The following is a 112262-nucleotide window of genomic DNA, read 5'->3' on the forward strand; positions in this document are numbered from 1 at the left end:
TGAAGGACGATTATGAGGACGACCACGGCAATCGCGGCCTCCCGCTGCTCACCCCGGCGCAATTGCGCAATCTGATGAGCCGCGCCGCGTTAGGCAATTATCAGGTGGCGGTGCACGCGATTGGCGATGCCGCCAACGCAGAGGCGCTGAACGCGATCGAGGAGTTGTCCGCCGACTTTGGCGGCGACCGGCGCTGGCGGATCGAACACGCGCAGATTGTCGATCCCGCCGATATCGCCCGTTTCGGCCAGCACGGCATCATCGCAAGTATGCAGCCGGTGCACCAGACCAGCGATATGTTCATGGCGGAAGCGCGGCTGGGGAGTGACCGGCTGGGCGGCGCATACGCCTGGCGCACCATCCTGAATGCAGGCGGCACGCTGGCTTTCGGCACCGATGCGCCGGTGGAGCCGGTTGATCCGCTGGCAGGCCTTGCCGTGGCGATCAGCCGCGCCAACGCCGATGGCGAGCCGTTTGGCGGATGGCGCGCGGAAGAGGCGGTAACCCGCGAACAGGCGCTCTCCGCCTACACCGCCAATGCGGCCTATGCAGGCTTTGCCGAGGGACGCTTCGGGACGCTGGCACCGGGAGAGCGCGCGGACTTTGTGGTGCTCTCTGCCGACCCGCTCATGTCGAGCCCGGAACAGATTCGCGCGATCGAGGTTGAAGAGACATGGGTTGCCGGACGGCAGGTTTATGATGCAGATATGCAACGCCTGCCAAGCGATGGCCCCTCTCAAGGCGCAAATGTGACAGATTGATACCTAATTTTAGCTCGCCATTAACGCAAAGACGCGCTAGGGCGGAATCAACGAGGGATTAAATAGTGAGGATTTTACCCGCGATGACTGCCAAGTTGTTTACAACCGCCGCCGCCGCAATCGCCCTGACGGCTACGCCGACTCTGGCGCAGGAAAGCCAGTTTGACCGTGCACCGGCTTCGATTGATGCTCAGGCTGAACGGCTTGACGATCATGACGAAGACAACGGGCCCGGTTTGCTCGTGGGCATCTTTGCTCTCGCCGCCATTGTCGGTGCGATCCTGATCGCCGCTGGCCAAGAAGGCGAAGACGAAGTTCTGCCGACCAGCCCGTAAGCTGATCGCGGATCACAGAATTTGAAGACGGGGTCGCTTGCGGCCCCGTTTTTGTTTGTACAGCGCAGGAATTTCTCTCTGCTTGGCCTTGCCAACAGGGCGCGGGCCGGACGCGGAAAAAGCGCGGAACGCTGCCTCAGTCGGTCGGTTCGTCACCCGCAGCCGCGGTTTGCACCGCCGCTTCGCCCGAGGGCGTGCTGTCCTCAGCCTGGGCCGCCGCGGCTTCCTTCGCGCGCTTGCGTTCACTCAGCAGCATTAGCACTAGCGAGCCTTCGAACAGCAAGAGCAGCGGCAGCGCCAGCATAAGCTGCGAAATCACATCGGGCGGCGTAATCAGTGCAGCCAGAATGAACACTGCCACGATGACATAGCGCCGCACCGAAACCAGTTGCGACCGCGTAACCAGCCCCGCCGAATTCAGTAGCATCAGCAGCACCGGCAGCAGAAAGCTGATCCCAAAGGCAAGAATGAAGCGCATTACCAGATCGAGATACTGCCCCATCTCGGGCAGCGCATTGGCCGGCAGCCCGCCAGCCTCGCCCTCAAACCCAAGGAAGAAGTCGAAAGCCAGCGGCATCACCACGAAATAGGCAAGCGCCCCGCCCATGGTGAACAACACCGGCGTCGCCAACAGGAACGGCAAGAACGCCCGCTTCTCCTTGGCATAAAGGCCAGGTGCGATAAACGCCCACAACTGGTTGGCGATGATCGGAAAAGCGATGAAAAACGCCGCGAACAGCGCGACCTTGATCTCGACAAAGAACGCACCGTACAGCTGGGTGTAGACCAGCTGGCCCTGGCCCTCGGGGAACGCATTGGTCAATGGGCGCACCAGCAGGCCGAAAATCTCGTCGGCGAAGTAAAAGCAGCCTAAAAACGCCACCATCAGCGCTGCGACCGCCTTCACCAGCCGCCCGCGCAGCTCGATCAGGTGATCGAGCAGCGGCGCCTGTGTGTCATCCAGATCCTTGATAAAGCCCATGGCTCAGCCGTCCTTCGCCGGCGGATCGAGCGGCAATTGTGGCGCTGCCTCGCTGTCCACGGCGGGCGGCGTAGCATTTTCGTGATCGACTGCGCTCGCAGCAGCGGCGCGTTCGGCACGGGCCGCTGCCGCAGCTTCGGCCGCAACCGCTTCTTTTGCAGCAATCCGTTCCTCGGGTGAAAGTCCCTCCAGCCGCGCCTTTTGCTCGGGCGTCAGCTGGCGCGGCGGATAGGCTCCGGTCGGCTCCATCTCGGCGGGGGCGCCGTCGGGATGTTCGCGCATGATCTTCTCGTTCTGCGCCTTCCACTGCTTTTCCATGTCTTCCAGTTCCGCCTCGCGCACCATCGCGTCGAGTCCAGTGCGGAAATGGGCCGAAAGCTTGCGCATCTTGCCCACCCAGCGCCCCGCAGTACGGAAGGCCAGCGGCATATCCTTAGGGCCGATGACAAGCACCGCCACAATGACGATCATCAAGAGTTCGGTGGCGCCGATATCGAACATGGTGCGCGGCGCTCGCTAGGCAGGATCAGGAACGGGTGGTGTCGCCCGAGGTCGTCTCGGTCGTTTCACTCGAAGCGGGCGCAGAGGTCGCGGTGGGCGCCTCGATCCGTGCATTGTTCTCGGATGTGCTGCGCTGTTCTTCGTTCATGCCCTTCTTGAAGCTGCTGATTCCCTTGCCGAAATCGCCCATCATCTCGGAAATGCGGCCTCTGCCGAACAGGACAAGAACGACGACGGCGATGATCAGGATCTGCCAAATACCCGGCTGCATGAGAATTTCCTTGTGAACGCTTCAGTCGTGTAACTTAGGCGTTATCGCGGGGCATTTCCAGCGGTTCCTCGTCGTCATCGGGATCGGGAGCATCCGCAACCACCTGCTCGGCGGCAAGCTGCGCCTCTTTCTCCGCCACCATGTCCTCATAGGCATCGTCTACCGGATCGAGCAGTCCAGCGGCTTTCAACTCGTCCAAGCCGGGCAAGTCCTTGCGCGTTTCGAGGCCGAAATGGTTGAGGAAATCGGGTGTCGTTGCATAGATGACCGGACGCCCTGGCACTTCGCGGCGGCCGGCAACGCGCACCCAGCCCGCCTCCATCAGCACATCCAGGGTGCCGGATGACGTTTGCACCCCGCGAATCGATTCGATTTCGGCGCGACTGACGGGTTCGTGATAGGCGATGATTGCCAGTACTTCGGTGGCCGCGCGGCTCAGCTTGCGCGCCTGTTCCTTCTCGCGGCGGAGCAAATGGGCGAGATCGGGCGCGGTCTGGAATTGCCAGCGTTTGCCCCGCTCCACCAGCACAATCCCGCGCCCTTCATAGGCCGCCTGTAATTCGCCAAGTGCGTCTGCCACATCGGCATCGCCGACATGCGCGGAGATGGCCTCTTGCGTCATCGGCTCCTCCGCCGCGAACAGGCACGCTTCCACCGCGCGGGCGAGGTCGGAAACGGAGTTCACGCCACCACCCGCCGCAATGCGAGCGGGCCGAAGGCGTCGTCCTGCCGGATTTCTGCCTTCCCCATGCGCGCCAGTTCCAGCGCGGCAACAAAGCTCGATGCGAGCGCGCTCCTGCGCAGGCGTGGCTCGGCATTGGCAGGTAGGAAGCTGCGGATTTCCATCCAGTCGAGCGTCACGCCAAGCATGGCGGACACGCGCTGGAGCGCCGAATCGAGCGTCATCACCGGGCGCTCGGCAACCATATGCACAACCGGTTCGGTGCGCAGTTTCACCTGCCCGTAGGCGCGCACGAGGCTGAACCAATCGCATTGCCAGGCATTCTTGCGCAGCACTTTGAGGCCCTCGGGCGCACCGCGCGCAAACACATCGCGTCCCATCAAGTCACGCGCCATCAGCCGAGCGCCCGCCTCGCGCATTGCCCCCAGCCGTTGCAGTCGCAATTGCAGCCGCAGCGCCAACTCTTCCGGGGAGGGGTCTTCCTGTTCTTCCTTGGGCAGCAGAAGCGCCGATTTGAGGTAAGCGAGCCATGCCGCCATAACCAGATAATCAGCGGCAATCTCCAGCTTCAGCGCCTCGGCCCGCTCGATATACTGGATATATTGGTCAACCAGCGCGAGGATGCTGATCGCTTTGAGATCGACCTTCTGCCGACGGGCGAGATCGAGCAACAGGTCGAGCGGCCCTTCCCACCCGTCGAGTTCGAGATAGAGCGCGTTCGAATCGTCCGGCGTAGGGGCAGCAATGCCGCGCCAATCATCGGCGACCGTTTCCTCGGCGGATTCTTCGACCGTAAGGATGAGTTCGTCTTCGTTCATGCTTCGGCCCCGACCAGCTTTAGCAATTCATCGCGGGTGCGCAGCAATTCTTCGCGCGGTGTATCGTCAGCAACCTCGCCCACGCCCTCCAGCGCGCGCCCCAGCCTTTTGGCGGTCTGGTCGGACATCACCGGAAGCGCTTCTACGATGCCCGCCATATCGTCGATTTTTGCCCAACAATTTAGCACGATATCGCAGCCCGCCGCTATCGCCGCCTTGGCACGCTCGGGGATGGAGCCGTCGAGCGCCTCCATGTCGATATCGTCGGTCAGCAGCAGGCCATCGAAGCCGATGCGCCTACGGATGATTTCATCGATCACTTTTTCCGAAAGCGTCGCCGGATTGGCCGCATCCCACGCGGTGAAGCGGATATGCGCGCTCATCGCCATTGGTGCGTCAGTCAGCTTCGCGAAGGGTGCGATATCGATGGCGAGTTCTTCATCACTCGCGGTGACGACCGGCAAATCCTTGTGGCTGTCCACCAAAGCGCGGCCATGGCCCGGCATATGCTTGATGCAGCCCGCCACCCCGCCGCGCCTGAGCCCATCGAGCACGGCGCGGCCCAGTGCGGCCACTTGCATCGGCTCGCTGCCCAAAGCGCGGTCGCCAATCACGTCATGCGCGCCTTCCTGCCGCACATCGAGCAGCGGGAGGTAATCGACCGTAATGCCGCATTCGGTAAGGTCGAGCGCAAGCAGTTGCGCATTCGCCCGCGCCGCCTGGATGGCGCTGGCGGGAGCGACATCATACAGCTCGGCAAAGACGCCCTGCGGCGGATATTTGTCCCACACGGGCGGCTTCATGCGCGTGACGCGGCCGCCTTCCTGATCGATGCTGATGAGCAGATGCTCGCGCCCGTGCAGGCTGCGCAGATCATCGGTCAGCGCGCGCAGCTGTTCGCGGTTTTCGCAATTGCGGGCAAACAGGATGTAGCCTGCGGGATCGGCCTCCATGAAGAAGGCGCGTTCGTCATCGGTCAGGGTGGGACCGGACAGGCCGAAAATTGCGGGTGTCATCGACCGTATCTACGCCCGAATTCGCCGCATCGCGCAAGCATTTACGGATAGCAGGCGGGGGAAAAGACCGGCAAAACCGGCCCTGCTAGCGGATGTAGCAGTCCCCGCCGCCATTGCGGATCGCGCGGCAGGTGGCATCGGCGCTGGCACGGTCGCCCGCGATCGCTTGCAAACGATAAACGGTCGCCCCGTTCACATCGCCCTCGACCACGCGATACCGCATTCCGGAGAGCGCGCTGAACCGGCTGGTCGCGCTGCGCCAAGCCGCCTCGGCGTCTGCCTGGCTACCGAACGCGCCGATCTGGACATAGACATTGCTGCCGCTATCTGCCGCGGGCGTTGCACCGGCAGCGCCAGTGCCAGCACCGGCTGCCTCGCCCGCCTGGTCGACATCTATCGAGGGACGCGGGCTGTCGCCGCCATCCTCGCCCGCCACACGGCCGCGATCCTGATCACCCTCGGCGACCTGGAATGCCTGACTGCCGGTTCCTTCGACCTCGGAAGTAGCGCCTTCTTCGGGCCGCACCTTGTAGTCGCCTTCGGGCGCTTCGATTGTCGATCCGTCCGGCACCATTTCGGGATCGGGGGCTTCACGCGACAACCACCAGATAGCGCCCAGCGCCAAAGCAAGAGCAACCGCCGCAAATGCAAGGAGGCGCACAAAGCCCCAGTCGAAGCCCCGTTCTTCTTCGTACTCGTCAGCTTCCAGCCACGGCAAATCTTCGTCTTCGTCGGTGAGGTCGAGTTGCTCTTCCTCCTCCCACGTCGCTTCGATTTCGCCGTCCTGGTATTCCAGGTCCTCGTCCCGATCGCCCGGATTATTCATCGCTCACAACTCCTCGACCGCTTCGACCCCCAAAATGGCCAAGCCGTTTCGGACTATCTGCCCGATTTGGGACGCGAGAAAAAGCCTTGCCGCCGATACATCCGGTTTATGTTCCAGTATGAACCGTTTTTCCGGATCGTCATTCCCCAGATTCCAGAAGGCGTGGAACGCTGCCGCCAGATCGTAGAGGTAGAAGGCAATGCGGTGCGGCTCGCGCGCTCGTGCCGCCGCCTCGACTTCGCGGGGGAATTGCGCCGCTTGCTTGACCAGGGCCAGATCGGCCTCGGTCAGCAGGTCGAGATGCACGTCCGAGGGCGTAATCCCTGCGTCTGCCGCCTTGCGCAGCGTCGAACAGATGCGCGCATGGGCGTATTGCACGTAGAAGACCGGATTGTCTTTCGAGGCTTCCACCACTTTGGCGAAGTCGAAATCCATCTGCGCTTCGGGCTTGCGGGTGAGCATGGTAAAGCGGACCACATCCTTGCCCACTTCATCGACCATATCGGCTATGGTGATGAAATTGCCCGAACGTTTGGACATTTTCGCCGGTTCGCCGTCGCGCAAGAGTTGCACCATCTGCACCAGCTTCACATCAAAGGGGGTAACCTCACCCTTACCGGCGGACAGCGCGGCCACCGCCGCCTTGATCCGCTTGACCGTGCCTGCATGGTCCGCGCCCCAGATATCGATCAGCGCATCGGCGGTTTCGGCCTTCTGCATATGATAGGCAAGGTCGGCCCCGAAATAGGTCCACTTGCCGTCCGACTTCTTGATCGGGCGATCCTGATCGTCGCCGAATTGGGTCGAGCGGAACAGCGGCAGTTCGACCGGCTCCCAGTCTTCGGGCGGGGCCTTGCCCTTTGGCGCTTCGAGCACGCCGTCATACACCAGATCGTGCTGGCGCAGCCATGCCTCGGCGGCTTCGGGCTTGCCCGCCGCTTGCAACGCCGCTTCGGACGAAAACACATCATGATTGATGCCAAGCTGCGCCAGATCGGACTTGATCACCGCCATCATCCGCTCGACCGCGAAGGCGCGGAAAATCGCCAGCCACTCGGCTTCGTCAGCGCGCTGGTAGCGGTCGCCGAATTCCTTTGCCGCCGCTTCGCCAACGGGGATCAGATAGGCGCCGGGATAGAACCCTTCCGGAATGTCGCCAATGTCTTCGCCCAGCGCCTCGCGGTAACGCAAGTGCGCAGAGCGTGCGAGCGTATCGACCTGCCCGCCGGCATCATTGACGTAATATTCGCGGATCACTTTGTGCCCGGCAAATTCGAGCAGGCTCGCCAGTGCATCGCCCACCACCGCGCCGCGGCAATGGCCCATATGCATGGGGCCTGTCGGATTGGCCGAGACATATTCGACATTCACCGTTGTGCCCGCGCCCATGTCGGACTTGCCGTAGCTATCGCCGAGCGCGGCGATGGCGGCGATTTCCTCACGCCACACGGTCGGCGCGAGGCGCAGATTGATAAAGCCCGGCCCGGCAATTTCGGCGCTTTCGATCAATGGGTCGCGCGACAAATGCTCGACGATCTTTTCAGCCAGCGCGCGCGGATTGGTGGCGGCGTGCTTCGCCAGCACCATCGCGGCGTTGGTTGCCAGATCGCCATGCGCGGCATCGCGCGGCGGCTCCACGCTGACATTGCCGCGCGGGCTGCCTGCGGGAAGCACGGCTTCGCCTTCCAAAGCGGCAAGGATGGCATCGATTTTGGCCGCAAAGGCGGCGTAAAGGGTTTGTGATTTGGTCATATCATTCATGCGCTCCAGCACAGGCTGGAGCCTTTCCGGAAGAGGTCCCAGCATTCGCTGGGACTCACACTTTTTGCAAGAGCGTGATTAGCGCGTGACGTTGTAAGCCAGCTGCTCTTCGGTAAGCTGGAAGCCGATCAACAGTTCGAACGTCGCGCGCGCCACCGCGGCGCGGACATCGGGCTCGGACAGCGGATCCACCGCAGCGGACAGGTCGCCCGCGCGGCGTCGCCGCGTGATGCGTTCACGGATATCCTCGGGCAAAGTCGCTTCGGCACGGCTGACATAGCTTTCCGCCGCGCCGCTTGCCTGCGCGCGCTCCTGCCCGTCGGCGAAAGTGAGCGTCACCGTGCCCACACGCTTCGCCACCACTGAGGTGCCCCCGCGCATCACGGTGGAGAAATAGGGCAGTTCGACCGTGCGCGCGCCGCGCGTATCCCGCCGGGTTGCCACCACATCAAACGTGGCGCTGGTGTACACCAGATCGCCCTGGTCGTTGCAGGTCGAGCGGACATTGGTGATCGCCGCAGAAACATCCAGCGCATCCGCCGTGCGTGCGCCATCGCGGCTGAACAGCGTCACATCGCCGGTATAGTCGGGCACGCCCACCGCCGGGCAGACCGAACGCAGCGCGGTGATGCCAACGCCCTGATCGACAACGAGCTCGCCATCCGATGCACAGCCTGCGAGCAGGGTGGCGGAAGCGGCGAGAGCAAAAAAGGCGGATCGAAACTGCATAAACGTCCTTGATACTGGCACAGGAATGGCGACATGAGCGCCGGATTCCTTTCCAAGCCCCCTAGCCCTTTCGCCGGAGCCCGACAACCGCTAGAGCCATGACTATGAACGCCCCCTTTCAGGAATCGCCCGTGAATGGCGACAAATTGCCGCTCAAGGTGCTGATCGCCGCCCCGCGCGGCTTCTGCGCCGGTGTGGATCGCGCCATCGACATTGTCGAAAAAAGCATCGAGCGTTTCGGCGCGCCGGTCTATGTGCGGCACGAAATCGTTCATAACCGCTATGTGGTGGAAGGCCTGCGCGAAAAGGGCGCGATTTTTGTCGAGGAACTGGACGAAGTGCCCGACGATGCACCGGTGGTGTTCAGCGCGCACGGCGTGCCCAAGTCGGTGCCTGCCGAGGCAGAGCGGCGCAATATGGTCTATCTCGATGCGACCTGTCCGCTGGTGTCCAAAGTCCACCGGCAAGCAGAGCGGCAGATCGAGAAGGGCCAGCACATCATCTTTATCGGGCACGCGGGCCATCCCGAAGTGATCGGCACGATGGGGCAAGTGCCCGAAGGCCGGATGACCTTGGTCGAGACTATCGAAGATGTGGGCAAGCTGACTTTCTCGCAGGAAGACAGCCTCTCTTTCCTCACCCAGACCACGCTGTCGGTAGACGATACCGCCGAAATTGTGGCGGCGTTGATGGCGCGCTATCCGCAAATCGTCGCGCCCAAGGCGGAGGACATTTGCTACGCCACCTCGAACCGGCAGGAAGCGGTAAAGGCGATGGCCGATTCCTGCGATCTGTTGCTGGTGATCGGCGCGCCCAATTCCTCCAATTCGCTTCGGCTGGTCGAAGTAGCAGAGCGGCTGGGCACAACCTCCTACCTAATCCAGCGCGCGGACGAGATTGACCCGGCATGGCTCGATGGAATCGGCACCATCGGCGTCACCGCGGGCGCTTCCGCCCCCGAAGTGCTGGTGCGCGAAGTGGTGGCGAGGCTCGCTGAATGGCGTGCTATCGAAGAGCAGGAGGTCAAAACGACCGAAGAAAAGATGACCTTCAAGCTCCCCCGCGAACTGACCGACTAACGCGGCATCGATGGCCGTTTACACCCAGCTTTCCGCCGAGAGCCTGGCCGAACTGATTGCCTGCTATGATGTGGGCGAGCTCGTTTCGGCCAAGGGCATTGCCGAAGGCGTTTCCAATTCCAACTGGCTGATCGAAACCACCGGCAGCGCGGCTAATGGCGCGCGCTTCATCCTCACCATGTATGAACGGCGGATCGACATAGGTGAGTTGCCCTTCTTCCTTGGTCTGCTCGATCATCTGGCGGCCAAAGGCGCGCCGGTGCCGCGCACGATTCACGACCGGGAAGGCAATGCCTCGCGCAGCATTGACGGCAAGGCGGTGGCGCTGATCGAATTTCTGCCCGGCATCTCGGTCGATCATCCCACGGTCGCGCAGGCGCAGAGCGTGGGCGTGGCGCTCGCCAAAATGCATCTCGCGGCGCAGGATTACCCTGCCACTCGCGCCAATGATCTGGGGCCGGACGCATCGGCGCGCGTCTTGTCCGAATGCGGAGAGGCGGCGCTCGCGGCGATTGATCCGGCTCTGCCAGCCGCGATTTCCGAAGCGAAAGCCATTGCCGCAGCTTGGCCAAGCGATTTGCCCGCCAGCGTGATCCATTCCGACCTGTTTCCAGACAATGTGCTGATGCGACGGAGCACGGTCACGGCGCTGATCGACTTCTATTTCGCCTGCAACGATGCCATGGTCTACGACCTTGCGGTGACCCATGCAGCGTGGAGTTTTTCCAAGGACGGCAATAGCTTCCGCCCCGAAATCGGACAGGCCCTGCTCGCCGGTTACCAGTCGGTACGCCCGCTGCTACCGGCCGAGGCCGAGGCCTTGCCGGCGTTAGCGCAGGGCGCGTGTATGCGCTTTGTTTCCAGCCGCGCGCAGGACTGGATCGACACGCCCGCCGATGCCTTGGTGACACGCAAGGATCCGATGGATTTTATGCGCCGCTATACATTCTACCGGTGCGAAGGAAGGGGTGCCTTCGGGTGAAGCAGGTCGAGATTTTCACCGATGGTGCCTGCAAGGGCAACCCCGGCCCCGGAGGCTGGGGCGCGCTCCTTCGCATGGGGCGGCACGAGAAGGAGCTCTCGGGCAGCGAGGCGGAAACCACCAATAACCGCATGGAAATGACCGCCGCGATCCGTGCGCTGGACGCGCTGATCGAGCCGTGCGAGGTCACGCTCTATACTGACAGCAAATATCTGATCGATGGCATCACCAAATGGGTGCATGGCTGGAAGAGAAACGGCTGGGTCAATGCCAGCAAGAAGCCGGTGCGCAATGCCGATTTGTGGCACGATCTGATCGAGGTTTCGGGTTCCCACACCATCCACTGGCAATGGGTCAAAGGCCATAGCGGCCATCCGGAAAACGAACGCGTGGACAAACTCGCCAGCGATGCCGCCGAGGCGGTGGCCCAAGGCTGAAACGAAAAGGGCCAGTCCTTCGCGGACCGGCCCTTCGGAAACATCGTGTCAGCGCAGCTTAGCTGTCATCCACCACATCGGCGCCCGGGCCGTTCTTCTTGATCGATTCGATAGCATTCTTCGCGCTCGCCTTCGAGGCGTAGCCTTCAGTCGAGAACATGATCTCGTCATTGTATTTGAAGCGCACGCGGAACTCGCCTGCCTTGTCCTTGTAGATCTGGAAATGGTGAGCCATCGAAAGCCTCCTCCTTGGTGTTGTTAGCGGTTTACATACCAAACATCGCCCGCTTGGCTAGACCATCGCCGGGGCAAAGCGGGCGGGGGTGTATAATTTTACATCGAGATCAGCCGTCATTCCATCACGCGGCGCGCCCGCGAGCAATTGCGCCGCGAAACGCGCCGCCGCGGGCGCGGTCTGGATGCCGTAGCCACCTTGTCCGGCGAACCAGAAGAAGCCCGCTATGCCGGCGTCATAGCCGTAGACCGGCAGCCGGTCTGGCGCGAAACTGCGCAGCCCGGCCCACTTGCGCTCGACCGCCGCGATCCGCCAGTCCACCACTTGCTCGAACCGGTCGATGGCGAGCGCGATGTCGATTTCCTCCGGCGCGGCGTCGCACGGTTCTGACGGCGTTTCGTCATGCGGGCTGAGCCAGAGCTTGCCATGTTCGGGACGGAAGTAGAACGCGCCCTCCAGATCAATCACCAGCGGCAGATCGGCGAGTGCAGGTGGTTCAGTGCGCAATTGCGCCACCGTGCGGCGATAGGGGGTAATGCCCAGCGGCGCGACACCGCAGGCGCGCGCCACCGGATCGGCCCACGCGCCCGCCGCGTTGACAACTACGTCCGCGCGCACTTCCCCCGCTGCTCCGAAATCGAGCCGCCATCCAGCGCCCTCCCGCTCCGCCGCGTCGAGCCGGTGTCTTACGCGCAGCTCCGCTCCGCCGCGCTTGGCCAAAGCGAGATAATGCTGGTGCAAGCCCCCCACATCGATATCGGCGCAATTGGGCTGAAGCAGCGCCTGCGTCCATTCCCCGCGCACGCCGGGCAGCCTTGCTTTCAATTCCGCCCGGCCAAGCGGCTGGATCGTCACCCCGGCATCACGGAACTGGTGCATGAAGGCGGCCAGCGCCTGCTCTTGCCCCTCGCGCGCAATATACAGGCCTGCACGCGGCGTCAGGAATCCGCCATCGCGCAGGTAATCGCCGGATGCGAGGGTGAGCGGTACCACGTCCGTCCCGCCATAACATTCCTCGCGGAAGGCAGCGGAGCGGCCCGTGGTGTGATAGCCGGGCATATCCTCCGCCTCGGCCACCAGTACCGAAAGATGCGGCACAAGCTCGGCAGCGATACTGGCCCCTGCTATCCCTGCACCGATTATAACAACGTCAAAACGGTCCATTAGGCGGGCGCTTCCTTGGCGAGGAAGGCGTCAATCGCAGCCAGGGCACGGTCGCGAATATGGTCTGTCTCGCGCAGGATTTCATGCGCCGCTTCGTTGCCGAACACCAGCGAATCGACGTGCGGCATCCGCGCCAGCGCGCTGCGTATGGCAGACGGGCTGACCAGCTTGTCTGCCTCGGTAGCGACAATGAAGGTGGGCGTGGTCACGCTTTCCAACGCACCGCGCGCGAACAGGGCGGAAGAGCTTTCCATCGCTCCGCGCACCCAGCCCCAGCTGCCCGGCCCCAGTTCCAGTTCGGGCCGCGTGCGCCGCCACCATAGCTCGTCTTCATAGCGCGCCTTGTCATGCGTCAGCAGCAGCTGGCGCATACTTGGCGTGACGCCGGGCTTCTCGCTCATTTTCCATGCCGGTCGCTTGGGATCGCCGATCCGCGCCATGACATTGGCGAATCCGCGCTTCAGCGGCATCGGCACAAATTCTGGCGAAACATCGAGCATCGGCGCCGATAGCACCAGCGCATCGGGCATCGGGTCGAGCACTTTTTCTAGCACGGCGCGCAATACCAAGTGCCCGCCCATCGAATGACCGACCAGCACCCGCGGCCCCTTTTGCACGGCAGCCCAGCCGCGCCAGTAATCCGCCAGATCGGCAATCCACAGCGCGAAATCGTCGATATGGCCTGTGCGGTTGTCATTGCCCAGGCGTCCCGAACCGCCCTGCCCGCGCCAGTCTGCCGCCTGCACCTGCCAGCCCTTCAGCCGCCAATGTTCGAAACTTTCGAGGTATTTCTCATAGGCATCGCCGCGCCCCGCCATGAACAGCATCGCCCCGCGCCCGGCCGTATCCGCAGGCGGCGCGGGCCAGATGATATGGCGGATTGGATGCCCGTCTGCCGCGTGCCACATTCCCTCCACTGCCCCAGCAGGAATGGCACGCCTGTCAAAGGCAGTCGCGGCATCAGTGGCGGCATCACCGGCGACTACGCTTGCTGTTTGCCTAATTTGAACCTCCTGCCTGTGGTTACTTTTTAGTAAGTCATACGCGCTAGCACGATGCTCCAGATTACTTTGGGGACATCATGTTGGACGATCCGATCAAATACGGCCTGCTCGGTGCATTGGCAATCGCGCTGCTTATCGCAGCCTTCACCGATCTCAAGAGCCGTCGCATCGCCAACTGGCTGAACCTCGCGATTGCGATGGGGGCGCCGCTGTACTGGTTCGCCAGCGGCATGAGTGTCTGGCCCGACATGGCGATTCAGCTTGGTCTGGGTATTGCCGCCTTTCTCGGCTTTTCCGTCCTGTTCGCGATGAAGTGGATGGGTGGCGGTGATGTCAAATTGCTGACTGCATTGGCGCTATGGATGACACCGGCGGTCTATCTGAAGCTGCTCATCATGATGGCGCTGCTTGGCGGCGTTCTGACACTGGTCTTCGGTGCCTGGAACGTGATGTCCCGCCGCAATGTGAAAAGCAGCGAGAAGAATCCGCTGACGATCCCCTACGGCGTGGCCATCGCGCTCGCCGGTCTCTGGAGCATCGGCAGCTTCTACATTCCCGCTTCTGCTGTCGCGGGGGTGACGGGGTGAACCTCATTTTAACCAATGCCGCGGTATTCGGCACAACCATTATTGCAAGATCCAACTGAGGGGGCTTGACGCACCATGGATAAGAAGAAGCTCATTTTGCTGGTAGGAGCGCTGGTCATAGCGATCGGTACCGCTCTTGCTGCCCGGAGTATGTTCGCCGGTGCCGCAACGCCCGAGGTTGAAGCCGCCGCGCCGGAGCCGCAGGGCCCGAAAGTGCTGGTGGCCAAGCGCAACCTCCCGGTTGGCACGATCATCACCGCCGATGCCATGGCTTACCAGCTGTGGCCGCAGGAACTGGTGCAGGACGCTTACTTCATCGACGGCGAATCCGACATGGAATCGCTGCTTGGCACGGTGGTGCGTCACCCGATCACCGCTGGTGAACCGGTCACGCAGGGCTCGCTCGTTTCGCCGGGTGACCGCGGCTTCCTCGCCGCTGCGCTCGGGCCGGGTATGCGCGCTGTGACAATTCCAGTTTCCGCCCGCACGGGTGTGGCCGGCTTCATCTTCCCGGGCGACCGTGTCGACATGGTGTTGACGCAGACCGTCGCCGGTGAAGGTGGCGCAGGCGCGCCGCTGCAAACCTCGGAAACGATCCTGACCAACCTGCGCGTGCTCGCAACCGACCAGCAGACCGAAACCAGCTCCGATGAAGAAGGCCGCACGGTTGTTCGCGCCTTCAGCACGGTGACGCTCGAAGTGACGCCGCGCATCGCCGAGAAGATTGCCGTGGCGCAGACCATTGGCACGATCAGCCTGTCGCTGCGCTCGATTGCCGACAACCAGACCGATCTCGAACGCGCGCTGGCTTCGGGTGATGTGAATCTGCCCGAAAACGCTTCGCCGGAAGAGGAAGAGGCGCTGCTCCGCCGCGCTGTCGCCCGCCCGGGTGAAGGTGGCACGACGTTCGTGACCGGCGGCGATGTCTCGCGCTTCCAGCGCAGCACGGTGCCCACGGCTCCGGCGGTGCGCGATGCTGCTCCGGCGGCACCCATGGCTCCGGCGCAAGTCCAAGGCGGCAATGCGGCACCCGCCGTACCTGCCGGCCCGACCGTGCGCGTCCGCCGCGGTGCAGCAACCACTGTCGAACCGGTCAATCGCGGCGAAGGCCGACTGCTTGACCGGCAGGGGGGTCGGTAATCGCCATGACCCTGATGTCTAACACGACCCGCAATTCCACCGCCTCCGTTTCGAAAGGCAACACTATGACCAGCCGTCTTATGAAGACAGTCATGAGCGCCGCTGTGGCACTCGCTCCGCTGGCAATGCTGCCGGCCACGCAGGCCCAGGCCCAGACGATCCGTCCGGCACAGGATCTCGTCCTGTCGATCGGTCGCGGTGAACTGGTGACGGTGCCCGGCAACATGGCCGACATCTTTATCGCCGACAACACGATCGCCGATGTACAGGTGCGCTCGGAGCGTCAGCTCTATGTCTTCGGCCTCGCCGGTGGCGAAACCACGATCTACGCCAGCAACTCCGCAGGCGATATCATCTGGTCGGCCAATATCCGCGTCGGCTCGAACATCGATAGCGTCGATCAGATGCTGTCGCTGGCCATGCCCGAAGCGAATATCGCAGTGTCCACCATGGGCAGCAACACGGTGCTGCTGACCGGCACGGTGGCTGCTCCGGAAGATGCTGCCGAAGCCGAACGGCTTGTGCAGGCCTTTGTGGGCGAGGAAGCCAATGTGATTTCCCGCCTGCGCATGGCAACCCCGCTACAAGTAATGCTGCGCGTTCGCTTTGCCGAAGTCAGCCGCTCGCTGGTGCGCAATATCGGCATGAACCTGTCGACTGTCGACAGCACGGACGGCTTCCGTTTCGGCCTCGGCCAGGGCCGTTCGCCGTTCTCGCAGATCACTCCGGGCGGCGCGCCCGTCGCAGTGGGCGGTGCTCTGCAAGGCGATGGCTATAACATCGTCGACCAGCTCTCGCCCGGTTCGACACTCGCTGCCTTCGGCGAGTTTCTCGGCCTCGATATCGGTTCTGCGCTCGACCTCGGCGAACGCCGCGGTCTGGTGACGACGCTTTCGGAACCGACACTGGTCGCACTTTCGGGTGAAACCGCCAGCTTCCACGCCGGCGGCGAATTCCCGATCCCGCTGAGCCAGGGTCTGGGTACCACCACTGTCCAATATCGCGATTTCGGTGTCAGCCTTGTCTACACGCCGACGGTGCTTTCGAACGGCCGGATTTCGATCCGCGTGCGTCCGGAAGTCTCCGAACTGTCGACGCAGGGCGCCGTCGTTCTCAACGGCTTCCAGATCCCCGCATTGACCACCCGCAGCGCGGAAACGTCGATCGAGCTGGGCTCGGGCGAAAGCTTCATGATCGCCGGCCTGATGCAGAACAGCTCGCAGAACACGATCGACCAGATCCCCGGCGTGGGCGATATGCCGATCATCGGCAATCTGTTTCGCTCGACCGAGTTCCGCCGCGGCGAAACCGAGCTGGTGATCGTGGTGACGCCGTATCTGGTGCAGCCGGTCAATGATCGTGACATTCGCTTGCCGACCGATGGTTATGGCGTTCCGGGCGCTGCCGAACAGACCCTGTTCGGCCGCGAAACCAGCCGCCAGCCGGGCACCCGCCCGATGCCGCGTCCGGCGAATGGCGGCCCCAATGGCCCCGATCTCAGCCTGATTGACCAGACGGGCACTGCGCTGGCCGGTGGCCAGCAGCCGCAAGGCGCGCCCGCCCAGTCGGCCAGCGCAGCCGCCCTGCCCGGCTTCAGCTTCAACAACGGAGAGTGATCCCCATGATGTATCCTGCAAAACGCTTCGCCATGACGGCGCTCGCTCTCTCGCTTGGCGCTGGTCTGTCGGCCTGTGGCACCATGAACGAAGGCCCGCAGAACATGACGCTTTACAGCGTCAACCAGCCGGTGGTCGAACGCCAGAACTTCGCACTCGATCTCGCCGCCAATGGCGCAGGATTGAGCGTGCCCGAACAGGCGCGGCTTGCCGACTGGTTCGAAACCCTCGAACTTGGCTATGGTGACCGCGTTGCCATCGACGATCCGACGGGCAGCCGTGCGGTGACCGAAGATGTCGCTGCTGTCGCCAGCCGTTTCGGCATCCTTCTGAGCGACGGCGCGCCGATCACCGAAGGTTATGTCAATCCGGGCAATATCCGGGTCGTGGTAACCCGTTCCAGCGCCCATGTTCCCGGCTGCCCCAACTGGCGCGACCAGTACGGCTTCAACCAGGGCAACCAGACCTCGCCCGGTTATGGCTGCGCCGTGAACAGCAACGTCGCCGCCATGGTCGCCGATCCCGAGCACCTGCTCAACGGCGCCAGCGGCACCGGCACCACGGTTATCCAGACATCGAACCGCGCGATCAACGCTTACCGTGAAGCTGCACCTTCGGGCGCTGGCGGCACTGTCCTGCCGGAAGCCCGCGCTGGTGGAGGGGGTGAATAAGATGAGCAATTCCTGGAAACCCGGCCCGCTGGGCAACCGCGATCCGTTCTCCGCCTATATCTGCGATGATGGCGCGCTCGATGCGCTGCGCCCGGTCGTTATCGAAATGGGCTGGCAGATCGAAAAGTGCAACAAGGGCGGCCTGCGCAACGCGATCCAGTCGCTGTCTATCGCTGCCAGCCCGGCCATTCTGATGGTCGATCTGTCTGAGAGCGGCGACCCGCTTAACGATATCAATGCGCTGGCAGAGGTTTGCGAACCCGGCACGGTGGTGATCGCGGTCGGTCAGGTGAACGATGTGCGCCTCTATCGCGATCTGCTCGCGAGCGGCATTCACGATTACCTGCTGAAGCCGCTTTCGGCGAGCCAGCTGCGCGATTCGCTGACTCAGGCACAGGCCGTGTTCTCCTCGCCGCGCAATGGTGGCGATGGCGATCAGGAACACGAACACGTTGCCACCGCCGTGGTCGGCACGCGTGGCGGCGTAGGTGCCTCGACGCTGGCAACCTCGCTCGCCTGGCTGTTCTCGATCGAGCACGAACGTTCGACTGCGCTGCTCGATCTGGACGTCCATTTCGGCACGGGGGCGCTTTCGCTCGATCTCGAGCCGGGCCGCGGCCTGACCGACGCAATCGACAACCCCAGCCGCATTGACGGTCTGTTTATCGAACGTGCGATGATCCGCGCGAACGATAACCTTGCGATCATGTCGGCCGAGGCACCGATCAATTCGCCGCTGATGACCGATGGCACGGCCTTCCTGCAACTGGAGGAAGAGTTCCGTCAGGCCTTCGACATGACGGTGATCGATCTGCCGCGCAATATGCTGATCAACTTCCCGCACCTGTTGCAGGATGTGAATGTGGTGACGCTGGTGACCGAGCTGACCCTCGCTTCCGCCCGCGATACGATCCGCATCCTGTCCTGGCTCAAGCAGAACGCGCCGGGTGCCCACCCTATGATCGTCTGCAACAAGATGCAGACCGGCGCGGCGGAAATCAGCAAGGCCGATTTCGAAGCCTCCATCGAACGCCCGATCAATTTCCAGATCGCGTTCGACCAGAAGGCGGCGGCCAATGCGGCAAAGCTGGGCCAAACCTTTGCGGAAGCCAACAAAGGCAGCCGCGCGGTCGCGCCGATCCGCGATATCGCCAAGACGATTGTCGGCGTAGCTGCGGATGACGGAGCCAGCCTCGAAAATCTTGGCAAGAAGCCTTCGATGCTCAGCGGTTTCGATCTGAAATCGCTGCTTGGCGGCGGCAAGAAGACGTCGGCCAAGGAAGCGGTTGACGCAGACTAAGGATACAGGGGCGGGCCTTCCCCGCCCCTGCAACCACCGGCCTTCGGGCACGCAAATTGACAATTTCAAGGTGAGAGAAGAGCGATCATGAACATCATCCAGCTCGTGCTTGTGGCCGGTGGCCTGATGGGTTTGATGATCCTCGGCTATTTGCTGCTCGATGGCAAATCGCCGGCGAAGGAAGGCCAGCGCCGGCTTGAATCGCTGCGCCACCGTCATTCCGAAAGCACCGTCGACAAAGTCGAAAGCCAGCTGAAGAAGGCAATTGCCGCGCGCAAGCCGAAGCGGTTTACCACCGCCGGCTCCGGTTCGCGCATCCAGGCGCTGGCGCTGCGCTTGAACCGCACTGGCAAGGGCTGGTCGGTCGGAAATTATATCTACGCATCGGTCGGCATTGCCGTTGCCATCACCGCGCTGCTGTATCTGCAAACTGGCGCAGCATTGCTCTCACTCGGCGTGGGCTTGCTGATCGGGGCCGGTCTGCCGCATCTTGTGGTGGGCAATTTCATCAAACGCCGCACCGCTGCCTTCAACGCGAAATTCCCCGATGCCATCGAATTGTTGGTGCGCGGCCTGCGTTCGGGTCTGCCGGTGGCAGAAACGCTGACCGTCGTCGGGCAGGAAGTCCCCGGCCCCGTGGGCGTCGAGTTCCGCCAAGTGGTGGAGCGCATCAAGATCGGCCGCACGATGGAAGAATCCTTGCAGGAAACCGCTGACAAGCTCGGCACCGCAGAATTCCAGTTCTTCGTCATCACGCTGGCTATCCAGCGCGAGACGGGCGGCAACCTTGCCGAAACCTTGTCCAACCTGTCCGACGTGCTGCGCAAACGCGCGCAGATGAAGCTGAAGATCAAGGCGATGAGCTCCGAATCGAAGGCCTCGGCTTACATCGTCGGCGCGCTCCCCTTCATCGTGTTCGGCATGATCTACTGGATCAACCCGAATTATATCGGCGGCTTCTTCACCGATGATCGCCTGATTGCGACCGGCCTGTTCGGCCTGGTGTGGATGTCCATCGGTGCGGGCATCATGGCCAAAATGGTCAGCTTCGAGATCTAAGGCGGAGGACGATATGACCCTTTTGAGCTTCGCCCCCGCATCCGGCCCCACCCTGCTTGGCGTGGATGTGATCCTTGTCGGCACGATCCTGGCAGGGATCGCCGCTGCGGCCACGATGTTTGCGATTTACGCCGCCGTCACGGTGAAAGACCCGATGGCCAAGCGCGTCAAAGCGCTGAACGATCGCCGTGCCGAACTGAAAACCGGGATGCTCACCCAGACGTCCAAAAAGCGTCAGAGCCTGGTGCGCAAGACCGACACCACAGAAAAGGTCAAAGACACGCTGCAGGGTATGCGTGTGTTGCAGGAAGACCAGGTGAAGGACGTGCAGCAGAAGCTGGCGCAGGCCGGTTTCCGCAATAAGGAATATGCCGTCGTCATCATTTTCGCGCGCATGATCCTGCCGATTGTGCTCGGCCTGATCGGTGTGGTGCTGTTCTACTGGACCGACACTTTCCCCGATTGGGGCAGCATGAAGCGCTTCGGTGGCTTCGCCGCGATGGTGATTGCCGGATACAAGGGCCCCGAAGTCTATCTGAAGAACATCGCGAACAAGCGCACCAAGGCGATCCAGAAGGGCCTGCCCGACGCACTCGACCTGCTGGTGATCTGCGCCGAGGCCGGCCTGACCGTTGACGCCGCTTTCAACCGCGTCGCCCGTGAACTGGGCCGTGCCTATCCCGAGCTGGGCGACGAGTTTGCGCTGACCGCTATTGAACTCGCCTTCCTCACCGAACGGCGTCAGGCTTTCGAAAACCTTGCCTATCGTGTCGACCTGGATGCCGTGCGCGGGGTGGTGACCACCATGATCCAGACCGAACGCTACGGCACGCCGCTGGCATCCGCGCTGCGTGTGCTTTCGGCCGAATTCCGCAACGAGCGCATGATGCGCGCCGAGGAGAAGGCCGCACGCCTGCCCGCGATCATGACCGTGCCGCTGATCCTGTTCATTCTGCCGGTGCTGTTCATCGTGATCCTTGGCCCCGCGGCCTGTTCGATCGGCGATGCTTTCTCCGGCGATGGCCCGGGCAGCAACACGCCGCCGAGCTAAAGTTTCACCTGGCTTCGGCCAAAAAGGAACCCCCGCACAGCCTCGGCAGTGCGGGGGTTTTTGTTTGCCGCGAGCGGCCTAGCGAATGCCGTAGCCGCCGGTAAAACTCGCTTCCGACAAATCCTCTGCCTGATGCCGTGCCTTGTGCAAGAGCGCACGGAACAGGTCGAGCTCCTCTGTCGAGAAGCCGGCAAACAGCTTGCGTTCCATTTCCAGCGCCAGCGGCAGGATTTCGGAATGCATGGCCGCCCCATCCGGCGTCAGATCGAGCAGGTGCGAGCGGCCGTCCTGTTCGTTGGGCTGGCGTTGGGCGAGACCGCGTTCTTCCAGCACTTTGCACGCGCGGTTGACGGCCACCTTGTCCATCAGCGTGCGCTTGGTCAGATCGCGCTGAGTCATCGCGCCAGCATCGCCCAGCACCGCCATCACGCGCCACTCTGGGATGCTCAGGCCCCAGCGCTGGCGATATTCCATCGCGATGCGCCCGCTCACCGCATTGGAGGCGAGGGACAACTGGTAAGGGAGAAAGCGAGCGAGTGTGCTGGTTGGTTGCATAAGCAACAACATTGTTGGCATTTTGCCGATTTGGCAAGGATGTTAATGTTTGGAGCGCCTCCGCGACATCAAGCGTCCTGTTCCGGCACCTGCGCGAGCAATCGTCCAGCAACCGCATCAAGCCGCGCCGCTAGCGCCGGGTTCCAGGAATCCTGCGGGGTAATGATCGCGGTGTCGAGCACCGTGTCGATCGGGCTGGCACTGCGCGACTTGGGTAGCGCTGCGCCCAGTTCAGCAAGCAAAGCCCGGGCGTTTTCGGCATTGCCGGACATGACTTTCAGGATATCCGCCACATCGACGTCCCCGTCAGGCGCGCGCCAGCAATCGTAATCGGTCACCATCCCGACCAGAGCATAGGGCAGCTCGGCCTCGCGGGCGAGGCGGGCTTCGGGCATCGCTGTCATGCCGATCACATCGGCACCCCAGGCGCGGTAGAGCGTGCTCTCCGCGCGGGTGGAGAATTGCGGGCCTTCGATAGCGACATAGGTGCCGCCCTGGTGGGTTGTCGCCCCGGCATTGTCCGCCGCCCTCGCCACGAGCGCGGAAAGACGCGGACATACAGGGTCGGCGAGCGGCACGTGCGCGGTTATGCCTTGCCCAAAGAAGCTCCGTTCGCGCCCCGTGGTGCGGTCGATCAGTTGGTCAACCACCACGAAGTGGCCCGGCGCATAGCGTTCCTGCAGACTGCCTATCGCCGAGATTGCCACGACATCGGTCACCCCGCAGCGCTTCAGCACATCGATATTGGCGCGGTAATTCACATGGCTTGGCGAATAGCGATGGCCCTTGCCATGGCGCGCAAGGAAGGTGAAGCGAACTCCGCCGATAAAGCCCGTTGTGACCGGGCCTGAAGGTTCGCCGAAGGCGCTGGCGACTTCGATCTCCTGCGCGTCGGTCAACGCCCCGGGATCATACAGTCCCGAACCGCCGATAACACCGATATGCCATTCTGCCATGGAGAACTCCGCTGATTACTCGGGGTCTTACTTCGGAGGCATCCGGATTGCCCCGTCGAGGCGGACGCATTCGCCGTTGAAATAGCCGGTTTCGATCATGAAGCAGGCGAGCGCGGCGTATTCGGCCGGATCGCCCAGACGTTTGGGGAACGGCACCGCCTCCGCCAGCGCCGCTTGCGCTTTTTCGGGCAATCCGGCGAGCATCGCCGTGCCGAAAATGCCCGGAAGGATGGCGTTGACGCGGATGCCCTCGCCCATCAGATCACGCGCGAGCGGCAAGGTCATGCCCTTTACGCCTGCCTTGGACGAGGCGTAGGCGATCTGCCCGATCTGCCCGTCCTCCGCCGCGACAGAGGCGGTGTTGACGATGGCGCCGCGCTCGCCATGCGCGCCCACCGGATCGAGCGTCACCATGCCCGCCGCAGATTTGGCGCAGCACAGGAAAGTGCCGACCAGATTGATGCGGATGACCTTTTCGAAGGCGGCGAGCGGTAAGTGGCTGATTTCGCCCGTGTCGCGGTCCCGCTTCACGGTCTTGGCGGCGGTGGCAATGCCGGCGCAATTGACCAGCACCCGTTCCTGACCGTGCGCGGCGCGGGCCTTGGCAAAGCCTGCGTCAACCGATGCTTCATCGGTCACATCCACGGTGCAGGCGATCCCTCCAATCTCGGCCGCGACCTCGGCGGCGCGCTGCGCATTCATGTCAAACAGCGCGACCTTGGCACCCTTGGCGGCAAGCGCGCGGGCCGTGGCCTCCCCCAGGCCGGAGGCGCCGCCGGTGACGACGGCGGCAATGGTGGAGTCGATAATCATGCCTGTGCCTTGCTCCCTAGCTCTGATGCCAGCGTCCTACGCCATGCGATGACGTGGTCAAGCGAGGCGCGTCGCGCCCACACAAGAAAAAGGCCCCGCAGCGTGAACTGCGGGGCCCTTTCGTTTCGGTTGTGACAGCGATCAGAAGCGAACGTTGATCGAACCGAAGAACTCGCGACCGTTAATGTCGTAACCGTTACCGATGGCGGTGTTCGAGCGACCGAACACTTCCGAGGTATCGATCAGCGGCGGATCGCGATCGAACACGTTGGTCACACCGGCACGCAGCGTGATGTCGTCGCTGAAGTCGTAGCGCACCGAAACGGTGTGTACGAAGTAATCATCAGCGAAGTCGACGTCGGAGCAGTAGTTGCCGTCTCCAGCCACGATCCCGTCAAGCTGACCGAAGTTCGGCCCAGCATCAAGGATACGCGAACCTGCACCCAGACAGGTATCCGAGAACACGCCAAGGAACTCGCCAGCTTCGTTGAAGCCCCAAGCGTCTACGAACGGATCCGAGGCGCCGAAGGCCGAGGTCTGACCGATCCAACGGGTCGACCACGTCAGGACGAAGTCGGAGTAGCCAGCCGCGAAGGTGGCACGGCCAGTCCAAGCAGGGAAGCCGAAGGTGCCTGCAGCTTCGAACGAGTCTGCGTTACCTTCATCGTCGAGGAAGATCGTCTCACGGCGGATCAGGTGGTTGGCGCGCAAGTTGAGGCTCAGATCGAGCGTCTCGTTGCCAAGCGGCACACCGTAATCAAGCGTCGCGTTCAGATCGATACCGCGAACCGTTTCCTGGTTGACGTTGATGAAGCCAGCGAAAACGCCGTTCACCAGACGACGACCTGCCGGATCCGAGTCATATTCGATGAAATCGCACAGGTTGCTGCGGTCGGCATTCTCGCTCAGGAAGCACCCGTTCACAACCGACTGGCCGGTCGGTTCGATAATCGCACCGCGGACGTCGATATTGAAGTAGTTGAAGCTGAACGAGATACCGAAATCGCCAATGTCTTCGGTGATGCTGATACCAGCAGTCAGCGATTCCGACGTTTCCGGATCGAGATCAAGGCTACCACCCGAGGTGATTTCCGTGCTCGAAACCTGCAGCGTGTTGATACCGCTGCTGTCGATACCGACGGTGGTCGGATCGCGGCCTTCCCGGCGGCAATTAGCAAGGATGAACGGATCACGGTTGTCCTGACCGGCGACATAGCCCGCACCACCAAGGCCCGGCGGCTCGTAAGCGGCATCCGGAACGGCACATGGGTCAAAAATCCCGCCGAAGCCCGACTGGCCGGCAAGGAAGTTCTCGCGCAGGTTAGGCGCACGGAACGACGTGCCGTAGGTCATACGCAGCAGAACTTGCGGGATCGGCTGCCAGCCCGCACCCAGCGAGTAGGTAGCGTTGGTACCGTAGAATTCCTCATCGCTGATACGGCCAGCGGCTTTGAAATCGAAGGTACCGAACGTGTCCGAATCGAAGACCGGAACGTTGATTTCGCCGAAGCTCTCGATGATGTACTTGCTACCCACGGCGCCTTGGTCGGCGAAGAAGCCCCAGAACAGGCCATCCGACGCAACGAGGTCCGGCTGCGAGTTGATCGAGTCACTGCGATATTCACCGCCGAGCACGATCGAGAGCGGGCCGGCAGGCAGTTCGAACAGGTCACCCGTGATGAACGCCGATGCAACGACCTGCTCGTAAGTGGTGTCGAAGGTACGTTCACCGAACAGGTAGTCACGCTCTGCCTGCGTCGCGAAATCACCGGCTGGGCCTGGGAGATAGAGCGAGGTGGCAAACAGGTTGACCGGCACACAGCCTTGACCGATTCCCGGTGCAAGCAGCTGCGGGTTGCGGAAGTTTGTGCCGCAAGGACCGTCGGACAGCAACGGAGAAGTCGTCAACGAGATGTAGTCATCCGCAACGCCATTGCCGTTGTTGTCGACGATACCGTCACCGTTGAAGTCGGCAGTCGGGTCGATACCGAGCGCGTGGGCGAGGAAGTCTTCACGGATACCGCGACGGATCGAGGAACCTTCCGAACGCGAATAGACAACCGATGCTTCGTAGCTCCAGCTGTCCCCAATGAACGGCAGGTCAAGCCGCACACCGAACACGCCGCGATACTGTTCCTGCACCGTTTCGACGTTGTTACGGTCACCGATGATCGACGGGATCGGGCGAACCGGCAGACGGAAGCCCGTGCTGTTAACCGGACCAAAGCCGTAATTTTCGGTGAAGTAACGGTTTTCCGCAGCACGACAGTCAACGCCATTGGGGTTGGTCGTGAAGTTACACGGATTGAACACGTTGCTCGAGGGAACCCACGGGAAGAACTGCGGCGGGCCGCTGTTCCGCACGTTCACTTCGGCGCGGCTGTACAGCGCTTCGAAGAACGGCGTGATGTTCAGATCGGTGCCGAGATTGTACTCGCCATAGGCCATGACGTTGTACAGATCCTGCGGACTGATGAACGACTGGTTGGGGTCGTTACCGTTCACAGTCCGGGTCGACAGATCGATATCCTGGAAACCGTCGCCATCGGCGTCGACCGGAACACCCAGTGCGTCATTCGTTTCCGAGAGGAACGGAATGTAATAGTTGCCCGGGAAGCCGGTGCCGAGGCCACGATCGACGTTGTCGAGGTAGAGCGAGCCACCGAATGTGCTGGCAACCTGCACACGGCCGGTAATACGGTCGAACTTACAGGGCTGCACCAGCGAGGTAATCCGACGACCGATTTCGGTCACCGAGGTCTGCTCGTTGAAAGCAGCCGTCGCCACGTCGTTGCGGTAAATGTTGCCCGCCGCATCGGTTTCGTAGTGCGTATCGCAACCCTGGAAGAAGTCACGGTCACCGTTCAGCACTTCGTCACGGCGCGAATATTCCGCACCGATGCCGAAGAAGCCGCGGTCGAAAGTCGTGCCCCAAGCACCGGAGATGGTGTAGTCGTCACCACCATTGCTCTGCTCGTTCTTGTTGCCGCTGGCAAAGAACTCGAAGCCGTCAATATCGGTCCGCAGCACGATGTTGCCCACACCGGCCACAGCGTCCGAACCGTACACCGACGATGCACCGTCGAGGAGCAGGTCATAGCGCTGGATCAGCGAGGTCGGCAGCAGGTTGATCGAGGGGTTGGTCGGCGCGCCTTCCACACCGGCAGGTGCGAGGCGGCGGCCATTGATCATGAGCAGCGTACGGTCAGCACCCAGACCGCGCAGGTCGAGCGTTTGCGAGCCCGGACCGTTGTTCAGCACGAAGCCCTGGAAGGTTGCGTCGATCTGCGTACCAGCAGCAGCTTCCGAGCGCTGCAGAATCTCTGCCGCGTCGAATTCACCGACGTCACGGGCCGCTTCGCTGTCAAGCACCTGCAGCGGCGAGATGCTGTTGTAGGTGGTCGTCGTGCGCAGACGCGAGCCGGTAACAACGATGCGTTCTTCCGATTGCTCGGTTTCCGGATCGCCGACCGATACCTCTTCCTCATCATCGGGATCTGCCTGCTGCGCAAAAGCCGGCCCACCGGCCAGCAGCGCAACTGCCGATACCGACAGTGCAAGACCCGTTAGGGCGTTCTTCTGAAATTTTTTCATGTGTGTCCCATCCACCTTGTAGATTTCGAATTCACAAACCGTTCAGCGCCAGAGAGCAAAGGTGCGAGGCTCCAAAAACGCCGAGCGTACGATCTGCAGGGGTAAGCTGCGATTGAATCACGCTGTGTCGCATGACTGCAATAGCGTCTCCCCCTTGTCAAAATGGCAAATGGGAGAAGCGCGGGTAATCCTCACATTTGAAACAATCTGTGGCTAAAAGCACACACTTGGCCGCAGGTATGGCTGATTGTTGCCGGATACCCAGCTGCCGAGAACGATCCGCGACGCAAACCGGTACTGTGTTGTTGCAATGCAACATGAGCCCTCCAAAATCTGGCAAAGCCGAGCCATGAAATTGCAATGGCGTGCGAAATCCAACAGGTTTCTCGTATCGTGGGACATTCCTGTTCAGCCAGAAAGGGCTTTTTGTAGTGAAATTCCAAACCTCCCTGCGTGCTGCATGCGCACCATTCGCCATTTCGGTTGCCTTGTGTTCGGCGCCTGCCTTTGCACAGGACGCTGGTGCTTCCGAGGACCCTGAGGGCGACCCGATCGTGGTGGTCGGCTCGCGCATCCAACGCGATGCCAACGAAGCGGCTGCCGCCCCGGTGGCGACCGTCTCGGTTGCCGATATCCGCGAAACCGGCGTGATCGACGCGACCGATGCACTGCGCGAAATCCCAGCCCTTTCGAACTCCGGCACGGTTGCTGACTCGCTGCAGAACGGCGCGGGTGGCATCGGCCAGGCGACGCTCAACCTGCGCGGCCTCGGCGCGGTGCGCACGCTGGTGCTGGTTGACGGGCAGCGCCACGTCTCCGGTGTCGCCGGCAGCCAGATCGTCGACGTGTCGACCATTCCCACTGGCCTGATTGAGCGCGTCGAAGTGCTCACCGGCGGCGCCTCCGCCGTATACGGTGCCGACGCTGTCACGGGCGTTGTGAACTATGTGCTGCGCGACGATCTCGACGGCTTCCTGCTCGATGGCGTTGCGGGTCTGTCGGGCAATGGCGACGGCTTCACCGCCTCGATCGACGGCGCCTACGGTATGAACTTCGCCGACAATCGCGGCAATGTCACGCTGGCGGTCGGCTATTCGAATAGCGAGCAATTGCTGCAGGGTGATCGCGATTTCTTCGCCAATAACGGTCGCTTCAACACCGGTACGACCTATCCCAGCCCGCTGCTTCGCTTCCAGCGCGGCGACATCACCAATGCGACGCCGAACTTCCAGAACTTTTACAGCATCGCCAATTTCAGCTTCCCCATCGGCTTCCGCATCCCGCTGCCGGGCTCGGCAGACTACAACGCGATCTTCACCGGTGGTGTCACACCGACCGCTGCCGAGCAGGCCTTGATCGACCGTGCGACCAACGCCCCGGCCCTCGCCTACCAGGCCGATCCGCGCTTTGCGATTTCGTCGGGCGCTGGCCTGATCTTCCGCCGCGATTTCGGCTTCTTCGATGCCGACATCAACAACAACGGCATCAATGACTGTCAGGAAAGCTTCATCGGCCTCACCGGCTTTGGCGGGGGTGGCTGCTACGTTTCGACCCCTGACGGCGGCGTAAAGATTTTCGAAGACGGCATTGTGGCCAGTTCGTCGAACCAGTTCGGCGGTGACGGTGCGCCCGAGCGGTTGAGCGGCGCGACGCTGATCCCGGGCAATGAGCGCGTCTATGCCAACCTGCTCGCCAATTACGAGCTAACGCCGGGCGTCGAATTCTTCGTCGATGCCAAGTATGTGAATTCGTACACGGAATCGCAGAACCCGTATAACACCTTCTACGACTCGCTGCTCATCTTCGCCGACAACCCCTACATCCCCGCCGTGCTGCAAGCCGATGCGGATGATGCGGGCGGTCTGCGCGTCAGCCGCGACTTCACCGATCTCGGCCTTGCCCGCCAGCTGGCCGAGCGCGAAACCTATCGCGCGGTGGCTGGCCTGCGCGGCGAGTTTGGCAGCACCGATGAATTTGCTTGGCAGATTTCGGGCAATTACGGTCGCTTCGAATCTCGCATCGAAAACGAAAACACCGTTCTGCCCGACCGTCTGTTCGCGTCGATCGACGCGGTGGACGAAGGCGAGTTCCTGAATGGCCGGGCCAATGGCAATATCGTTTGCCGTTCCGACCTTGACCCGAATGCCCGCCACCCGGGCAGCCAGTTCTTCCCGGTGATCGATGGCGGCTTCTTCACCTTCAACCCGGGCGACGGCAGCTGCGTCCCCTCCTCGCTGTTCAACGGCGAGCGGTCGGTCAGCGCAGCGGCGGTGGATTTCATCACCGAGACGACCGTCAACACCACCACGCTCGAACAGCTGGTGTTCAGCGCCAGCCTTGTGGGCGATACCAGCAGCTTCTTCGAGCTTCCGGGCGGCGCGGTCGCATTCGCCGTGGGTGCGGAATACCGTGAGGAGCGCAGCAGCTTCGAATTCGATCCGCTGACGCTGGGCATCGCCCAGATCACCACGCCCGATATCAATGCGGGCCAGTTCATCGGTGATGTGTCCGGCAACCAGCAGCTGGTGTTCGACGCGCAGACGCAGGTGTTCAATTCGGGCGGCGAGTTCGACGTTGCGGAAATCTACGGCGAAATCAACATTCCGATCCTGTCGGCAATGCCGTTCTTCGATACGCTCGAAGTATCAGGCGCAGCGCGATTCTCGGAATATTCGACCGTCGGCAGCACCTTCACTTGGAGCGTGAGCGGCATCTGGGCACCGGTGGAAGACATCCGCTTCCGGGGCACCTATTCGCAGGCCGTGCGCGCGCCGAACATCGACGAGCTGTTCAGCCCGCAACAGGGCACGGTGTTCCGTCCGTCCGATCCGTGTGACGTATCGCAGATCGCGGTGCTCGATGCGGCGGCAGCGGCCAACCGTCAGGCCAATTGTATTGCCGACTTCCAGGCGCTGGGCGCGGCGGCAAGCGCCTATTCCACCAACGGCGTTTACGATTATTCGGATCCGCTGACGGCGCGCTTCTCGGGCACCACTGGCGGCAACCCGAACCTCAATGAAGAAACGGCGACGACCTACACCTTCGGTACGGTCATCCAGCCACGCTTCATTCCGGGCCTGACGATCTCGGCGGACTATTACAACATCGTGATCGAAGACGCGATTTCCGCCGTTGGCGCGCAGGACATTGTCGATACCTGTTACGATTCGACCGCGTTCCCGAACCAGTTCTGCGGCCAATTCACCCGTAACGACGATCCCGGCAGCCCGACCTTCCTTGGCTTCAACTTCCTCAGCCAGACGCAGTTGAACTTCGGCAAGATCGAAACCGCCGGTATCGATGGCACCATCGCCTATCGCTTCAATATCGGCGAATTCGATATCGGCACGCGGGCATCGGTGAACTGGGTCGATTATCTCGACTTCTTCTTCGATCCGACCGATCCGACCAATGTCGATCCGGAGTTGCGCGAAGAGCAGCGCCCCGAATGGGCCGGTGTCGGCTCGATCAGCGTCGGTTTCAGCGATTTCACGCTGCGTTACGGCCTGCAATATGTCGGCAGCACCGCCTTCTCGGGCATCGAGATCGAAACCGCCGATGCACAGGTCGGCCCCGCTGGCTTCGCGGATGAGTATTTCATCCACGATCTGGCGCTGACCTATGACGCGAGCGACAGCATCTCGATCTATGGCGGGGTGAACAACCTCACCGACGAGCGTCCGTATCCGACGAACTTTGCCTATCCGGTGAACCCGTATGGCAGCTATTACTTCATCGGAATTTCGGTGCGCAACTAAGCCGCACCGCAAGCGCTAACGAAAAAGGGCGGGGAGCAATCCCCGCCCTTTTTGTTTCCGTTTGGCGGCTTGAGTTAGCTAACAACCATCGCCAACTCGCCCTCGCCTTCGTCGATCTTGACCGTGGAGCCATCGGGCACTTCGCCTGCCAGCAGCTTTTCAGCGAGCGGGTCTTGCAGGTAACGCTGCACCGCCCGCTTCAACGGCCGCGCGCCATAGACCGGATCATAGCCCACGCGGCCAAGCCACTTCTTTGCCCCCTCGGTCAGGTCGAGCACGATCTTGCGATCCTTCAGCAGCTTTTGCACCCGCGCTACCTGGATATCGACGATGGGCGCCATGTGCTCCTGCGCCAAGCGATGGAACAGCACGATTTCATCCAGCCGGTTTAGGAATTCGGGGCGGAAATGCCCGCGCACCACATCCATCACCTGATCCTCGACATCCTCCACCTTGCCGTCATCTCCAAGATTGGAAAGGAACTGGCTGCCGAGGTTTGACGTGAGGATAATCAGCGTGTTGCTGAAATCGACCTGCCGCCCCTGCCCGTCGGTCAGGCGGCCATCGTCGAGCACTTGCAGCAGCACGTTGAATACATCGGTATGCGCCTTCTCGACCTCGTCGAACAGCACCACCTGATAGGGCCGCCGCCGCACCGCTTCGGTCAGCACGCCGCCCTCGTCATAGCCGACATAGCCGGGAGGCGCGCCGATCAGTCGGGCGACCGAGTGCTTCTCCATGAACTCGCTCATGTCGATCCGCACCATCGCATTGTCGTCGTCGAACAGGAAGGCGGCCAGCGCCTTGGTCAGCTCGGTCTTGCCGACACCCGTGGGGCCGAGGAACAGGAAGCTGCCAAGCGGCCTGCCCGGGTCTTGCAAACCCGCCCGCGCGCGGCGCACGGCCTTGGACACGGCGGTAATCGCCTTTTCCTGTCCGATTACGCGCTTGCCCAGCGCCTCTTCCATCTTGAGCAGTTTTTCGCGCTCGCCTTCCATCATCTTGTCGATGGGAATACCCGTCCAGCGGCTGACGACAGAGGCGATATCGTCTTCGGTCACCTCTTCCTTCAGCAGTGCGTTTTCGGTGTGCGAACCGGCTTCGGCCAACTGCTTTTCTAGCGCCGGGATGGTGCCGTATTGCAGCTCGCCCGCCTTGGCGAGATCGCCGCCGCGCTGTGCCTGTTCGAGCTCGATCCGCGCGGCATCAAGGTCTTCCTTGATCTTCGCCTCGGCGTGGATCTTGTCGCGTTCGTTCTGCCAGCGCGTGGTTAGCTCGGAGGATTGCTGCTCCAGATTGGCGAGCTCTTCACGCAACGCAACCAGCCGCTCCTTCGATGCCGTGTCGCTTTCTTTGGTGAGCGAATGCTCCTCGATCTTGAGCTGGATAATCCGCCGGTCGAGATTCTCGATCTCCTCGGGCTTTGATTCCACCTCCATGCGGATACGGCTCGCGGCCTCATCCATCAGGTCGATGGCTTTATCAGGCAGGAAGCGGTCGGTGATGTAGCGTTCGGAGAGTTTCGCTGCGGCCACAATCGCGCCATCGGTGATGCGCACGCCGTGATGCAGCTCGTACTTTTCCTTGATGCCGCGCAGGATCGAAATCGTGTCCTCAACGCTCGGCTCGTCGACAAAGACCGGCTGGAAGCGGCGCTGGAGGGCGGCATCCTTCTCGACATATTTCTGGTACTCGTCGAGCGTGGTTGCACCAATTGTGTGCAGCTCACCGCGGGCTAATGCGGGTTTCAAGAGATTGGACGCATCCATGCTTCCCTCGGACGCGCCCGCACCGATAAGGGTGTGCATTTCATCAATGAAAAGAATGATTTCGCCATCCGCGCCCTTCACCTCGTCGAGCACGGATTTAAGCCGCTCTTCAAATTCGCCCCGATATTTCGCGCCTGCGATCATCGAGCCCAGATCGAGCGCCATCAGGCGGCGATCCTTCAGGCTGTCGGGCACGTCGCCATTGGCGATGCGCAGCGCAAGTCCTTCTGCAATAGCGGTTTTCCCGGTGCCGGGTTCGCCAATCACCACCGGATTGTTCTTCGTCCGTCGCGCGAGAATCTGCACCACACGGCGGATTTCCTCGTCCCGCCCGATCACCGGATCGAGCTTCCCGTCCCGCGCCGCCTGCGTCAAATCGCGGGCATATTTCTTCATCGCGTCATAGGTTGCCTCGGCATTGGCGCTGTCGGCATTCTTGCCCTTGCGCAGCTCTTCAATGGCGGAATTGAGCGCCTGCGGAGTGAGGCCCGCATCGGCGAGCGCCTTGCCCGCCTTGGTCTCCATCGCCAGCGCAAAGGCCAGCAGTAGGCGTTCGACGGTGACGTAGGAATCGCCCGCCTTTTCCGCCACTTGCTCGGCGCTATCGAGCAGCCGCACGGCGTCATTGTCGAGCCCCGGCGTCGCCTGTGCGCCCGAGCCGCTAACGGCAGGCACTTTGGCCAGCAGCGCGTCCACCTGCTGTACCGCCACACCCGGATTACCGCCCGCGCGTTGGATCAGTCCGGCGGCCATGCCTTCCGAATCCTCCAGCAGCGCCTTCAGGATATGCTCGGGCGAAATGCGCTGGTGCGACATCCGGATCGCCACGGTCTGCGCGCTTTGCAGAAAGCCCTTGGCGCGGTCGGTGAACTTTTCGAGATTCATGTGCGTGTTGTCCCCTCTCGGAATTACCCTCGACACATAGTGTTGCACTTACGCCACACAAGTGCGCCGGACGGTAATTTTCATGCCCTCGTCGAGGCCGGCCGACGTTTACGCTTCAAGATCAGCGTTATCGGGCAAATAATCAAGCAGGTCACCCGGCTTGCAGCCAAGCTCCAGGCACATTTTGGACAGGGTCGAAAAGCGGATGCCGCGCACCTTGCCCGAACGGAAAAGCGAGAGCTGGGTTTCGCTGATGCCGATGCGGGCGGCCAGCTCCTTGCCGGTCATGCCCTTGGTCTCCAGAACAGCGTCGAGCGTGATAGCGACCGGCATCAGATGAACTCGCCCAATTCGCGGGACATCGCAGCGGCGCGTCCCATCAATCGTCCCACCAGCCATAACAGCAAGCCAACGACGCCGAGCGCGATGAAACCGGGGTTGAAAATCGCATAGCTGCGAAACCCGCCAATCTCGAAAATCCGCAGAAGAAAGGCGACGCCGAATGCCTCCCATAGCGCACCCGATGCGATGCACACGCCAACTAGCGAGAGCATCCGCGGCAGGACAAGCCCGAACGCCTTGCCCCTTGCCGTTTGCCTGCCCGCAATCGCCACCGCGACGCAGGCAATGAAATAGAACACCATCGTCGAGCGCAGGACGATCCATGTCTCAGGCTGCCAACCATTGCGGCCGAGCGAATAGAGGTCGAGCCCGATCAATACCAAGAGGCCAAAGGCGCAAAATCCGGCCACACCGGCCACCAACATTCCCTGTCTGCGCAATTCCCGCATCTCGCTCTCCAAATTTAATCTTGACTTAAATTTTTACTTCATCAATTTAATTAAAGATTAAATACACGAACAGGCTTTGGCAAATGGAATTCGCAATCGAAACGACGGGGCTGTGCAAGCGGCTAGGCGGGCGCGAGGTTATACGCGGCTGCGATCTGCGCGTGCCCGCTGGCGGCGTTTACGGATTTATCGGCCCCAATGGCGCCGGGAAGACTACGGCCATGCGCCTCATCCTCGGCATATTGCAGCCCGATGCAGGAACGGTGCGCTTGCTGGGGGAGGACATGGCCAGCGATCCGCGCGCCGCGCTGGCACGGACGGGAGCATTCGTGGAAAGCCCCGCGCTCTACGACCACCTGAGCGGCGAGGCCAATCTCGATATCACCCGCCGCCTTTTGCGGTTGGAGCGCAGCGAAATCGGCCGCGTGCTCGATATTGTCGATATGACCCGCCACGCATCGCGCAAGGTGGCCGAATATTCGCTGGGGATGCGCCAGCGCACTGCCCTCGCGCGTGCTTTGCTGGGGGCACCGCAATTGCTGATGCTGGACGAGCCGACCAACGGGCTCGATCCGGAAGGCATCAGCGAAATGCGCGAGCTTATCCGCGCCTTGCCTGACCGCATCGGCGCGACAGTCTTTGTCTCCAGCCACTTGCTCGCCGAAGTCGAGCAGATCGCTGACACCGCAGGGCTGCTGCGCGCGGGTCAGGTGGCGCTAGAGGGGCCGCTAAAGGACCTGCTGGCAGGCGAACGGGCAATCCATCTGCGCACAGACCGGCGCGATGATGCGCTGGCGCTGCTCGCGGCGAGAGGCTTCGTCCCCAGGGCCAGTGGCCGCGACGGGCTCGACGTCGCGTGCTCCGCAAACACGGGGGCTGACAGTTTTGCCGCAGAGATTGCCCGCCTACTGATCGACAGCGGCATCGCGGTCTACGCACTGGGAGAGAAGAAGCGCACGCTCGAAGACCTCTACAAAAGCTCCGCCGGAGCAGGACTGAAAGGAATGGCCGCATGATCTCCCTGATCCGCGCCGAACTGGCCAAGCTCGGCGGCTCACTCGCCATGCTGTTTGCCCTTGTTGTGCCGGCCTTGACCGCTTTGCTGGCGCTGCTGGTGATTGTCGTCAACGATCGCCAGTCGAGTTGGTCTTCGGTGATCGACAAATTCACTCTGCCGCTGTGGGCGATGTTTATCTTCCCGATGGCCGCCGCAACCTTTGCGACGCTGGCCGCACAGGTGGAATACCGCGCCAAGGCATGGGATCACGTGCTCGCCCTGCCCTATCCACGCTGGCAGATATTTGCGGCAAAGACGCTGGTGATCCACGGCGCGCTGGCGGGCATGACCGCGCTGCTGCTGGTCTATACCTACGCGCTGGTCAGCCTGGCAGGAGCGATAACCGGTGCGATGCCTACGGGCGATATGGCGGTTGCCGACGTCACGATACGCGCGCTGCGCCTGCTGGCTGCCGGCCTGCTGCTCGCCACGCTCCAGCTATGGGTTGCCCTGCGCTTCGCCAATTTCGTCATCCCGCTGGCGGTCGGCATCGCGGGCACACTGGTGGGGCTGGCGGTGCTGATCTCCGGAACGCAGGATGCGGACTGGTTCCCTTGGGTCGTGACATTGCGCACAGTGACCGGTGGAGATTGGCAACAACCGGTGCTGATCGGTCTGGTCGGCGGCGTGCTCGCAATCGGCGCGATGCTGTTTGATCTGTCACGGCAATCGCTGCGCTGAGCGGACTTTCGACAAAGCACCCAAATCGCTCTTCAAACGGCGTGTTTAAACCGCTTCCCCTTGCCCGGCAGTGTGCTAACAGTCGCGCCCATGAGACTCCGCACCACGATCCGTTCGCTCCTTCCCGCCACTGCTGCTCTGGCCCTCATCGGCTGTGCCACTGTCGAAGCGCCGCCCTCTGCCACCGCCGATCCGGTCGTGGCCGAGGCCGCACCGCAGGCTGCCAGCCTCGAAGCGATCATCGCCGATTTCCAGGTTCCGTATGAAACCTTCACGCTGGAAAACGGCCTGCAAGTGGTGGTGCATACCGACCGCAAGGCACCCATCGTTGGCGTCACGACCTATTACCGCGTGGGATCCAAGCACGAACCGCGCGGCCGCACCGGCTTTGCGCATTTGTTCGAGCATTTGATGTTCGGCGGCAGCGAAAATGTGGAGAATTTCGATATTCCGCTGGAAGCGGCAGGCTCTACCAGTACCAATGGTTCGACCTGGTATGACCGCACGAACTATGTCGAAGTTGTGCCCACCGGCGCGCTCGATCTGGCGCTGATGATGGAAAGCGACCGCATGGGCTATCTGCTCGGCGCGGTGACGCAGGAGAAGCTCGATAACCAGCGCGGCGTGGTGCAGAACGAAAAGCGGCAGGGCGATAACAGCCCCTACGGCCTTGATGATTACGTGATCAATGAAGGGCTGCTGCCGGTCGGCCATCCCTATCGTCACTCGACCATCGGTTCGATGGCCGATCTGTCCGCCGCTTCGCTGGAAGACGTGCAGAGCTGGTTCCGTGACAATTACGGCCCGAACAATGTCGTCCTCGCTCTCACCGGCGATATCGATGCCGAGACCGCGCGCCCGATGGTCGAACGCTGGTTCGGCGATATTGCGCGCGGCCCCGATGTGGTGACGCCAGAGGCCGGGCCGGTCACTTTGGCCGAGCCGATTTTCCGCGAAATCACCGATCAGGTGCCGCTGACCCGTGTCTATCAGGCGTGGACCGGCCCCGGCATGGAGCATCCCGATGCGGTGCCGCTGCAAATTGGTATGTCGATCCTTGGCGGGCTGCGCTCTTCACGGCTCGACGATTCGATGGTGCGCGGACAGGAACTGGCGACCAGCGTGTTCGCCTATTCGCAGCAGCACGAGCAGCTGACCTTCCTGCAAGCGCAGGTCGATGTCGCCAGCGGCGTGGCACGCGAAGATGCGCAAGCGGCGCTGGAGGCGGAAATCGCCCGCATGATCGCCGAAGGGCCGACGCAGGAAGAAATCAACCGCGCGGTAACGCAGATCGCAGCGGGAGCCATCGGCTCGCAGCAGCGCGTGGGCAATTTTGGCGGCAAGGGCGAAATGCTCGCCGAAGGACTGCTCTACACCGGCAATCCCGGCTTCTTCATCGGGCAGTTGCAACGCATGGCGACGCTTACTCCCGAAGAGGTGCGCGCGGCGATGGAACGCTGGCTTTCGCGCCCTGCGCTGACGCTGGTGGTCACACCCGGAGAGCGCACGCTCGACGGCGCGCTGCTCGGCGGCTGGGGTGACGAGGCGACCATGCCCGCCCCCGAGCCCGACACCGGCAGCGATATCGCAGTCGCCCGCACCGGCCCCGAACGCGCTCTGCCCGAGCCGGAACCGGTGGGCGATCTGACCTTCCCCGAAGTCGAGCGCGCGACGCTCTCCAACGGCATCGAAGTGGTGCTGGCGCGCCGCGAAGTCGTTCCGCAAATCTCCCTGGCGATGATTTTCGATGCCGGATCGGTCGTCGATCCCATAGGTCAGGCGGGCGTGCATGAAACCATGGTCGATCTGCTGACCGAAGGCACGACCACCCGCAGCGCGATGGAAATCGCGCAGGAGCAGGAGGCGCTTGGCGCATTCCTCGGTGCCGGTGCCGGGGCGGAAACGACTACAGTGTCGCTCACCGCGCTGACGGCCAATCTGCGCCCCTCGCTCGATCTGTTTGCCGACGTGGTCCGCAACCCGGCCTTTGCCGAGGCGGATGTCGAGCGAGTGAAGAACCAGCGTATCGCCGGGATCGAGCAACAGCTCGCCAATCCCGGCGGGCTCGCCTCGCGCGCTTTCATGCAGCAGGTTTATGGCCCGGCACATCCCTACGCCTTCGCCTCTTCGGCAGGCGATGCGGATGTTGTCGCAGGCTTGACCGCCGCGGATCTGCGCGCCGAGCACTCCGAATGGTTCCGCCCCGATCTCGCCACCATCACTGTGGTCGGCGATATCAGCATGAGCGAACTCACCGGCGCGCTGGAAGAAGCCTTCGGCGATTGGGAAGCCCCTGCTGCCGCGCCCTCGCCGCGCCATATCGATGCGCCGACGCCGGCTCCGGCTACCCGCCTGGTGGTGGTAAACCGCCCGAATTCGCCCTCCAGCTTCCTCATTCTTGGTCGCCTGACGCCGTTCCGCGGCCAGCCTGAGGGCTTCGAGACGATCGAGCTGGCGAACGAAGTGATGGGCGGCGGCTTCCTCTCGCGGCTGAACACCGATCTGCGCGAAACGCGCGGCTGGACATACGGCATCAGCAGCTTCATCGCGACTGCCGAAGGGCCGCGCCGCTATCAGGTGCAAACGCAAGTGCAGGCAGACCGGACGGCGGATTCGATCCGCGTCATCCTCGACCAGATGGCCGCCTTCCCCGCCACGCGCCCCGTCGATGCGGTGGAATTCCAGCGCGTGACCGATGGCAATATCCGCAATCTGCCCAACCGGTTCGAAACGAACGGCCAGGTGCTGGGAGCGATTACGTCCAACATCCTGCTCGGCCGCGATCTGCGCTATCAGCTGAACCTGCCGGATATCTACCGCGCGGTGGATGCCGATGCGATCAATGCGGCGGCGGCGACCTATCTCCAGCCCGACAATTTCGTCATCGTGGTGGTGGGTGACCGCACGACCATCGATCCGCAGCTGGAAGCGCTGGGAATGGATATCACTTACATCGACGCGGAAGACCTGTAAGGCTCAGCGCGGAAACTACCGGATTCAGGAGAGCAGTATGAGCACCGTTGGCGGCACCTATGATTTCGTCGTGAACACCCCGATGGGCGAACAGACCGGCGAGATCACCATCGTTCCCAACGACGATGGAACCGGCTTCAACGGTTCGCTGACCGGCTCGCTGGGGCAGATGGACATCAAGGATGGCACCATCACCGGCGATACGCTGAACTGGAAGATGAAGATGAATATGCCGCTGCCGATGACGCTCGATTGCGAGGCAACGGTGGACGGCGACGATGTGAAGGGCACGATCGACGCCGGTATGCTCGGCAAGATGGCGCTGACCGCGACGCGGAAGGCCTGATCTTCCCAAGGCGAGCCGCGACGGTGACCGCTCCGCCGCCCATCGCCATTTCGCTCTCCGCATTGTTCGGCAAATTCCTGCGCTTCGGCGCGTTCGCCTTTGGCGGGCCGGTGGCGCAGATTGCCATGGTGCGCGAAGAGCTGGTCGACCGGCTCGGCTGGATTTCCTCTGAGCGTTTCAATCGCCTGCTCGCCGTCATGCAGGCGCTCCCTGGCCCCGAAGCGCACGAGCTATGCGTGCATATGGGCATCGTAGCGCGCGGGAGGCTGGGCGGGCTTGTTGCAGGACTAGGCTTCATGCTGCCCGGCTTTCTGCTGATGCTCGCCTGTGGCTGGGCCTATATGCGCTTTGTCGCGGGCAATGCCGATCTGGTGGCGCTGCTGACCGGCGTGCAGATTGCGGTGCTGGCGATCATCCTGCGGGCAATCCACAAGATTGGCGGGCATATCCTCACCAATGCAGATCTGTGGGGGATCGGCCTTTTCGCGCTGGTCGCGACGGTGGCAGGCGTGCCGTTCTGGATTACCCTTGCCGTGGGGGGACTGGCTTATGCGGCCAATCTGCGCACAGGCGCTGCGCCGCTGATCCTTGCGCTGGTATCGCTCGCTGCATGGACCTTGCTGCCCGCCGCGCCAACCGCCAGCATTGCGCAAGGCGGAGCTGTCAGCACGGCAGCGCCGTTCGCGCTGTTTCTGGCGGGGCTCAAGGGTGGTCTACTCACCTTCGGCGGAGCGTACACCGCTATCCCCTATGTCCGCGCCGATACAGTCGGGCGCGGGTGGCTGGAGGATGCGCAATTTCTCGACGGGGTGGCGATTGCCAACGCGCTGCCCGCGCCGCTGGTGATCTTCGCCACTTTCGTGGGCTATGTTGCGGGCGGGTTTACAGGCGCGTTGGCGATCACTGCGGGGATGTTCCTGCCGGCCTTTGCCTTCTCCATGTTGTTTTTTGAACGGATGGAGGCGCTGCTCACCCAGCCGCGGCTGCACCGCCTGCTGGACGGAGTGGCGGCGGCGGCGGTGGGCGTGATTGGCGCAACACTGGTCGATCTCTCCATGGTGTTGCACGACCGCGTGGCAGCACCGCTGATCGGCGGAGCCATTTTCGTGGCGGTAATGCTCGGCGCATACCGGCTCAAAGGTGCGTGGGTCGCCCCTGCGCTGATCGGCGCAGGCGCATTCGCGGGGCTAGTGCTGGGCGGAAGGCTATAGGTCGTAATTGGCTGCAAAGAACGGGAACCAGCAGGGCACCTCGTTCCTTGTGTCATCACTGCCCACGAGAAAGCCCCCGCCATGGATGACGACACCCCTGACGATTACCGCAGCCGCGCTGTCCCGAGCAGCCGTGCCGCGCGGCTGGGCGCGTTCGGGCGGTTGGCAGGCGGCGTCGCGGGCGGCGTGTTGGCCGAAGGTGCGCGGCGGCTTGCGCGAGGTGAGCGACCGCGCCTGCGCGATGCCATGCTCACCCCTGCCAATGCCGCACGATTGGCGGATCGCCTCTCGCATTTACGCGGCGCGGCGATGAAAATGGGGCAGATGATCAGCATGGATGCGGGCGATATGCTGCCGCCGGAGCTTGCGCAAATCATCGCCCGCGTGCGCGAACAAGCGGACCGGATGCCGCCCAAGCAATTGCGCGACGTGCTTGATGCCGAATGGGGCAAGGGCTGGCTCGCCCGTTTCAAGCTCTTCAACCCGCGCCCGATTGCCGCCGCCTCAATCGGACAAGTCCACAAGGCCACGACCAAGGACGGGCGCGAGCTGGCGATCAAGGTGCAATATCCCGGCGTCAAGGAAAGCATCGATGCCGATGTCGACAATGTTGCGACGCTGCTGCGCGTCTCCGGCCTGCTGCCCGCCGAGCTCGACATGAGTGTGTTGCTCGAAGAGGCGAAGCGGCAATTACACGAAGAAGCCGACTATGTGCGCGAGGGCGAGCAGATGATGCTCTACCGCCAGCGGCTGGCGGGCGAGGACGGATTTATTGTCCCCGCGATTGCCGAGGAATTTTCAACGGGGCGCGTGCTGGCAATGGACTTCATCCCCGGCCGCCCGGTCGAGGAAACCGAGAGCGCCTCGCAGGAGGAACGCGACCGCATCGCTCGCACCATCATCGCGCTGGTGCTGCGCGAAATGTTCGAATTCGGGGTGATGCAGACCGATCCCAACTTCGCCAATTACCGCTATCAGCCCGAGACGGGAAAGCTGGTGTTGCTCGATTTCGGTGCGACCCGCGTGGTCGATCCGGCAGTGGTGGAAAGCTATCGCGCTCTACTGGTTGCTGGCCTCGCGCAAGACCGCGATGCGGTGCGCGCCGCCGCGCTGGAAGCAGGCTTTATCAGCAATGCCATGCTCGCATCACAGGGCGCACGGTTCGACACAATTGCCGACATCATCATCACCGAACTCAACCGCCCCGGCCCGTTCGATTTCGGTGACCGCGCCTTTGTCTCCGTCATCCGCGACGAAGGCATGGCCATCGCCGAGGATCGCAGTGCGTGGCACATCCCGCCGGTGGAAACCCTATTCGTCCAGCGCAAAATCAGCGGCTCCGCCCTGCTCTGCGCGCGGCTGAAGGCCGTGGTGGATGTGCGCGAATTGCTGCGGCCCTATGTGGCGGACGGGGTGGAGAGCGAGGCGGCCTAATCCCTCCCCTTGGGGAGGGCTATTCGCTCAGATCTTCCCCCGCAGCGCCTGATACGCCGCCGCCGTTACCGTATTCGCCAGATTGAGCGAGCGGATATGCTCAGACCGCATCGGCAGGTGGAACAGCCGATCCGGATGCTGCGCGAGAATCGCAGGCGGGATGCCCTTGGTCTCCTGCCCGAACACCAGCAGCGCATCATCGGGATAATCGGGCTCGTAGAAACTGGTGCTGCCGAATTCCTCGAACAGGAAGAGCTGGTCGGCGCGCGGTTGCCGCTCCGCCAGAAACGCTTCCCACGAAGGAAACTCCGCCAGCCGCACGTGCGGCCAGTAATCCAGCCCCGACCGTTTCACCCGCTTGTCGGTGATCGTGAAGCCCAGCGGATGGATCAGCACCAGTTCCATATCCAGCGCCACACAGGTGCGCCCGACCGCGCCGGTATTGCCGGGGATTTCGGGATGGATCAGGACGATGGAGGTCATGGCGGAAGTGCCTTACCTCCGCCGCGACCGAAAACCAGCCCTACTTCGATTTGTAGCCGAAGCGCGCTTCCCAATCCGCCATATTACCCGCTGCGAGCAGTTTCGCCTGTTCGACCCAGTTGTCGCGGGTGATACGGCCCTTGAAGCTGCCGAGATAGCCATCGACTTCGGCGATTTCGGCATCGCCCCAAGCGGCGATCTGGTCAAACCGGCGCACGCCGAGGCTGTTGCACAGCGCGCACAATTTGGGGCCGATGCCGTTGATCTTGGTGAGATCATCGTCCTCGCCCACTGCAGCGGCAATTCGCGGGCCATCGCTGGTGGCGGCGGCAACGGGCGCAGCGGCAGCCATCGGCTCAGGTGCCGGAGCGGGTGCGGGGGCCGGAGCAGGCGCCGGTGCCGGTTCGGGTGTGACCTCTGCCTCGCTTACGGTTGCTTCACCTGCGAAACGGCCCCAGATCCACCACGCCGTGGCAAGCCCGATGATGGCCGCCAGGATGAACGGGATAGGATGCGCGAAAATCAGATCGAACATGGTTTTATCTCCTCTTCGCGATCACTTCTGCGCCCAGATCAGCCAGCCAATGCCGAGGCCGATCAGGAAGCACACCATCAACAGGATCCAGCTTTCAAACAGCAGTGCCATGGGTTTACTCCCCTCCCTGGGCGGGCGCAGCCGCGCCGCCGGAAATGTCGAATTCGATGCGGCGATTGGCGGCATTGGCTTCGGGCGAAGCGCCTTCCATCACCGGCTCGCTCGATCCCTTGCCGGTCGCGGTGATCCGTTCGGCGGCGATACCGCGTTCGGTGAGTGCAGCGGCGACGGCATCGGCGCGCGCCTGGCTGAGCGTCTGGTTGACCTCCGCGCTGCCCGTCGCATCGGTATGGCCTTCGATCGCCACCGCGAGATCGGGGCAATTGCCGAGTGCTTCTGCAACTTCGCTCACCACGGCGAGCGAGGCATCGGGCATATAGGCGCTGCCGCTGCGGAAATTGATGACCTTGCCTTCCATCACCGCGTCGATGTCGGACTGGCAGGCGACGACTTCGGCGCTCTCGGTGGCTTCGCCCGCGCCAGCGGAAGGAGCCTCTTCGCCCACACCATCGGCAGCATCGGTGAACTCCACGCCGCCCATGCCGGGAATGGCGAGCAGCGCTTCGCGGATGCGGTCACGCTCTGCCGGATCGGTCACACCCGAAATTACCGCCACCCGCGCAAGCGGATCGCGCTTCATGGCGAGCGTTGCGCCTTCGGGCAGGCCGAGGCCATCCAATGTGCTTTGCGCCGAGCTTTCCAACCCGTCGATATAGTCCGCGCCCGTCATCGCGTGCGCACCCCAGGCGAGCAGCGAGGTCGCCGCCGCGCCGACGAGAAACTTTCCGAATCCTGTCATGGTTACCGTCCCCTTCACCACGCAACTTACGGAGAATCCGTTGGTCGTAAAGGGAGAGGACGGAGGGCTAAGATGATTTTACAAGTGCCGCGCCGGATTGGGACGGGTTGCACTGACACGCGGCCGGCGGGCGCTTGTCAGTAGATCGGCTCAATGTCCCAACCAGTCAGGCCAAGAGCGAAGACCCCAAAATCGTAAATCGCGCCCGACTCGGGAGACTGACGATTGATGTATCGGTAGCCGTGATCGTCTAGGCTTTCGACAAGCCATCTCGCCCCATCTGCCATTACGACTATCACTTCCGCACCATTCTCATCGAATTGATGAATGCAGTCGTCGAGCGACATCTGAAAAAGCGCACGATCGGCAAGCAGATCGCGTAAGGCCTCAGCTTCCGAAGGGGCGAGATTTCGTGACACCTCAGCATCAACAACGCCTTCGTCATAGCCGCCCGCTCCGGAAAGCCGTGTAGCGTGCATCACCCATTGCTCACCGGAGTACTCAGCTAGCCGCACAATCATGGGCTTATCGAAAGTCCTCAGCCAAGTGAAACGCAACAGTCGAACCGGCTGCATTTCTGTCCGGTAGGAAAGAAGCGCGCGTTCACCGGCGGCCTCGAAGTGTCGTGAATACCATTCGCGTTCGTGCGCAGATAGCACCGGATCTGACCCCGAACCGGGCGGCGCTCCCCATGTTTCAGGGCATCCGTCGCTGATTTCATTCAGATTTTCCGGCAGGACTTGTCCGTCGTCGAACTGCAAATCCGCAATCGGTATAGGAACAAAGTCGCTGCCCGTTACCGGAGGGACCGTAGCGCAGGCTGTGAGGCTGGCTGCGCAAATCGCAGCGACCATCAACCGGCGCCACGAAGGCTTCATCCCAGCTTGTCTTTCAAAATCTGGTTCACCACCGCCGGGTTCGCCTTGCCCTGCATCGCTTTCATCGTCTGGCCGACGAAGAAGCCGAAGAGCTTGTCTTTGCCGCCGCGATATTCGTCCACCTTGTCGCCGTTCGCCGCGATGATCGCGTCGATGGCGGCTTCGATGGCGCCGGTGTCGCTGACCTGCTTCAGGCCCTCGGTATCGGCGATTTCGTCGGGTTCGCGGCCCTCTTTCAGGACGATCTCGAAGATTTCCTTTGCCTGTCCGCCCGAAATCTCGCCCGCATCCTGCATTTTGAGGATCGCGGCCTGCCGTGCGGCGGTGGCGTGGCTGGCATCGGCCTCGTCACCCAGCGATTTGATCACGCCCGGCGCGACCGAGAGCGCCCAGTTGGCGACCGGCGTTGCCACCTTCGCCTCGCTCTTGCCGAGCGCCTTGGCGGTCTCTGCCAGCAGCGTTTCAAACCGCGCGAAAGTCTCCACCTCGGCGGTCAGTTCGCGGGCATTATACGGCGTCAGGCCCAGCTCGTTTTCATACCGCGCGCGCTTGGCATCGGGCAGTTCGGGAAGCGAGCCGCGGCATTCCTCCAGAAACGCATCGTCCAGTTCCAGCGGCAGCAGATCGGGATCGGGGAAGTAGCGGTAATCATGCGCGTCCTCTTTGGAACGCATCGTCCGCGTCGTGCCGGTGCCCGGATCGAACAGCCGCGTTTCCTGATCGACCGTCCCGCCGCTCTCCAGCACATCGACCTGCCGGTTCGCTTCGAACTCAATCACCTGCATCACAAAGCGGACCGAGTTGACGTTCTTGGTCTCGGTCCGCGTGCCGAATTCTTCGCCCGGTTTGCGCACGGAGACGTTCACGTCGGCGCGCATCGAGCCTTCTTCCATGTTCCCGTCGCAGCTGCCGACATAGCGCAGGATGCTGCGCAACTTGCGCACATAGGCACCTGCCTCCGCAGGCGAGCGCATATCGGGCTTGGAGACAATCTCCATCAGCGCGACGCCGGTGCGGTTAAGATCGACATAGGACATGGTCGGATGCTGGTCGTGCATCAGCTTGCCCGCATCCTGCTCGACGTGAATGCGCTCGATCCCGATCACCTTGTCTTCGGCAATGCCCGCCTTCTCGTCGGCATCGATAGTGAGCGAGCCTTCGCCCACAATCGGGTGGTAGAGCTGGCTGATCTGGTATCCTTGCGGCAAATCGGCGTAGAAATAGTTCTTCCGGTCAAACCGGCTCCACGCATTGATCTGCGCGTCAATCGCCATGCCGGTGCGCACCGCCTGCCGGATGCATTCGCGGTTGGGCACGGGGAGCATCCCCGGCATCGCTGCATCGACGAGGCTGACCTGGCTGTTCGGCTCCGCCCCGAAAGCGGTGGCCGCGCCCGAAAACAGCTTGGCGTTGGAAGTGACCTGCGCATGGACTTCGAGGCCGATCACGACCTCCCACTCGCCCGTTGCGCCCTGAATTCTGTATGTGCTCATGGCAATTGCGAATAAGCGAGCGGCGCGCAAAGGAAAAGGGGCTTTGCGGGCTTTTCTGACGGCGCGCGATGGGCGAGAAGGCTTGCCGATGCTGCCGCACTGGAAAGCCCGCTATTACGCCGCCTCTTTGCTGGGACGCGCCTTTGCGACCTCGCGGCTGAAAACGCGCCATGGCTTCGCGCTGCGCGGCAATGCGCGCGATATGGTGAGCCGGTTTATCTACACTTTCGGCACTTGGGAGCCGAACCTGACCACCCTCGTGAAAGAGCGCGTCGGGCCGGACACGCATTTCTACGATTGCGGGACGAATATCGGCTATTTCAGCCTGCTGGCGGCGAGTTTGGGAGCGAAAGTGACGGGGTTCGAAGCCTCGCCCGAAATGGCGCGGCTGGCGCAGGCGAATTTGCGCGATGCGGGTTTCGATGGTGAAGTGCTGAACGTGGCGTTGGCGGCGGAGGAAGGCGAGCTGGCGCTGCACGATGTCTCCGGCGCGACCAATACCGGCAGCCGCAGCGTGGTGAAGACCGGTGGCACGGTGCACGCCGTGGTGCCAGCCGCGCCTCTACTGTCGCTGGTGGAGCTCGACCCGGCGGCGGAACTGTTCTTCAAGATCGACATCGAAGGCGCGGAAGGGCCCGTGCTGGCCGAGCTGCTAAGCTGGATGGCCGAGCATTCGTCGGCGCGGGTGACTATCGTGGCGGAGGTGCTGGACGGTGCTACCGACACGGTACGAGCGTTCGCCGATTTGGGCTGCGAAGTCGCCTATCTGCGCAACAGCTATACCTTCGCGGCCTATCTGGCGGATAGCGAAAGCGCGGAGCTGGTGCCGATGGCAGATTGTGAGCCGGAAAAGCCGTTCGAAACGGTGATCTGGCGGGGTTAGCTGCCCCTGAGCGCCTGCACCCGCTCGCGCAGCATATGCGCCCTCTTCGCGCCCACTTCGCTATAGCGGAACGCATGTGCGTCCGCCCGCGCCTCTTCGCCCAGCCGCTGACGCAGAGCAGGATCGCCCTCTAGCTTGTGTAGCGCCTCAGCCAAAGCCTCCGGATCATGGCACGGCACGATCAGCGCGTTGCGATCATGTTCGAGCATTCGCCCCCGCGCCATCGGCGTGGCAATGATCGCCGCGCCCGTTGCCGCCGCCTCATAGGTCACTTGCGGGCCGCCTTCGTCGAGCGTCGGGATCACCACGACATCGCAAGCGGCGTAAAACGCACCCACATTGGCCAGATAGCCCGCCAGCGTGATGCGTGGATCAGTCTGCCTCGCGGCGTTTACGCGCGCCTCGACCGACCAGTCGACCGGCCCCGCCAGATGCAACTCGCCCGCGCCATCAAACCGCGCCCACGCATCGAGCAGGTCGGGTATTCCCTTCCCTATCGACAGTGTGCCGAGATAGCCGACCTTGAGTGTTCCTCCGGTTGCATGGCGCGGTGGCGCATTCTGCGCATCGGGCCAGCCGAATGTCGTCTTGAGGATTTGCGCGTCATCCACGCCAATATCGCGCAATGAATGGTCCACATCCGCGTTCGAGGAGAAGACAAAGTCATATCGCGGCAGAATCGCGTTCTCGGCGGCGACCAGCGCCTCGCTGATATGGTGCGGCCGCGTCTCGCCTGCGCGGGCGAAGCCTTGGTCGAGACTGGCTTTCGCGGCGGCAAGCGTGCGGTTGGTCATTTCCCGCACCGTCACCCAGCCCGCCGCCTTCGCGGCTTCGACCATTTCGGGATCGGGCGTCGGCCAGAAATAGGCGATGCCCGGCGCGCCGCTCGCCAAGGCCGCGCGAAATTGCCGGTCGAGCCGCTCCGTGGCGAGCCGCTGCACAAAGCGCCACGGCAACAGGTTGAACAGGCCGGACAGCGCCGGACGGCTCGCTATCGTCTCCGGCAGCACCCGCCGCACCCGCCCGACATGAAGCTCCGGCTCCAGCCCCTCGGCACGGAAATAGCGGATGATCTGGACACAACTCTCGGCGGGTCCGCGCCCGGTATAGCTATGCGGCAGATAGACAAGGCAACGGAGCGGCATGGGCGGAGTTTAGCCTGCCGGTGGGGTTGTTACCACCACCGCTCCGGCTTCGCGACAAACCCGGCACGCTGCTCAATCGCTAGCCCTGCATTCAACACACCCTGCTCGTCCATCGCCTTGCCGACGAGTTGGAGGCCCAGCGGCAGGCCGTCGGCGGTCACGGTCGCCGGAACGCTCATGGCGGGCAGACCTGCGAGCGAAGCGGGCACGGCGAACACGTCGTTCAGGTACATCGTCAGCGGGTCGTCATTGAGCGAGTTCAGCGGGAAGCTCGGTGTGGGCGTGGTCGGGGCGAGGATTACGTCGCACTCGGCAAAAGCCGCGTCGAAATCGCGCTGCACCAGTGTGCGGACCTTCATCGCCTGCGTGTAATAGGCATCGTAGAAGCCCGCGCTCAGCACATAGGTGCCGAGCATCACGCGGCGCTTCACCTCGTCGCCGAAACCGGCGGCGCGGGTGGCTGCGTACATATCCTGCAGGCCAGCGCCCTCGGGCAGATCGCGCAGGCCATAACGCACGCCGTCATAGCGGGCGAGATTGCTCGACGCTTCGGCAGGGGCGACGATGTAATAGGCGGGCAGCGCGTATTTGGTGTGCGGCAGCGAGACCTCGACGATTTCCGCCCCGGCATCGCGCAGCCACTCGGCCCCCTTGTCCCAGCTGTCGAGGATCGCCTGATCGGTGCCTTCCATCCGGTATTCGCGCGGAATGCCGACCTTCTTGCCGCGCAGATCGGCGTCCAGATTGCCGAACCAGTCGGGCACGGGCGCATCGAGGCTGGTCGAATCCTTGGGATCGAACCCGGCCATCGCGCCGAGCATGATCGCGCAATCCTCAACGCTGCGCGCCATCGGCCCGGCCTGGTCGAGCGAGCTGGCAAAGGCCACCACGCCCCAGCGCGAGCAGCGGCCATAGGTCGGCTTGATGCCGCAAATGCCGGTGAAGGCGGCGGGCTGGCGGATCGAGCCGCCGGTGTCAGTGCCGGTCGCGGCAGGCGCTATGCGCGCGGCAACGGCAGCAGAGGAACCGCCCGATGAACCGCCGGGGCTCATCGCCGCATTGCTGCCTTCCTTGCGCCAAGGCGAGCAGACATTGCCGAAATAGGAGGTTTCGTTCGAGGAACCCATCGCGAACTGGTCAAGATTGAGCTTGCCCAGCATCCCGCAACCCGCTTCCCACAGCTTGGCCGAGACAGTGCTTTCATAGCGCGGCGTGAAGCCTTCGAGGATATGGCTCGCCGCCGTGGTCTGCACGCCGTCGGTAGCGAAAAGGTCTTTCATGCCGATGGGCACGCCCGCCATGCTGCCGAGCGGTTCGCCCTTAGCGCGCGCGGCATCGACTGCATCGGCGGCTTCCAATGCCTTTTCGGGGGTGGTGACGATAAAGGCGTTCAACGCGCTGGCGGCTTCAACAGCTGCGTTGAAGGCCTCGGCGACTTCGCGCGCGGTAAAGGTGCCAGCGGCCACACCATCGCGGATTTCGCGGACGCCCAGGGATGTAAGATCAGTCACTTAATTTACCTCGTCATCCCCGCGAAGGCGGGGATCCAGAGTGGCAAGGCTCAGCGCGCGGGGCGCTGGATTCCCGCCTTCGCGGGAATGACGAATTGAAGAATCTGGCACGGCTACTCAATCACCTTGGGCACGCCGTAAAATCCGTGTTCCGCCACGGGAGCGTTGGCGAGGACATCGTCCTGCCGCCCGCCGCCGGTTTGCGGATCGGCGTCGATCACATCGTCGCGCAGGCGCAGGGCTTGCGGGATGACGGCGGTCATGGGCTCGACCCCGGCGGTGTCGACCTCGCCCAATTGCTCGACCCAGCTGAGGATATTGTTGAATTCGGGCACCATCCGGTCGAGCTCCTGCTCGTCCATCGCGATGCGCGCCAGCTTGGCGATTTTCGCCACATCTTCTCGGGTTACGGACATAGCCTAGCCGATAGCGATGCGGGGGGCGCGCTTCAAGCTGCTAAAAGCCCGCCCCTCCCTGTGCGGAAGGCTATTCTGTTACACCCGCCGTGGGTGCAGGCTGCTCTGCTACTACGCGGAACGGATCACCGACGGGCTGTCCGTCGATGTAGAGTTGTTGCCCCTGATAGGGGCGCAGCTCGATCTCTTCGATATCCGGAGAAGCAAACATCTCGGTCGCCGTGCTGTCAGCCAGCACCCCGTTGCGACTGTACTGTTCAACCGCGCGGACAGCACCGGGAGGAACCAACAGCAATCGGGGATTGCTGGCGTAGTCTTCTGCGGGGATCAACACTGCCAATTTGCCCTGTGGCGTTTCTGCCAACAATTCGACCCGGCAGGGATCGGAGCCTTCACTCGCTTCACAAAGATAGCCCTCATCGCGAATGTAAGCGCGGATCGCGCGGGCGGTGGCTTCGTCAAACGCAGTGAGATCGACGTTTTCCGCGATTCCCGCCAGTTCCTGCTGCGGGCGCTCGCCATACCACGGCCGCTCGGTCTGCGCCTGCGCCTCGCTTGCATATTGTGCGATTGTCGCGTCCTCGCTCTCGGTCAGCCGCGCCAAAGCCGCGCGCCCGGCATCGCCGAAATCCCAGCGCAGCGCGGCATAGTCGAAGTCTTCGGCAGAAACCTCACCGTTCTCAAGCCGCGCGATCTGGTCGCGGGTGGAAATCGCGCCGAAATCGAGGATGGGCAGCGCAAGGAACAGCGCGATGCCGCAGGTCACCACTGCCAGATGCAGATTGGCGCGGCGTAAGTATTCGCTCCACCCCGCCAGCCGCCCGCGCGCCACGCCGACCCAATAGGCAAGCCCGTAAGCGGTCGAAATCGCAATCGCGATAAGAGCCCATATGCGTTCGGGCGCGAGGCCATACTGGTCGATGCGGATGCCCATGCTAATGGCGGCGAACACAGTCAGCGGCAGAATGCACAGCGCCAGCACCAGCGCGGCAGCTTGCATGACCACATTGCCGCTGCGCGATTCGTCGTCATCGCGCACCACGGCATTGGTAAGGATGAAGCAGATCACCGCGCAGGCGAGCAGCACCGGCGTTGCCGAATCGGTCGCTTCCCACAATGCGCTGCCGCCCGAAGCGAGCAGGATCACGACAAATATGAGGATTGCGAACGCAAAGGGCACCGCCAGCAGCGAGAACACCAGCATCACCACGCGTTGCAGCGTGCCGATAATGCCCTGCTGGTTGCGCAGCACGCCGAGCGCCGCGCCCAATGTTGCGCCGACAAACATGGTGGAGAACCAGCCAGTCTCAATCAGTGCCTCGATCACCTCGATCCCGACAAGGCTAAACAGGCCGTGGAGCAACCATAACAGCGCCCAGCTCAACCCCATAAACAGCACCGCCCCGCCCGCACTGACCGCGTCTGTCCAGACGTGGAAGTGTGTCAGCGGATAGGGCGTGTCCCAGCGGGTGCGGTGGAAGCCGGCCTGGAACAGCGGGATCGCGAGCAGCGAGAAGAACACGCCAGCCGCAAAGGCGAACCCGGTCGCAGCGCGGCTTTCGGCGGAACTGGCGGCGAGAAACGCGATACCGCCCATCACCGCGCCAAGGCCCAGCGCGAAAACCAGCGATTCGATCAGCCGGACAGGCCGCAGGACGAAGCCCGCCGCAGCCGCTGCAAAGCCGATAAATGCGGCGATGCCGGGTTGCAGTCCGCCGCTCTCCCACCCGTCAAGCAGGTGGTAGAGCAACAGTCCCGCAAGCCCGCCAATCGCGGCGAGCAGCCACGGGCGGAGCGGCCAGTCTTCCTCGTGAAGCGCGGACTGCGCGGTTTCGATCTCGGCGATGCCCTCCCCCGCGCTCACCGGACTATTCTGCCGGAACCACGGGCGCTTCCGCGCCTTCCTCGCCCGCCGCCTCGCCTTGGGCCTGCATCAACATCTGCTCCATCGCTTGGAACCGCTGGCGTGCTTCGGCTTCGGGCATGAAGTCCACGATTTCGACGTTGAAGGTCAGGTCAGCATTGGGCGGGATCGGCGCGCCTTCGGGCGGCTCTGCGCCATAGGCCTTTTCCGCCGGGATGAAGATTTCATACGTGCCGCCCTTCTGCGTTTGCAGCAGGCCTTCGTAGAAGCCGACGATCAGCGCATCGGGCTCCAGCAGCATCGGCGTGCCCTCGGGCAGCAGGCCGGGGATCGGCCATTGCGCAGGCTGCGACTGGTCGAACACCGTTCCGTCCTCCAGCATGCCCGAATAGCGCACGAAGACGACATCGCCCTGCTGCGGGCCTTCGCCCTCCCCTGCAGTAACGGTGTCCACCGTCACGCCCTTGGGCATGGCCGCCCAGGCGATCCCGCCCGCCAGCAGCACTGCGGCGAGCACGCCAAGCCATAATTTGACGAGCGATCCCCCGGCAATCGGGCGCAATGGAACGCGGGTGACTTCGGTCATGATTCTATCAATCCTTGCAAATGCTTCCACGCAGGTTTCAGCGCAGCAAAAAGGGCGCGGAAGCCGAACTTCTCACGCCCCTTTGGCTTAGCTGCGGCGCGCTTTCAAGCGCGCGCTTCGGATTACCCCGAATGCAGACTTACTTGATGCCGTCACGCTCCATCCGCTTGCGCTCCATCTTGCGGGCGCGGCGCACAGCGGCGGCCTTTTCACGGGCGCGCTTTTCGCTCGGCTTTTCGTAGTGGCGGCGCAGCTTCATCTCGCGATACACACCTTCCCGCTGCAGCTTCTTCTTGAGCGCGCGGAGGGCCTGTTCGACATTGTTATCGCGGACGACGATCTGCATAAAACCAATACCACCTTGTCTATTCAAAACGATCAGAGCCCGCGGATCAGAGCGCGGGGTGCACCGCAAATTCCAAAAGAAAATGCGCCGAATCCTTTGCCGGATCGGCTCGCTGGGGGCGCAGATATGGGAATCGGCGGCGAAAAGCAAGCGAAACAGGCGCGCTTTCGGGTTTCGCTTGTGCCCGCCAGCGGCTAGAGGCCGGGTAATGGCAAATACCACTCCCCAATTGCAGGCATCCCTGATGGTCGCGCTGGGCGGCGGGCTGGGCGCATTGGCGCGCTACCAGCTCGGCCGCGCTATGACCGCGTGGATGGGGCCGCAAATGATGACCTTCTTTCCGTGGGCTACGCTGGCGGCGAACACGCTGGGCAGCATCGCTATGGGATTGCTCGCCGGATGGCTGGTGAAAAGCGCGCCGGAGAATGCGGAGCAATTGCGCCTGCTGCTCGGTGTCGGCTTGCTGGGCGGGTTTACGACCTTCAGCGCCTTCAGCCTCGAACTCGCCATGCTGGTGCAGCGCGGACAAGTGCTGGTGGCGGGCACCTATATCATGCTGAGCATCGGTTTGGGCGTGAGCGGGTTCCTGTTCGGCCTTTTCGCGACGAGGCTTTTTGCATGAGCGGGGACGGGAACGATCAGGGTACCGATCAGGTTCGCCAGTTCACTGTCGATGCCGATGATGATGGCGTGCGGCTCGATCGCTGGTTCAAGCGGCATCTGCCGCAGGTCGGTTTCGGCACGGTCAGCCGCTGGGCGCGCACCGGCCAATTGCGCGTCGATGGCAAGCGGGTGAAGCCCGAAGACCGGCTGGGCGCAGGCCAGGTTCTGCGCGTCCCTCCGGGCGGAGAGGATGGCGGGCGCACCCAACGCGGGCGGCGCGAATTGACCGAAGCGGAAGTTGCCGAGGCGGAAGCCATGCTCATCACGCGGACCCATTCGGCTTTGGTGCTCAACAAGCCGCCGGGACTGGCGACACAGGGCGGCACCAAAACAAAGCACCATGTCGACGGCCTATTAGATGCCTTTGCGGGTGAGGATGAACAACGCCCGCGCCTCGTCCACAGGCTCGACAAGGATACGTCGGGCGTTTTGCTGGTCGCACGCACCGCTGGCAGCGCGGCGTTTTTCTCCAAGCGGTTCTCGGGCCGCAGCGCGAAGAAGATCTATTGGGCTCTCGTCGTCGGCGTCCCCGAAGTGCGCGAAGGCACCATCGAGGCTCCGCTCGCCAAGCAGCCGGGCAGCGGCGGCGAGAAGATGCATATCGACACCGAAAACGGCCAGCCCGCCAAGACGGTGTACCGCGTGGTCGAACGCGCGGGCAATCGCGCCGCCTGGGTCGAACTGCAACCCTTCACCGGGCGCACCCACCAGCTGCGCGTGCATATGGCGGCCATCGGCCATCCGATTGTCGGCGATGGCAAATATGGCGGGCAGGAAGCCTTTCTGACCGGCAGCGTCAGCCGCAAGATGCATCTCCACGCGCGCCGACTGATTATCGACGCGCCCAAGGGAGAGACGCTCGACGTGACTGCTCCCCTGCCCGAACATTTCGCGGCGACGATGGAGCAGCTGGGGTTCGACGAGAACCTGAGCGATGCAGGGCCCGTTGCCACCCCTCCCCCTGAACGCAGCAAGGAAGAAAAGAAGCAGGCCGCGCGCCAGCACGCCAAGCAATACCGCAAGGCAAGGCGTGGGGAACGCAAATCGCGCGGCGCATCTGCGGAAAAGAAGCGTCCCGGCGCCAAGCCGAAGGGACGGCGGTGAGCGCCATCCGCCTCGCCGTATTCGACTGCGACGGCACGCTGTCGGACGGTCAGGCGGGCGTGTGCAATGCCATGGACATCGCCTTTGTCGAGGCAGGTCTGCCCGCGCCCGACCGGCATCATGTCCGGCGGATTGTCGGGCTGAGCCTGCCGCAGGCGGTGCGCCACCTCGCGCCCGACGCCGCGCCAGAGCAGCACGTGGTAGCGGTCGAAGCCTATAAGGCCGCCTTCAGGGCATCGCGCGAAAACGGTTCCTTGCAAGAGCCGCTATATGACGGGATCGTCGATTTGCTCCACCGGTTGTACGAGCAAGGCTGGACGCTGGCGGTGGCCACTGGCAAATCGGATCGCGGACTGGCCGCCACTCTCGCCGCGAACGGGCTGACGCAGCTTTTCGCATCAACCCACACCGCCGACAGGCACCCGTCCAAGCCGCATCCCGCCATGTTGCAGGCAGCTATGGCGGACACGCTGGCAGAGCCCGCGCACACCGTTATGATCGGCGATACCGTGTTCGATATCGACATGGCCAAGGCCGCCGGCACCCGCGCCATCGGGGTCGCCTGGGGCTATCACGAACCGGCCGAATTGCTGCGCGCCGGGGCAGAGGCTGTGGCCGAAGATATGACCGCACTGGAGGGGCTGCTGAATGGCTGACAATTCCCCAACCGAAGCAGAAGCGCGCAACCGCTTCCTCCTCCTCAATGCCGTGCGGCTTGGGGGCGTTATCATGGTGATGATCGGCATCGCGATTGCGGTGAGCGACTGGGACATCCCGCGCGTCATCGCCTATGTCCTCATCGCGCTCGGCCTTGTCGAGGCGCTGGTCATTCCCCAAGTGCTCGCGCGAATGTGGAGCAGCAATCGCAGACCATGAAACGTTTCTATTCCGAAGTATCGGTCGCCGAGGTTGAAGGCGGCTGGCAGGTGATGCTCGATAGCCGCGCCGTGAAGACGCAGGGCAGGCAGAACCCGCAAACAATGCCGACAAGGGCGAGCGCGGAATTGCTCGCCGGGGAATGGCGCGCGCAGGGCGATGAGATCGACCCCAAGACCTTTGTCTTCCGCGACCTTGCCGATTTCGCCATCGATGTCGTGCGCCCCGATACCGGCGCGACGGTGGACAAGCTGTTGCAATATGCCGCCACCGATACGCTGTGCTACCGCGCCGATCCGGACGAGCCGCTCTACAAGCACCAGCAGACGGTGTGGGAGCCGCTCGTCACCGCCTTCGAGCAGCGCCATGGCGCGGATATGGCGCGGGTGAGCGGGATAATCGCGAAACCACAGCCCGAAGCGACGATGGCGGCTTTGCGCGAAAGGCTGGCAGGCGAAGACGAATTTACGCTGGCGGCGCTGGTAACACTGGCCTCGCTTGCCGCGTCCATTGTCGTACCGCTCGCCGTGCTCGATGAAGAGCAGGACATGGCGCAGCTGTTCTCCGCCGCGAATGCCGAGGAAGACTGGCAGGCGGAACTGTGGGGCTGGGACGAAGCGGCTGAACGCACCCGCAAAGCGCGGCTGGAAGCGTTCGAGAAAGCGGCAGAGTTTGCGCGGGCTGTGCGCGGTTAGGTTGCCTACTCTACCCACTCCGCAACCTGATTGGCTACCGTGTTCGCGGCTTCGTTCAAAGCCGCACCCACAGCCGTTGCTTCGGGTGCCACGCCGTCGATCCGCTCTTCAAAGCGGCGTGTCAACACGCGGCCGCCTGGCAATTGCAGCACCGCGTCATAGCGCACTACGACGCTGCCGGTGACGGCATCGTAATCCATCGCGGCGAGCTCGCCCGCAAGCTGGGTCGCCGCAGTATATTCCATCGCGCCGCCCGTCACCACCATCCGGCTACTCTGCGACCGGATCGTCTCGGCGAGCACGTTGGCGAACAGTTGCGCGGGCTTTTCCACCCAATAGGCATCGGCGAGATAGGCGAGCGAGCTGTCGCTGGTGATCACCGGAATGCGTGTCACATTCAGCCGCTGCGTCACCGATGGCGTGCGCACCGCCAGCGCGGCGGCGGGATCGCCTTCGCTCGCATGACCTGCGGCCACCTGCGCACTGCTGGTCAGAGTGAGCAATTGCGCGGGCGCTTCGGGCGTCAGGCTGATGCAGCCGGTCAGCAGCAGGCTGGCGGCGATAGCGGAAAGAACTTGTGTGCGGATCATGGTCTGTTTCTCCCGCTCAAGGTTCGTAATCGGGCAGCGGCGGACTGCCGAGCAGCGAGCCCGCGCCCTGCGTTTCCAGCCGCTCGGTGAGGTTGCGCAGCGTTTCGGACGTCACCCGCAAATCCTCCATCGTGGCGGCAGCCGCCGGCAGCGTCTCGCGCGACAATTGCTGGGTGAGTGGCTCGACATTGGCGAGCGAGGCTTCCAGCGCCGCCGCCGCATCGCGGGCAGAGGCCAGCGTTTGCTGCAAATCGGCGGTCAGCGTGCGCCCGTCGCGTTCGACCGTGGCGTTCACTTGCGCCAGCGTCGTCTCGAAGGCGGCCAGCGTCTGCGTCGACTGGTTCAGCGTCCCCTGCAAGGCGACCAGCGTATCGCGCACTTCGGGCGATGTCGCGGCCAGTTCACCGCTGATCGCGTCGGTATTGCGCAGGATGCCGGCAATCGAGTTCTGGTTGTCATCATCGAGCACGCGGGTCAGCCGGTCGGTCAGCGTGGCAAGGCGTTGCAGCAGCAACGGCGCGCTGGCGAGGATTTCACCGATCGCACCGGGCGCGGGCGGGATAACCGGAACGCCCTCTTCGCGGCAGGTCGTCGTCTCGCAATCGATCAGCGGCAAGCTGCTGCGCCCACCCGAAAGCGAGATATTCGAATTGCCGGTGAAGCTGGCGGAAACCGTCGCTTCGGTACCGACATGGATTGGTGTTTCCTTATTCAGTCGGATGCGCACTTTTACGAATTCGGGGTCTTCTTCCCAGATCGAAATATCGGTGACTTCACCCACCGGCACGCCGTTATAGGTGACCACCGAGCCTTCGGCGACGCCGCCTACCGATTGTTCGAAAAAGATATCATATTCCTGGCGGTTGGTTTCGCCCAGCCGAGCGAGCCACACGAAAAACACCGCCGCACCCAGTAGCAATGCCAGCGTGACGACCCCGACCCAGACATGATTGGCGCGTGTTTCCATATGCTTTGTCCTATGAACCCCCGGCCGCCTGCTTGTCTAACGCTTTCCCCGCTTCGTGCGTTTGCGCGGCGGCGCGGCTGCGCGGGCCGTTGAAATATTCCTGGATCCACGGGTGATCGGTGGCGAGCAGTTCGGGAATTGTCCCCACCGCCACCACCTTCTTGTCCGCCAGCACCGCGATCCGGTCACAAATCGCGTACAGCGTATCAAGATCGTGGGTGATAAGGAACACGGTCAGCCCCAGCGTATCGGTCAGTTCGCGCAGCAACTCGTCAAACTTTGCCGCCCCGATGGGATCGAGCCCCGCCGTCGGCTCATCCAGAAACAGCAGTTCGGGGTCGAGAGCCAACGCGCGGGCCAATCCGGCCCGCTTTTTCATGCCGCCCGATAGCTCCGACGGATATTTGCTGCACGCATCCTCCGGCAGGCCGGTCAGCACCGTTTTGTAGCGCGAGATTTCGTTGAGCAGTTTCTGCGACAGTTCGGGGTAGTATTGCTTCAGCGGCACCTGCACGTTTTCCGCCACGGTCAGCGTGGAAAACAGCGCCCCGCCCTGAAACAATACGCCCCAGCGGTTGCGCACGCCGATCTGCTCGTCGGGCTCCGCACCGGTAATGTCTTTGCCGAACACGGTGATGCAGCCCTCGTCGGGGAATTGCAGCCCGATGATCGAGCGCATCAGCACCGATTTGCCCGTCCCCGATCCGCCGACAACGCCCAGAATCTCGCCGCGCCGCACGTCGAGATCGAGATCCTCGTGCACCGCAAATTCGCCGAAACGGTTGGTCAGCCCGCGAATAACAATCGGGTGTTCGCCGCAATAGCGCTCCCATTCGGGATCGGGGTCTTGTTCGCTCATATCCAGCCGATGCTCGAAAAGAAGACCGCGAAGAAGGCATCGAGTACGATCACCAGGAAGATCGCCTGCACCACGGCCATGGTGGTGCGGGAGCCGACTTCCTCGGCATTGCCGCGCACTTGCAGGCCCTGATAGCAGCCGGACAGCGCGATGATGAGGCCGAAGACCGGCGCCTTGATCATCCCGACCCAGAAATCCTGCGTGGGCACCACTTCCTGCACGCGGGCGAGGAAGGTCAGGAAAGGTATGCCCAGCATCGCATCGCCGATCACCGCGCCACCGATAATCGCCACCACGCTGGCGTAAAAGCCGAGCAGCGGCATCATCAGCACGGCGGCGAGGATGCGCGGGATAATCAGCGCCTCCATGGGAGACACGCCAATCGTGCGCATCGCATCGACTTCCTCGGTCAGCTTCATCGTGCCGAGTTGCGCCGCGAAGGCAGAGCCCGAACGGCCCGCTACCATGATCGCCGTCATCAGCACGCCCAGTTCGCGCAGGGTGATGCGGCCGACGAGGTTGACGGTGAAGGCCTCGGCCCCGAATTGCTGCAATTGCACCGCGCCCTGCTGCGCGATGACGATGCCGATCAGAAAGCTCATCAGCCCGATGATCGGCAGCGCGTTGACGCCGACCATCTCCATCTGCCGCACCAGCGCGCGCACGCGAAAGCGCGAAGGGTGGCGGATGATGCCGAAAAAGGTGACGACGATCGCGCCGAGAAACCCGATATAGCGGCGGATACCCCCCGCCATGTCGATTACTTTACTGCCGACGCTTTCGGTCACCCGGCCAAACACATAAGGGCGCGGCGGCGTGATCGGTGCCCGACTGGCGCTTTGGGCGACTGCGTGGAGCAGCACTTGCGCTGCCTCGCCCGCGCCGGTGATCTCGGCGCCCTTGTCCTCGGCAAACCGATGCACGACCCATGCACCGACGGTGTCGATATGGGTTGCGCCGGAAATATCCACCGCCTGCACCGCATCGTCCAGCCCGCGCAGCGCCGGATCGAGCATGCCAATGCCGGATACGGTCAGCGGCCCGGTCAGCGAGACGGTGGCGCGCCCATCGCGCTCTTCCAAACTGTATTCGGCCCATTCGCGCATTGCCCGCCCGCTATGCGGACAAAAGCACAGGCCCGCAACCGTTTCCCGTGTTGAAAAGGCGACAACACGGTGGCAGGGCGCGGGTTATGACCACCGAGCTAGCAACGACTTTCGATCCCGCCGCGATAGAGGCGAAATGGTATTCCCACTGGGAAGAAACCGGCGCGTTCCGGCCCGAGCGGCCCGATGCCGAGCCCTATACCATCGTCAACCCGCCGCCCAATGTGACAGGCAGCCTGCATATCGGCCACGCGCTCGACAACACGTTGCAGGATATCGTCATCCGTTACGAGCGTCTGCGCGGCAAGGATGCGCTGTGGGTGGTGGGCATGGACCATGCCGGGATCGCCACGCAGATGGTCGTCGAACGCCAGATGGAAGCGCGGCAGGACAAGCGCACCAATTACAGCCGCGAGGAATTTGTCCAGAAAGTGTGGGACTGGAAGGCCGAAAGCGGCGGGCAAATCACCCGCCAGCTGCGCCGCCTCGGCTGCTCGATGGACTGGAGCCGCGAGCAATTCACCATGGACGAACATTTCTCGAACGCGGTGCTCAAGGTGTTTGTCGACCTGTACAACAAGGGTCTGATCTACCGCGACAAGCGGCTGGTGAACTGGGACCCGAAGCTGAAGACCGCGATCTCCGATCTCGAAGTCGAGCAGGAGACGGTTGCGGGCAGCTTCTGGCATTTCAAATACCCGCTCGCGGACGGTGCAACTTTGGATAGCGGGCAGGACTTTATCGAAGTCGCGACCACGCGGCCTGAAACTATGCTCGCCGATATGGCGGTGGCCGTGCACCCGTCGGACACCCGCTATGCCAGCGTTGTGGGCAAGCACATCATCCTGCCGATCACCGGACGGCGCATCCCCATCGTGGCGGACGAGCACGCCGATCCCGAACTCGGCAGCGGCGCGGTGAAGATCACGCCGGGGCATGATTTCAACGACTTCGAAGTCGGCAAGCGCGCCGGAATCGCAGCGGGCGAAATGCTCAATATGCTCGATGCCGAGGCGAATGTCTGCCAGACGGCGGACGGGCTGGTGCCGGACGAATTTATCGGCCTCCACCGCTTCAAGCGGGATGGCGTTGATGGCGCGCGCGAACTGGTGGTGCAGCGGATGAAGGAACAGGGCTTCCTCATCCCGCACATCACCAAGTCGAAAAAAGGCGAGGAGATCGAACTCGACGCCGAACCGCGCCAGATTGCCACGCCCTTCGGTGATCGCGGCGGCGTGGTGATCGAACCGTGGCTGACCGATCAATGGTATGTCGATGCTGCCGAACTGGCCAAGAAGCCGATCGAGGCGGTGCGTTCGGGCGAAGTCGAAATTGTGCCCAAGACGTGGGAGAAGACCTTCTTCAACTGGATGGAGAACATCCAGCCTTGGTGCGTGAGCCGGCAGCTGTGGTGGGGGCACCGGATTCCGGCCTGGTATGACGCGGATGGCAATGCCTATGTGGCAATGAGCGAGGAAGAGGCGCAAGCGCAGGCTGGTGCTAGCGTTTCGCTAACCCGCGACGATGACGTTCTCGACACATGGTTCTCCTCCGCGCTCTGGCCCTTTGCCACGCTCGGCTGGCCGGAGAGCACCGCCCTCCTCGAAAAGCACTACCCCAACTCGCTGCTCATCTCCGGCTTCGACATCCTGTTCTTCTGGGATGCGCGGATGCTGATGGCGGGCTATTTCAACCTGGGTGAGCGCCCGTGGGACAAGCTCTATCTGCACGGCCTTGTGCGCGCGGCGGACGGCTCGAAAATGTCGAAGTCGAAGGGCAATGTCGTCGATCCGCTTGGCCTCATCGACCAATATGGCGCCGATGCGCTGCGCTTCTTCATGGCGGCGATGGAAAGCCAGGGCCGCGACATCAAGATGGATGAACGCCGCGTCGAGGGATACCGCAACTTCGCGACCAAACTGTGGAATGCAACCCGCTTCTGCCAAGCCAACGGCATCGGCAAAAGCACTACGGTGAAGGCTCCCGCAGCAAGGCTTGCAGCGAACCAGTGGATCATCGGCGAAGTGCAGCAGACCGTCGAGGCGCTGGATGCGGCGATGGCCGATCTGCGCTTCGATGCCGCTGCCAACACCATCTACCAATTCACATGGAGCCGGTTCTGCGACTGGTATCTGGAGCTGATTAAACCCGTCCTGCAGGGCGAGGCAGACAGTCCCGCAGCCGTGGAAACGCGCGAAGTCGCCGGATGGGCGCTCGACCAGATCCTTGTGATGCTGCACCCCTTCATGCCCTTCATCACCGAAGAGCTGTGGCACGCGCAAGGTGAACGCAGCTACGATCTGATCCTTGCCAAATGGCCCGATCCGCGTGCGGAAGTCTCCAAGGATGCGACCGACGCCATCGACTGGACGATTGCACTTACCACCGCGACGCGCGGCGCGCGCAACGAGCTGGGCATTTCGCCGGGCGAGAAGCTGGCGGCTTACATTCCCTATCCTTCCGATCTTGCGAAATACGTATTGCACAGGAGCAGCGCGGCCATCGAACGTCTCGCACGCTTGGCTCCAGTCACTATCGGTGACGCTCCTGAAGGTGCTGCGATGCAAGTGACAGCGCGTAACGACATGGTGATCGTGCCGCTCGAAGGCGTGATCGATATCGACGCCGAACGTGCGCGGCTGGAAAAGGCGCTCGCAGCCTCACAGAAGGAAGCGAAATCGCTCGAAGGCCGTCTCGGGAATACGAATTTCGTCGATCGCGCGAAGCCCGAAGCGGTCGAGAAGGCTCAAAACGATCTCGACCATCACACTGCCGAAATCGCCCGCCTCGAAGGCGCGCTGGAGCGGTTGAGGTGATTGCGGTCATTGGCTCTCCTCCCCTCCTTTTCAAAGGAGGGGATCGAGGGGTGGTTTTGCGACCGGAAGGTCGCACCGGATTTGCTCGCTGCACTCGCCACCACCCCCAACCCCCTCCTCTGAAGAGGAGGGGACTCAGTTGAAATTGGCTTTAGCCACAGACGACGCGGGCGGGCCGGAAATTTTCGCCACCGTGCAAGGCGAAGGCACGGCCATCGGGCGGCCCGCAACCTTCGTGCGCCTCTCCCGCTGCAATCTCGCCTGCGCGTGGTGCGACACACCGTACACCTGGCATTGGGACGGCGATCCGCGCCCGCATGACGACGGCATCACCTTTGACCGGAAGGCCAATCAGGTGACGATGGATATCGCGGAGGTCGCTCACAGCGTCTGCGCGCTGCCGCCAAACTATGTGGTGTTCACAGGGGGCGAGCCGATGATGCAGCAAAAGGCACTTCTGGCGCTCGCCGATCTGCTCGACGAGATGGCGCCCTTTCGCTTCAGCTATGCGGTGGAGACCAACGGCACCGTGCTGCCCGAACAGCCCCATCGTTTCGAATATACGGTCAGCCCGAAGCTGGCGCATAGCGGGAACGACCCGGCGCTGGCCCTGCCCTACGAGGCGATGGCGCATTGGGCGCAGTCACGACACGCGATATTCAAATTCGTCATCGGCAATCCTGACGATGTGCGCGAAGTCGATGCGCTGGTGCAGCGTTTCAGCATCCACCCCGGCGCGGTACTGCTGATGCCCGAAGGACGCGAATCGCAGGTTCTGCACGAGCGGGCCAAGTGGCTTGCCCCGATCTGCATCCAGAAGGGCTATCGCCTGACCGACCGGCTGCATATCCACCTGTTCGGGGATACCAGAGGAACGTGATGTGTTTTGCGAAAGCGCATCCGCGCTTTCGTCCTCGCTAGACGCGCTCCGCTACACTTCGCGCCCGCTGCGGGCGGGCAGTCGCCCTAGGTCGTCCGCTGGTTGCGGCCGATTGCAGCGTGCTCTTAAAATTCGCGCGTGAAACGAGCGACCGAGCGCACAGCGCGACCCGCAGGTGCCGCGCAGCCGGAGCGTAGCCCCGGCGGAGCGAATAGCACCGAGGATGCTCGTGCGGATGCACGAGCGTCAAGCAAACCATCAAGGCAGCTTAGCTGCCTTGAGCTCTCCAGCGTTGCACGGTGCGGTGCACCAGATCTTCCTCGCCGCCGCCCTGGTTCCACAGGTCGACAAAGCTGGGGTCTTCGGATGCCGGGCGCTTGTTCTCTTCCAGATTGTCGAACGCCACGCGCATCGGAATGGCGACACCCTCGCCGCAGACGATGCATTCGCGGTTGCGCAAGGCCGGGATCGAATCGAGGAAGCCGCGCGCGCCTTCGGGCATGGCGGCTTTCACGAAAGCCTGGTCGCGCTCGTTGTTGAGACGCATCGAGATGATCGTGCCGCACTGCGACAGCACGCCTTCGGCAAGGTCGGACGGGCGCTGCGTAATGAGGCCCAGGCTGATCCCGTATTTACGCCCTTCCTTGGCGATGCGGCTCAGCACGGTGCCGACCGAATTGCCATCGGCATTGCGCTCGTTCGGTACATAGCGGTGCGCTTCCTCGCACACGAGGAGGATGGGGCTGGTGCTTTCGTTGCGGCTCCAGATCGCAAAGTCGAACACAAGCCGGCTGAGCACGGCAACCACGGTGCTGGTGATGTCCGAAGGCACGCCAGACACGTCGATAATCGCGATCGGCTTGCCCGCCGACGGCATCCGGAAAATCTTGGAGATAAAGTCCGCCATCGTATCGCCCACCAGCATGCCGGAGAACATGAACTGGTAACGCGGATCGGCCTTCAGCTCGTCGATCTTGGTCTTGATCCGCATATAAGGCGCGGTGTTGGTGGCCTTGTCCAGCCTACCCATTTCGTCCTGGATCATGTTCGTCAGGTCGCTGAGCAAATAGGGAATGGGCGAATCCACCGTGATTTTGCCCATCTGCTCGGCCAGCCGGTTCTTCGAACGCGCGGCGAGCAGACACTTGGCGAGAATATCACGGTCATTCTGCAGGTCATTTCCGCTCGACTTCAGCAGGACTTCGCAATGCTCTTCGAAGTTCATCAGCCAATACGGCATTTGCAGGTTCGACACGTCGAAAATCATGCCCGTGTTGCGGAAGGCCGCGGAATATTCGCCGTGCGGGTCGATCATCAGGATATGGCCCTGCGGCGCGGCCTCGCAAATGCGGTGGAGGATCAGCGCGGCGCTGGTCGATTTACCCGTACCGGTGGAGCCGAGCAGCGCAAAGTGCTTGCCCAGCATCGCATCGATATACATCCCCGCGCGGATATCGCTGGTGGGATAGACCGTGCCGATCTGGATCGCGCTGCGTCCGTCGCTGGCGTAAATCTGGCGCAAATCCTCGGTCGTCGCGGGATAGATGAGCGCACCGGGAATGGGGTAGCGGGTCACACCGCGGCGGAAGCTGTGGATTTTGCCCGTCAGCTTCTCTTCCATGCCCTCGCCCATGAAATCGATATTGGCGATGACCGAATTGCCTTCACCGCGGCGATCCTGCCGCTGGTTGCGCACGCTGGCGAGCAGCCAGCCGTCATTGGTCTTGATCTTGATCTGCGAACCGACCTGACCGGCAAGAGCAATCGACGGATCGGCATCGGCCATACATTCATTGAGCCGCATCAGGTCGAGCGCGATGGCCGAGCCCGAACCGGCGATTTCCAGCACCACACCAATCGGCTGGCGCGCGCATTCGACGCTCTGTTCGCGCTGCGCTTCGGTGACGGCGGCCTGTTGGCGCGAACGCTCACTTGCAGGCGCAACACCAGGGCTCGCGACGGGCGCAGGACGGGGCATACCGGACATATCGTTCATACAGTCGGCTCACTGGGACAGTTTCACTGCCCGTGGGCCTAGCCCGACAGGGTTAAAATCGGGTCAATAATACCGCAATGCCTGCTAGATCAGTGCGAACAGCCGTCCTGCGGCAAACCCCATGCCGACCGACAAGCCCACCGCAAGCAAGCCGTAGAACAGTGCAAAATCCTCCGCTCCCTGCTCCACCCGGCGTTCGAACCCTTCCTTGCGCACCTGCACTTCGGACGTGGCCGAGGTGATGACACGGCCGTTGGAAATGGCGAAGGTTTCCGCAACGTAGCGGCCGGCACGAACGTTTGACGGGATCGGCAAGACGGCGCGGTAAAGGACGCCTTCGGACACCGTTATGCCGTTTTCATATTCCGCATACAGCCCCTGCCGCTGGCGCAGGTCGACAAGTCCGGCGGAAAATCGCTCCTGCTCCTCGGGGTCGATCGAACCGCTGGGCGAAAGCTGCAACCAGCGCAGACCCAGCTCGAAAATCGCCGCAGTCTCCTCGTCGACGATCTCGACCACGGGACGGGAACTGGCAAGCGCGTAGAAGCTGGGCACCGAACGGTAATCGACGCTATCGGCGTTGACCCACATTCCCAGAAAGCGCTCTTTCTCTCGGATGCGGATTTCTTCGGTCGGGCCTTTGAGCACCACGATAATGTCGTAGGATGCGCCCGACTGCCCGCCCTCGGGATCAAGAATAGCGCCGAACAGCAGCAGATCGGCGCCCGTAAAGCCCTGCCGCAGCACGATATCGTGCTCGGAAATATCGGGCACCAGCACCGGATCACGGTTCTGCGCCTGCGCGGGGACGGCAATCAAAAGGCCGAAAAGTAGCGCAAATATCGCTCGCCCAAGCGAGCCCAAGCGCGACCGCGCGCCCGCAGCTGCCGCGCAGCCGGAACGCAGTCCCGGCGAAGCGAATAGCAGCGAGGAGACCATCATAGTGGCACAACCGTATACACTTCGTCAGGTGTCAGAATCAGCCCGTAGGCCATGCGCAGCGCAATCGCGACGACGATGGCCGCCAAAATCAACCGCAGCAATTCGGGCTTGAGCTTTTGCGCAATGCTGGTTCCAAACTGCGCCCCCAGCACCGAACCGAGCAGCAGCAGACCCGCCAGCACGATATCCACCGCACGGGTGGTGAAGGCGTGCACCATCGTCACCAGCATGGTGATGAAAAGGATGTTGAACAGGCTCGTCCCCACAACGACTTTGGCGCTCATACCGAGGATATACAGCATGGCGGGCACCATAAGAAAACCACCGCCCACGCCCATCAGCATGGTGAGGATGCCCACCACCAGCCCCAGCAGCAGCGGCGCGATGGGCGATATGTAGAGGCCCGAACGGTAAAAGCGCATCCGGTAGGGCATGGCCGCGATCCATGGATGGTGGCGGCGTTTGGCCGCGCGGGGCTTACTTCCGTCAGCCGAGACATAACCGAGCGATTGCAGCGCCTCGCGCAGCATGATCCCGCCAATCGAACCGAGCAGCAGGACGTACAGCACGTTGATGACCACATCGATCTGGCCGATGGCAGAGAGCAGGTTGAACAGCCCTGCCCCGATAAGCGCGCCAACCATACCGCCTGCGACGATCACCGCACCGATTTCATAATCGACACCGTTGTTGCGGCCATGCGCCAGCACGCCCGAAACGCTCGCGCCGGTGACCTGGGTTGCAGCGCTGGCTGCGGCGACCGTGGGCGGGATGCCGGTGAAAATCAGCAACGGCGTCGTCAGGAAGCCGCCGCCCACGCCGAACAGGCCGGACAGCACCCCCGTTAGCGCGCCAAGCAACACGATCCACAAACCGTTGATCGAGAGATTGGCAATGGGCAGGTATACGTCCATCCCTAGCGCCTAAACCATGGCGGGGCGGGTTTGAAGATCAATGCGCGTTTACGCTCAAAAACCTGCCGATAAGGTGATCGCCGGGCCACTGCGGGGTTCGGCATCGCCCGCCACGCGGAAGCGGTAGTCGGCGGACAACCGGCCATTGGTCTCGCCCACGCGGAAAATCACCGCCGCACTCGGCCCGACATCCAGCCTTTGCGCGTCGTTCTGCGCGCCGCCCCAAGCGCCCGCACCCGCCTCGAGCCGGAAATCATCGCGCCCCGCTACAGGCCGTGTGATCCGCGCCAGCCCGTCGACGAAGGGCGTTGCGGCATTGCCGGTGACATAGCCTGCCTGCGCATAGGCCTCTGCGCGCAATCCGCCCGGCAGCGCGAGCGGCGGCAATTCGGTGACCGCATAGGCTGCCGCGCGGACTTCGGCGCCGCTTGCGGTCTCGCTCAGCCGGCTCTCGGCAGCGAAGCGGACGGGGAGCGCGGGCAGCGGGCGCGCGCTCGCGCCGAACGCGACTTCTCGTTCGCGCGCGCCTTCCAGCGCGGAGGTCGCGCGCAGATACAGTTGCGGGCGGTGGCCGCTCGCCTCGGCCAAAGTGTATCGCAGAACCGCGCCCGCCTGGCTGCGGCCATAGCTCGGCAGGCCCGCTACCAAGGGCGCGTTGCCGCCTTCGCGCCACATCGCCCAGGCATCGAGCGACCAGCGCGATGGTGCGGGCGTTGCGCGCAGCTCGCGCGCGGCAGCAGGAGCATCGTAAATCGCCAAAACGGCACTGGGTGCCGGAAGATCTCGCGTCTGACCGGCTCTGACCGGTGTCCGCATCCCGAAACCCATCCGCAAGAGATTGGCATGACCCAGCGCGCGGTTGGAACCGTAAGCTTCACGCTGCAACACGGGACTGCGAATCTCGCTTAAAGCTTCGGGGGAGCGCCAATCCGGAGCCGTCAGTGTCGGCAGCAGCGGCGCAATCACGCGGTCGTTTTCCCATGGGATAGAGACCCGTGCAGTCCCCTCTGTCAGCGGCTGCGATACTGAAGGGACGGGTATCGCCGCCTGATCACCCCCCGGCGCGATCGCGGCCAACGGCGGCACGATTTCGGGCAGCAGCGGCGATTCCCACAAGGCCAGGCGCATCGTGCCCCACGCGGCGACCACCAGTCCGATTGCCAACAGCCCCCGCCCTCGCGGCAGTGCCGCTTCCCTTCGTGCAGAGGCGCGATAGGCGCTCATTGCCCGCCCTCCGTCACCAAACGCGGCGGCGCGGCAGCATCGAGCGGGTGGCTGTCATGCGCGGTCTTGTCCCACACGACTCTTTGGCCGAGAAGCGTCTTGCCATAAGCCACCAACGCGCGGCGCGCGGCCATGATCGCGATGACATTGGCAACCGGCATCCGTAGCACCGCGCGCAGCCCCTCGGCCACGCCGTAATCGCGCGCGGTAAAGGCAAAGCGCATCGCCGCGCGCCACAGCAAAGCGGCGAAATTGAGCGCGAGGAGCGTCCACAGCAGCGGCGTCATGCTGCTGATACGCTCAATCCCGAACAGGTCGAGCAGCATTAGCGTGCCCGCGAGGACAAACAGCACATAGCCTGCCAGCAGCACCAGCGCCGCCAAGGGCCCGCGCCGGTCGCGCAGGCGCATCCAGTTCTCTGCCAGCCGGTTGCTCCAGCCAAGGCTGTCCCAACCTTGCAAAGCGATGCCGTGCATCCAGCGCGCCTTTTGCCGAACGGCGGAGGGCAGATCGGCGGGGAAATAGCTGCGGGTGGCGATCAGCGAGCCGTCCTCCCCGCGTACGCGCAGGAAGCGCCCCTGCCCGCCTTGCGCGGTGACGCTCAGGCCCAACTCGTAATCCTCGGTCAGCGATTGTCCGCTGAACGGCCCCGCATCGCCGCCGCGCATCGCCGCCAGATTGCCCAGCAGGCTGCGGCGGAACCCGCAACCTACGCCCGCCGCCGGGATGCCCACGCGCAGCAGATCGCGCACAACCATCGCCTTGCCATGCGCCTCAGCAAATTCCTCGCAATAATGGCTCGCGACCCAGCGGCTTTGCGGATGCACGAGCGGCAATACAGGCAATTGCACGAAATCATTATCGTCAATCGCGCGGTCGATCAGCGACAGCGCGGCGGCATCGACCACATCCTCGGCATCGTGCAGGATCACGGTGCGCACGCTTGTCCCGCGCCGCCGCTCGTCCTGCTGCATCGCACGGTAGATCCGGTTGAGGCAATCGGCCTTGGTGGTCGGCCCCGCCACATCGTGCACGATCAGCCGCACGCGCGGATCATTGCCCGCAGCCGCCATCGCCGCCATCAGCGTATCGGGATCGTTGCGATAGCAGCCGATATAAAAGAGCAGGTCTTTCTGCGGCCAAGCGGTCAAAGCATTGCCCAGCGTCGGCCCGATCACCACGGCTTCTTGCCATGTCGGTATGAAGACGGCGGTCAGCCCGGAGAGATGGCGATGCCGCAGATCGGCGCGGGAGACCCGGTGGGTGACCAGCCGTCCACGCAGCCGGTGCCAGAACCACAGGCCATCAACCGCCAGCTCGTCCAATGCGCCTATCAGAAAGAACACCCCCGCAAACAACAGCAATTCGTGTTCGATCACCGCCAGCCATTGCAGCAGGGACAACGCGCCAAGTTCCATTCCCGAATTGCCCCCGCAGATTAGGTGATTTCGCGTAAATCTACATTTTACAATGGTCTTTGCAAGCGTCAGGCGCGCCTCGGCCCGCCCCGCCGCGTGCGCAATTGGTATTGTTTCGCGCCAGCGGGCTTGCATTGCGCCGCCAAATCGCGAATTGGGAGCGCGATATGGCAAAACCCAGTTTTCTCGTTTCGTCCGTCCGCAACTTCAAGACGCTGTTCAAGGCCGATGCCTTTGCGGGCATCCTGCTGATCGCTGTTGCCATCGTGGCGATGGTGGTCGCCAATTCGGGCGTGTCCGGCGCCTATTTCGAGCTGTTCCAGGGCTATCTTTGGCCGAAAGAGACCTTTTACCTCAACACCATCCACCTGTGGGTGAATGACGGGTTGATGGTGATTTTCTTCTTCGTGGTCGGGCTGGAAGTGAAGCGCGAACTGATCGCAGGCAATCTTTCCGATCCCAAGGCGCGCAATCTGCCGGTTCTTGCCGCAATTGCGGGGATGGCTGCTCCCGCCTTCGTTTACATCCTAACCGTGGGCGAGGCAGAAGGACTTTCGCGCGGCTGGGCGATCCCGGCAGCGACCGATATCGCCTTCGCCATGGGCGTAGTCGGTCTGCTCGGCACCCGCGTTCCTGCAGCCTTGCGCCTTTTCCTGCTGACAGTCGCCATCGTCGATGACATCGGCGCTGTCACGATCATTGCGGTTTTCTACACAGAGACAATTAAGATCGAATATCTCGCGGCTTCAGCTGCCATTTTGGCTGTGATGTTCGCACTCAACCGCGTGGCATTTCCCAGCAAGCTGGCTTTTATCGTGCTGACCATCGCGCTGTGGTACACGGTTCTGTATTCCGGCGTTCACGCAACCATAGCCGGTGTACTCGCCGCACTAATGATCCCCTTCCGCTGCCGTAAAGGCTCCACCATGCTTGAAGATATGGAGCACGCGCTGGTGCCGTGGAACTCTTATATCGTGGTGCCGATTTTCGGCTTTGCCAATGCGGGCGTAAACCTGTCGGGCATCGGCATGGAAGCGCTGCTCGATCCGCTGCCGTTGGCTGTTGCTGCGGGCCTCGTCGTAGGCAAGCAGGTAGGCATTTTCAGCACTGTCTGGCTATCGGTGAAACTGAAAATCGTCGAAAAGCCTGCCAATTGCAGCTGGCCGGAAATCTGGGGCGTTTCGGTGCTGTGCGGTATCGGCTTTACGATGAGCCTGTTTATTGGGGAGCTGGCCTTCCCCGGAACGGGTGAAACGGCGCGGCTGCTGCGTGACGAAGCCAAGATCGGCATTCTCACCGGCTCGCTGATCTCGGCGATCCTTGGTTACACGATCCTGCGCATGACCACGACGCATCCCAACGAGAAAGACGATCCGAACGATCCGGTCGTCTGATACGAAAAAGGCGGAAAAGGGCCGCAGCCCGTTTCCGCCTTTTTGGATCGTTTTGGTGGCGCGGCTCAGTCCGCCTTGCGGTTGACCGGTGCGTCCTCACCCAGATCTTCGTACCACGCTTCGACCGGGCCACTCAGTTTGATCGTCAGCGGGCGGCCCTTGCGGTCCACCGTCTTGCCCGCCTGCACGCGCACCCAGCCTTCGGGGATCGAATAGGCTTCGATATCGGTGCGCACGCGGCCCTTGAAGCGGATCGCGACGCCGCGTTGCAGCTTCTCGGCATCGAAATGCGGGCTGCGCGGGTCGATCGCCAGCTGGTCGGGCGGCATATCCGCGCCAGTATTTGCGCCGGTGCCGGAAGGAGTGTTTTCGGGGGTTTGATCGGTGTCTGTATCGCTCATGGCGCTGCCCGATAGCCATGCCACCACAAAAAGCAATCACATTGGCCCGGAAATGGCGCGAATTGGCGAGACTCCATCTTGCCCTTTGCTCCCGCCCCTTCTAAGGGCGGCGCTTCGTGCGCAGGCGTCCCCGCCTGCACGGTTCGCTTGGCCGCGGGCGTGGCGGAACTGGTAGACGCGCTGGTTTTAGGTACCAGTATCTTACGATGTGGGGGTTCGAGTCCCTTCGCCCGCACCAGTTTCGCTTGGCTTGATGGCCGGCATGAATCGGTAAATGGATTTGAGTAAAGGCTGACAATGCAGATCGTCGAAACCACCAATGAAGGCCTCAAGCGCGCCTACACCCTGACCATTACCGCCAAGGATATCGAAGCCAAGATCGATGCCGAGGTGAAGAAGGTCGCTCCGCAGGTGCGGATGCCGGGCTTCCGTCCGGGCAAGGTGCCCGCCAATCTTGTGCGCAAGATGCATGGTGAAGCGCTGCACGCCGATGTGCTGAACAAGACGTTGCGCGATTCGGTCGACGGCCTGATCCGCGACAAAAAGCTGCGCCCTGCCTTGCAGCCCAAGGTCGAAATGAAGGACGGCTACGCCCAGGGCAAGGACGCCGAACTGACCGTGGAAGTCGAAGTGCTTCCCGAAATCGAAGCGCCGAGCATCGATGGCCTGAAGCTGGAAAAGCTGGTGGTTCCGGTCAGCGACGCACAGCTCGACGAAGCGCTGGGCAAGATTGCCGAAGGCCAGAAGAGCTACAAGGACGCCGCCAAGAGCAAGAAGGCCGGTGATGGCGACCAGCTGATCATCGATTTCGTCGGCCGCGTCGATGGCGTGGAATTTGAAGGCGGCAAGGCCGAAGGCGCGCCGCTGGTGATCGGTTCGGGTGCTTTCATTCCCGGCTTTGAAGACCAGTTGACCGGCGTGAAGACGGGCGATGCGAAGACCATCACCGTGACCTTCCCCGAAGATTATCCTGCGGAACATCTGGCGGGCAAGGAAGCCGAATTCGACGTGACCGTGCAGCAGGTCAAAGTCCCCACCGAAACCAAGGTGGATGAAGACTTCGCCAAGCAGCTTGGCCTCGACGGTCTCGACAAGCTGAAAGAACTGGTGAAGGGCCAGCTGGAGCAGGAAAGCGCCGGCCTCACCCGCACGCAAATGAAGCGCCAGCTGCTCGATACGCTGGCCGCCGATCACGACTTCGCCGTCCCGCCGAGCATGGTGGACGCCGAATTCGAGCAGATCTGGAACCAGCTGACGCAGGAAGCTGCGCGCGAGGCTGATCCGGCAGCTGCGATGAAGGAAATTGAAGCCGAGAAAGATGATTACAAGCGTATCGCCGAACGGCGCGTGCGGCTCGGCCTGCTGTTGTCCGAAATCGGCCAGGCGAACGGCGTGGAAATCACCGCGGCGGAAATGCAGATGCTGATCCAGCAGGCAGCGCAGCAATATCGCCCCGAAGATCGCCAGCGGTTTGTCGACTATGTCCGCAGCGAGCCGATGGCGCAGGCGCAGCTTCGTGCGCCGCTGTATGAAGACAAGGTCGTCGACTTCCTGTTCGACAAGGCCGAGGTGACCGAGCGCGAAGTGACGCGTGAGGAACTGGAAGCCGCGATCGAAGCCGAAGAAGCGGCCCCCGACGACGTCAAGAAGAAGACCGCAGCGAAGAAGGCTCCGGCCAAGAAGGCTGCCGCCAAGGACCAAGCGCCTGCTGCGAAAAAGGCGCCGGCGAAAAAGGCCGCGCCGAAGAAGGCTGCTGCCGAGGAAGAGAAGCCTGCTGCGAAGAAGGCTCCTGCTAAAAAGGCTCCGGCCAAGAAGCCTGCCGCGAAAAAGTAAGCGCCCCGCGCTGAATGGAAAAAGCCCTCCCGGCACCCGCCGCGGAGGGCTTTTTCGTGCGCGTCAGAAACTTCCCGTGAGCGTCAGCGTGATGGTCTGGCCAAGATCGCGGCGGCGGTCTTCGGTGAAACGCACGGGCGAGGAACCGCGCAGCCCTTCGTAAACGGTGCGGAAAAGCACATCCTCGTCATCGATCAGATTGCCCAGCCGCAGGTTCGCCGTCGCGCCGAACACATCCTTGTGCTCGACAAACACCGATGCCGAAGTGCTCGGCCCGTGTTCGCGGATTTCCTGCCGGGTGCGGAAAAACGGATAGCGCTCGCTGGCCAGAAATCCCCAGCCCCACGCGATATCGGTGCGGGGGACATCGTGGCGGAAGTCCAGCGCCAGCTCGAACGGTTCATTCCCGTCAAAGCGCCGTTCCACCGCCGTGACCGGATCGACCACTGAAGAGGTTTCCCAGTCGATCTCAACATCGAGCTGCGCCCCTTCGAGCCCCATGGCCGCCAGCTGGAATGTGCCGAGGAAGTTAATCCCCGTGCGCCGCGAAGAATCGATATTGCCCCGCGCCTCGCCGCCATTGTCGAGCGGCAGGACAAGAATCAGATCGTCGATCTGCTCGTCGAACAGCGTCAACGTAGCCGAGCCCCAAGCGCCCAGGTTCTTGGCAATTTCCAGCGTCACATCCCAGTTCTGCTGCGGGCGCAGATCACTGTTCCCGGCGTTCTCCTGTTCGTCCGACAGATCGACACTGGCGAGGAAGTCGCCGAAATCGAGCTGGCCGACGCGGCGCGCGACTTCGAAATTCACATCAAGCCCGCTAACAGGCGCCCAGGCCAGGTTGAGCGAACCCTTGGGGCGGGTAAAACTGCGTGAGCGGGCATTGTCGCCGGTTTGGCGGATGTCCGAATATTCCGCGCCGCCGATCAGCTGCAGGGTGAGATTGGCGGCAAGCGGGAAGCCAACGCTCAGCAGCGCCTCATACCGGTCCTCGCGCACATTGGCCGCGCCCCCGGGAAAGGCCACTTCGACATATTCCGAACGTGCCGGATCGTAACCGAACAACCGCCCGGACTGGTCAAGCCGGTTGAACGCCGCCTCTGCCGAAAGCTGCCAGTCCGCGCCGAGCATCCCCCAGCTATACTCGCCGCGCCCGATCCGCTCGCCGTCCTCAGCAATGCGGATGAACTGCGAACCGCTGGTGGGCAGGCCAGCGGTATCTAGCAGCGAGCTGTCGCGCCGTTCGCGGTAATCGTAGCTTTCGAGCACGATCAGCTTCAGCGACCCCGGCCCCACCGGGAACGTCACATCGCCGCCCAGCTCGTAAAACCATTCGTCGCTATCGGTCACAAAGCTTTCGGCAAAGGGGCCAAGCGGGGAATTGGCGATGCGGCTTTCCGCCTCCTCCGAATCGAAAATCTCGATCCCGCCCGACAGGTTGAGATTGACGGCAATGTCTGGGGCAGGCGAGAAAGCAAGCAAGGCGCTGAGATTGGGCCGGTTGAACAGGTTGGAGGCGCGGTTGATCCGCTCGTCCACGGTGCCATCGGCGATGGTGAAGATATTGGGGCCAAGCCGCCCGCGTGCGAAATCGCGGTTTTCCAGCGCGACAGTGTAATCGACGCCGAGCGTACTGCCGGTAAGCGACAGCTCGCCTTCGAACCATTGTGCGGGCGCGGTGCCGGTGTTCCATTCGGGCCGCCAGCGGAATTGCCCCGTCGCGCCCTGCTGTTCGACGATGATATTGGCGACGCGCCCGGTCAGGCCGGGGATATCGAGGCTCGCGCCATCGACGATCTCGATCCGCACCACCGCATCAACGCTGATGCGCGCCAGCTGGTCGGCGGTGCTGGTCGACTTGCTGGAGAGCCGCTCGCCATTGATGAGCAGATTTTCCGAAGCCTGTCCAAAACCGCGCCCGCCGCCGTCACCGCCGCTGCGGTCGACACTGAAACCGGGGATGCGTTCAATCAGATCGAGCGCGGTGCGCGGCGCGAAGCGCGTGAAATCGGCCGGTGTGTAAACCTCGCTGGCGGCGCTCCTGACCGCAGCGGTGTCGCTGGCGCCGGCTTCATCCTGCGCGATCGCTGGCACGCTGGCCAGGGCCGCTGCCAAGGCCAGCCATGCGCAATGATGCGATGGAATGCGGGCGGCCAAAATCAGTGTCTCCGGATCGAACGTGCTCCGCGCCGGGGCGGATACAGCAAATGGCACGCCGCAACGGCGCTTGAATCAGTGGTCAATCAGCGCCCGTAGCTGGCAAAGGTTCCCAAGGGGCCAATGTCGGCTGCGGCAAGGTGACGCTGCGCGCGCGCTCATACGCCGCGCCGGCTTGCAGGACAAGGTGATCGTCCCACGCGGTGCCGATGAAAGAGAGACCGACCGGCAGTCCCTCGATATCGCCCATCGGCACGGTGAGATGTGGATAGCCCGCAATTGCGGCGAAGGAACCGATGCCGATGCCGCCGCGGAAATTGTCGCCATTCACCAGATCGCTGACCCAGGCGGGGCCGCGAGTGGGCGCGACGAGGAAAGCGACATTGTGCTCGGCCAGCATCGCATCAATCCCTTCGGGCCCGGCAAGGCGGAAGCTGTTCGCCCGCGCGGCTTCGTAGGCTTCGGTGTCGGTGGTTTGCAGCGCGAGTTCGAAGATATCCTGCCCGAACCAGCGCATTTCACTGTCGGCATTGGCGATGTTGAACGCGATCAGGTCTTCCAGCGAGCGCACCGGAATATCGGCGGGCGAACCGGCGAGATAGGCGTTAATCCCCTCGCGGAATTCGTACAGCAGCACGGTGTATTCGTCGCCGAACATCGCCGGGTCGCTTGCGAATGTTACATCGACCAGCACCGCGCCCGCGCCCGCTAGGTCGGCGAGCGCCTGTTCGTAGACCGCGCAGAGCGGCGCGAAATTGCCACAGCGTTCGCGCATCACGCCGATGCGCACACCGGTGAGCGAATAGTCGGCAAGTCCGGCGGTGAAATCATAGGCGAGATCGCCCTCGCCCAACTCGCCATAATTCGGCCCTGCGATGGCGGAGAGCAGCAGCGCCGCATCGGCTACGTTGCTCGTCATCGGCCCGGCAGTATCCTGCGAGTGGCTTATGGGAACGATCAATTCCTGGCTCACCAGTCCCACAGTGGGCTTGAACCCGACCACGCCATTGACGCTGGCGGGGCAGGTGATCGATCCGTCGGTCTCGGTGCCGATGGCCGCCCAGGCGAACCCCGCCGCAACCGCCGCGCCGCTGCCCGAGGACGAGCCGCAGCTGTTGCGGTCGGTGGCGTAGGGATTGCGCGTCAGCCCGCCCACCGCGCTCCACCCGCTGGTGCTTTCGGAGGAGCGGAAATTCGCCCATTCGGAAAGGTTCGTCTTGCCGAGCACCACCCCGCCGTTCTGGCGCATCCGCGCAATCAGCGGCGCATCGCGGCCTGTGTCATTGTCGGCAAGTGCGAGGCTGCCAGCGGTGGTGGGAAATTCGCGCGTTTCGATATTGTCTTTGACGAGGACGGTGCGGCCTTGGAGGATGCCATCGCCGGGAAGTGCGGAAGCCAAAAACGCCACATTGGCGTTATAGGTGATTACGGCATTCAGCTCCGGCCCGCTATCATCCAGCGCCTCGATGCGGCTGTTATACTCTTGGATGTCAGCTGCGTGGGTTGATCTTTCCGAGTCCTGCGCGGCGGCTGGCAAGGCGAAAAGCAAAAGAGAAGCGGAGGCTAAAAGCAGTCTTTTCATACCGGCCCTTTTGCGCCGCCGTCGCATGAATGGCAACGGGCGAGCAAAAGGAAGCCCAGCCCCGGATCAAGTCCGGGGCGACGAGGTGAAGGGTTTAGGGTTCCGCCCCTAAAACTCCCCGCTCAGGCGGAAGTTGAAGATCGGTTGCACGCTCAGATCCTGCGTCTCACGGAACAACAGCGGCGAGCGGTCGCGGTAGCCGTCGTAAACGAAGCGATCCAAGCGCGCGCGGCCGTCGGTCAGGTTGAACACGGTCAGGTTCGCCGTCATGCCGAACACGTCCTTGTGCTCGATAAAGGCGAAGGTGTAGGCGGGGCCTTCGTTGTTCAGGCCTTCCTCGGTCAGCCGGTAATAGCGTTGCGCGCGGGTGTAATCGACGCCGAAACCCCATGCGAAATCGGAACCGGGAATGTCGTGGCGCAATGTGCTGCTGATTTCGATATCGCGGTTCTCGCTCCATTTACGCGTTTCGCCGGTGAGCGGGTCTTCAAGGCTCGTCCAGTCGAAATCCACCGTCAGGTCGAGCTGCATTCCGTTGAGGCCCAGCGGTGCAAGCTGGAACGTGCTGTTCGAACGGATGCCATAGACGCTGGCGCTGTCGATATTGCCGATCGTCTCGCCGCCATCGGGTGCGGGGATGAATTCGAGATAGTCTTCGATCTCCTGCCCATAGAGCCTGAGTTCGGTGCTGCCCCAGCGGCCAAGGCTTTTGGTGATGTCGATCTGCGCTTCCCAGCTCTGCTGCGGCACCAGCTCAACATTGCCCGCATTCTCCTGCTCCTGCTGCAGCGAGACGCTGGCGAGGAAGTCGCCAAAGCTCAGCTGGCCCACGCGGCGGGCGAGTTGGAAGGAGATGTCGAGCCCGTCCTCGACCTGCCAGGCGAGATTGACCGAGCCCTTGGGCCGCCAGAAACTGCGCGTGAGGCCGTTTGCGCCGGTTTGCGCCAGCGTCGAATATTCATAGCCCGCGCCGATCTGGAGCGAGAGATTGCTGGCCAATTGCCGGCTGTGGGTGAGGATGCCTTCATAGCGGTCTTCGGTCACCCCGCCGCTGCCATTGGGGAAATTGAGCTCGACAAATTCGCCGCTGCTATCGAGCTCGAACAGTTGCGCCTCGCGGTCGAGCCGGTTGAACGCAGCCTCTGCCGCCAGCTGCCAGTCGCCGCCGAGCATATTCCAGCTGTATTCGCCGCGCCCGATCCGCTCCCCGCTGGTGGCCTGCGAGGCAAACCGGTTGCCGGTGTCGGGTGAATTGTCGACGAAATCATTGATCGAATCGGATGTCGAGTTGCTGCTTCTGAACCGCTCGAGCCCGATCAGCTTCAGGCGGCCCTGCCCCAGCCCGAACTCGACATCGCCGCCGAACTCGTAGGAATAGCCGCGGTCGCGGTTCTCGAAACTGCGCAGCCGGTCTACGCCGGTTGTCAGGTCGCGAAACTGGGTGTCACGGAAATTGACATAAGAGCGGCTGTAATTGGCGTTGGCATTCACCACCGTGCCGCCGGGGCTGGTCCATTGCGCGCTGCCCGAAATGCGCGGATTGTCGGCGATGAACTGGATTTCGATGTCGCGGCTTTCGAGCACATTGCCATCAGCATCGAAGATGAAGGATTCGCCGCCACCCGCTGCGCCGCGACCGACACCGTTGCCGATCGCCACCGTCCAGTCGAGCGTGTCGCCCGATCCACTCAAGGACACTTCGCCGCCGATAAAGCTCGGTTCGGCATAGCGCGGGCGGAAGGTCGAGCGGTAAGTGAAGCGGCCCGAAATATCGCTGGGGCGGGTGATGACATTGGCCACCTGTCCGGACAAGCCGGGAATGCCCAAAGTCGCGCCATCGACAATCTCGATCCGCTCCACCCGGTCGGTGCCGATGCGGCTTAACTGGGTGAACACGCCTTCGGACTTGTTGGTGATGCGAGCGCCGTTGATGAGCACATTAGCGCTGGCTTGCCCCAGCCCGCGTTGGTCATCCTCTCCTCGCAAAGTGAAGCCGGGAATCTCGCCAATCATGTCGAGCGCATTGCGCGGTGCGAAGCGGGCGAAATCCTCGGGCGTGAACACCCTTGCGCCGCCAGGCGTGACGGTCGCCTCCGGCGGCGGCGCGGTCTCGCTGCCATTGGTTTCCTCCTGCGCCAAGGCGGAGACAGGAAGCGCAGCAAGCAAGGCGGCGCCAGCGACAGAGGCGTAAAACTTTCCCAAATTCAATCCCATCCATTTGATGACGTTTGTAGTCACAACCGTCAAAGCCGATTGTCGCAGGCGAAGCGCGCTGCAATCGACCAGCGACGAATCGATGCCGACCAATCGACCAAGGGCGATTCTGGCCGGACGAATGCAATTTTCAGGGACGAAAGCGGCATTCCCCTTGAACTTCGCGCGGGGCGGGGCGACATAGACCGCTCAAATCCCGAGACGAGAGGAAAGCGCTCCCATGTTCGACCTGTTCGGCGACAAGCAAGACCAATTCACCACCGATCCCGTCACCGGCGCGCTTGTGCCCGTTGTTGTCGAATCGACCAGCCGCGGGGAGCGCAGCTTCGACATTTTCAGCCGCCTGCTGCGCGAACGCATCGTGTTCGTTACAGGGCAAGTGGAAGACAATATGGCGTCGCTGATCGTCGCCCAGCTGCTGTTCCTCGAATCCGAAAACAGCAATGACATCTCTATGTATATCAACTCACCCGGCGGCGTGGTGACTGCCGGCATGGCGATCCATGACACGATGCAATACATCAAGCCCAAGGTGCGCACCGTGTGCATCGGGCAGGCGGCATCGATGGGTTCGTTCCTGCTCGCTGCAGGCGAGCCGGGTATGCGCGTGGCGCTGCCCAATGCGCGCATCATGATCCACCAGCCTTCGGGCGGCGCGCGGGGCATGGCGTCGGATATCGAAATCCAGGCCCGCGAAATCCTGCGGATCCGCGCACGGATGAACGATTTGTATGTGCAGTATACCGGCCAGAAGCTTGAAGATATCGAGAAGGCGATGGACCGCGACACCTTCCTCGAAGCCGAGGAAGCGAAGAAATTCGGCCTGGTTGACGCGGTATTCGCACATCGCCCGAAGGACGATGAAACCGGCGATGCCTCGGGCAGCGGCGGCGCACCCACGAAAGACGGCGAATAATTCCTTCCCCTTGGGGAAGGGGGACCATCCGCAGGATGGTGGAATGGCGTGATACGGACGCCTCCGCGCCCCTCCACCACTCTGCGAGTGGTCCCCCTCCCCGTGCCGGGGAGGAATTGTTGTAGCATTTTGGCAACCCTGCCACTTCACACTGGAGCAAGGCGGGGATGTTAAGCATGGGAATGATTGATCTCGCGTCCATGGGCCTTACCATGGGCGGCCGAGTCTTCGCGCCGGACAGAACGTCTTGCTCCAAAGGCGAAAAAGGCGCAGTGGATAGAGAATTATGACGAAATTGAGCGGATCCGATAGCAAGAGCACGCTGTATTGCAGCTTCTGCGGCAAATCGCAGCACGAAGTGCGCAAGCTGATTGCCGGCCCCACCGTGTTTATTTGCGATGAATGCGTGGAGCTGTGCAACGATATTATCCGCGAGGAAGCCAAGTCGGGTCTGGCCGGCCGCAAGGATGGCGGCGTGCCCACACCGCAGGAAATCTGCGATGTGCTCAACGACTATGTGATCGGGCAGGATCGCGCCAAGCGCGTGCTCTCGGTCGCGGTGCACAACCACTACAAGCGCCTGAAGCACAGCGGCAAGGGCAACAACGAAGTCGAACTGGCGAAATCGAACATCCTGCTGGTAGGCCCGACGGGTTCGGGCAAGACGCTGCTCGCCCAAACGCTGGCGCGCACTTTCGATGTGCCCTTCACCATGGCCGACGCCACCACGCTGACCGAAGCGGGTTATGTGGGCGAGGACGTCGAGAACATCATTCTCAAGCTGCTGCAAGCCTCGGACTACAATGTCGAAAAGGCGCAGCAGGGCATCGTCTATATCGACGAAATCGACAAGATCACGCGCAAGGCGGAAAACCCCTCCATCACCCGCGACGTGTCGGGCGAAGGCGTACAGCAGGCGCTGCTCAAGCTGATGGAGGGCACCACTGCCAGCGTTCCGCCGCAGGGTGGCCGCAAGCATCCGCAGCAGGAATTCCTGCAGGTGGACACGACGAACATCCTGTTCGTGGTTGGCGGCGCATTCGCAGGGCTCGACAAGATCATCGGCGACCGCTTGCAGAAGCGCTCGATCGGTTTCGGCGCCAATGTGGCCGAGCCGGACAAGCGCCGCATCGGCGAGTTGCTGGAAAAGTGCGAACCGGAAGACCTGCTGAAATTCGGCCTGATCCCCGAATTCGTTGGCCGCCTGCCGGTGATCGCCACACTGCACGATCTGGACGAGGAGGCGCTGGTCACCATCCTTTGCGAGCCGAAGAATGCGCTGGTGAAGCAATATGCCAAGCTGTTCGAGCTGGAAGACGTGGAGCTGACCTTCACCGACGAAGCGCTCACCGCCATCGCCAAAAGGGCCATCAAGCGCAAAACCGGCGCACGCGGCCTGCGCTCGATTGTCGAAGCGATCCTGCTCGATACGATGTTCGATCTGCCGGGCATGGACGATGTCACCGAAGTCGTGGTTGATGGCGATGTGGTAGAAGGCCGCAAAGAACCTGTCCGCGTGCTCGCCAACGATAATGGCAAGGGCAAAAAGGAAGAAGCGGCGTGATAGAAATCATCTTGTGTGATGGTTGCTAGCGGCAAAGTCCGTTTACGCCGGTTCGGGATCGGCATTTCGCTCGGTTGCGGCGGCGCATGGCTCGCTGCCTTGTTTGTCGGCCCAGGTGTGGCCCTCGCAATTGCGGTTCTCGCTTTCCTCGGCAGCGTTATGGTAGCGGATGATGGCGCTGGGACATTTTTCCCTCTCGCTTTGTTAGCGGTGATCGCTATCGTGCTCATCCTGATGATGTTTATGGCAACCGTGCTCATCAACACCTGAGAAAGTCAGAGTCTCGTGGTCGACGGGAGGGCGAGGACCGCCGGTTCCAAAGGCACCTGCTTCCGCGACTTCGACAATGATAATGGCAAGGGCAAGAAGGAAGAAGCGGCGTAGATGCGCGTGCATGACGACATTGATGCCGATATTTTTCCGCTCGGCGTCAAGATCGTCGCGGTTACCGTTTTCGCAGTTCTGTCCCTTTGGTTGTTCTTTTTTAGGGAGCCCTCGGAAGGGCCCGAGCCTATTGATGTAACCGGCTGCTACCAGTCTCCCGGCGCACCAGACATCCTGGTAACCGAAGGCGAAATGGTATTCCTTCAGGAACAGCCTGTCCGTCGCTCATATCGCCTCGATTATATCAAAGGCTGGACGCTCGTTCTCGAACCGGGCGTGGAGTGGATTACCGATGAAGCCGGTGAGGTTCGCTTTCAAAGCGGGTGGCCTCACGGGCGAATTATCTCCATCACACGCGAAGGGCTTCGACTCAGCGATCCGGAGACCTTTTCAATCAGCTCAAGCGCGGAGTCGAGAAGTCTGGAGTATCGGCGTTCCGACGGCGGATGCACGGGAGCCTAATCCCCCAACGCTTCCATCCGCGCCTCCAGCGCATCGCGCCGCTCGCGCGCTTCGGCGAGGCCGGGGATGCGCGCGCTGACCTGACGGCGCCCAAGGGTCCCGCCCTGTCCGGCGTCTTCGCCCGAGCCTCCGCTCACCTGAATTGCGTTTCGTGCGCGCGTTGCGCGGCCGGCCTGCGTGTAAAGCTCCAACGCGTAGTCCCAGTTCTGCTCGACCCCGCCAATACCCTCTTCAAAGCGGATGCCGAGTTCGAGCTGCGCCTGCTTGTTGCCCGCCTGTGCCAAGCGCGCGAGATCGACCAGTGGCATTTGCCGGATCGTGTTTGCTTGCGCTTCTTCGAGCGTTTCCCCGCTCCCTTCCGCGCTCGAATTGCCCTCGGAAGCGGCGATCAGGCGTTGCATATACGCGCGGCATTCGTCGCTATCGTTTGGTATCTGGGCAAAGGTTGCCGGAGGTTCGAACGACAGACAGCCAAGGTCGACGCCGCTCTGTAACAATTCCAGCATCTCCGCTTCCAGCGTCCGTCGTTCAGGAGTGTCGGGCTGGGTGAGATCGATCCCCATATAGACCGTGTCCGCGTCCTGTGCGGCAGCGGGTGCGGCCAGCAGCAGCAGTGATAGCATCGCAAGGTATCTCATCGGCGCGTCCCTTCTCTTGGCCACACACAAGCCCGATGGCGGCGCAATTGCAAGCACTTGGCGCGCAAAACACAAAGCCCCGCCCGGCTGAGGAAAAGCCGGACGGGGCCGAGAGCGCCTTTGCGGTGAGGGGAACCTATGGCGCTCTGGGGGGAAGGTTGCGCCGCTCAGCCTGTCGGCAGCAGCACGCGGTCGAGCACGTGGATCACGCCGTTCGACGTGTTGATATCGGTCTGCGTCACCAGCACCTGCCGATCGGCCTGGTCGGTCAGCACGACAGTGCCGTTGTTGAGCCGCGCGACCAGCGTCTCGCCCGAAAGCGTAGTGATGCGCGCATGGCCGTCACCGGCGCGGATCATGCCGATCAGATCGTTGGCGCTCACCCGCCCGGCGACCACGTGATAGGTCAGGATCGAAGTCAGCGTATCGCGGTTGCGCGGTTGCAGCAGCGTGTCGACGGTGCCGGCGGGCAGCGCGTTGAACGCGGTGTTGGTCGGCGCGAAGACGGTGAAGGGGCCATCACCCGACAGCGCACCGGCAAGATTGGCCGCCTGCACTGCAGCAACCAGCGTGCTGAACTGGTCAGCCGAGGCCGCCGTCTGCACGATATCGGGGGTGTTGTTCGATGAATGGTGATGCTGCGCCATGGCGGGCGCGGCGAAAGCGAGGGCGGCGGCACCGGCGAGGCTGGCAGCGATGCGCGAAGTGGACTTCAACATTGGTAATCTCTCCTTGTCAGCATAGGCCCCGTCCTGCCTTGCATGGAGAGTTACGGAAGGTGTTTGCGGATGGTTGCAGGTTTCTTGCGAATTTTTTCGCACCACCCACAGACCGTCCGTCCTGAGCCTGTCGAAGGACTGTCCTTGTTTGAACCTTGGTCTGAGACCAAAGAAAAAGCAGTCCTTCGACAAGCTCAGGACGAACGAACAATAATGGAATCAAATCGCCCGGAAAGCGCCCTCGGCCACGACCGGCCCTGCATCCACGCCTTCGGGCTTCCCGCCAAGCGGTTCGCGCGTGAGCAGCAGGCGCGAGCCGTCGAGGAACTCTTCCGACAGCTCCGGCGCAATCGCCACGCGCGCTTCCTCTCCCGGCACGATCACGCCGAGCGAATGCAGCTCGCCCGCGCGGTCGACCAGCCACAGCTCGTGATCGTGCACGCCGTCCGCGGTCAGTCCCGCTGAAGAGACGGTCATCACATCGCGGCCCGGCACATAAGTCAGCGCAAGGCGCAGATCGGTCTCGCCAATCGGGATATTCGCCGCGAGCAGCATCTCATCGCTCACCACCGGCGCTGCCGGATCGACCGCATCGCTCACCGGCCCTGTCAACACCACGATGGCGAGCACCGCCGCCGCCGCTGCCGAAAGCCCGCCGAGCAGACGCCAGCGGTCACGGCTCGCCTTGAGCGCGACAATTTCCGCCGCAACCGGCTCTTCCGCAGCTTCCACGGTCGCCGCCGCAATGCGTTGCCACACCGCGCGCGAAGGCTCGGCCTCGCCCAACCTGTCAAGCAAAGGCGCGAAATGCTCCTCCCACCGCGCAATCTCGTCCGCAAACGCCGGATCGCGGGCAGCCATGGCGCGGGCGCGCAGCAGTTCCTCGCCCTCGAGCAGGCCAAGCACCCATTCGGCAGCGAGCGTTTCGCGCGGGGTCAAAGAGGCAGCTTCGGTACTCATTCGCGTTCTAAACAGGTCTTCAGTTTGGCGAGCCCACGATGAACCCGCGATTTGATGGCACTCACGGACATATCACCGGCCTCCGCAAGCTGAACATAGGTCGCTCCGCCAAAAAAGGCATCGCGGATGGCGCTGCGCTGCTTGGCGTCGAGCGTTTCGAGGCAGGTGTGGATGCGCGCATCGCGTTCATCAAGCACCAGCTTCTCATCCGCTGCAACCGCACCGTCGGCAACATCGAACGCTTCGTCTTCTGCCACAGCTCCGGCGCGAACCTTGCCGCCTGCGCGCAGCCGGTCAACCGCACGGTTGCGCGCCATACAGGCGAGCCAGCTGATCGGGCTCGCGCGCGCCGGATCGAACCGGTCGGCGCGACGGTACAGATCGATATAGACGTCCTGCAACGCATCTTCGGCTTCTTTCTCGTCGCCCAAGATACGGAGGCAAATTCCGAAAAGTTTCCGGTTGGTGGCCGAATAAATCGCCTCCAGCGCATCCCCCTCGCCCGCCGCCAGCCGCGCGATGTTGGCGCGCAATGCCTCACGGGCGCTATCAGAGTTATGGGAGGAATCGCGCATTGCCTCGCTTGCATAGCGCGCAGAGGCGAGAATGGGAATTGGTCGTTAAGAGCCAGTCGAGCCAGCAGTGCTCAGCAATTCGCCCACCGGCACAATCTCGTATCCGCGCGCCTGCAATTCGCGAAGCACAATCGGCAACGCCGCGCGCGCCGTATCATTGTGGCGGTACATCGGGTGCATCAGAATGATCGAGCCCGGTTGAACACGGTCGACGATATCCTGCGCGAACAGCGCTGGATCGGTGAAATCCTCGGGCCTGTCCTCCACATCCCACATGATGGTACGGTAGCCTGCATCCTCCACTTCGAGCGGCAGGCCGATCAGCCGCTTGCCGAAAGGCGGGCGGAACAGGTCGGTCGATGCGCCCGCATCGCGCAGCAACCTGTCCGCCTCGCGCACTTCGCTGCGGTAGAAATCCTGCGACCGGAAGAGATTGCGCTCGTGGCTGTATGTGTGGTTGCCGAGCTCATGACCGGCCTCCAGCAGCCGTTCGGCCTGTCCCGGATATCGCTCTATCCGGTCGCCGATTAGGAAAAAGGTCGCTTTGACTCCGAATTGCTCCAGAACGGGCAAAACCGCATCCACCCCTTCGGGGGTCGGCCCGTCGTCGAATGTCAGGGCGACGATCTTGCGGTCGGTCTCGACCCGGCAAATCGCCTCCCCAACCAGCTGGAAGCAGCGGGCCTTGGAGATTTTGTGGGTCGCTCCCGCCGCCAGCAGGAGCAGCACAATTCCTCCGACAACGAATTTCCATTTCCGCATCGCAAACCCCTTCCGGCGCAAGCGCTAGGTCTGGCGCGATGAGCGACTGATGAACCCGCGCCGAAGTTTCAGCAGGTGCAGTCGGCGCAGGCCCGCTCCGTTTCAACCTGAATGGTGGCGTGCTGGATGCCGTGATCGTGTTCGAGGCGATGGGCGATATCGCGAAGGAAGGCATCGCCGGGATGGCCCGCAGGCATCACCAGATGTGCGGTCAGCGCGGTTTCGGTGGTGCTCATCGGCCAGATATGCAGATCATGCACCGCCTCGACTCCGGGAAGCGCCTCCAGATCGGCGCGCACACGGTCACAATCGACGCTGTCGGGCACGCCGAGCAGGCCCATTTTAACCGAGTCTTTGAGCAGCCCCCACGTCCCCCAGCCGATCACCAGCACGATGGCGAGGCTCACCAACGGGTCGATAATAGCATAGCCGGTCAGCAGGATCGCCGCGCCTGCCACCACCACGCCAACGCTCACCAGCGCATCGGCGGCCATATGCAGGAAGGCGCCGCGAATGTTGAGATCGTGCTTCCTCCCGCGCATGAACATCAGCGCGGTGGCGGTGTTGATGACGATGCCGATGCCCGCCACCCAGATCATCGTCCAGCCCTGCGGCTCGACCGGATCGATCAGGCGGTGGATCGTCTCGAACAGAATCGCGCCGATGGCGATCAGCAGCAGGATGGCGTTGGCGAAAGCGGCCAGAATCGTGCTGCTTTTCAGGCCATAGGTGAAGCGCGTGCTCGCGGGGCGTTTCGCCGCGATGGTCGCGCCCCAGGCGATCAGCAGTCCCAGTACATCGGACAGGTTATGCCCCGCATCCGCCACCAGCGCCATCGAGCCGGAGAGGAAGCCATAGGTCGCCTCGACAATGACGAAGGCGGTGTTGAGCACAATCCCGATGGCAAAGGCGCGCCCGAAATCGGCAGGTGCATGGGCGTGCGCATGGCCTAGCCCGTGCGAGTGCCCGTGATGATGACCGTGGCTATGCCCGTGGTCATGGCTGTGAGAATGCCCTGCGCCCATTCGTGCTACTCATAGACGCAAGCATCGAGCCCGTCACGCCTTACCACCGCAATACGCGCTTCGATGGTGTTGCCGTAGCGGCGGGTGAAGCCGCCGGGGTTTACTGCCTCGCGCGTTTTCGGGCTTGGGAGCACGGCGGCAATCCGGCTCGCCTCGTCGGCGGAGAGGCGCGCGGCGGAGTGGCCGAAATAGCGTTGCGCGCCGCTTTCCACGCCATATGTCCCCAGCCCCGTTTCGGCGACGTTGAGATAGACTTCCATGATCCGCCGCTTTGACCAGAGGTTCTCGATCAGGAAGGTGAAATAGGCCTCCAGCCCCTTGCGGAACCAGCCGCCGCCTTGCCAGAGGAAGACGTTCTTCGCGGTCTGCTGGCTGATGGTGGAAGCACCGCGCTCGCGCTCGCCCGCCAGCCGCTCCTGCAAGGCCTCCTCGATAGCCTCGACATCAAAGCCGTCATGCGAGCAGAACTTGCTGTCCTCCGCCGCGATGACGGCGCTCACCATATTGCGGTCAATGCGGGAGAGCGGCTCCCAATCGCGGGTGACGGAGCGCTCGTCCATCAGCATGGTCGCGGTGTAGGTGACGGGGACAAAGCGCAGCAGCAGCACCATCGACACGGTGATGATGAGCCACCAGATCACCGCCTTGGCGAGGAATTTGAGAATGCGGAGGGGCATGGTGGGGCTCTTACTCTGGATCGTCCTGTCCAGCCAATCTGTTTTCCTTGTCACAAGTATCTGATGGGAATATCCTTCCGTGATGAGATGGACAGCTTTCATTTTGGCTCAGGCCCTTGCAGTTACGGCCGTGGCGCAAGAAGATGAATCTGAGCCATCTGATCCAGAAACGGACTTCCAAGCAGTGCGCGTCCGCTCAGACTTGCCTTTGTATACCTCGGCATGGGTTGAGTTCTGGCCGAGAAGTTTTCAAAGGGAGCAGTATTTTGGTTGTGAATCGCGGGTAGAGACTGGCGATTGGCTTTTTACGCCAAATCGCAACGATGCCTTTGGGGCTTCTGGCTGGACACGCATTTGGCTCAACGGAATTATACATTGTTCCGCTGGTTTTCGCTACGCTGAAACCCAAGAGAGCCTCTCAGAAACTGACGAATTTGAAACTGACGGATCTGAGGTCGGCTTCTTTGTCAAATTGGGTGAGGTCGAAAGGGCTGGCAGCATCGTCGAGCTCTGGGCCATTCAGGAAGGCTTCTATCCGGGAAGTGAATACTCCCTTTGGGCTCGCGAACCCGCCGATGGGATAGTCGACTCTTTTGTTGCTTTACAAAGCCGCTGCCCGGCCGGTGCGATGAGAGAGCTCGAAGGAGGATTCGATATCTTCCGAACCGACTACTGCGCCATCAACAGCCAAGAGGACTTGTTGGCGCTGGCAGTGGAAATGCTCGACTATCCGCCGCTCGGGACAATGACGCACGTTGGAGACAGCGACTGGGTGGCACCGCTTGAGCCGGAAGATCAGGAGCGGGAACCTGAGCCCGAAGACGGTTCCTTCCTGCTCGAAGCGCTGACCTCTACCCCGCAATAGCAAAAGGGCCGAGCGTCGCCGCCCGGCCCTTCTTTTATCTGTATTCGCTATCGCTTACGCCGCAACTGGCAACAACCGCTCGCCAGCAATCCGCTGCATCGCCTTCTGCAGCTTCTCGAAAGCGCGCACTTCTATCTGGCGGATGCGTTCGCGGCTGACATTGTAGACCTGCGACAGCTCTTCGAGCGTTTGCGGATTTTCGGTCAGGCGGCGTTCTGTCAAGATATGCTTCTCGCGGTCGTTCAGCGCATCCATCGCTTCCACCAGCATTTCGCGGCGGACATCGGCTTCCTCGGCCTCGGCCACCGTCTCGTCCTGCAACGGGCGGTCATCGGTCAGCCAGTCCTGCCATTCGCCAGAACCTTCCTCGCCATTGCGCATCGGCGTGTTGAGCGAGCCGTCGCCGCCCATCATCATGCGGCGGTTCATATTGACCACTTCCTGCTCCGACACGCCCAGATCGGTGGCGATCTTGGTCACATCATCGGGATGCAGGTCGGAATCCTCATAGGCTTCCAGCTGCTTTTTCATCCGGCGCAGGTTGAAGAACAGCTTCTTCTGCGCGGCGGTGGTGCCCATTTTCACAAGGCTCCACGAACGCAGGATATATTCCTGGATGCTCGCCTTGATCCACCACATTGCGTAGGTGGCGAGGCGGAACCCGCGATCGGGCTCGAACTTCTTCACGCCCTGCATCAGGCCGACATTGCCTTCGGAAATGAGGTCGGCCACGGGCAGGCCGTAACCGCGATAGCCCATCGCCAGCTTGGCGACGAGGCGCAGGTGACTGGTCACCAGCTGCGCGGCGGCGTCCTGATCCTCGTGCTCGGCGTAACGCTTGGCGAGCATATATTCCTGCTCTGCCGTCAGCACGGGGAATTTCTTGATTTCGGAAAGATAGCGGTTGAGGCTCTGCTCACCGCCCAGTGCCGGCACATTCGGCCTGCTATTGCTCATTTTGGTCCCAAACCTTTCTTGCGTCGACCGCAGCTTCCAGGCCCCTGCTGGGCACCCGGCCTTAGCGGCCACATTGTTGGTGCATGATTCTTATACACGCACTGGGGAGATATAGGGTGCATTTCATCGATTATAACCACCCAGTTGGTCGATAAGTTCCATCATATCGGCGGGAATTTCGCTTTCGAACCGGCAAAAGTTACCCGTTACCGGATGCGTAAAGCCGAGAATCGCCGCGTGCAGCGCCTGACGGGTGAAATCCATGGCTTTGAGGTGCGCTCTAAGCGGTGCGGGTGTGCGTCCATAAACGGGGTCTCCCAATAGCGCATGACCAATTGATGCAAGGTGAACCCGCACCTGGTGGGTTCGCCCTGTTTCAAGGCGGCATTCGATCAGACTCGCATGATCCAGCCGCTGGACAGTGGTGTAATGGGTAACCGCGTGTTTGCCGCGCAAGGAATCCTTGGGCAGCACCGCCATTTTCTTTCGGTCGGCATCCGATCTGCCCAGCCGCGCGTTGATGGTGCCGCTTGCAGGGTTCGGGTGTCCGCCACAGACCGCGAAATAGGCGCGTTCGAGCGAATGGTCGGCGAATTGCTTGGCGAGCCCTTCATGCGCTGCGTCGGTCTTGGCGACCACCAGCAGGCCGGAGGTATCCTTGTCGATCCGGTGGACGATACCGGGCCGCGCTACCCCACCGATCCCGCTGAGCGAGCCGCCACAATGGTACAGCAGCGCATTCACCAGCGTGCCATCCGGATTGCCCGCCGCCGGGTGAACAACCATGCCCGCGGGCTTGTCGACGACGATCAGATGCGCGTCCTCGAACACCACATTGACCGGAATGTCCTGTGGAAGAGCCTGTGGATTATCAGGGGGCGGAATGTGGATGGAAAAGCTGGAGCCCGCCTGAACTTTGGCCGAGGGGCTGGTGGCGGGCGTGCCGTCAATCACCACTTTCCCGTCCGCAATCAACGCCTTGATCCGCTCGCGGGAGAGGTCGGTGACCGCAGCGAGCGCCTTGTCGAGGCGGGTGGACTCGGTGATCGTGCCGGTGAGGGTTTTGTCCGCGCTCATAAACCCGACTCCGACTGCCCTGAGCTTGTCGAAGGGCGTGGTCCAATATCTCCACACCCGCTCATCCTGAGCTTGTCGAAGGATCGCGTCTTCGCCACCCATCTCTCCTCCGACTGCCCTGAGCTTGTCGAAGGGCTGCTTTTCTCTTTAGACCGAACCATGCCTTTTTGGACCTACATCCTGCACTGCCACACCGGCAAGTTCTATACCGGCCATACGGACGATTTGGAGCGCAGGGTCTGGCAGCACGAGCAAGGCCTGTTGCCCGGTTTCTCGCGCGATTGGCACCCTGTAAAGCTGGTCTGGTCGCAGGAATTTGTGACGCGCGAGGAGGCGAAGGCAGCGGAGAAGCAGATCAAGGGCTGGTCACGGAAAAAGAAGCTGGCATTGATCCGTGGTGATTGGGATGCGGTGTCGCGCCATGCCAAAAGCAAGGGCAGCCCTTCGACAAGCTCAGGGCAGTCGGAGAAAGAGAGCGGGGTTGTGTTGGAGAAAACTGTCCTCTCCCAAATCCGCACCCACGCCAGCCACACCGCCCCCCAAGAATGCTGCGGCATCCTCACCGGCAGCGCCAACCGCATCACCGCCGCCATCCCTGCCGCCAATGTCCACCCGGCGCCCGAAACGCATTTCGAGATCGACCCCGCTGCCCTCATCGCAGCCCACCGCGCGGCGCGCGAAGGCGGCGATGAGGTGCTCGGTTACTACCATTCGCACCCTGCTGGCCCGGCCCGGCCATCGGCGGAAGACCAGGCGCAAGCCTCGGGCGACGGGCGCATCTGGGCCATTATCGGGAAGGATTTGCACGTGACGGTGTGGCGGGACGACGAAATTGGATTTACACCGCTTCCCTACACGGTGTCGCATAGCTAAAGCATGGGGCAAATCTGGTAACAGGAGATGGACGGGGGCCCACCCCCATGTGTCACCTTCGGCAAGACCTATGAAAATGTGTTTTTTATCAGATATATGAACCATCACTAACAGGTTGACACAGTGTCAACTTTGTCACCTTTGAAATTCATACTGAACGGCCCTAACCTGAATGACCTCGCAAACCGATCTCGCCGCCCTCCTCTGCTCGCGCCTCTGTCACGATATGCTGAGCCCCGTGGGCGCGCTCAACAACGGGCTGGAACTGCTCGCGGACGAGAGCGATCCGGAAATGCGCAAGCGCTGTATCGAACTGCTCGAACAGAGCGCGCGCACCTCGGCGAGCAAGCTCAAATTCTTCCGCCTCGCATTCGGCGCGGCAGGCGGCTTTGGCGACCGCGTTCCTGCCGAAGAGCCGCAGGAATTGCTGCAGGCGCTCACCGCCAATGACGAACGGCTGACGCTGGCTTGGAGCGTGGCGGAACCCACGCTGTCCAAGCCTGCGGTCAAGGTGCTGCTCAACCTCGCCGCCATGGGCCTCGACGCGCTGGTGCGTGGTGGTACGCTGGAAGTGGGCGCGGAATCGCGGGGCGGGACGACCGAAATCGCGATCCGCGCGGCGGGGCCGAAAGTCGCGTTCGATCCAATGCTGGGTCAGGCGCTCGCGGGCCGCTTGCCGGTGGCCGACCTCAGCGGACGCACCGCGCCTGCGCATATGGTGCATATGCTGGTGCAGGAACAGGGCGGCGGTGTGCAGCACGCGCACACGCCCGAAGCGCTGGTGCTGGGCGCGGTATTGCCCGATGGCGAAGGCATGATTGGATAGACGCGATTGACTGACGAACTCGTCCACCGCGAGCATCCCTCGCCCAATTTCAACGAGCGGAAATTGCCCGTCTCGATGGTGGTGCTCCACTATACCGAGATGAAGCCGGTGGAGAGCGCGCTCGAACGGATGTGCGATCCGGAAGCGCAGGTGAGCGCGCATTATTGCATCACCGAGGAAGGCGAGGTGATCCGGCTGGTCGATGAAGACAAGCGCGCCTGGCACGCAGGCGCCAGTTATTGGCGCGGACACCGCGATGTGAATTCGGCGAGCATCGGAATCGAGCTCGACCATCCCGGCCACGCGCTCGGCTATCGCGCATTTGCCGAGGCGCAGATCGACGCGCTGGTGCCGCTGCTGCACCGGATCGTGAAGCAATATGACATTCCGCGCGCCAATGTCGTCGCCCACTCGGACGTCGCGCCCGCCCGCAAGACCGATCCCGGCGAGCTGTTCCCGTGGGACCGTCTGGCCGAATACGGCCTCTGCCTCGCCCGCCCGGAGAAGCTCGAACAAGGCGATGTGTTCGACAATGATGCGAGCTTCTACCTCGCGCTGGAACGCTTCGGCTACGACATCACCGACGGCCACAAAGCCGTGGAGGCGTTCCAACGCCGCTGGCGACCCGAACGCATCGACGGGATTATCGACGGCCAGATACGCGCAATCCTGTTCCAGCTGCTGCTGGATCGGGATCGAGGATTGGCGCGGTGACCAGATTTTACACCGCGCGATTCGCCTTTCCTACGGCTTCGCATTATCCCTAAGCCCGTCTTAATCAGGGGAGAGGGACTTTCACATGATGCAAAAACTTGGCGCCGAGTTCTTCGGCACATTCTGGCTGGTGTTTGGCGGCTGCGGTTCGGCAGTGCTGGCGGCGGCTTTTCCGGAGCTTGGTATCGGCTTTGTCGGCGTGTCGCTGGCGTTCGGCCTGACGGTGCTGACCATGGCCTATGCTGTGGGTGGGATTTCGGGCGGACATTTCAATCCGGCGGTGTCGCTGGGCCTGGCGGTTGGCGGGCGTTTTTCCTGGGGTGAACTCCCCGGCTATTGGGTCGCGCAAGTGCTCGGCGCGTTCTGTGCTGCGGGCACGCTGTTCCTGATTGCGAGCGGTCAGGACGGCTGGAGCGCGGGCGGTTTCGCCTCCAACGGCTTTGGCGACCTGTCGCCGGGCGGATATTCAATGCAGGCCGTGTTGATCGCCGAAGTCGTGCTGACAGCATTCTTCCTGATCATCATTCTGGGCGCGACCTCGCCCAAGGCTCCTGCGGGCTTTGCACCGATTGCCATCGGACTGGGCCTGACGCTGATCCACCTGATCTCGATCCCGGTGAGCAACACATCGGTCAATCCGGCGCGCTCGACGGGCGTTGCCTTCTATGCCGAGACCGCAGCGGTATCGCAGGTCTGGCTGTTCTGGGTTGCTCCGTTGGTGGGTGCGGCCATCGGTGCCCTGATCTGGAAAATGGTCCTGTCGCCGGACGAAACGCTCGACCAACTCGGCAGCAAGGGCGAGTAATCGCGAATGGTTGCGGGTGGCGGCTTTCCTAAATCCGCCGCCCGCCCTATATGCCACGCCGTGCCGGGGAGCCGGGCAGCCGCGTCTCTCTTTTGAGGGCCGAGGAAAGTCCGGGCTCCACGAAACAAGGGTGGCGGGTAACGCCCGCCCGGTGAAGCTTTCGGGCGAAGCCGAGGGAAAGTGCCACAGAGAGTATACCGCCGATGGCCCGCGCTCCTTCTGGAGATTGAGGGCACAGGCAAGGGTGAAAGGGTGCGGTAAAAGCGCACCGGGGTTCTGGTAACAGCGCCCGCATGGCAAACCCCACCCGGAGCAAGACCGCATAGGGGTCTCGCGCCTTACGGGCGGGAGCGTTTCGCTCCGAGAGACCCGGGTTGGTTGCTGGAGCGCGTGGAGCAATCCACCGCCTAGATGAATGGCTGCCCCTGCCGATACGGTCCCTTTTGGGATACCGTCGGCAGGACAGAACCCGGCTTACAGGCTCCCCGGCACTTTGGGCTTTCCTACAGTCATCACAGGCGGGCGATGCTGCGCGGGTGCCTTCACCCTGCCATTGCTGCGCCCTTGATCTTGATCGAGCCCTTCTTGGTCTCCACCGCCGCAAGATAACGCCGCGTGCTCCCCTCCAGCACCAAGGCGGTGAGCCGACCCGTCGCATAGGCGCCGGTATCGATCCCGATCCGGTTGCCGGTGTCTACCACATCGTCGGTAATCGTGTGGCCATGCACCACCACCGCGCCATGCGATTTCTTGTGGCTGAGGAACGGCTCGCGAATCCAGCGCAGCGTCCGCGCCTTTTGCGCGCCCAGCGGCACTCCTGGCTCGATCCCGGCATGGACGAAAACGAAATCGCCGACGCGAACCATGTCTTCGAATTTGCCGAGGAACTTGCGATGCTTGCCCGGCACCACCTCCTGCATCAGCGCCTGCAATTCGCCGACGCCCAGCTTGCTGAATGTCTTGCGATCCACGCCGTAGCTCATGAGCGTCTCGCGCCCGCCATGGCGCAGGAAATGTTTGAGCATTTCCTTGTCGGCAAAGCTTTTGAGGAACATTTCCTCGTGATTGCCGCACAGCACGCGCACATTGCGCGTTTTGGTCCAGCGCTTGGCAAGGTCGATCACGCCAGCACTGTCCGGCCCGCGATCGACCAGATCACCCAGCAGGATCACCTGGCATTCCACGCCATTGCTCTGGGCTGCGCCAATCTCCTCCTCGATCGCCTCCACCAACCGCGCGAACAGGTCCGCGCGCCCGTGGATATCGCCCACCGCATAGACGCGCTGGCCCTTAGGGATGCGGGGAAGATCCTTCTTCTTTTTGGAGAAGGTGAACATGGTGTCGAAATACTTGATCATGGACGCAATAGACAGGGCACATAGCGGTTACGCACAGCCGCGCAAATGCCGGGCGTGCAAAGCGGGACTGTGGCGCAAAAACCTGTCCGTCGGCTGAATGTGATGCAAAATCGACACACGATTACGAGTGGTGGATAATCTGCGCAATAAATCTTGTGCAATGCAGCATCGCTGTGCATGATAGTTTCGCTTTTGCACAAATCGGCACAGCAAAGATGCCGGACGCGCGAGGGCGCAGGTGGGACGAGGCATAGTTCACCACAGCAATTTGAAGGAAATTGCCCATGCTTACGTCCGTTCGCAGCCTTTCGGCTGCTTCTCTTTTTGCAATCGCTGCCCTGTCCGCTGCGCCCGCTATGGCGCAAGAGGAAGATGGTGGCATCGGTGTCGAGGTTTCGGCCAACGTCGCGCTTGTCAGCGAATACAAGTTCCGCGGTGTGAACCTCTCGGGCGGCGATATCGCCGTTCAGGGCGGTGTCGATGTCGGTCTGCCCGCCGGTTTCTATGTCGGCACCTGGGCGTCCTCGCTTGACGAAGACACGGTCGGCTACGGCCACACCGAGCTCGACATTTACGGCGGCTGGGCCGGCGAATTCGGCAACATCTCGACCGATGTCGGCGTGATTGTCTACATCTATCCCAATGCCGGACTACTGGCTGGCCCCAATGGCGACGGCACGACGGACTACGCCGAATTCTACGGCTCGGTCGGTGTCGGCCTCGGCCCGTTCGAAGCAACGGTCGGTGTCGCTTATGCGCCTGAGCAAGACTCGCTCGGCGGAACCGACAACTTCTACATCTATGGCGATCTGGGCCTTGGTGTTCCGGGTACGCCGCTCACCATCACCGGCCATGTCGGTTACACCGATGGCTTCCTGACCTTCACCACTGATGGCGAAGCGATCGACTATTCGATCGGTGCCGAAGCCGCGATCCCCGGCACACCGGTGTCGATCGGTGCGGCCTTTGTCGGCGTCGAAGGCGATGTGCTGATCGATCCGAACGGCACTTTCACCGACGACTCGGTGGTGCTGACGCTGTCCGCCAGCTTCTGATACGTCGCTAACAAGCGAGGAACGGGAGGGTTCGTGCCGGAAACGGTGCGGACCCTTTCGTTTGTTAGGTGCGTTGCCTAGATCAACAGACGACACTTTTCCCAGGAGCCCACCCCATGGTCAAATACCTCCACTCGATGATCCGCGTCGCCGATCCGGACGCGACAGTCGATTTCTTCAAGCTGATCGGGCTGGAGGAAGTGCGGCGGATGGAGAGCGAGAAGGGACGCTTCACGCTCATCTTCCTCGCCGCACCGGGGCAAGAGGGCGTGGCCGAGGTCGAGCTGACCTATAACTGGCCGCCCGAAGACGGCAGCGCAGCAGAAGAATACACCGGCGGGCGCAATTTCGGCCACCTCGCTTACCGCGTCGACAACATCTACGAGACGTGCCAGCGGCTGATGGATGCAGGCGTGACGATCAACCGCCCGCCGCGTGACGGGCACATGGCTTTCGTCCGCACACCCGACGGGATCAGCATCGAATTGCTGCAGGAAGGCTATCTCGACCCGCAAGAGCCGTGGGCGAGTATGGAGAATACGGGAAACTGGTAAGCGGGGTGCGCTGACGATTCACTTGCCATTCTGCCAACAAACCGCCACCTGACGCCGCATCATGCCCGCTCGCAAACTCCCCCAGGTCGTCATCATCGGTCGGCCCAATGTCGGCAAGTCGACCCTGTTCAACCGGCTGGTTGGCAAGCGCCTGGCGCTGGTTGACGATCAGCCGGGTGTCACGCGGGACCGGCGGATGGGCAATGCTGGCATTGCCGGGCTCGAATTCGAAGCGGTCGATACCGCCGGTTGGGAGGATGAGGACGACGCCTCGCTCCCCGGACGGATGCGTGCGCAGACGCAGGTTTCGCTGAAGGGCGCGGATGCGGCGCTGTTCGTGATCGACAGCCGCGCCGGGCTCACCCCGCTCGACGAGGAAATCGGCCGCTGGCTGCGGCAGCAGGAAGTGCCCGTGGTGCTGGTCGCCAACAAGGCGGAAGGCAATGCGGGCGAGAGCGGCATTCTCGAATGCTATTCGCTCGGCCTGGGCGATCCGGTGCCGGTGAGCGCCGAGCATGGCGAGGGCGTGGCCGATCTGTACTCCGCGCTCGTCCCGCTGATTGCCGACAAGGCTGATCAATTGTTGCTCGAAGCCGAGGCCGAGGCCGCCATCGCTGCTGATCGCGCCGCCGCGCTGGCTGCGGAGCGCGAGGCGGAGGAAGGCGGCGAGTTGGTCGAGACCGATCCGGCCGCGCCGCTCAGCCTTGCCATCGTAGGCCGCCCCAATGCAGGCAAATCGACGCTGATCAACCGGCTGCTCGGCGAGGACCGGCTGCTGACCGGCCCGGAGGCAGGCATCACTCGCGATTCCATCGCGGTCGATTGGGAATGGCACGACCCGGCATCGGGCGAGACGCGTATAATCAAACTGATCGACACCGCCGGTATGCGCAAACGTGCCAAGGTGGTCGACAAGCTGGAAAAGCTTTCGGTCTCCGATGGTCTGCGCGCGGTGGATTATGCCGAAGTCGTCGTGTTGCTGCTCGATGCGACGCGCGGGCTTGAAGTGCAGGATCTGAAAATCGCCAACAAGGTGCTCGACGAAGGGCGCGCTCTGATGGTGGCGATCAACAAATGGGACGTCGCCGGAACGGTGGGCGGCGAAGACGCTTCCTCGCTGTTCAACGGCATCAAGGGCGCGCTGCATGAAGGGCTGGCACAGTTGCGCGGTGTGCCGCTGTTCGCTGTCTCCGCGATGACCGGCAAGGGCCTCGACACCATGCTGGGCGCGGCGTTCAAGCTGCGCGATGACTGGAGCCGCCGCGTGCCGACATCGGCGCTCAACCGCTGGTTCGACGATGCGCTGTCGGCCAACCCGCCGCCAGCGCCCGGAGGCCGCCGGATCAAGCTGCGCTATATCACGCAGGTCGGCACCCGCCCGCCGCGCTTCGTGATCTTCGGGAGCCGCCTGTTCGACCTGCCGACGAGTTACGAGCGGTATTTGCTCAACGGCATCCGCAAAGAGCTGGGCTTTGGCGCAGTGCCGGTGCGGCTGACGCTGAAGAGCCCCAAGAACCCTTACGATTCCAATCGCGGTGGTGGCGGCAAATTCAGCGGCGGCGAAGGACGCGACTAGAGCACTTTCCCCGCAAAAAGTTTACTCGTCGCCCGCAGCCTTGCTTTGCAGCTGCACGTAGTTTTCCAGCCCCATCCGTTCGATCATGTCGAACTGGGTTTCGAGGAAATCGACGTGCTCTTCCTCATTGTCGAGAATATGCGCGAACAGATCGCGGCTGACATAGTCGCGCACGCTTTCGCAATATTCGATGGCATCGCGCAGCAGCGGGATCGCTTTTTCTTCCAGCGCCATATCGGCCTTGAGGATTTCCTCGACCGTTTCACCCACCTGCAATTTGTGGATCGCCTGGAAGTTGGGCAGGCCGTTCAGGAACAGCACGCGCGCCGCCAGCTTGTCGGCGTGCTCCATCTCTTCGATCGATTCCTTGCGCTCGTAAGCGGCGAGCTTGGCCACGCCCCAATCGTCGAGCACGCGGTAATGCAGCCAGTACTGGTTGATCGCGGTCAGCTCGTTCGTCAGCGCCGCGTTCAAGAATTCGATGACCTTGGGGTCGCCCTTCATGGGTGTGTCTCCATTGCTTCCTGTGCCGCCCTTCTAACGCGAGAGTGGGGGGCGAAAGCAAGCAAAAGCGGTATGAAAACACGCCAAAAACCGCAGAAAACCGCGCTAATGCGAATGCGTATCAGGAATAGGGAAAGTGCGACCGTCAGGCTGCGTGGGCGGGTTCCAGCAGCGCCTCACGCTCTTCGCGGATCACCGCGTCAGCCTCTTCCAGGCAGTGGCCGCAATTGGGACGCTTGCCGAGCTTGGCGTAGACCGTTTCCGCACTGCCCATACGATGCTGCCGCGCTGCCTTGCGCAGTTCGCATTCCTTGATGGCATTGCAGATGCAGGTGTACATGAGCGTGCAGCCTTTCGTCCTTACACACTTATGTTAGTGCGAGTCGTTTGCAATAGCAAGGCTAATGCGAACTGTTCTCAAAAGAAACCGAGCGCTGCTGCCCTACCGCTTCAGCGGGAAGAGCCTGCCATAGGTCAGGCAGCGCCACAGCCATTCGAGCGGGCCGTAGCGATACCGCTCCAGCCACGGTTTCGACCACCACAGCATCACTGCCCAGCCAAGCGCCACGACAAGGTAAAGCTCGGGCCGCGAAAGCTCGCCCCACAGCCCGCCCGCCCATGGGTGGAAGATCAGCATCATCAGCACCGACGTGCCGAGATAATTGGTGAAGGCAGCGCGCCCGGCGGCCGATACACGCTCGGCCAGCCAACCGCTGGCATTTGCCCCGTAAATCGCCAGCACGGCGGCAAGGCCGAGGATCACCGGCAATTTGGGGTAATGCGCATAGGCCATGAAGGCGGCGATCGATTCCCAGAAAGTCAGCCCCCCGCGTGTCACTGCCAGCGCTGCAAACAGGGTCACCAGCGAGCCCGCGATAATGCCCGTCCACCCCCAGAACAACTGCTTGCGCCGGTTCAGTCCGCCGCTGAACAAGCCCACGCGATAAAGCCCCATGCCGATGAGAATCAGCGGCAGGGTCTCGAACAACAGCATCACCGGTGAATCGGCGAAGGGGTCGGCACCATGCTCGCTGAAATTGTGCGCCACGAAATCGGGATAGCTGCCTTGTGTCAGTATCTCTGCCTCGACTGCATCGTCTGCCAGCATCTCGGTTTGCGCCCAATCGAGTTCGCCGCGCATCTCCGAAAACTTGGGCTGGTTACCAAAATCGGTGTCCGCCACCAGCGACGGGCTCGCATACATGGTCAGATAAGCGAGCCCGCCGAGCACATAGCCGAGCACACCGGCGACAATCAGATTGCGCCCCTCCATCCGCAGGAAGAGCAGCGCCAACAAGCCCCCCATCGCGTACAGCGTCAGAATATCGCCGCGCCAAATGAGGAAGAAGTGCGCTAGGCCGAACAGCAAGAGCCAGAACAGCCGCCGCGCCAGCAGCCAGCGGCCCGATCCGCGCTCCCACGCTTTCTCGACAAACAGCACCAGCCCGACACCGAAGAGGATCGTGAAAAGCCCGCGCATCTTGCCGTCGATCAGCACATATTGCGCGATCCACAGGTAATAGTCGGGGTCGCCCGCATCGGAGACGAAACCCTCCGGCCACATATAGGCCATCATCGGCTGGCCGAAGAAGACGATATTGGCCGCCAGAATGCCCATCACCGCCAGACCGCGAATGAAATCGAGATTGGCGAGGCGGTTGGTGCCGACGACCGGCGCGAGTGTGTCAGGCGTATCGCCAAAAACGGCGGCAGCATTGCTCATGTCAGATTCCCCGAACGTCCCGCCGCCGACTTTAGCCGAAAGCGGGCCGTTGGGAAGCTGCGTACCCTAATTGCGTGTGACGAGGCAGTCCTGCCCTGCGCGTTGCAGGCTTGAACACGCCGCCTGCGCCTCCGCCTGCGTGGCATAGCCGCCCGCCAGCAAGCGCGTGACGCGGCCACTGGGGACAAGCAACCGCTCGCGCCCGCGCAGCTCGGAACGCGAGGACAGGCGCTCCCACAACCGTTCGGCATTGCCCTGGACCCCGAATGCACCCAGCTGCACGCGCCACGGGCCGCTGGTGAGATCTTGTGCCGGAGCAGGAGCAGGGGTTGGCGTCGGCGCGGCCGCGACTGTTGTGGGCGCAGGCGCGGGGCGCGTTGCCGGGCGCTGCGGAGCGGGCGTTGCCGGGCGGCTCGCATTGGCGAAGCTCGCCCCGGCCTGCCCTGGATCTTCGGTGCCGGTCGCTTGCCGGGCCTGGTTCACCGCATCCTGCGCGGCGGCCACCGAAGGCGAAACGGCGACGGTCGGGATCGGGCGCGGCACTTGCGGGGTCGCCGCGGGGCGTGCGGGCGGAGCGCTGGTGGCGCGCGGCTGGCCTGCGGTGCCCAGATCAAATGCGGCAAGCTCTGCCGAACGCGCCTGCACCGCCTCGTCTTCCATAACGCGGGCGAGTGCGACGCCGCTCTGCCGCTGTTCGAGCGACATGTACTGGTCCATCTCGGCAATTGCCGATTGCGCGTTGGGAAGGCCTGCCGCCTGCGCCAGTGACAACAGCGCATAGGCGCGTACCCAATCGCGCGGGACAAGGTCGCCGTTGAAATGGGCTATGCCGAGCAGATAGCGCGCGCGCGGATCGCCCCGGCGCGCGGCGGCCTGGACGAAGGGCAGCGCGGCTTCGCGGCGGCCATCCTGGAACAGCATGAGGCCATAAGTGTCGGCAGCCTGCACATGGCCTGCCTGCGCCGCGCGTTCATACAGGCTTTCCGCCCGCGCCATATCCATCGGCACACCACGTCCAAGGCGATAGGCCTGTCCCAGATTGAACATAGCATCGGGATCGCCCGCAGCCGCCGGCCCCTGCCACTGCGAAACGGCAGCAGCGTAGTCTCCGCGTGTCCACGCGTCGACACCGGCCTCCACGCTCTGCGCGGCGGCGGGCAGCGATAGTCCGGCGGCGATGGCCAGCACGGCACTCGTCAACCAGCGGGATTTGGTCTGCGGCATTGGCGATACTTCCTGATCGTCTGAAACTGCGATTCACCGGCGATATAGTAAATGGCACATTAGCAAAGCGTTTATGGCCGCCAAATTCGGCATTGCGCAAGCTGTGACTGGCTCAGTCCGCGTAGTACCCCCAATCAATACCCGCCCGTAGTAGCCGCCACCACTGACAATTTTCCTTACAAACAAGGGGCCCGAGTTAACTCAAAATAAACGGTATCCTGCGAAGTCCATAGCACAAGGCCCATTAGACCAGGTCCGGTCAGGGTCAGGAGACTTCAAGGGGGAACAGCCTTGCGCGTTCTAGCTTTGGCATCGCAGAAGGGTGGTTCGGGTAAGACCACTCTCGCCGGACATCTGGCAGTGCAGGCACAGCGTGCCGGCGCCGGCCCGGTCGTGCTTATCGATATCGACCCGCAGGGTTCGCTCGCCGATTGGTGGAACGAACGCGAAGCGGAATTCCCGGCCTTTGCGCAGACCACGGTTGCGCGTCTAGCCAATGACCTTGCGATCCTGCGCCAGCAGGGCTTCAAGCTTGCTGTCATCGACACGCCCCCCGCCATCACCATGGCGATCCAGAGCGTGATTTCGGTGGCCGAGCTGATGGTCGTCCCGACCCGCCCCAGCCCGCACGATCTGCGCGCTGTCGGCGCCACGGTCGATCTGTGCGAGCGCGCAGGCAAGCCGCTTATCTTCGTGGTCAACGCCGCCACCCCCAAGGCGAAAATCACGTCGGAAGCCGCTGTCGCGCTGTCGCAACACGGTACCGTTGCCCCGATCACCATTCACCACCGCACCGATTTCGCGGCCTCGATGATCGATGGCCGCACGGTGATGGAAGTCGATCCCGAAGGTCGCAGCGCGCAGGAAGTCACCGCGCTGTGGCATTATGTCGCGGATCGTCTGGAAAAGAACTTCCGCCGCACCGTATTTGCCGCTCCGGGTGGCCGGATGGCGGTTGCTCCCAGCCAGCAAGGCGGCTTTGGTCGCCGGGCGGCACAGTAATGAGCAGCGCGGCGATGACAGAAGAGAACCGCTTCGCATCGCTTGGCCCGATGCTGCTGGCCCGCAAGGGCACGGCAAAGCCCGCCATGCGCGCGCAGCTTGGCTCCGATTCGCGGATGGCCCAGCTCAGCGACGATTTTGACGAGCTTGCCAGCAGCCAGGATGCGCTCGGCTGGAACGATATGGGCGAGGATGTCCCGGCAGCGGTTGTCTCGCTGCCCGTTATCAACAAGCGCGCGCCGATCACGCCTTCGCAAATGCCGCAAACGCGCGCCGACAATGGCAAGCGCGCGGCATTTACGCTGCGCCTCGATGCCGAACGCCATCTGAAACTGCGGCTGGCGAGCACGATGCATGATTGCAGCGCACAAACGCTCGTTACCCAGGCGCTCGATGCGTTCCTGGCGCAACATCCCGAACTCGATACCCTTGCCGCGCAGATGCGGCGCACACACAAGTCTTGAAGAAGAGGACTGACGCGATGGATACGGTGCAAAAGCGCAATCCGATGATCGGCCTTGGGGTCACCACGGCGATGGCCGCAGTGATGCTGAGCGGCTGTGCGACCAATCCCGGCCCGCAAGCAAGCGTTGCCGCTGCCGATGCGCAGCTGGCGATCGCCAATGGCCAGCACGCCTCCGCCGTCCATTCGGCCGAGGCCGCTGTTGCTGCCGATCCGCGCAATGCCGAATATCGCATGACACTGGGCAATGCCTATCTCGAAGCAGGCCGCTTTGCCGCTGCCTCGACCAGCTTTGAAGACGCCATGGCGCTGGGAGAACGCAGCCCGCGTGCCGCGCTCAGCCTCGCACTCGCGCTGACCGGCCAAGCCCGCTACGCCGAAGCCTCCTCGCTGCTCAATGACTGGCAGGGCGAAATCGCCGCGTCCGACCTTGGCCTTGCCTATGCGCTGGCCGGGCAGCCCGAACGCGGCATTCACGTGCTGACCAACGCCATCCGTGGCGGGGACAACACGGTGAAGACCCGCCAGAACCTCGCCTATGCCTATGCCGTTGCCGGTCGCTGGCGCGAATCGCGCATGATGGTGGCGCAGGATGTGCCCGCGCACGAAGTCGGCACCCGCATGGCCGAATGGGCGCAGATGACCCATGCCGAAGCTTACAATGCCCGCGTTGCCGGTCTGCTGGGCGTGCCTGCCAACGTCCGCGACGGCGGCCAGCCGGTGCATCTGGCGCTGGTGAATTCGCCGAGCGCCGAACACCTCGCAGCCGAAACGACCGGCCCTGCGCCTGCTCTGGCGATTGCTCCGGGCGAGCGGATGAGCGTTCCCGCCACAGGCGGCGAATTGCCTGCGGTCGGCGCACCTGCCCCGCGTTACGAGGCTGCACGCAGCCCCGCACCCACCAGCTTTGCCGAGGCTTTCGTCAATGAAGCCCCGCGCGCTGCGCCCGCTCCCGCGCTGCCCGAGGTGGCTCCGGCCATTCCGGCGGTTGCAGCGCAGGCTCCGGCGCTTGCTCCGCTTGACCGGCCTGCCACGACTGCCGCTCCGGCCCGTTCTGCTCCCGTAGCAGCAGCTCCGGCGGCATCGCCTTCGCGTGCCGCTCCTGCTCCGCGCGCCGCTGCCACCAGCGTCACGCCGGCGATTGCCCGCCCGGCGATTGAGACCGCGCCGGCCAATGCCAGCGGCAATGCGACGCACCTTGTCCAGCTTGGCAGCTTTGCCAGCGAAGCAGGTGCCGAGCGCGCCTGGGGCATTTACGTGAGCCGCTATCCCGAACTCGCCGAGCGCGAGATGGTCATCACGCAGGCCGTGGTGAACGGCCGCAATTACTGGCGCGTGTCGGCTGGCGGTTTCGACCGCAATGGCAGCCGCGCCATGTGTGGCCGGGTCAATTCGTCGAATGGCGATGGCTGCATCAGCTGGGCTGCATCGAGCCCGCTGCCGGGCGCGATCGACACCGGCGTACGGATGGCGCGCCGCTAAACCCTGTTTTTCTACCCCCGTCTCCTGTTGTTGACGCACAAGAGACAAACAGGAAACCCCGCCCTCCCCCGGGCGGGGTTTTTTGCTTTTGGGGAGGTTTTGGGCAGTAGGCAGTAGGCAGTAGGCAGCAGTGCGAACCCAAGAGCCGTTCGTCCTGAGCCTGTCGAAGGACTGCTTTTCTTCTGGCTCGCGCCAGGTTCCAAAAGGAAGGACAGCCCTTCGACAAGCTCAGGGCAAGTGGGTTCAGCTAAATTCTACTGCCTAATGCCTGCTGCCTAATGCCTCACAACCTAAACCCGCCATCGCTTACCAGCGTTGCTCCGGTAATCCCCACCGCCTGATCGGAGAGCAGGAACAGGATCTGCCCGGCGATTTCCTCAGGCGTTGCAAAGCGCCCCATAGGGGTTGCCTGCGCCGCCATGGTCGCCAGTGCCCCGGCGCGATCGCCTTGGTGCTTCTCCACCAGATCCTCGAAGAACGGCGCGCCATCCCAGATTGCGGTGTCGACGCCGCCTGGTGCAATCGCGTTTACCCGCACGCCATGCGGCGCGGCTTCCTTGGCGGCGACTTTGGCGAGCTGGATCACTGCGGCCTTGGACGAAGCATAAGCGGCAATGGTCTTTTCCGGCTTTACGCCCGTCACCGAAGCGGTCAGCACGATCGCGCTGCCCTTTTCCGCCATGCGCATCGCGGTGCGCAGGGAGAGGAATGCGCCGTCGAGATTGACCGCCATGATCCTTCGCCAATTGTCGAACGTGTGGTGAATGACCGGCGCGGCATCGCCTGCAATCCCGGCATTGAGGACCGAAACGTGGATTTTCTCGCCGCTCGCCTCGATGGCATCCCACAGCGCCTCGTCCGCCACGCTGCCCGCATGGATCTGCGTCTCGCAGCCGAGCTCCATCGCTTCGAGCACATCGCCCTGCACATCGACGAGGATCAGCTTGGCGACCCCGCGCTCTGCCAAAGCCCGCGCGCAGGCCGCGCCGATGCCCGATGCGGCGCCGGTAACGAGAGCGGTCTTCCCGCTGAAATCCTTAGGCAATTGCTTTTCCTCCCTTGAACAGCGCGGTGACACGGCCCTGCACGGGCTGGCCATCGAACGGCGTATTGCCCGCCCGCGCTGCCATTTTTGCACTATCGACGATCCAGGGTGCATGCGCGTCGATGATCGCCAGATCGGCTTCTTTGCCCGCCGCCAATTCGCCTGCCTCGACCCCCAGCAACTTCGCCGGATTGCGGGCGAGGAGGTCAAAGACGCGCGGCAGATCGATCACGCCGTCGCGCTCCAGTGTCAGCGTCATCGGCAGCAGCGTTTCCGCGCCTGCCATGCCGGGAGCCGCATCGGCGAAGGGCAGGCGCTTGTCCTCCGGCCCGCGCGGATCGTGGCCGCTCGAAATGACATCAATGGTGCCATCACCAATCGCTGCGACCACCGCCTGCCGGTCGGCTTCGCAGCGCAAAGGCGGCGAAAGGCGGGCAAAGGTGCGGTAATCGCCCAAAGCGAGGTCGGAGAGCATGAAATGCGCTGGTGTCACGCCAGCGGTGACGTTGACGCCGCGCGATTTGGCGGCGCGAACAAGATCAAGTCCCGCAGCGGTGGTGACTTGCCGGAAATGCAGCCGCGCCCCGCTCATTTCGGCGAGCGCGATATCGCGGGCCAGCGCCAGTGCCTCGGCCTCGGCAGGCGCGCTGGGCAGGCCGAGCCGTGTCGCCATTTCGCCCGCCGTTGCCACAGCCTTGCCTGCCAGTGCAGCATCCTCGGCATGGGTGACGACCACCAGATCGAGCATCGCGGCATATTGCAGCAGCCGCAGCATGACGCCGCTATCGCTGATCCACTGGCGACCGGTGGCAACCGCCCTCGCACCCGCATCCTGCATCAGCGCCAGTTCGGCCAATTGTTCGCCCGCGAGCCCCGCCGTCGCGGCGGCGAGCGGATGCACCCACAGATCGGGCTTGCCGCTATAGGCCGCAAACCGGATGCGCGCCGGATGGTCGAGCGGCGGCGACTGGTCGGGCATTAGCGCCGCGCGGGTAATCCCGCCAAAGTGGAATGCCGGACTATCGACCGCAAACACGCCGAGATCGACAAGGCCGGGCGCGAGGAGCTTGCCCTTGGCATCGACGACATTGTCGCTGTCGGAGGGCGCAGTTTCACCGACAGCAGTGATCTGTCCGCGCTCGCAGCGCAGCGCGCCCTCGGTCACCCCATCAGGCGTGACGATGCGCGCATTGGTGATGGTCAGGTCAGGCGTACCGCTCACAGCCATTCGCCGTCTCCCCAACCTTCAACCCCACGCGCTTTTCGGGTGAGCACGTCGAGGCACGCCATGCGCATGGCGACGCCCATTTCCACCTGATCGGTGATGATCGAGCAGCCCGGCATTTCGGCCACATCGCTATCGATCTCGACCCCGCGATTCATCGGGCCGGGATGCATGACGATCGCATCATCTGCTGCCAACGCCAACCGCTCGCGCGTCAAGCCATAGAGGTGGTGATATTCGCGCGGGCTCGGAATGAACTGGCCGTCCATCCGTTCATTCTGCAAACGCAGCATCATCACCACATCCGCGCCCGCCAAAGCCTCGTCGAACCGATTATGCAGCGCGCAGCCCATGTTCTCGACGCCTTGCGGCATCAATGCAGGCGGTGCGCAAAGCCGCACGCTCGCCCCCATCGCCTGCAGGCACAGGATGTTCGAGCGCGCGACGCGGCTGTGCAGAATATCGCCGCAAATCGTCACGGTGAGGCCGGTGAAATCCTCCGCCTCGTGACCCCTCGCCCGCAGCGCATAGCGCAACGCCAGCGCATCGAGCAGCGCCTGTGTCGGGTGCTCGTGCTGGCCGTCACCGGCATTCAGAACAGGGCAATCGACCTTGTCCGCGATCAGCTGTGTCGCTCCGCTCGACCCGTGCCGGATCACAATCGCATCGGCGCGCATGGCATTGAGCGTCACCGCTGTATCGATCAGCGTTTCGCCTTTTTTTACAGAGGATTGCGCGGCGTGCATATTCACCACATCGGCGCCCAAGCGCTTGCCCGCGATCTCGAAACTCAGCAGCGTGCGCGTCGAATTTTCGAAGAAGGCATTGATGATGGTGAGGCCCGCGAGTGTCTCCGAATGCTTGGCCGCCTGCCGGTTGAAAGCGACATATTGCTCGGCCTCGGCCAGCAGATAGAGGATCTCGTGCCGCTCCAGATCGCCGATGGCGATCAGGTTGCGATGCGGAAAGGCGCGCCTGCCCGCGGGAAAGCGGGAGGATGCGGGAGAAGGCGTCGATGCTGTCATTAAAGCCAAGCCGTTAGTCGAGACAGGGGCGCTTCTCAAGCGGTTAGTGCTGGCGTTTGCGCCAAGCCGCCTTAAGTGTGGCAGAACTCTATCGGTAGACACGGAAATTCGCACATGGTTTTCGCACGCATGGTTTGGAAGCTGCTGGTTGGCGTCAAGGATGCGCTGGCCCTCATCTTCCTGCTGCTGTTCTTCTTTGCGCTGTTCGCGATTTTGAGCGCGCGGCCCAATCCCGGCCTTGTCCGCGATGGCGCGCTGCTGCTCGATCTGGATGGCGTGGTCGTGGAAGAGGTCGCGCCGGTCGATCCGATCGCGGCGATCCTCAGCCAGTCGGCGCCTGTGCGCGAATATGCCGTGCGGGATCTGGTGCGCGCCATCGACGCGGCTGCGGCAGACCCGCGCATCAAAGTCCTCGCGCTCGATCTCACCGCATTTCTCGGCGGCGGCTATGTGCATATGCAGGAGCTTTCGGACGCGGTGGAACGCTTCAAGGCCACCGACAAGCCCGTTTACACCTACGCCTTTGCCATGAGCGATGACGCGCTGATGTTGGCCGCGCATTCGGACGAAATCTGGCTCAACCCGCTGGGCGGCGCGGCCATCACCGGCCCGGGCGGCGAGCAGCTCTACTACGCCAACGCGCTGGAACGCTTTGATATCACTGCCAATGTCTATCGCGTCGGCACCTACAAGAGCGCGGTCGAGCCGTGGACCGAAAGCGCCATGTCCGAAGAAGCGCGCGAGAATATGTCGCAATTGCTCGCCACAATCTGGGGCGAATGGCGCGCCAATATCGCCGCCGCGCGGCCCGATGCCGATATCGATCTGGTGACCGGCGACGTCGCCGGATGGCTCGCCGCATCAAACAACGATCTGGCCCAAGCCTCGCTCGCAGCAGGCCTTGCAGACCGCATCGGCACCCGCGTCGAATGGGGCGAGCGCATTGCGGAGGTCGTAGGCGAAGACGAATGGACAAGCGAACCCGGCGGCTTTGCCGCGACAGAGTTCGATCCTTTCCTCGCCGATGTGGATGCCAATTTCGAATGGCTGGGCGGGGACCGAATTGGCGTCGTCACCATTGCCGGCGCTATCACCGATGGCGATGTCGGCCCCGGTTCTGCGGGCGCGGAGCGGATCGAGCGGATACTCGACGAAGCACTGGATGACGAGCTTGATGCACTGGTGGTTCGCGTGGATTCGCCCGGCGGATCGGTAACGGGCTCGGAAACCATCCGGCAGGCGATCCTGCGGCACAAGGATGCGGGCATTCCGATTGCTGTGTCGATGGGCAATTACGCGGCAAGCGGCGGTTATTGGGTTGCAACACCGGGCGACCGCATTTTTGCCGAGCCCGAAACGCTTACCGGCTCGATCGGCGTCTTTGCCGTGTTCCCCAGCTTCGAGAATGTTCTGGCTGAATATGGCGTGACAACTGACGGCGTGCGCACCACCGGCCTTTCGGGTCAGCCCGATCTGCTGGGCGGCCTCACTCCCGAAGTCGACGCGCTGCTGCAAAGCAATGTCGAAAACATCTATGCCCGCTTCCTCGGCATCGTATCCGAAAGTCGCTCGCTCACCCTCGCCCGGACCGACGAGCTTGCCCAAGGCCGCGTATGGGACGGCGGCGCGGCGCGGCAGCTTGGACTGGTCGACCAGTTCGGCGGACTTGACACCGCCATCGCCTGGGCCGCAGAGCAAGCCGAGCTCTCCGAAGGTAGCTATGATGTCGTCTATCTCGGCGAAGGCGCCGACCAGTATGGATCGCTGCTGTCCAACCTGCTCGCCGCAGAAACCCCTGAAAGCACAAGCGGCAGCCCCGACCTCGCAGCCATGTTCGCTCGCCGAGAGATGGCGCGGATCGCCAGCATTCTCGGCGATTTCGAAGCGCTGATGGGCCGCGAGGGCGTGCAGGCACATTGCCTCGAATGCAGCGTCTTGGGCGCACAGCCCGAAGCGCGGATGTCCGAGACACCGGAAGGCGGCTGGATGGGGCTCGTTGCCCGCTTTTTTGCCGACTGACGATCAACCAGCCTAGAGGCGCTTGCCTTCGCCGCGTCCCCGTGGCAAAGGCGCGCCCCTGCCGAGAATCGGCGGGCGCGTAGCTCAGTGGTAGAGCACACCCTTCACACGGGTGGGGTCGCAAGTTCAATCCTTGCCGCGCCCACCATCTTTTCAATAACTTAGAAGAGATGGCTCGGGTTTGCTTATACAATAAGAAGCGCGGTGTAGGCGCCTTTGGGCTAAAAGCGGGCTTTTTGACTTCGGTTTAGCAGCGCCCAACTTTGCTCAGACCCTAGTAGCTATCGATCCCTGCCAGATTGACAATGCCCGGAGCTCATTTGCAGCGCCAACCCACGCTTTTCGACCTCCGCGACACTTCAAGAATGCACACAGAATGGTCGTCGTCTGGCCGATAGACTACGCCGTCGGTCAGAGGATCTTCCCAGTCCGCGACTGACATTTCACCACCCGCTAGCCTGTGCCACAGACCAGGTTCTGGAAAGCGGTTCTGCGCGGTGTCGCGGCGCTGGCGGTCCCGCGCCAGACCTGCAACGAAGTCCTCCAGTTCGCAATCGCGCCCGGTCCAATCGACCCAGCCAGTGCGATTGTCCTGGCAGTAAGCGTTGTTGTTGCCCGCCTGGCTGCGCCCGAACTCGTCACCGGCAGTGAGCATGATCGTGCCGGTGGAGGCAAAAAGCGTGGCAAGCAAAGCGCGCTGGTAGTCTTTCCGGAGAGCGGCGATCTCCGGATCGCTGGTGGGCCCTTCCACGCCGCAGTTCCAAGAATAGTTTTCGCCATGGCCGTCGCGGTTGTTCTCGCCATTTGCATGGTTATGCCGCACGGCATAGGCAACGGTATCGGCCAGCGTAAAACCGTCATGCGCTGCAAGGAAATTGACACTGCGGCAATCGCTGCCGAACAGGTCGGTCGAACCGGCGATCCTAGTGGCCAGCGCTCCGATCCCGCCATCGCCGCGCCAGAACCGGCGCACATCGTCGCGAAAGCGATCATTCCATTCGAGCCAGCCGGGCGGGAATTGGCCAAGCTGGTATCCTCCCGGCCCGATATCCCAAGGCTCGGCTATCCATATGCGGTCGGCGAGCACGGGGTCAGCGGCCAGCTCGGCGAAGATCGGCGCATCCGGCGAGAAGCCCGGCCCGCGCGCCATCACCGTTGCCAGGTCGAACCGGAAGCCATCGATACCGCAGTGGCGCACGAAATGCCGCAGGCTTGCCAAGGTCATTGCGCGCACGGCGGGATTGGCGAAATCGAGCGTGTTCCCGCAGCCGGTATCATTGATCAGCGTGCCATCGGGCGCATGGGCATAGGCGGCATTGTCGAGCCCGCGCAGCGCGAGCACTCCGCCATGGCAATCGCTCTCGCCCGTGTGATTGAACACGAGATCGAGGATCACATCGATGCCGGCCTTGTGCAACGCGGCGACGGCCTTGCGCAGTTCCGCGACCCCGCCGGGGCACAGGCCGGGATCAAGCGCCATCGGCACCACCGGATTGTAGCCCCATGCATTGGCAAGGCCGAGCGGCGGCAGGTGTCGCTCGTCGATCCAGGCCGTAACCGGCATCAGCTCGACCGCGCTAACCCGTAGCTTACGCAAATGCGCCAACACCGCAGGGTGCGCCAGCGCCGCCACAGTACCGCGCTGCGGTTCGGGAATGTCCGGGTGGAGCATGGTGAAGCCGCGGACGTTGATTTCGTAAATCAGTCCGCCGCGCACAAAGCGCGGCTTGCGGTGTCGCGCGGTGGGC

106 protein-coding genes, 2 tRNA genes and 1 other RNA gene (2 of these 109 cut by a window edge) are annotated in these 112262 nt (G+C 62.7%); 48 read left to right on the forward strand and 61 right to left on the reverse strand.

Annotation, left to right across the window (positions count from 1 at the left end; genetic code table 11):
* Nucleotides 1–761: the end of an amidohydrolase gene (locus ACS0VV_RS10530; RefSeq protein ID WP_483532660.1), read on the forward strand. 946 nt of this gene lie to the left of the window's left edge; the window shows 761 of its 1707 coding nt (coding positions 947–1707); its start codon lies off the left edge, out of view; its stop codon occupies nucleotides 759–761.
* Between the two features lie 83 nt (nucleotides 762–844).
* Nucleotides 845–1096: a hypothetical protein gene (locus tag ACS0VV_RS10535; RefSeq protein ID WP_483532661.1), complete on the forward strand. Its 252-nt coding sequence runs from the start codon at nucleotides 845–847 to the stop codon at nucleotides 1094–1096.
* A 136-nt stretch (nucleotides 1097–1232) separates the two neighbouring features.
* On the opposite strand, the gene tatC is transcribed toward ACS0VV_RS10535, so the two are convergent.
* The 9 genes from tatC to ACS0VV_RS10580 all read right to left on the reverse strand — a co-directional run bounded on the left by tatC (nucleotide 1233) and on the right by ACS0VV_RS10580 (nucleotide 8682).
* Nucleotides 1233–2078 (reverse strand): twin-arginine translocase subunit TatC, encoded by an 846-nt coding sequence (gene tatC / locus ACS0VV_RS10540; protein WP_483532662.1) that lies wholly within the window; start codon nucleotides 2076–2078, stop codon nucleotides 1233–1235.
* Between the two features lie 3 nt (nucleotides 2079–2081).
* Nucleotides 2082–2579, reverse strand: coding sequence for a Sec-independent protein translocase protein TatB (tatB, locus tag ACS0VV_RS10545; protein ID WP_483532663.1), 498 nt, complete (start codon nucleotides 2577–2579; stop codon nucleotides 2082–2084).
* A gap of 25 nt (nucleotides 2580–2604) precedes the next feature.
* On the reverse strand, nucleotides 2605–2850 hold the full coding sequence (gene tatA / locus ACS0VV_RS10550; RefSeq protein WP_483532664.1) for a twin-arginine translocase TatA/TatE family subunit: 246 nt from the start codon (nucleotides 2848–2850) through the stop codon (nucleotides 2605–2607).
* Between the two features lie 34 nt (nucleotides 2851–2884).
* Nucleotides 2885–3472, reverse strand: a complete 588-nt coding sequence (gene scpB / locus ACS0VV_RS10555) for an SMC-Scp complex subunit ScpB (RefSeq protein WP_483533529.1) — start codon at nucleotides 3470–3472, stop codon at nucleotides 2885–2887.
* A 59-nt stretch (nucleotides 3473–3531) separates the two neighbouring features.
* Complete coding sequence (locus ACS0VV_RS10560; protein ID WP_483532665.1) at nucleotides 3532–4350, reverse strand: segregation and condensation protein A; 819 nt, start codon at nucleotides 4348–4350, stop codon at nucleotides 3532–3534.
* Nucleotides 4347–5366, reverse strand: a complete 1020-nt coding sequence (nagZ, locus tag ACS0VV_RS10565; RefSeq protein ID WP_483532666.1) for a beta-N-acetylhexosaminidase — start codon at nucleotides 5364–5366, stop codon at nucleotides 4347–4349. Before nagZ ends, ACS0VV_RS10560 begins: the two co-directional genes overlap by 4 nt.
* Nucleotides 5367–5451: 85 nt before the next feature.
* On the reverse strand, nucleotides 5452–6192 hold the full coding sequence (locus ACS0VV_RS10570; protein WP_483532667.1) for an SPOR domain-containing protein: 741 nt from the start codon (nucleotides 6190–6192) through the stop codon (nucleotides 5452–5454).
* 3 nt (nucleotides 6193–6195) lie between these two features.
* Nucleotides 6196–7944: an arginine--tRNA ligase gene (argS, locus tag ACS0VV_RS10575; protein WP_483532668.1), complete on the reverse strand. Its 1749-nt coding sequence runs from the start codon at nucleotides 7942–7944 to the stop codon at nucleotides 6196–6198.
* Between the two features lie 87 nt (nucleotides 7945–8031).
* A complete protein-coding gene (locus ACS0VV_RS10580) occupies nucleotides 8032–8682 on the reverse strand; it encodes a hypothetical protein (protein WP_483532669.1) in 651 nt (216 codons plus the stop codon).
* A gap of 104 nt (nucleotides 8683–8786) precedes the next feature.
* Here ACS0VV_RS10580 and ispH point away from each other — a divergent pair, with 104 nt between their 5' ends.
* Genes ispH through rnhA form a run of 3 tightly spaced genes read left to right on the forward strand, consistent with a single transcriptional unit; the run spans nucleotide 8787 to nucleotide 11180 of the window.
* Nucleotides 8787–9761: a 4-hydroxy-3-methylbut-2-enyl diphosphate reductase gene (gene ispH, locus ACS0VV_RS10585; RefSeq protein ID WP_483533530.1), complete on the forward strand. Its 975-nt coding sequence runs from the start codon at nucleotides 8787–8789 to the stop codon at nucleotides 9759–9761.
* A gap of 10 nt (nucleotides 9762–9771) precedes the next feature.
* Complete coding sequence (gene thrB, locus ACS0VV_RS10590; protein WP_483532670.1) at nucleotides 9772–10743, forward strand: homoserine kinase; 972 nt, start codon at nucleotides 9772–9774, stop codon at nucleotides 10741–10743.
* Nucleotides 10740–11180, forward strand: coding sequence for a ribonuclease HI (rnhA, locus tag ACS0VV_RS10595; protein WP_483532671.1), 441 nt, complete (start codon nucleotides 10740–10742; stop codon nucleotides 11178–11180). Before thrB ends, rnhA begins: the two co-directional genes overlap by 4 nt.
* Nucleotides 11181–11238: 58 nt before the next feature.
* Here rnhA and ACS0VV_RS10600 read toward each other — a convergent pair whose 3' ends face one another.
* The 3 genes from ACS0VV_RS10600 to ACS0VV_RS10610 are packed head-to-tail and all read right to left on the reverse strand — an operon-like array spanning nucleotide 11239 to nucleotide 13487.
* Complete coding sequence (locus tag ACS0VV_RS10600) at nucleotides 11239–11415, reverse strand: YegP family protein (protein WP_483532672.1); 177 nt, start codon at nucleotides 11413–11415, stop codon at nucleotides 11239–11241.
* A 57-nt stretch (nucleotides 11416–11472) separates the two neighbouring features.
* Complete coding sequence (locus ACS0VV_RS10605) at nucleotides 11473–12579, reverse strand: NAD(P)/FAD-dependent oxidoreductase (protein WP_483532673.1); 1107 nt, start codon at nucleotides 12577–12579, stop codon at nucleotides 11473–11475.
* Entirely contained in the window at nucleotides 12579–13487 is a 909-nt protein-coding gene (locus tag ACS0VV_RS10610) for an alpha/beta fold hydrolase (protein ID WP_483532674.1), read from the reverse strand. Before ACS0VV_RS10610 ends, ACS0VV_RS10605 begins: the two co-directional genes overlap by 1 nt.
* Nucleotides 13488–13660: 173 nt before the next feature.
* Between ACS0VV_RS10610 and ACS0VV_RS10615 the strand changes: the two genes are divergently transcribed.
* The 7 genes from ACS0VV_RS10615 (at nucleotide 13661) to ACS0VV_RS10645 (ending at nucleotide 21007) form a co-directional block, all read left to right on the forward strand.
* The gene (locus ACS0VV_RS10615) at nucleotides 13661–14170 is read left to right on the forward strand and encodes an A24 family peptidase (RefSeq protein ID WP_483532675.1); all 510 of its coding nucleotides are present in this window, start codon (nucleotides 13661–13663) and stop codon (nucleotides 14168–14170) included.
* A gap of 75 nt (nucleotides 14171–14245) precedes the next feature.
* On the forward strand, nucleotides 14246–15310 hold the full coding sequence (gene cpaB / locus ACS0VV_RS10620) for a Flp pilus assembly protein CpaB (protein ID WP_483532676.1): 1065 nt from the start codon (nucleotides 14246–14248) through the stop codon (nucleotides 15308–15310).
* Nucleotides 15311–15375: 65 nt separating this feature from the next.
* The gene (locus ACS0VV_RS10625) at nucleotides 15376–16926 is read left to right on the forward strand and encodes a type II and III secretion system protein family protein (RefSeq protein ID WP_483532677.1); all 1551 of its coding nucleotides are present in this window, start codon (nucleotides 15376–15378) and stop codon (nucleotides 16924–16926) included.
* Nucleotides 16927–16931: 5 nt separating this feature from the next.
* Nucleotides 16932–17597, forward strand: coding sequence for a CpaD family pilus assembly protein (locus ACS0VV_RS10630; protein ID WP_483532678.1), 666 nt, complete (start codon nucleotides 16932–16934; stop codon nucleotides 17595–17597).
* Between the two features lies 1 nt (nucleotide 17598).
* On the forward strand, nucleotides 17599–18897 hold the full coding sequence (locus tag ACS0VV_RS10635; RefSeq protein WP_483532679.1) for a CpaE/TadZ family protein: 1299 nt from the start codon (nucleotides 17599–17601) through the stop codon (nucleotides 18895–18897).
* Between the two features lie 87 nt (nucleotides 18898–18984).
* Nucleotides 18985–19956 (forward strand): type II secretion system F family protein, encoded by a 972-nt coding sequence (locus ACS0VV_RS10640; protein WP_483532680.1) that lies wholly within the window; start codon nucleotides 18985–18987, stop codon nucleotides 19954–19956.
* Between the two features lie 13 nt (nucleotides 19957–19969).
* Nucleotides 19970–21007: a type II secretion system F family protein gene (locus tag ACS0VV_RS10645; protein ID WP_483532681.1), complete on the forward strand. Its 1038-nt coding sequence runs from the start codon at nucleotides 19970–19972 to the stop codon at nucleotides 21005–21007.
* Nucleotides 21008–21085: 78 nt separating this feature from the next.
* Here the strand turns inward: ACS0VV_RS10645 and ACS0VV_RS10650 are convergent, their stop codons facing one another.
* From ACS0VV_RS10650 to ACS0VV_RS10665, 4 genes are all read right to left on the reverse strand, one after another.
* A complete protein-coding gene (locus tag ACS0VV_RS10650; RefSeq protein WP_483532682.1) occupies nucleotides 21086–21562 on the reverse strand; it encodes a MarR family winged helix-turn-helix transcriptional regulator in 477 nt (158 codons plus the stop codon).
* A 68-nt stretch (nucleotides 21563–21630) separates the two neighbouring features.
* Nucleotides 21631–22518 (reverse strand): S-methyl-5'-thioadenosine phosphorylase, encoded by an 888-nt coding sequence (gene mtnP, locus ACS0VV_RS10655; protein WP_483532683.1) that lies wholly within the window; start codon nucleotides 22516–22518, stop codon nucleotides 21631–21633.
* Nucleotides 22519–22545: 27 nt separating this feature from the next.
* Complete coding sequence (locus ACS0VV_RS10660; protein ID WP_483532684.1) at nucleotides 22546–23331, reverse strand: SDR family NAD(P)-dependent oxidoreductase; 786 nt, start codon at nucleotides 23329–23331, stop codon at nucleotides 22546–22548.
* Nucleotides 23332–23472: 141 nt separating this feature from the next.
* Nucleotides 23473–26925, reverse strand: coding sequence for a TonB-dependent receptor domain-containing protein (locus ACS0VV_RS10665; RefSeq protein WP_483532685.1), 3453 nt, complete (start codon nucleotides 26923–26925; stop codon nucleotides 23473–23475).
* A gap of 488 nt (nucleotides 26926–27413) precedes the next feature.
* On the opposite strand from ACS0VV_RS10665, the gene ACS0VV_RS10670 reads away from it, so the two are divergent.
* Nucleotides 27414–30683: a TonB-dependent receptor domain-containing protein gene (locus ACS0VV_RS10670; protein WP_483532686.1), complete on the forward strand. Its 3270-nt coding sequence runs from the start codon at nucleotides 27414–27416 to the stop codon at nucleotides 30681–30683.
* Nucleotides 30684–30757: 74 nt separating this feature from the next.
* Here the strand turns inward: ACS0VV_RS10670 and clpB are convergent, their stop codons facing one another.
* The 3 genes from clpB to ACS0VV_RS10685 form a co-directional block, all read right to left on the reverse strand.
* Nucleotides 30758–33337 (reverse strand): ATP-dependent chaperone ClpB, encoded by a 2580-nt coding sequence (gene clpB, locus ACS0VV_RS10675; RefSeq protein ID WP_483532687.1) that lies wholly within the window; start codon nucleotides 33335–33337, stop codon nucleotides 30758–30760.
* A 108-nt stretch (nucleotides 33338–33445) separates the two neighbouring features.
* Nucleotides 33446–33670 (reverse strand): helix-turn-helix domain-containing protein, encoded by a 225-nt coding sequence (locus ACS0VV_RS10680; RefSeq protein ID WP_483532688.1) that lies wholly within the window; start codon nucleotides 33668–33670, stop codon nucleotides 33446–33448.
* Nucleotides 33670–34104, reverse strand: a complete 435-nt coding sequence (locus ACS0VV_RS10685) for a hypothetical protein (RefSeq protein ID WP_483532689.1) — start codon at nucleotides 34102–34104, stop codon at nucleotides 33670–33672. Before ACS0VV_RS10685 ends, ACS0VV_RS10680 begins: the two co-directional genes overlap by 1 nt.
* 107 nt (nucleotides 34105–34211) lie before the next feature.
* Here ACS0VV_RS10685 and ACS0VV_RS10690 point away from each other — a divergent pair, with 107 nt between their 5' ends.
* The 6 genes from ACS0VV_RS10690 (at nucleotide 34212) to ACS0VV_RS10715 (ending at nucleotide 41830) form a co-directional block, all read left to right on the forward strand.
* Nucleotides 34212–35144 (forward strand): ABC transporter ATP-binding protein, encoded by a 933-nt coding sequence (locus ACS0VV_RS10690; protein ID WP_483532690.1) that lies wholly within the window; start codon nucleotides 34212–34214, stop codon nucleotides 35142–35144.
* Complete coding sequence (locus ACS0VV_RS10695; protein ID WP_483532691.1) at nucleotides 35141–35866, forward strand: ABC transporter permease; 726 nt, start codon at nucleotides 35141–35143, stop codon at nucleotides 35864–35866. The genes ACS0VV_RS10690 and ACS0VV_RS10695 overlap by 4 nt, the downstream gene beginning before the upstream one ends.
* Before the next feature lie 90 nt (nucleotides 35867–35956).
* Nucleotides 35957–38839, forward strand: a complete 2883-nt coding sequence (locus ACS0VV_RS10700; RefSeq protein ID WP_483532692.1) for a M16 family metallopeptidase — start codon at nucleotides 35957–35959, stop codon at nucleotides 38837–38839.
* Nucleotides 38840–38876: 37 nt separating this feature from the next.
* On the forward strand, nucleotides 38877–39185 hold the full coding sequence (locus tag ACS0VV_RS10705) for a hypothetical protein (protein WP_483532693.1): 309 nt from the start codon (nucleotides 38877–38879) through the stop codon (nucleotides 39183–39185).
* A 23-nt stretch (nucleotides 39186–39208) separates the two neighbouring features.
* On the forward strand, nucleotides 39209–40396 hold the full coding sequence (gene chrA, locus ACS0VV_RS10710) for a chromate efflux transporter (protein ID WP_483532694.1): 1188 nt from the start codon (nucleotides 39209–39211) through the stop codon (nucleotides 40394–40396).
* Between the two features lie 81 nt (nucleotides 40397–40477).
* On the forward strand, nucleotides 40478–41830 hold the full coding sequence (locus ACS0VV_RS10715) for an ABC1 kinase family protein (RefSeq protein ID WP_483532695.1): 1353 nt from the start codon (nucleotides 40478–40480) through the stop codon (nucleotides 41828–41830).
* A 27-nt stretch (nucleotides 41831–41857) separates the two neighbouring features.
* Here the strand turns inward: ACS0VV_RS10715 and ACS0VV_RS10720 are convergent, their stop codons facing one another.
* The 5 genes from ACS0VV_RS10720 to gatB all read right to left on the reverse strand — a co-directional run bounded on the left by ACS0VV_RS10720 (nucleotide 41858) and on the right by gatB (nucleotide 46078).
* Nucleotides 41858–42313: a tRNA (cytidine(34)-2'-O)-methyltransferase gene (locus tag ACS0VV_RS10720; RefSeq protein WP_483532696.1), complete on the reverse strand. Its 456-nt coding sequence runs from the start codon at nucleotides 42311–42313 to the stop codon at nucleotides 41858–41860.
* A 40-nt stretch (nucleotides 42314–42353) separates the two neighbouring features.
* Nucleotides 42354–42848 carry a hypothetical protein gene (locus ACS0VV_RS10725; RefSeq protein WP_483532697.1) on the reverse strand — a complete coding sequence of 165 codons (495 nt, stop codon included), beginning with the start codon at nucleotides 42846–42848 and terminating at the stop codon, nucleotides 42354–42356.
* Nucleotides 42849–42963: 115 nt separating this feature from the next.
* Nucleotides 42964–43707, reverse strand: a complete 744-nt coding sequence (locus ACS0VV_RS10730) for an OmpA family protein (protein ID WP_483532698.1) — start codon at nucleotides 43705–43707, stop codon at nucleotides 42964–42966.
* Between the two features lie 137 nt (nucleotides 43708–43844).
* On the reverse strand, nucleotides 43845–44561 hold the full coding sequence (locus ACS0VV_RS10735; RefSeq protein ID WP_483532699.1) for a hypothetical protein: 717 nt from the start codon (nucleotides 44559–44561) through the stop codon (nucleotides 43845–43847).
* Nucleotides 44562–44581: 20 nt separating this feature from the next.
* Nucleotides 44582–46078 (reverse strand): Asp-tRNA(Asn)/Glu-tRNA(Gln) amidotransferase subunit GatB, encoded by a 1497-nt coding sequence (gene gatB, locus ACS0VV_RS10740; protein ID WP_483532700.1) that lies wholly within the window; start codon nucleotides 46076–46078, stop codon nucleotides 44582–44584.
* A gap of 43 nt (nucleotides 46079–46121) precedes the next feature.
* On the opposite strand from gatB, the gene ACS0VV_RS10745 reads away from it, so the two are divergent.
* A complete protein-coding gene (locus tag ACS0VV_RS10745) occupies nucleotides 46122–46961 on the forward strand; it encodes an FkbM family methyltransferase (RefSeq protein WP_483532701.1) in 840 nt (279 codons plus the stop codon).
* Here the strand turns inward: ACS0VV_RS10745 and ACS0VV_RS10750 are convergent.
* The 6 genes from ACS0VV_RS10750 to rpsU all read right to left on the reverse strand — a co-directional run bounded on the left by ACS0VV_RS10750 (nucleotide 46958) and on the right by rpsU (nucleotide 52829).
* Nucleotides 46958–48106: a glycosyltransferase family 4 protein gene (locus ACS0VV_RS10750; RefSeq protein ID WP_483532702.1), complete on the reverse strand. Its 1149-nt coding sequence runs from the start codon at nucleotides 48104–48106 to the stop codon at nucleotides 46958–46960. The two genes, ACS0VV_RS10745 and ACS0VV_RS10750, sit on opposite strands and share 4 nt — an antisense overlap.
* 29 nt (nucleotides 48107–48135) lie before the next feature.
* Nucleotides 48136–49617 carry an Asp-tRNA(Asn)/Glu-tRNA(Gln) amidotransferase subunit GatA gene (gatA, locus tag ACS0VV_RS10755; protein WP_483532703.1) on the reverse strand — a complete coding sequence of 494 codons (1482 nt, stop codon included), beginning with the start codon at nucleotides 49615–49617 and terminating at the stop codon, nucleotides 48136–48138.
* Between the two features lie 113 nt (nucleotides 49618–49730).
* Nucleotides 49731–50033: an Asp-tRNA(Asn)/Glu-tRNA(Gln) amidotransferase subunit GatC gene (gene gatC, locus ACS0VV_RS10760; RefSeq protein ID WP_483532704.1), complete on the reverse strand. Its 303-nt coding sequence runs from the start codon at nucleotides 50031–50033 to the stop codon at nucleotides 49731–49733.
* A gap of 70 nt (nucleotides 50034–50103) precedes the next feature.
* The gene (locus ACS0VV_RS10765; protein ID WP_483532705.1) at nucleotides 50104–51897 is read right to left on the reverse strand and encodes a DUF4153 domain-containing protein; all 1794 of its coding nucleotides are present in this window, start codon (nucleotides 51895–51897) and stop codon (nucleotides 50104–50106) included.
* 4 nt (nucleotides 51898–51901) lie between these two features.
* Nucleotides 51902–52483, reverse strand: coding sequence for an FKBP-type peptidyl-prolyl cis-trans isomerase (locus ACS0VV_RS10770; protein ID WP_483532706.1), 582 nt, complete (start codon nucleotides 52481–52483; stop codon nucleotides 51902–51904).
* A gap of 139 nt (nucleotides 52484–52622) precedes the next feature.
* Entirely contained in the window at nucleotides 52623–52829 is a 207-nt protein-coding gene (gene rpsU, locus ACS0VV_RS10775) for a 30S ribosomal protein S21 (protein ID WP_483533531.1), read from the reverse strand.
* A 208-nt stretch (nucleotides 52830–53037) separates the two neighbouring features.
* Here rpsU and crcB point away from each other — a divergent pair, with 208 nt between their 5' ends.
* From crcB to ACS0VV_RS10800, 5 genes are read left to right on the forward strand one after another with little or no spacing between them, the layout of a single operon-like run.
* Nucleotides 53038–53451 (forward strand): fluoride efflux transporter CrcB, encoded by a 414-nt coding sequence (crcB, locus tag ACS0VV_RS10780; protein ID WP_483532707.1) that lies wholly within the window; start codon nucleotides 53038–53040, stop codon nucleotides 53449–53451.
* A complete protein-coding gene (locus tag ACS0VV_RS10785) occupies nucleotides 53448–54596 on the forward strand; it encodes an RluA family pseudouridine synthase (RefSeq protein WP_483532708.1) in 1149 nt (382 codons plus the stop codon). The genes crcB and ACS0VV_RS10785 overlap by 4 nt, the downstream gene beginning before the upstream one ends.
* A 5-nt stretch (nucleotides 54597–54601) precedes the next feature.
* A complete protein-coding gene (locus ACS0VV_RS10790; protein WP_483533532.1) occupies nucleotides 54602–55252 on the forward strand; it encodes an HAD-IA family hydrolase in 651 nt (216 codons plus the stop codon).
* The gene (locus ACS0VV_RS10795) at nucleotides 55245–55472 is read left to right on the forward strand and encodes a hypothetical protein (protein ID WP_483532709.1); all 228 of its coding nucleotides are present in this window, start codon (nucleotides 55245–55247) and stop codon (nucleotides 55470–55472) included. The genes ACS0VV_RS10790 and ACS0VV_RS10795 overlap by 8 nt, the downstream gene beginning before the upstream one ends.
* A complete protein-coding gene (locus ACS0VV_RS10800) occupies nucleotides 55469–56167 on the forward strand; it encodes an ATP12 family chaperone protein (protein ID WP_483532710.1) in 699 nt (232 codons plus the stop codon). The genes ACS0VV_RS10795 and ACS0VV_RS10800 overlap by 4 nt, the downstream gene beginning before the upstream one ends.
* A 5-nt stretch (nucleotides 56168–56172) precedes the next feature.
* Here the strand turns inward: ACS0VV_RS10800 and ACS0VV_RS10805 are convergent, their stop codons facing one another.
* From ACS0VV_RS10805 to ACS0VV_RS10820, 4 genes are read right to left on the reverse strand one after another with little or no spacing between them, the layout of a single operon-like run.
* Nucleotides 56173–56757 (reverse strand): ABC-type transport auxiliary lipoprotein family protein, encoded by a 585-nt coding sequence (locus tag ACS0VV_RS10805; RefSeq protein ID WP_483532711.1) that lies wholly within the window; start codon nucleotides 56755–56757, stop codon nucleotides 56173–56175.
* 16 nt (nucleotides 56758–56773) lie between these two features.
* Nucleotides 56774–57724, reverse strand: coding sequence for an MlaD family protein (locus ACS0VV_RS10810; RefSeq protein ID WP_483532712.1), 951 nt, complete (start codon nucleotides 57722–57724; stop codon nucleotides 56774–56776).
* Between the two features lie 10 nt (nucleotides 57725–57734).
* Entirely contained in the window at nucleotides 57735–58583 is an 849-nt protein-coding gene (locus tag ACS0VV_RS10815) for an ABC transporter ATP-binding protein (RefSeq protein WP_483532713.1), read from the reverse strand.
* On the reverse strand, nucleotides 58580–59689 hold the full coding sequence (locus tag ACS0VV_RS10820) for an MlaE family ABC transporter permease (RefSeq protein WP_483532714.1): 1110 nt from the start codon (nucleotides 59687–59689) through the stop codon (nucleotides 58580–58582). Before ACS0VV_RS10820 ends, ACS0VV_RS10815 begins: the two co-directional genes overlap by 4 nt.
* An 86-nt stretch (nucleotides 59690–59775) precedes the next feature.
* On the opposite strand from ACS0VV_RS10820, the gene ACS0VV_RS10825 reads away from it, so the two are divergent.
* Nucleotides 59776–62505, forward strand: coding sequence for a valine--tRNA ligase (locus ACS0VV_RS10825; RefSeq protein WP_483532715.1), 2730 nt, complete (start codon nucleotides 59776–59778; stop codon nucleotides 62503–62505).
* Between the two features lie 145 nt (nucleotides 62506–62650).
* Nucleotides 62651–63385: a 7-carboxy-7-deazaguanine synthase QueE gene (locus tag ACS0VV_RS10830; protein WP_483532716.1), complete on the forward strand. Its 735-nt coding sequence runs from the start codon at nucleotides 62651–62653 to the stop codon at nucleotides 63383–63385.
* A 268-nt stretch (nucleotides 63386–63653) separates the two neighbouring features.
* Here the strand turns inward: ACS0VV_RS10830 and ACS0VV_RS10835 are convergent, their stop codons facing one another.
* From ACS0VV_RS10835 to ACS0VV_RS10855, 5 genes are all read right to left on the reverse strand, one after another.
* Nucleotides 63654–65381: an ATP-binding protein gene (locus ACS0VV_RS10835; RefSeq protein WP_483532717.1), complete on the reverse strand. Its 1728-nt coding sequence runs from the start codon at nucleotides 65379–65381 to the stop codon at nucleotides 63654–63656.
* Nucleotides 65382–65465: 84 nt separating this feature from the next.
* Nucleotides 65466–66200 carry a TIGR02186 family protein gene (locus ACS0VV_RS10840; RefSeq protein ID WP_483532718.1) on the reverse strand — a complete coding sequence of 245 codons (735 nt, stop codon included), beginning with the start codon at nucleotides 66198–66200 and terminating at the stop codon, nucleotides 65466–65468.
* 119 nt (nucleotides 66201–66319) lie between these two features.
* Complete coding sequence (locus ACS0VV_RS10845; RefSeq protein WP_483532719.1) at nucleotides 66320–67237, reverse strand: sulfite exporter TauE/SafE family protein; 918 nt, start codon at nucleotides 67235–67237, stop codon at nucleotides 66320–66322.
* Between the two features lie 54 nt (nucleotides 67238–67291).
* On the reverse strand, nucleotides 67292–68461 hold the full coding sequence (locus tag ACS0VV_RS10850) for a hypothetical protein (protein WP_483532720.1): 1170 nt from the start codon (nucleotides 68459–68461) through the stop codon (nucleotides 67292–67294).
* Nucleotides 68458–69879, reverse strand: a complete 1422-nt coding sequence (locus ACS0VV_RS10855) for a glycosyl transferase family protein (RefSeq protein WP_483532721.1) — start codon at nucleotides 69877–69879, stop codon at nucleotides 68458–68460. Before ACS0VV_RS10855 ends, ACS0VV_RS10850 begins: the two co-directional genes overlap by 4 nt.
* A 167-nt stretch (nucleotides 69880–70046) precedes the next feature.
* Here ACS0VV_RS10855 and nhaA point away from each other — a divergent pair, with 167 nt between their 5' ends.
* A complete protein-coding gene (gene nhaA, locus ACS0VV_RS10860; protein WP_483532722.1) occupies nucleotides 70047–71273 on the forward strand; it encodes a Na+/H+ antiporter NhaA in 1227 nt (408 codons plus the stop codon).
* Between the two features lie 65 nt (nucleotides 71274–71338).
* Here nhaA and ACS0VV_RS10865 read toward each other — a convergent pair whose 3' ends face one another.
* On the reverse strand, nucleotides 71339–71674 hold the full coding sequence (locus tag ACS0VV_RS10865; protein WP_483532723.1) for a DUF3297 family protein: 336 nt from the start codon (nucleotides 71672–71674) through the stop codon (nucleotides 71339–71341).
* A 153-nt stretch (nucleotides 71675–71827) separates the two neighbouring features.
* Here ACS0VV_RS10865 and ACS0VV_RS10870 point away from each other — a divergent pair.
* A tRNA-Leu gene (locus ACS0VV_RS10870) sits at nucleotides 71828–71912 on the forward strand.
* 59 nt (nucleotides 71913–71971) lie between these two features.
* A complete protein-coding gene (gene tig / locus ACS0VV_RS10875; protein ID WP_483532724.1) occupies nucleotides 71972–73507 on the forward strand; it encodes a trigger factor in 1536 nt (511 codons plus the stop codon).
* A gap of 63 nt (nucleotides 73508–73570) precedes the next feature.
* Here the strand turns inward: tig and ACS0VV_RS10880 are convergent, their stop codons facing one another.
* From ACS0VV_RS10880 to ACS0VV_RS10890, 3 genes are all read right to left on the reverse strand, one after another.
* Nucleotides 73571–75601, reverse strand: a complete 2031-nt coding sequence (locus ACS0VV_RS10880; RefSeq protein ID WP_483532725.1) for a TonB-dependent receptor plug domain-containing protein — start codon at nucleotides 75599–75601, stop codon at nucleotides 73571–73573.
* Between the two features lie 145 nt (nucleotides 75602–75746).
* Complete coding sequence (locus ACS0VV_RS10885) at nucleotides 75747–77246, reverse strand: amidase (protein ID WP_483532726.1); 1500 nt, start codon at nucleotides 77244–77246, stop codon at nucleotides 75747–75749.
* Nucleotides 77247–77354: 108 nt separating this feature from the next.
* A complete protein-coding gene (locus ACS0VV_RS10890; RefSeq protein ID WP_483532727.1) occupies nucleotides 77355–79412 on the reverse strand; it encodes a TonB-dependent receptor plug domain-containing protein in 2058 nt (685 codons plus the stop codon).
* A 268-nt stretch (nucleotides 79413–79680) separates the two neighbouring features.
* Here ACS0VV_RS10890 and ACS0VV_RS10895 point away from each other — a divergent pair, with 268 nt between their 5' ends.
* From ACS0VV_RS10895 to ACS0VV_RS10910, 4 genes are all read left to right on the forward strand, one after another.
* On the forward strand, nucleotides 79681–80376 hold the full coding sequence (locus ACS0VV_RS10895; protein WP_483532728.1) for an ATP-dependent Clp protease proteolytic subunit: 696 nt from the start codon (nucleotides 79681–79683) through the stop codon (nucleotides 80374–80376).
* A 286-nt stretch (nucleotides 80377–80662) separates the two neighbouring features.
* Nucleotides 80663–81940, forward strand: coding sequence for an ATP-dependent Clp protease ATP-binding subunit ClpX (gene clpX / locus ACS0VV_RS10900; RefSeq protein ID WP_483532729.1), 1278 nt, complete (start codon nucleotides 80663–80665; stop codon nucleotides 81938–81940).
* Between the two features lie 18 nt (nucleotides 81941–81958).
* The gene (locus ACS0VV_RS10905) at nucleotides 81959–82210 is read left to right on the forward strand and encodes a hypothetical protein (protein WP_483532730.1); all 252 of its coding nucleotides are present in this window, start codon (nucleotides 81959–81961) and stop codon (nucleotides 82208–82210) included.
* A 120-nt stretch (nucleotides 82211–82330) separates the two neighbouring features.
* Nucleotides 82331–82786, forward strand: coding sequence for a hypothetical protein (locus ACS0VV_RS10910; RefSeq protein WP_483532731.1), 456 nt, complete (start codon nucleotides 82331–82333; stop codon nucleotides 82784–82786).
* Here ACS0VV_RS10910 and ACS0VV_RS10915 read toward each other — a convergent pair.
* From ACS0VV_RS10915 to mtgA, 7 genes are all read right to left on the reverse strand, one after another.
* A complete protein-coding gene (locus ACS0VV_RS10915) occupies nucleotides 82783–83424 on the reverse strand; it encodes a hypothetical protein (protein WP_483532732.1) in 642 nt (213 codons plus the stop codon). The genes ACS0VV_RS10910 and ACS0VV_RS10915 overlap by 4 nt on opposite strands.
* 167 nt (nucleotides 83425–83591) lie before the next feature.
* Nucleotides 83592–84143, reverse strand: coding sequence for a fasciclin domain-containing protein (locus tag ACS0VV_RS10920; RefSeq protein ID WP_483532733.1), 552 nt, complete (start codon nucleotides 84141–84143; stop codon nucleotides 83592–83594).
* Nucleotides 84144–84362: 219 nt separating this feature from the next.
* Nucleotides 84363–85103, reverse strand: coding sequence for an anti-sigma factor domain-containing protein (locus ACS0VV_RS10925; protein WP_483532734.1), 741 nt, complete (start codon nucleotides 85101–85103; stop codon nucleotides 84363–84365).
* On the reverse strand, nucleotides 85100–85678 hold the full coding sequence (locus ACS0VV_RS10930; protein WP_483532735.1) for a sigma-70 family RNA polymerase sigma factor: 579 nt from the start codon (nucleotides 85676–85678) through the stop codon (nucleotides 85100–85102). The genes ACS0VV_RS10925 and ACS0VV_RS10930 overlap by 4 nt, the downstream gene beginning before the upstream one ends.
* 45 nt (nucleotides 85679–85723) lie before the next feature.
* A complete protein-coding gene (locus ACS0VV_RS10935) occupies nucleotides 85724–86440 on the reverse strand; it encodes a polysaccharide deacetylase family protein (RefSeq protein ID WP_483532736.1) in 717 nt (238 codons plus the stop codon).
* A gap of 68 nt (nucleotides 86441–86508) precedes the next feature.
* The gene (locus ACS0VV_RS10940) at nucleotides 86509–87465 is read right to left on the reverse strand and encodes a cation diffusion facilitator family transporter (protein WP_483532737.1); all 957 of its coding nucleotides are present in this window, start codon (nucleotides 87463–87465) and stop codon (nucleotides 86509–86511) included.
* Nucleotides 87466–87470: 5 nt separating this feature from the next.
* Nucleotides 87471–88142 carry a monofunctional biosynthetic peptidoglycan transglycosylase gene (mtgA, locus tag ACS0VV_RS10945; protein ID WP_483532738.1) on the reverse strand — a complete coding sequence of 224 codons (672 nt, stop codon included), beginning with the start codon at nucleotides 88140–88142 and terminating at the stop codon, nucleotides 87471–87473.
* 130 nt (nucleotides 88143–88272) lie between these two features.
* On the opposite strand from mtgA, the gene ACS0VV_RS10950 reads away from it, so the two are divergent.
* Complete coding sequence (locus tag ACS0VV_RS10950) at nucleotides 88273–89007, forward strand: hypothetical protein (protein WP_483532739.1); 735 nt, start codon at nucleotides 88273–88275, stop codon at nucleotides 89005–89007.
* A 54-nt stretch (nucleotides 89008–89061) separates the two neighbouring features.
* On the opposite strand, the gene rpoH is transcribed toward ACS0VV_RS10950, so the two are convergent.
* Complete coding sequence (gene rpoH, locus ACS0VV_RS10955; protein WP_483532740.1) at nucleotides 89062–89964, reverse strand: RNA polymerase sigma factor RpoH; 903 nt, start codon at nucleotides 89962–89964, stop codon at nucleotides 89062–89064.
* Nucleotides 89965–90087: 123 nt separating this feature from the next.
* Nucleotides 90088–91041, reverse strand: coding sequence for an RluA family pseudouridine synthase (locus tag ACS0VV_RS10960; protein ID WP_483532741.1), 954 nt, complete (start codon nucleotides 91039–91041; stop codon nucleotides 90088–90090).
* A 159-nt stretch (nucleotides 91042–91200) separates the two neighbouring features.
* On the opposite strand from ACS0VV_RS10960, the gene ACS0VV_RS10965 reads away from it, so the two are divergent.
* The 5 genes from ACS0VV_RS10965 (at nucleotide 91201) to rnpB (ending at nucleotide 94752) form a co-directional block, all read left to right on the forward strand.
* Nucleotides 91201–91914: a Mov34/MPN/PAD-1 family protein gene (locus ACS0VV_RS10965; RefSeq protein ID WP_483532742.1), complete on the forward strand. Its 714-nt coding sequence runs from the start codon at nucleotides 91201–91203 to the stop codon at nucleotides 91912–91914.
* 172 nt (nucleotides 91915–92086) lie between these two features.
* Nucleotides 92087–92740: a histidine phosphotransferase family protein gene (locus ACS0VV_RS10970; protein WP_483532743.1), complete on the forward strand. Its 654-nt coding sequence runs from the start codon at nucleotides 92087–92089 to the stop codon at nucleotides 92738–92740.
* A 75-nt stretch (nucleotides 92741–92815) separates the two neighbouring features.
* Nucleotides 92816–93454, forward strand: coding sequence for an N-acetylmuramoyl-L-alanine amidase (locus tag ACS0VV_RS10975; RefSeq protein WP_483533533.1), 639 nt, complete (start codon nucleotides 92816–92818; stop codon nucleotides 93452–93454).
* A gap of 85 nt (nucleotides 93455–93539) precedes the next feature.
* A complete protein-coding gene (gene aqpZ, locus ACS0VV_RS10980; protein ID WP_483532744.1) occupies nucleotides 93540–94259 on the forward strand; it encodes an aquaporin Z in 720 nt (239 codons plus the stop codon).
* Between the two features lie 63 nt (nucleotides 94260–94322).
* Nucleotides 94323–94752, forward strand: an RNA gene (gene rnpB, locus ACS0VV_RS10985) — RNase P RNA component class A.
* A gap of 49 nt (nucleotides 94753–94801) precedes the next feature.
* On the opposite strand, the gene ACS0VV_RS10990 is transcribed toward rnpB, so the two are convergent.
* Nucleotides 94802–95617 (reverse strand): metallophosphoesterase, encoded by an 816-nt coding sequence (locus ACS0VV_RS10990; RefSeq protein ID WP_483532745.1) that lies wholly within the window; start codon nucleotides 95615–95617, stop codon nucleotides 94802–94804.
* 284 nt (nucleotides 95618–95901) lie between these two features.
* Between ACS0VV_RS10990 and ACS0VV_RS10995 the strand changes: the two genes are divergently transcribed.
* The 3 genes from ACS0VV_RS10995 to der all read left to right on the forward strand — a co-directional run bounded on the left by ACS0VV_RS10995 (nucleotide 95902) and on the right by der (nucleotide 98802).
* Nucleotides 95902–96672, forward strand: coding sequence for a TorF family putative porin (locus ACS0VV_RS10995; RefSeq protein WP_483532746.1), 771 nt, complete (start codon nucleotides 95902–95904; stop codon nucleotides 96670–96672).
* Between the two features lie 116 nt (nucleotides 96673–96788).
* On the forward strand, nucleotides 96789–97226 hold the full coding sequence (locus tag ACS0VV_RS11000; RefSeq protein ID WP_483532747.1) for a VOC family protein: 438 nt from the start codon (nucleotides 96789–96791) through the stop codon (nucleotides 97224–97226).
* 61 nt (nucleotides 97227–97287) lie between these two features.
* Complete coding sequence (gene der / locus ACS0VV_RS11005; RefSeq protein ID WP_483532748.1) at nucleotides 97288–98802, forward strand: ribosome biogenesis GTPase Der; 1515 nt, start codon at nucleotides 97288–97290, stop codon at nucleotides 98800–98802.
* 21 nt (nucleotides 98803–98823) lie between these two features.
* On the opposite strand, the gene bfr is transcribed toward der, so the two are convergent.
* The 4 genes from bfr to ACS0VV_RS11025 all read right to left on the reverse strand — a co-directional run bounded on the left by bfr (nucleotide 98824) and on the right by ACS0VV_RS11025 (nucleotide 102253).
* The gene (bfr, locus tag ACS0VV_RS11010) at nucleotides 98824–99306 is read right to left on the reverse strand and encodes a bacterioferritin (protein WP_483532749.1); all 483 of its coding nucleotides are present in this window, start codon (nucleotides 99304–99306) and stop codon (nucleotides 98824–98826) included.
* Nucleotides 99307–99451: 145 nt separating this feature from the next.
* The gene (locus ACS0VV_RS11015; protein ID WP_483532750.1) at nucleotides 99452–99646 is read right to left on the reverse strand and encodes a (2Fe-2S)-binding protein; all 195 of its coding nucleotides are present in this window, start codon (nucleotides 99644–99646) and stop codon (nucleotides 99452–99454) included.
* Between the two features lie 102 nt (nucleotides 99647–99748).
* A complete protein-coding gene (locus ACS0VV_RS11020) occupies nucleotides 99749–101029 on the reverse strand; it encodes a DUF418 domain-containing protein (protein WP_483532751.1) in 1281 nt (426 codons plus the stop codon).
* Between the two features lie 66 nt (nucleotides 101030–101095).
* On the reverse strand, nucleotides 101096–102253 hold the full coding sequence (locus ACS0VV_RS11025) for an SPOR domain-containing protein (RefSeq protein ID WP_483532752.1): 1158 nt from the start codon (nucleotides 102251–102253) through the stop codon (nucleotides 101096–101098).
* Between the two features lie 291 nt (nucleotides 102254–102544).
* Here ACS0VV_RS11025 and ACS0VV_RS11030 point away from each other — a divergent pair, with 291 nt between their 5' ends.
* Genes ACS0VV_RS11030 through ACS0VV_RS11040 form a run of 3 tightly spaced genes read left to right on the forward strand, consistent with a single transcriptional unit; the run spans nucleotide 102545 to nucleotide 105200 of the window.
* Nucleotides 102545–103255 carry an AAA family ATPase gene (locus ACS0VV_RS11030; RefSeq protein ID WP_483532753.1) on the forward strand — a complete coding sequence of 237 codons (711 nt, stop codon included), beginning with the start codon at nucleotides 102545–102547 and terminating at the stop codon, nucleotides 103253–103255.
* Nucleotides 103255–103719 (forward strand): hypothetical protein, encoded by a 465-nt coding sequence (locus ACS0VV_RS11035; protein ID WP_483532754.1) that lies wholly within the window; start codon nucleotides 103255–103257, stop codon nucleotides 103717–103719. Before ACS0VV_RS11030 ends, ACS0VV_RS11035 begins: the two co-directional genes overlap by 1 nt.
* Nucleotides 103716–105200 (forward strand): SPOR domain-containing protein, encoded by a 1485-nt coding sequence (locus ACS0VV_RS11040; protein WP_483532755.1) that lies wholly within the window; start codon nucleotides 103716–103718, stop codon nucleotides 105198–105200. The genes ACS0VV_RS11035 and ACS0VV_RS11040 overlap by 4 nt, the downstream gene beginning before the upstream one ends.
* A 283-nt stretch (nucleotides 105201–105483) precedes the next feature.
* Here ACS0VV_RS11040 and ACS0VV_RS11045 read toward each other — a convergent pair whose 3' ends face one another.
* From ACS0VV_RS11045 to ACS0VV_RS11055, 3 genes are read right to left on the reverse strand one after another with little or no spacing between them, the layout of a single operon-like run.
* Nucleotides 105484–106245, reverse strand: coding sequence for an SDR family NAD(P)-dependent oxidoreductase (locus ACS0VV_RS11045; protein ID WP_483532756.1), 762 nt, complete (start codon nucleotides 106243–106245; stop codon nucleotides 105484–105486).
* The gene (locus tag ACS0VV_RS11050) at nucleotides 106238–107473 is read right to left on the reverse strand and encodes a dihydroorotase (RefSeq protein ID WP_483532757.1); all 1236 of its coding nucleotides are present in this window, start codon (nucleotides 107471–107473) and stop codon (nucleotides 106238–106240) included. The genes ACS0VV_RS11045 and ACS0VV_RS11050 overlap by 8 nt, the downstream gene beginning before the upstream one ends.
* Nucleotides 107464–108495, reverse strand: coding sequence for an aspartate carbamoyltransferase catalytic subunit (locus ACS0VV_RS11055; RefSeq protein ID WP_483532758.1), 1032 nt, complete (start codon nucleotides 108493–108495; stop codon nucleotides 107464–107466). Before ACS0VV_RS11055 ends, ACS0VV_RS11050 begins: the two co-directional genes overlap by 10 nt.
* 114 nt (nucleotides 108496–108609) lie before the next feature.
* Here ACS0VV_RS11055 and sppA point away from each other — a divergent pair, with 114 nt between their 5' ends.
* Both sppA and ACS0VV_RS11065 read left to right on the forward strand, forming a co-directional pair.
* Nucleotides 108610–110514: a signal peptide peptidase SppA gene (gene sppA / locus ACS0VV_RS11060; RefSeq protein WP_483532759.1), complete on the forward strand. Its 1905-nt coding sequence runs from the start codon at nucleotides 108610–108612 to the stop codon at nucleotides 110512–110514.
* Between the two features lie 73 nt (nucleotides 110515–110587).
* Nucleotides 110588–110662 (forward strand) — tRNA-Val (locus tag ACS0VV_RS11065).
* A 168-nt stretch (nucleotides 110663–110830) separates the two neighbouring features.
* On the opposite strand, the gene glgX is transcribed toward ACS0VV_RS11065, so the two are convergent.
* On the reverse strand, nucleotides 110831–112262 hold the 3' portion of the coding sequence (gene glgX, locus ACS0VV_RS11070; RefSeq protein WP_483532760.1) for a glycogen debranching protein GlgX. 362 nt of this gene lie beyond the right edge of the window; 1432 of the gene's 1794 nt are visible here — the last part of the coding sequence; its start codon lies beyond the right edge, outside the window; the stop codon is at nucleotides 110831–110833.

Source organism: Aurantiacibacter sp. KMU-128, from assembly GCF_056933515.1.

Excerpts from the sequence above, each read along its gene's own strand:
- clpB (WP_483532687.1), bottom strand. The coding sequence starts at position 33,337 with ATGAATCTCGAAAAGTTCACCGACCGCGCCAAGGGCTTTCTGCAAAGC.
- ACS0VV_RS10560 (WP_483532665.1), bottom strand. The coding sequence starts at position 4,350 with ATGAACGAAGACGAACTCATCCTTACGGTCGAAGAATCCGCCGAGGAA.
- tatA (WP_483532664.1), bottom strand. The coding sequence starts at position 2,850 with ATGCAGCCGGGTATTTGGCAGATCCTGATCATCGCCGTCGTCGTTCTT.
- ACS0VV_RS10925 (WP_483532734.1), bottom strand. The coding sequence starts at position 85,103 with ATGAGTACCGAAGCTGCCTCTTTGACCCCGCGCGAAACGCTCGCTGCC.
- ACS0VV_RS10735 (WP_483532699.1), bottom strand. The coding sequence starts at position 44,561 with ATGGTCGCTGCGATTTGCGCAGCCAGCCTCACAGCCTGCGCTACGGTC.
- ACS0VV_RS10630 (WP_483532678.1), top strand. The coding sequence starts at position 16,932 with ATGATGTATCCTGCAAAACGCTTCGCCATGACGGCGCTCGCTCTCTCG.
- ACS0VV_RS10815 (WP_483532713.1), bottom strand. The coding sequence starts at position 58,583 with ATGAGCGAACAAGACCCCGATCCCGAATGGGAGCGCTATTGCGGCGAA.
- ACS0VV_RS10825 (WP_483532715.1), top strand. The coding sequence starts at position 59,776 with ATGACCACCGAGCTAGCAACGACTTTCGATCCCGCCGCGATAGAGGCG.
- gatB (WP_483532700.1), bottom strand. The coding sequence starts at position 46,078 with ATGAGCACATACAGAATTCAGGGCGCAACGGGCGAGTGGGAGGTCGTG.
- ACS0VV_RS10720 (WP_483532696.1), bottom strand. The coding sequence starts at position 42,313 with ATGACCTCCATCGTCCTGATCCATCCCGAAATCCCCGGCAATACCGGC.
- ACS0VV_RS10785 (WP_483532708.1), top strand. The coding sequence starts at position 53,448 with ATGAGCGGGGACGGGAACGATCAGGGTACCGATCAGGTTCGCCAGTTC.
- rpoH (WP_483532740.1), bottom strand. The coding sequence starts at position 89,964 with ATGAGCAATAGCAGGCCGAATGTGCCGGCACTGGGCGGTGAGCAGAGC.
- rpsU (WP_483533531.1), bottom strand. The coding sequence starts at position 52,829 with ATGCAGATCGTCGTCCGCGATAACAATGTCGAACAGGCCCTCCGCGCG.
- ACS0VV_RS10935 (WP_483532736.1), bottom strand. The coding sequence starts at position 86,440 with ATGCGGAAATGGAAATTCGTTGTCGGAGGAATTGTGCTGCTCCTGCTG.
- ACS0VV_RS11025 (WP_483532752.1), bottom strand. The coding sequence starts at position 102,253 with ATGCCGCAGACCAAATCCCGCTGGTTGACGAGTGCCGTGCTGGCCATC.
- ACS0VV_RS10800 (WP_483532710.1), top strand. The coding sequence starts at position 55,469 with ATGAAACGTTTCTATTCCGAAGTATCGGTCGCCGAGGTTGAAGGCGGC.
- ACS0VV_RS11020 (WP_483532751.1), bottom strand. The coding sequence starts at position 101,029 with ATGAGCAATGCTGCCGCCGTTTTTGGCGATACGCCTGACACACTCGCG.
- ACS0VV_RS10750 (WP_483532702.1), bottom strand. The coding sequence starts at position 48,106 with ATGCCGCTCCGTTGCCTTGTCTATCTGCCGCATAGCTATACCGGGCGC.
- clpX (WP_483532729.1), top strand. The coding sequence starts at position 80,663 with ATGACGAAATTGAGCGGATCCGATAGCAAGAGCACGCTGTATTGCAGC.
- ACS0VV_RS10615 (WP_483532675.1), top strand. The coding sequence starts at position 13,661 with ATGTTGGACGATCCGATCAAATACGGCCTGCTCGGTGCATTGGCAATC.
- ACS0VV_RS10725 (WP_483532697.1), bottom strand. The coding sequence starts at position 42,848 with ATGTTCGATCTGATTTTCGCGCATCCTATCCCGTTCATCCTGGCGGCC.
- ACS0VV_RS10930 (WP_483532735.1), bottom strand. The coding sequence starts at position 85,678 with ATGCGCGATTCCTCCCATAACTCTGATAGCGCCCGTGAGGCATTGCGC.
- ACS0VV_RS10805 (WP_483532711.1), bottom strand. The coding sequence starts at position 56,757 with ATGATCCGCACACAAGTTCTTTCCGCTATCGCCGCCAGCCTGCTGCTG.
- tatB (WP_483532663.1), bottom strand. The coding sequence starts at position 2,579 with ATGTTCGATATCGGCGCCACCGAACTCTTGATGATCGTCATTGTGGCG.
- cpaB (WP_483532676.1), top strand. The coding sequence starts at position 14,246 with ATGGATAAGAAGAAGCTCATTTTGCTGGTAGGAGCGCTGGTCATAGCG.
- ACS0VV_RS10535 (WP_483532661.1), top strand. The coding sequence starts at position 845 with ATGACTGCCAAGTTGTTTACAACCGCCGCCGCCGCAATCGCCCTGACG.
- ACS0VV_RS10635 (WP_483532679.1), top strand. The coding sequence starts at position 17,599 with ATGAGCAATTCCTGGAAACCCGGCCCGCTGGGCAACCGCGATCCGTTC.
- nhaA (WP_483532722.1), top strand. The coding sequence starts at position 70,047 with ATGGCAAAACCCAGTTTTCTCGTTTCGTCCGTCCGCAACTTCAAGACG.
- argS (WP_483532668.1), bottom strand. The coding sequence starts at position 7,944 with ATGACCAAATCACAAACCCTTTACGCCGCCTTTGCGGCCAAAATCGAT.
- ACS0VV_RS10625 (WP_483532677.1), top strand. The coding sequence starts at position 15,376 with ATGACCAGCCGTCTTATGAAGACAGTCATGAGCGCCGCTGTGGCACTC.
- ACS0VV_RS11000 (WP_483532747.1), top strand. The coding sequence starts at position 96,789 with ATGGTCAAATACCTCCACTCGATGATCCGCGTCGCCGATCCGGACGCG.
- ACS0VV_RS10885 (WP_483532726.1), bottom strand. The coding sequence starts at position 77,246 with ATGAAAAGACTGCTTTTAGCCTCCGCTTCTCTTTTGCTTTTCGCCTTG.
- ACS0VV_RS11035 (WP_483532754.1), top strand. The coding sequence starts at position 103,255 with ATGAGCAGCGCGGCGATGACAGAAGAGAACCGCTTCGCATCGCTTGGC.
- ACS0VV_RS10770 (WP_483532706.1), bottom strand. The coding sequence starts at position 52,483 with ATGACCGAAGTCACCCGCGTTCCATTGCGCCCGATTGCCGGGGGATCG.
- ACS0VV_RS10975 (WP_483533533.1), top strand. The coding sequence starts at position 92,816 with ATGGTGGTGCTCCACTATACCGAGATGAAGCCGGTGGAGAGCGCGCTC.
- ACS0VV_RS10665 (WP_483532685.1), bottom strand. The coding sequence starts at position 26,925 with ATGAAAAAATTTCAGAAGAACGCCCTAACGGGTCTTGCACTGTCGGTA.
- ACS0VV_RS10600 (WP_483532672.1), bottom strand. The coding sequence starts at position 11,415 with ATGGCTCACCATTTCCAGATCTACAAGGACAAGGCAGGCGAGTTCCGC.
- aqpZ (WP_483532744.1), top strand. The coding sequence starts at position 93,540 with ATGATGCAAAAACTTGGCGCCGAGTTCTTCGGCACATTCTGGCTGGTG.
- ACS0VV_RS10850 (WP_483532720.1), bottom strand. The coding sequence starts at position 68,461 with ATGAGCGCCTATCGCGCCTCTGCACGAAGGGAAGCGGCACTGCCGCGA.
- der (WP_483532748.1), top strand. The coding sequence starts at position 97,288 with ATGCCCGCTCGCAAACTCCCCCAGGTCGTCATCATCGGTCGGCCCAAT.
- ACS0VV_RS10660 (WP_483532684.1), bottom strand. The coding sequence starts at position 23,331 with ATGATTATCGACTCCACCATTGCCGCCGTCGTCACCGGCGGCGCCTCC.
- mtgA (WP_483532738.1), bottom strand. The coding sequence starts at position 88,142 with ATGCCCCTCCGCATTCTCAAATTCCTCGCCAAGGCGGTGATCTGGTGG.
- nagZ (WP_483532666.1), bottom strand. The coding sequence starts at position 5,366 with ATGACACCCGCAATTTTCGGCCTGTCCGGTCCCACCCTGACCGATGAC.
- ACS0VV_RS10865 (WP_483532723.1), bottom strand. The coding sequence starts at position 71,674 with ATGAGCGATACAGACACCGATCAAACCCCCGAAAACACTCCTTCCGGC.
- ACS0VV_RS10645 (WP_483532681.1), top strand. The coding sequence starts at position 19,970 with ATGACCCTTTTGAGCTTCGCCCCCGCATCCGGCCCCACCCTGCTTGGC.
- ACS0VV_RS10995 (WP_483532746.1), top strand. The coding sequence starts at position 95,902 with ATGCTTACGTCCGTTCGCAGCCTTTCGGCTGCTTCTCTTTTTGCAATC.
- crcB (WP_483532707.1), top strand. The coding sequence starts at position 53,038 with ATGGCAAATACCACTCCCCAATTGCAGGCATCCCTGATGGTCGCGCTG.
- ACS0VV_RS10915 (WP_483532732.1), bottom strand. The coding sequence starts at position 83,424 with ATGAGATACCTTGCGATGCTATCACTGCTGCTGCTGGCCGCACCCGCT.
- ACS0VV_RS10730 (WP_483532698.1), bottom strand. The coding sequence starts at position 43,707 with ATGACAGGATTCGGAAAGTTTCTCGTCGGCGCGGCGGCGACCTCGCTG.
- sppA (WP_483532759.1), top strand. The coding sequence starts at position 108,610 with ATGGTTTTCGCACGCATGGTTTGGAAGCTGCTGGTTGGCGTCAAGGAT.
- ACS0VV_RS10695 (WP_483532691.1), top strand. The coding sequence starts at position 35,141 with ATGATCTCCCTGATCCGCGCCGAACTGGCCAAGCTCGGCGGCTCACTC.
- ACS0VV_RS10570 (WP_483532667.1), bottom strand. The coding sequence starts at position 6,192 with ATGAATAATCCGGGCGATCGGGACGAGGACCTGGAATACCAGGACGGC.
- ACS0VV_RS11055 (WP_483532758.1), bottom strand. The coding sequence starts at position 108,495 with ATGACAGCATCGACGCCTTCTCCCGCATCCTCCCGCTTTCCCGCGGGC.
- ACS0VV_RS10970 (WP_483532743.1), top strand. The coding sequence starts at position 92,087 with ATGACCTCGCAAACCGATCTCGCCGCCCTCCTCTGCTCGCGCCTCTGT.
- bfr (WP_483532749.1), bottom strand. The coding sequence starts at position 99,306 with ATGAAGGGCGACCCCAAGGTCATCGAATTCTTGAACGCGGCGCTGACG.
- ACS0VV_RS10690 (WP_483532690.1), top strand. The coding sequence starts at position 34,212 with ATGGAATTCGCAATCGAAACGACGGGGCTGTGCAAGCGGCTAGGCGGG.
- ACS0VV_RS10685 (WP_483532689.1), bottom strand. The coding sequence starts at position 34,104 with ATGTTGGTGGCCGGTGTGGCCGGATTTTGCGCCTTTGGCCTCTTGGTA.
- ACS0VV_RS11050 (WP_483532757.1), bottom strand. The coding sequence starts at position 107,473 with ATGGCTGTGAGCGGTACGCCTGACCTGACCATCACCAATGCGCGCATC.
- ACS0VV_RS10820 (WP_483532714.1), bottom strand. The coding sequence starts at position 59,689 with ATGCGCGAATGGGCCGAATACAGTTTGGAAGAGCGCGATGGGCGCGCC.
- tig (WP_483532724.1), top strand. The coding sequence starts at position 71,972 with ATGCAGATCGTCGAAACCACCAATGAAGGCCTCAAGCGCGCCTACACC.
- ACS0VV_RS10700 (WP_483532692.1), top strand. The coding sequence starts at position 35,957 with ATGAGACTCCGCACCACGATCCGTTCGCTCCTTCCCGCCACTGCTGCT.
- ACS0VV_RS10705 (WP_483532693.1), top strand. The coding sequence starts at position 38,877 with ATGAGCACCGTTGGCGGCACCTATGATTTCGTCGTGAACACCCCGATG.
- ACS0VV_RS10990 (WP_483532745.1), bottom strand. The coding sequence starts at position 95,617 with ATGATCAAGTATTTCGACACCATGTTCACCTTCTCCAAAAAGAAGAAG.
- ACS0VV_RS10715 (WP_483532695.1), top strand. The coding sequence starts at position 40,478 with ATGGATGACGACACCCCTGACGATTACCGCAGCCGCGCTGTCCCGAGC.
- thrB (WP_483532670.1), top strand. The coding sequence starts at position 9,772 with ATGGCCGTTTACACCCAGCTTTCCGCCGAGAGCCTGGCCGAACTGATT.
- ispH (WP_483533530.1), top strand. The coding sequence starts at position 8,787 with ATGAACGCCCCCTTTCAGGAATCGCCCGTGAATGGCGACAAATTGCCG.
- ACS0VV_RS10845 (WP_483532719.1), bottom strand. The coding sequence starts at position 67,237 with ATGGACGTATACCTGCCCATTGCCAATCTCTCGATCAACGGTTTGTGG.
- ACS0VV_RS10905 (WP_483532730.1), top strand. The coding sequence starts at position 81,959 with ATGGTTGCTAGCGGCAAAGTCCGTTTACGCCGGTTCGGGATCGGCATT.
- ACS0VV_RS11015 (WP_483532750.1), bottom strand. The coding sequence starts at position 99,646 with ATGTACACCTGCATCTGCAATGCCATCAAGGAATGCGAACTGCGCAAG.
- ACS0VV_RS10640 (WP_483532680.1), top strand. The coding sequence starts at position 18,985 with ATGAACATCATCCAGCTCGTGCTTGTGGCCGGTGGCCTGATGGGTTTG.
- ACS0VV_RS10650 (WP_483532682.1), bottom strand. The coding sequence starts at position 21,562 with ATGCAACCAACCAGCACACTCGCTCGCTTTCTCCCTTACCAGTTGTCC.
- ACS0VV_RS10810 (WP_483532712.1), bottom strand. The coding sequence starts at position 57,724 with ATGGAAACACGCGCCAATCATGTCTGGGTCGGGGTCGTCACGCTGGCA.
- ACS0VV_RS10680 (WP_483532688.1), bottom strand. The coding sequence starts at position 33,670 with ATGCCGGTCGCTATCACGCTCGACGCTGTTCTGGAGACCAAGGGCATG.
- ACS0VV_RS10610 (WP_483532674.1), bottom strand. The coding sequence starts at position 13,487 with ATGTGGCACGCGGCAGACGGGCATCCAATCCGCCATATCATCTGGCCC.
- ACS0VV_RS10920 (WP_483532733.1), bottom strand. The coding sequence starts at position 84,143 with ATGTTGAAGTCCACTTCGCGCATCGCTGCCAGCCTCGCCGGTGCCGCC.
- ACS0VV_RS10960 (WP_483532741.1), bottom strand. The coding sequence starts at position 91,041 with ATGAGCGCGGACAAAACCCTCACCGGCACGATCACCGAGTCCACCCGC.
- ACS0VV_RS10895 (WP_483532728.1), top strand. The coding sequence starts at position 79,681 with ATGTTCGACCTGTTCGGCGACAAGCAAGACCAATTCACCACCGATCCC.
- ACS0VV_RS10855 (WP_483532721.1), bottom strand. The coding sequence starts at position 69,879 with ATGGAACTTGGCGCGTTGTCCCTGCTGCAATGGCTGGCGGTGATCGAA.
- gatC (WP_483532704.1), bottom strand. The coding sequence starts at position 50,033 with ATGTCCGTAACCCGAGAAGATGTGGCGAAAATCGCCAAGCTGGCGCGC.
- ACS0VV_RS10835 (WP_483532717.1), bottom strand. The coding sequence starts at position 65,381 with ATGAACGATATGTCCGGTATGCCCCGTCCTGCGCCCGTCGCGAGCCCT.
- ACS0VV_RS10965 (WP_483532742.1), top strand. The coding sequence starts at position 91,201 with ATGCCTTTTTGGACCTACATCCTGCACTGCCACACCGGCAAGTTCTAT.
- ACS0VV_RS10795 (WP_483532709.1), top strand. The coding sequence starts at position 55,245 with ATGGCTGACAATTCCCCAACCGAAGCAGAAGCGCGCAACCGCTTCCTC.
- ACS0VV_RS10580 (WP_483532669.1), bottom strand. The coding sequence starts at position 8,682 with ATGCAGTTTCGATCCGCCTTTTTTGCTCTCGCCGCTTCCGCCACCCTG.
- mtnP (WP_483532683.1), bottom strand. The coding sequence starts at position 22,518 with ATGGCAGAATGGCATATCGGTGTTATCGGCGGTTCGGGACTGTATGAT.
- scpB (WP_483533529.1), bottom strand. The coding sequence starts at position 3,472 with ATGACGCAAGAGGCCATCTCCGCGCATGTCGGCGATGCCGATGTGGCA.
- tatC (WP_483532662.1), bottom strand. The coding sequence starts at position 2,078 with ATGGGCTTTATCAAGGATCTGGATGACACACAGGCGCCGCTGCTCGAT.
- ACS0VV_RS10605 (WP_483532673.1), bottom strand. The coding sequence starts at position 12,579 with ATGGACCGTTTTGACGTTGTTATAATCGGTGCAGGGATAGCAGGGGCC.
- ACS0VV_RS10940 (WP_483532737.1), bottom strand. The coding sequence starts at position 87,465 with ATGGGCGCAGGGCATTCTCACAGCCATGACCACGGGCATAGCCACGGT.